Below are 115,343 nucleotides of genomic sequence, written 5' to 3'. Positions count from 1 at the left end.
AGCGCACGGGCCACCCGCCGGGGGCCGATGCCGATCAGCGCGCCGATCGCGCCGTACGTGCTGACCCGGCCGGGCGGGATCTGGTCGACGACGTCGAAGACAGCCTCGTCGACGTCGGCCGGGTCGGTCACCGGCACATCGTGGCGCAAATGCCCGGCCCCTTGCAGGGTCCCGCCGCGAGCTCGCGAGCGGTGGGGGGCACGGGGTCCTCTGTCAGTAGTCCTTGCGGCCGAACCGGGCCAGCAGCCGCGTCTGCGGTCGCGCGGCGGCGGAGACGTCCAGCGGCGGGTCGAACAGGCCCGGGACGCCGTCCTCCGGCAGCTGCTCGGCGAAGACGAGGGCCGCCGTCACCAGTTCGCCGTCCAGCTCGGTGTCACCGCCGGTGGCGCGGGCGAGGTCCCACGCGTGCACCGTCAGGTCGGCGGTCATCTCGAGGATGTACTGCGTCGCGGGTGTCGGGCCGCGCGACAGGTGCACGGTGCGCATCAGCGCGTCGTCCTCGGCGAAGGCCGACAGGGAGTTGTCGGCGGCGGTCTCCCAGCCGGTGAACGGGTCGTCGCCCAGCAGGTCGCTCGTCTCGTCCGGGAAGCGCCCCTCCGCGTACGGCTCACCGGCCAGCAGCGGCGGCGCCCACAGGTGCTCGCTCACCAGGTGGGCCACCAGGTCGGCGACCGTCCAGCCGGGCAGCGACTCGTCCTCCCACTGACCCGGTTCGACGGCGTCGACCCGGTCGGTGAACTGGTTCTGGGCGCGCTGGAACAGCTCGAGGAGCTCCACCGGGTTGAAGTCGGCCATGGCGACCAGTCAAGACGACGACGGCCCGGCCCGCTCCCCGGAGGGAACGGACCGGGCCGTCGGCCGACTGCGTCAGTAGGTGGGCAGCGCCTTGTCGATGCGGGTCGCCCACGCCGTCACGCCGCCCTGGACGTGCACCGCGTCCTTGAAGCCGGCGTTCTTCACCGCGGCCAGCACCTCGGCGGAACGGACGCCGGTCTTGCAGTGCAGCACGATCGGCTTGTCGTTCGGCAGCTCGGCCAGCGCGCGGCCCGAGAGGATCTCGTCCTTGGGGATCAGCTTGGCCCCCGGGATGGAGACGATCTCGTACTCGTTCGGCTCGCGGACGTCGATCAGCTCGAAGTCCTTGCCCGCGTCCATCATGTCCTTGAGCTCGTCGACGGTGATCGTCGAGCCGGCGGCGGCCTCCTGGGCCTCGACCGAGACGACGCCGCAGAAGGCCTCGTAGTCGATGAGCCCGGTGATCGGCTCGGCCTCGGGGTCCTTGCGCACCTTGATCGTGCGGAAGGTCATCTCCAGGGCGTCGTAGACCATGAGCCGGCCGAGCAGCGTCTCGCCGATGCCGGTGATCAGCTTGACCGCCTCGGTCGCCTGGATGGCACCGATCGTGGCGCAGAGGACGCCGAGCACGCCGCCCTCGGCGCAGCTCGGCACCATGCCGGGCGGCGGCGGGACCGGGTAGAGGTCGCGGTAGTTCGGGCCGTGCTCGTTCCAGAAGACCGAGACCTGGCCGTCGAACCGGTAGATCGAGCCCCACACATAGGGCTTGTTCAGCAGCACGCACGCGTCGTTGACCAGGTAGCGCGTGGCGAAGTTGTCGGTGCCGTCGACGATCAGGTCGTACTGGCTGAAGATGTCGAGCACGTTGTCGCTGTCCAGCCGCGTCTCGTGCAGGCGGACGTCGATCAGCGGGTTGATCTCCTTGATGGAGTCGCGCGCGCTCTCGGCCTTGGACCGGCCGACATCGGACTGCCCGTGGATGATCTGGCGCTGCAGGTTGGACTCGTCGACGGTGTCGAACTCGACGATGCCGAGCGTTCCGACACCGGCCGCGGCCAGGTACATCAGCACGGGCGACCCGAGGCCACCGGCGCCGACGGCGAGCACCTTGGCGTTCTTCAGTCGCTTCTGCCCGTCCATCCCGACGTCCGGGATGATCAGGTGGCGGCTGTAGCGGCGGACCTCCTCGATGGACAGGTCGGCGGCGGGCTCCACCAGCGGTGGCAGGGACACGGATTGCTCCTCGGGTCGATCGACAACGGCCCGCGGGGGCCGGCGTTCACGCGGATAACAGCGTGGCACGCGGACCGATTCCCGCCCGCGCCGAGGTCAGCCGCCGAGGTCCCGACGGCCGTACCGCGCGACCCCCGCCACCGCGAGCAGTGCCGCGACAACAGTCATGCCCACGGCACCGCCCACGTCCCACGGTTCGGCCGGGACGGCGGAGAGGTGGGCGAACGGGGAGATGTCCCGCACCCACTCCGGCCAGCGGAAGGAGTCGGCCAGCACGAGCAGCAGGTAGCCGCCCGCCGCCGGGAGCACGCCGATGCCCAGCACGGCCGACGGTGCCCAGCCCAGCGCCGCCAGTGCCGCCCCGAGGCACAGGAGCGCCACCGGGAGGACGCTCGCTGCTCCGCGCACGGCCTCTCCAGGGCCCAGCCCGGCCTCGACCCACGCGGCGCCCGTCCAGGTGGCGAGCCCGGTCACGACGGCGAGCAGCACGAGCGCTCCGCACACGGCCGCGGTCTCGGTGGCCACCCACCGGACCCGGCTCACCGGCGCGGCGTAGAGCAGGTTCAGGCGGCCCGCGTGCTCGTCGGCCGCGGTGGTCGCGACCCGCGTCGCCGCGAAGGCGCCGAGCGGGATGGCGAGCAGGGCGAACATCGCCGACGCGTAGCCCTGCACCGATCCCAGCTGCGCGAAGCCGGCCTGGGCCGCCAGCTCGGCGAAGGCCGCGTTCTCCCGGAGGAAGTCGATCATCGCCGTGGTCAGCAGCCCGATCAGCAGGAAGTAGGCGACCAGCCCGGCCCCCCAGACCGACACGGGACGCCGCAGCCGGTGGACCGCGAGACCGGGCAGGGTGCGCACCAGCCGGCTCGCCCTGCGGCGGATGTCGCGGCCGCGCAGCCTGCCGAGGCCGACGTCGCGGCCGCGGGCCAGCACGGCGGCACCGGCCCCTGCGAGCACCACCATGGCCAGCAGGACCAGGAGCGGCAGCGGCCGGTCCGCCGCGAACGGCCCGACGCGGCCCAGCAGCCCGAACGGGCTGAGCCACTGCGCCCACGCCAGGGCCTCCACCCCGTCGGCCACCATGCGGACCAGCAGCGCGCCGAGGACGACGGCCACGGCCAGGTTCGAGGCAGTCCGCCGCTCGGGTGCCAGCTGCGCCGCCAGCACCCCCAGCGCGGCGCCGGTCATGCCGATCCCCGCGAGCGCCGCGCCGAAGAGGACCGCGCCGGTGGACGCGGCGCCGGCCAGCAGCAGACCCGCGGCGGCGGCCAGCCCGGGCAGGGCCGCGGCCACGAGGAGGACGGCGAGGTGCCGCGCCACGACTGCCGGGAGCGAGAGCCGCCCGGCCAGCAGCAGGTCCCAGCGCCCGGCCTCCTCCTCGGCGCGGGTGATCCGCGTCCCGGTCAGCGCCGCCCACACGCCCACGAGGACGCCGAGCACGGTCCCGAGGCGCCAGACGGTGAACCCGCCCGGGTCGTCGAGCGCGACGGCAGGCCCGAAGAGGGTGCGGATGGCCGGGTTGTCGGCGAGCGCACCCAGCGAGGCGGCGCCGATGGTCCCCTCGAAGGTCGAGCGGTACTGGACGGCGACGAACGCCGGCAGCGCCCCGGCCAGCACCGTCACGACCGCCGTCCCCCGCCGCACCTGCCGGAGCGCGACGCGGGAGACGAGCCGGCCGGGGGCACGGAACGGTTGGGGCGCCGGGAGGAGCGGTGGCCGCCGGGCGGTCGTCGCCGTCATGCCGGCACCTCGCCGTAGTAGTCCAGGAAGATCTCCTCGAGCGAGGGCTCGCGGACGTCGATCCGGAGGACGTCGGCGTCGGCCAGGGCGCGCAGGACCCGGGCGGGTGGGCCGACGAGCGCGAGCGTCAGCTGCAGGTCGGACGTCCAGCGCAGGTCCGCCACCTCACCCAGGTCCGCCAGCCGCCCGAGCTCCGGCGCCGGGCGCCCGAGGTCGACGACGACCTCCGACCGGCGGAGCCGCCGGAGGTCCTCGAGGCCGGCCACCTCCACGAGCCGCCCCTGCCGCAGGATGCCGACGCGCGTGCAGACCGCCTCGACCTCGGCCAGCTGGTGCGAGCTGAGGAAGACCGACTGCCCCCGGTCGGCCGCCTCGGCGATGCAGCGGCGGAACTCCCGCTCCATCAGGGGATCGAGACCGCTGGTGGGCTCGTCGAGGATCAGCAGCGGCGCCCGGGTGGCGAACGCGGCAATCAGGGCCACCTTCTGGCGGTTGCCGGTGGAGTACGTGCGGGCACGGCGGCCCGGTTCCAGCGCGAAGCGGGCGACCAGCTCCTCGCGGTAGGCGAGGTCGGTGCCGGGGCCGACGCCGGCGAGCAGGTCGAGGCACTCCTGCCCGGTCATGGACGGCCACAGGGCGACGTCGGCGGGCACGTAGGCGAGGTGCCGGTGGGCCCGTTCGACGTCGCCGGCGCCCTCGCCGAAGATCCAGGCCGCGCCGCCCGTCGGCCGCAGCAGGCCCAGCACCATGCGGATCGTCGTCGACTTGCCGGCCCCGTTGGGGCCGAGGAAGCCGAAGACCTCGCCGGGAGGGATGGTCAGGTCGAGGCCGTCGACGGCGAGGGTGGGACCGAAGCGCTTGGTGAGCTGCTCGGTGCGCAGCGCGGGAGGGGACGTGGTGGACATGGCACTCCGCTCGCAGCCGGGAACTCGACTGCCGACCAGGCTTCCCGGCGCACCGGAGACGACGCTAGACCCGCTCTTCCCGGTCGGCCAGGACTTCCGGACTGCTCAGGGGTAGGGCCAGGCGTTCTTCGCGCAGCCCTCGAGGCCGAGCGTCTGCTGCTGCATGACCGGCGCGAGCTGGCCGGCGCCGGGGCAGTCCTGGTGGCCGTTGCCGAGGGCGTGCCCGACCTCGTGGTTGACCACGTAGAGCCGGTAGGTGGCGACGTCGCCCTCGTAGTCGGGGACGGCGGTGGCCCAGCGCGCCAGGTTGATCACGGCGCGGTTGCCGTAGCGGCAGGAGGTGTAGCCGCCGGTGCCGACCCCCGGGCAGTAGGTCTCCATGCTGCCGGGGCTGACCAGGCTCACCTTGAAGTCGAACTGGCCGGCCGCGGCCTCGGCGCGACCGACCCGCTGGAACGACATGCGCCCGCCGCTCCCCCACGACCGCGGGTCGCCGAGGGTGGCCTCGACCGCCTGCGCGAACGGCAGGCCGGCGACCCCGATGCCGTCCTCGACCTCGACGATGAACCGCTGCAGCGGGCCGGTGCCGTAGACGGCGGACGTGCCGTCGACGACGGTGAGCGACCCGGCACCCTGCTCCACGTAGCTCTCGACACCGACTGTCGCGGGCGCCTCCGTGGGAGCGACGTCCCCTTCCGCGGGCGCCACGGGCGTGGTCGCGCCGGCCGGCGGGCTGGCCGTCGCGGGGGCGAGCTCCGACGCCGCCGTGCTCGACGGCGCAGCGGCGCCGGTGCCACCGGAGGGCGCGAGAGGGGAGCTGAGGGCCAGGTCGACGAGCGTGACGATCGTGGCGACGGTCAGCAGCGGGATGGCGTACGCGCGCCAGCCGTAGCGCTGCACGAAGCGGCGCAGGCGGCCGGACGGCGGCCGCACCGGTTGCCGGGGCCGCCTCGGCCGGTCGAGGTCCACCCGGGCGACCAGCGGCCGGCCCGGTCGATCGGCGGTCCGCACGGGGGCGCGGGGCGGGATCGCCCGCGATGGCGGCGGGGGCGGCGGCACCGGTCGGCCTGGGCGCGCGGCACCGGGGCGACCAGCCGAGGGACGGCCGTCCCCCGGACGTCCTCCCACTGGCCGCACTCGTGCTCCTCGTCGTCCTCCGGTGTCAGTTCCTCAGCGTCTCACGCTGCGTGGCGTGTCGACAGCAGCCAGCGGTTCCTGCCTCATCGACGTCGTCTCCACCAGGCCCAGCACCGCTCGGGCAGTGGCCTCCGGAGCTTCCAGCATGGCGACGTGCCCGACCCGCTCCAGCACCTCGAGCCGGGCGTCGGGGATGGCCGCGGCGAGCCGCGGGGCCATCGCGGGGTCGACCAGCTTGTCGCGTGCGCCCCAGAGCACCAGCGTCGGCACCCGCAGCGTGCGCGCCGCACGCCAGGCGTTGGCCGCACCGACCCGCAGGTACGAGGTGATCAGCCCGCGCATGCTGCGGGTCAGCGCGTGGTCGGCCCACGGCTGCGCCGCCCGCTCGCGCATCTCCTGGACCGCCTGCTCGATCCGCTCCGGCGGCACCGCGCGCGGCTCCCCGAAGCACATCCGGATCATCGCCCGCACGCTCTCCTCCGGCGTGATGGCACCCATCCGCCGGGCAGCGAGGGAGGGCACCCCGGGCACGAGGAGGAGCAGCAGGGCACGGCTGAACGCGGGTGGAACGCGGTAGACCGGCATGGCCGGTGAGACGAGGGTCAGCGTGGCCACCAGGTCGGGACGGCGAGAGGCGACCAGCAGGCTGACCAGCCCGCCGAGCGAGTTCCCCAGCAGGTGCACCGGCCGCCCCTGCGCCTCGCCGGGCTGGGCCACGACGTGCTCGAGGACGTCGACGACGGCCCGCACGTGCCCGCGGATCGAGTACCGGCCGCGCGGCGGGGGCTGGGACCGGCCGAAACCGGGCAGGTCCACGGCCCACCCGTCGAACCGGACCGCGAGCAGCGCCGCCAGGTCGGTCCAGTTGGTCGACGCGCCCCCCAGGCCGTGGACGTAGACCGCCCTCCCCCGGGGACCCTCCGCGCCGTCGACCGGACCCGTCCAGGGGGTGCGGCGCACGAACACCTCACCGCCGCGAACGGGAAGCTGCTCCCCGGGCCACGGCGGGACGAGCGAGGTGAGCGTGGGCAGCGGGGTGGCCGACGGGCGGGCGACCGGGACATCGGCCGTCACGACGTCGGGCGACGGGCCTCGGACATCCATTCGACGGTAATCCCCGCCCGTCCGGCATGCGGTTCGGGAACCCGCCGGTAACATCCCGTTCGTCATGCAGCCGCCTCGTCCCGCCGCCGTGAACAACAACCGGCGCACGTCCCGCCTCCCCCGGGGTGCCCGGCGCCTGCAGCTGCTGCGCGCCGCGCAGGACGTGTTCGTCGCCCAGGGCTTCCACGCCGCCGCGATGGACGACATCGCCGACCGGGCCGGCGTCAGCAAGCCGGTGCTGTACCAGCACTTCCCGGGCAAGCGTGAGCTCTACCTGGCCCTCCTCGAGGAGCACGTCTCCGAGCTGGCCGACCGCGTCGCCGAGGCGATGGGCGGCACCGAGGACAACCGGGCCCGCGTGGACGGCGCCGTCGGCGCGTACTTCGACTTCATCGACGCCGAGGGCGAGGCCTTCCGCCTCGTCTTCGAGTCCGACCTGCGCAACGACGCCGACGTCCGGGCGATCGTCGACCGGGGCACCGGCGCCTGCGTGGAGGCCATCGCCGAGGTGATCGCGGCCGACACCGGCCTCGACCCCGAGCGGGCGCTGCTGCTCGCCTCCGGGCTGACCGGCCTGTCGGAGACGAGCGCCCGCTGGTGGCTGCCGCGCAAGGGCACCGTCTCCCGCGACGAGGCGGTGGCGCTCGTGTCGGCGCTGGCCTGGCGCGGCATCTCCGGATTCCCCCGCGTCGAGGGCGACCCGCACTGACCCGCGTTCGCTGACGGCGCATCCCGACGGCGGGCCGCCCGGCGCCCGGCTGGGCTAGCGTGGTGGGCAGTCGCGAACCGAGGAGGCATCGCCCACGTGGAAGTCAAGATCGGCGTCCAGCACTCCCCCCGGGAGCTGGTCATCGACAGCCCCAAGACCCCCGATGAGATCGAGAAGGACGTCGCCGCGGCCATGTCCGGCTCGAACAAGGACGGCCTGCTGACCCTGGTCGACGAGCGGGGTCGTCGCGTCGTCGTCCCGGTCGACCGGATCGCCTACGTCGAGATCGCCCAGGCGGACCAGCGCCGCGTGGGCTTCATCGCCGGCGCGTAGCACCAACATCCGTGCCCTTCGGCGCGGGGGCCGGAGGCCTCCCGCCGGAGGGCACTGGCGCGCTCAGGGCAGGTCGGGGACGCTTCGTGGCCGCGGTGCGGTCCGAAGGATCGCGATGTCATCTCAGCTCGACGACGGTCCGCCACTGCTCGCGCGGGCCGGCGGTCTCGGCGACCAGCTCGGCGTAGAGCCCGGCGACGCGGTCGGGCGAGATCTGCCGGTCCTTCCCCACCAGCCCGCGGACGGTCACCGTCGCCACGTGGATGCCCTCGGGCGCCAGCGCCCGCGCCTGCACCTCCGCCAGCGCCCGCAGCGCCGCCTTCTGCACGCCGAGGCTGGCCATGGACGGGATCGGCCGGTCCGCGGAGCCGCCGCCGGTGACCAGCACGGTTCCGGAGCCGCGTTCCCGCATCCCGGGCAGCACCGCGCGGACCGCCGTCTGCAGGCCGACGGCACCGGACGCCAGGTCGGCGAGCAGCTCCTCCGGGGAGAGGTCCGGGACGGCGACCTCACGGCCCACCGACACGTTGTAGAGCAGGACGTCGACCGGCCCGAACTGCTGCACGAGGGCCTCGACCGCGACGGTGAGCGAGCGCGGGTCGCCGGCGTCGGCGCCGGCCCACTCCACGCGCGCGACCGACTGCCGGAGCTCCGCGCCCAGCCCGGAGAGCGCGCCCTGCCGGCGGCCGATCAGGCCGACGGCGTAGCCCTCCGCGCCGAGGCGGCGGGCGGTCGCGGCGGAGATGCCGGGGCCGGCCCCGACGACGAGCAGATGCGGCACGGGACTCCGTTCAGGGGTTGAGGCCCAGGGCCTTCATCCGCTTGGTGTGGGCACTGGTGATCCGGTCGATGAGCTTCGCGACGCCGGACAGGTCCCCGGTGCCGGCGATGATGAGCTCGGCCAGCCCGTCGTGCTCGGCGATGACCGCCTGCGACTGGCTCATCGCCTCCCCCACGAGCCGCCGTCCCCACAGCGACAGCCGGCCGGGCAGCTTGCGGTCGGCCTGGATGGCCGCGCGCACCTCGCGGACGGCGAAGTCGGCGTGGCCGGTGTCGGCGAGCACCTCGAGGACGAGCGCGCGGTCGGGGTCGGGCAGGAACGCGGCGATCTCGCGGTAGAAGTCGGTGGCCAGCCCGTCACCGACGTAGGCCTTGACCAGGCCCTCGAGCCAGGTGCTGGGCCGGGTGCTCTCGTGGAAGGCGTCCAGCGCGCGGACGAACGGCGCCATGGCCTGCGACGGGTCGGCACCCAGCTGCTCCAGGCGCTCGACGAGCCGGCAGTGGTGGCCGATCTCGGCGGCCGCCATCTTCGCCAGCGCCGCCCGGCCGGTGAGGGTGGGCGCGAGCCGGGCGTCCTCCGCCAGCCGGTCGAAGGCGGTGAGCTCGGCGTAGGCGAGCGCACCCAGCAGGTCCACGACGGCACTGCTGTCGACCGGGGTCGTCACACGCATCTCCTGGGGTCCACGGGTTCGGGACGCCGGTCGCAGCGGGTGGCGCAGCTCACCCCGACAGCGCGGCGGGCCGAGGCTAACGGGTGCCCGCGCTACCATGGGAATCGGTGCACCCCCGGGTGCGCTGTGTATCTGTGCGCTGACGACCGCTGGACGACGCCCTCCGGGGCCGTCTCCCGGGCCGATCTCGAACACGCCCGGTTCTGCTGGCTGCGTTGGCGCTGGAACCGATCCCGCGACCACCACCGGGACGGGACCGCTGCGACGAGCGCCGCGGACCTCTCCCCCAGCAGACCAGAGGCGAGAGCACTGACCTCCACCGAGAACACCCCCACCCCCGAATCCACCGAGGCCACCCCCGAGGCCGTCGCCCTCGAGCACGCCGAGACCGGTGCGCCGGCTCCCGAGGAGCTCGAGCAGCAGGTCGAGGAGCTCGGCGGCGCGCCCGTCGCCAGCGACAGCCCGCTGTTCAGCGACTTCGACGTGCACCCCGACATCGTCGCCGCGCTGGCCGACGCCGGGATCACCCGCACCTTCGCCATCCAGGAGCTCACGCTCCCCCTTGCGCTGGCCGGCAACGACCTCATCGGCCAGGCGCGCACCGGCACCGGCAAGACCCTGGGCTTCGGCGTCCCGCTGCTGACCCGCGTGACGCCCCCGAGCGAGGGCGCCGACGGCGTCCCGCAGGCACTCGTCGTCGTCCCGACCCGCGAGCTGTGCGTCCAGGTCGCCCGCGACCTCGGCACCGCCGGCGCCAAGCGGGGCATCCGAGTGCAGGCCATCTACGGTGGCCGCGCCTTCGAGCCGCAGGTCTCCGCGCTGCAGTCCGGCGTCGAGGTCGTCGTCGGCACCCCCGGCCGGCTGCTCGACCTGGCCCAGCAGGGCCACCTGATCCTCGGCAAGGTCAAGGTGCTCGTCCTCGACGAGGCCGACGAGATGCTCGACCTGGGGTTCCTGCCCGACATCGAGCGGATCCTGGCCATGGTCCCGGACAAGCGGCAGACCATGCTGTTCTCGGCCACCATGCCCGGCCCGATCGTCACTCTGTCCCGGTCGTTCATGACCCAGCCGACCCACATCCGGGCGCACGGCAACGACGAGGGCTCGACCGTCCCGCAGACGACGCAGTTCATCTACCGGGCGCACAACCTGGACAAGCCCGAGCTGCTGTCCCGCGTGCTGCAGGCCCGCGGTCGCGGCCTGGCGATGATCTTCTGCCGCACGAAGCGGACGGCGCAGAAGGTCGCCGACGAGCTGGTCGAGCGCGGGTTCGCCGCCGCGGCCGTGCACGGCGACCTCGGCCAGGGCGCCCGTGAGCAGGCCCTGCGCGCCTTCCGCAGCGGCAAGGTCGACGTCCTCGTCGCCACCGACGTCGCCGCCCGCGGCATCGACGTCACCGGCGTGACCCACGTCGTGAACTACCAGTGCCCCGAGGACGAGAAGACCTACGTGCACCGGATCGGCCGCACCGGCCGCGCCGGCTCCACGGGTGTCGCCGTCACGCTGGTCGACTGGGACGACATCCCCCGGTGGCAGCTGATCAACAAGGCGCTGGACCTCGACTTCGCCGACCCGCCGGAGACCTACTCCACCTCGAAGTGGGTCTACACCGACCTCGACGTGCCGGAGACGGCGACGGGCCGTCTCCCCCGCTCGCAGCGCACCCGCGAGGGGCTCGAGGCGGAGACGATCGAGGACCTCGGCGAGACCGGCAAGCGCAACCGGCCCGCCTCCGGCGGCCGTGACTCCGGTGGCCGTGGCGACTCGCGCGGCCCCTCGGGCGGCCGCTCCGGGGACGGCGAGCAGGGTGGCGGCAAGAGCCGTCCGCGTCGCCGCACGCGCGGCGGCGGCGGGTCGTCCGCCGGTCAGGCCGACTCCGCGTCCGGTCCGGCGTCGGAGTCCGCTCCCTCCGAGGGCACGACCACCCGGCCCCGGCGTCGTCGCCGCCGCGGTGGCGCCAACCGCGGTGGTGGCGGCTCCGAGTCCGCCGCCTGATCCTCCCGGTCGCCGTGTCCGCACTCCGCCTCCCGCCGCTGCCGGTCTGGGTGTGGGCCGCGGCCACCCTGGCGCTGCTGCTCGTCGCGACCCTGCTCTGGCGGGGCTCCGACGCGGCCGCCACGGAGAGCACCACCGCCCCACCGGCCGACGTCCCCACCGGGACGCCGGCCGGTGCCGTCTCGCAGGCGTGGTCCGCCCAGGGCGGCCCCCTGCCCGAGGTGGTGCTGGCCGAGGGCCGGGTCGTCGTGGGCTCCGAGCACGGGGTCCGCGCGCTCGACCCGGTCACCGGTGACGAGGCGTGGCACTACACGCGCTCGAACGCCCGGATGTGCGGCGTGACGGCCACCGACGGGGTCGTGGTCGCGGTGTTCGCCACCGAGGACCGGTGCGACGAGGCCGTGGCCCTGCGTGCCGGGACCGGGGTGCGCGCCTGGACCCGGAGCCTGAGCCTCGCCGGCGACGCCGTCCTGGACTCGACCGCGTCCATCGTGCTGGCCAGCAACCGGACCGGCGTGCTGACGCTGGACCCCCGCGGCAACAACATCCGCTGGCGGTACGCCGCGCCGGGGAGCTGCCGGCTGCTCGGGGCCGACGCGGGGAGCACCGGCGTCGTCGTCCTGCAGCGCTGCTCCGACAGTGGGCAGGTGCAGGTGAGGCTGCTCGACGGCTTCGCCGGGTCGCCGAACTGGAGCCGCGACCTGCCCGTCGCCGAGGGCGCCGACGTGCGCCTGCTCGGCGCCGACGGCGCAGTCACCGTGCTCGTCGGGGACGAGGTGCAGACCCTCGCCGGTCCGGACGGGGCGGAGCTGGGTCGGCTGCCCGTGCCGGCCGACGTCACCGACGTGGAGCAGGTGAGCGTCGGGACCGTGTCCCTGGTCCGCATCGGCGGCACGGTCACGGCGCTGGACACCGCCTCGGGGGCCTTCCTGTGGGAGGCCCCGGCGATCGGCCTACCGGTGGGGAGCCCGCCGCCCAAGGACCCCGCCCGTCCGCCGGCGCTGGTGCTCCCCGATGCCGACGGCTTCTCCTTCCGGGATCCGTTCACGGGCACCGAGTCGGCGCGCTCCGCCGTCGCCGATCTCCCCCCGGCGGGCACCGCCTCGGCGATCGGAACCGTGGTCCTGCTGCGGCTCGACGACCGGGTGCTCGGCTACCGCTGAGCCCACCGGTGCACGGCGCACCGGGACGAGGTTCACTGGGGACCATGGTCATGCCCGGCGGCACCCGCGACACGGTGTCCCTCGCCATCGCCCCCGACGACCTGCGGCAGCTCGCCGAGCACGACGCCGAGCACCGCACCTTCCCGGGACGCGCGGGCCCGCTCGCCGCCCTCGACACCGGCGGTGCGTCGGTGCGCGGCACGGCGCTGATGGTCGCCGGCTACACCGGCAGCAAGGAGGACTTCGCGCCCCTGCTCCGGCCGCTCGCCGAGGCCGGCTACCGGGTCGTCGCGATGGACCAGCGCGGGCAGTTCGAGTCGCCCGGGCCCGACGACCCGGCCGCCTACTCGGTCGAGGAGCTCGGCCTCGACGTCGTCGCCGTCGCGCGGATCCTGCGCGAGGAGTCCGGCGAGCCCCTGCACCTGCTCGGCCACAGCTTCGGCGGCCTCGTCACCCGGGCCGCGGTGCTCGCCGCACCGGAGCTGTTCCGCTCGTTCACGCTGCTCGGCTCGGGTCCGTCGAAGCTGGGTGGCGGGCGCGCGGAGCTGCTCGACCACCTCGGCCCCCTGCTGGACGCCGGCGGCGTGAAGCTGGTGCACGAGACGCTCGAGCAGGTCGCGATGACCGACCCCAAGGCGCAGCTGGTGCCCGCGCAGACTCGTGAGTTCTACTCGCGCCGGTTCCTGGCCAACGCCGAGGCCGGGCTGCGCGGGATGGCCGACGCGATGCTGAACGAGCCCGACCGGGTCGCCGAGCTCGCCGCCGTCGGGCTGCCGGTGCTCGTGGCGCACGGCGAGGCGGACGACGCCTGGCTGCCGCACGTGCAGGAGGACATGGCGCAGCGCCTCGGCGCCCGGCACGAGGTCATCCTCAACTCGATCCACTCCCCCGCCGTCGAGAACCCGCCGCGCACCACGGAGGTGCTGCTCGACTTCTGGGCCGGCGCCTCCGCGGCGTCGTGACCCCGCTGCCGTCCGGCTGGACGGACGAGGAGGACCGGCTCGGCTTCTTCGGCCCGGACAGCGTCAGCTGGCGGGTCCACTCCGACCCGTCCTTCTCCGTCGGCGGCCTGCGGGCCCTGCTGCTGCAGGCCCTGCACCCGGTCGCGATGGACGGCGTCGCGCGGTTCTCCGGCGGCTTCCGCGACGAGCCGTGGCCGCGGCTCATCCGGACGGCCACCTACGTCGACACCCTCACCTTCGGCACCCGCACGGAGGCGGTGCGGGCGGTGGCGCGCGTGCGCGGCATCCACCGCCGCCTCGGGGCCACCGAGGAGACGACGGGGCGCACCTACCGGGTCGACGACGCCGACCTGCTGCTGTGGGTGCACTGCTGCGAGGTGGACTCGCTGCTGAGCTGCGCGCGCCGGGCCGGGGTGCCGCTGACCGACGAGGAGGCCGACCGGTACGTCGCCGAGCAGGTGACGGCGGCGGAGCTGATCGGCGTCCCGCGGGACGACGTGCCCGGCTCGGTGGCCGCGCTGGCGGCCTACTTCGAGGCCGTTCGGCCGCAGCTGGCGGTGACCGCCGCCGCTCGGGACGCTTTCCGCCTGATCACCGTGCCCCCGATGCCGACCTGGGTGCGGTACCTGACGCCGGCGCAGGGCGCCTGGGGTGGGCTGGCGGCGCTCTCCGTGGCGCTGCTGCCCCAGTGGGCGCGCCAGATGTACTCACTGCCGGGCCTCGGCCTGACCGACGCTGCGGCGACCGGCGCGCTCAAGGCGTTCCGGCAGGCGCTGCTCCGGCTGCCCCAGCGCGCGCAGCGGTCGCCGATCGTCTGGGGCGGCTGGGAGCGCGTGGCGGACGAGCCCGCCGCCTAGGGCGCGGGCGCCGGGTCCTCCTCCGCCAGGAAGCTCCACGTCTCGCGGGCGGGGACGGCGGCCTGGCCCGTCGGGCAGCTGGACCGGAAGTCGCACCAGCCGCACTGCTGGCCGGGGACCGCCGGGAACGCCGCGTCCGGGTCCTCCCCCGCGGTCATGCGCTCGGTGGCCGCGGTGATGTCGACCGCGATGTCCTCGGCCCGCCGGACGTGGTTGGCCAGCGACCTGTCGGTGTGCTCGAACGCCGCGACGGTGCCGCTGGGGACGTGGTGCAGCTCGACGCGGCTGCACGGACGGCGCAGCGTGCGGCGGACGGCCAGCACGTAGAGGGCCAGCGCCTGCGACCCGCGTGCCTCGTCGTCGGTGCTGGGCACCCGCCCGGTCTTGTAGTCGACGACGACGAGTTCCTCGCCGCGTTCGTCGATCCGGTCGACCCGGCCCGACAGGGTCATCCGCTCGGTCATCGTGCTGACCGTGCGCTCACGAGCTCGAGGCTCGTCGGTGGGGTCGAGCTCGGCGACGTAGTCGGTCAGCCAGCCCGCCGCCCGGGCTCGCCAGCGGTCGGACTGCTCGTCGTCCCGGAACCCGGCCGGCGACCAGGCCGCGTACAGCAGCTGCCTCGCGGCCCCCGGCGTGCGGCGCTCGACCGGGAGGTCCCACCACGACGACAGCACCTGGTGCAGCGCCGTCCCGACCGTGTGGTGGGCGAAGCGCGGACCGCGCGGCGGGGACGGCCGGTCGATGTTGGCGTAGCGGTAGCGGCGCGGGCAGTCGGAGAAGTCGGCCAGCGACCGGGGCGAGGCGCGCAGCAGCCGCTTGGGCATGCCGGGCAGGACCGCCTGCCCGCCGTCGGTCGGGTTGCGCATGGCCGCCACGGTAGCCGCGGGGTACGACGCTTCCCGGTCAGTCGCGGAACGGCGCGCTGCCCGTCCCCGCGGCCAACAGCGCCTCGAGCTGGTCGGGGTCGGTGGTGCAGGCGCCGATCGGGGTGACCTTGTTGGTGCCGTGGTAGTCGCTGGACCCGGTGGTGATCAGGCCGAGGTCGTCGGCCAGCCCCCGGAGGTGCGCCCGTTCCTCCTCGGAGTGGTCGGGGTGGTCGACCTCCAGGCCGAGCAGCCCCGCCTCCGCCATCGCGGCGATCGCGTCGTCGCCGACGACGCGACCCCGCTTGGTGGCGAGCCCGTGCGCGAAGACCGGGACCCCGCCGGCGGCCCGCACGAGGGCGATCCCCTCCCGCACGTCGGTGTCGGCCTTGGCCACGTAGTACGGGCTGCGGTGGTGCAGCAGGGTCGCGAAGGCGTGGTCGACGGAGTCCGCGGCCCCGGCCTCCACCAGCGCGCGGGCGATGTGCGGCCGGCCGACGACACCGCCCTCGGACTTCTCGACGATCCGGTCCCACGAGATGCCGTAGCCGGCCGCCGCGAGCGCCGCGACGATGCGCTCCCCACGCTCGAGCCGCTCGTCCCGCAGCCGCGCCCGCTCGGCGGCGAACCCGGGGTGCGTGGGCTCGAACAGGTAGGCGAGCAGGTGGACGCTGATCGGCGGCTGGTCGTCGGGGAACCACCGGCAGGACAGCTCCATGCCGGGGACGACGGTGAGCCCGGCCGGGCGCGCCGCCTCGGCGAGCGACCAGCCGGCGGTCGTGTCGTGGTCGGTCAGGGCGACCACGTCGAGACCGGCGGCGCGGGCGGTGGCGAGCAGCTCCGCCGGGGTGTCGGTGCCGTCGGACACCGAGGAGTGGGTGTGCAGGTCGATCCGCATCACGGCCCAGCCTGCCGCACGCTCACGTGACGCGCGGGATGGGCTCGGTGTCCTGGCGGCCGCCCTCGTTCGGTGGGCGGGGTGGCGGGGGCGGTTCGGGGTTGCCCTCGTCGTCGCCCATGGAGGCGGCGCCCCCGCCGCCTCCGCCGCCGCCCCAGTCGCTGCTGAACAGCAGCGCGCTGACCCGGCGGTAGAGGACGTCGGCGCCGGGCAGGAAGGTGATCTCCGAGAGCGCCTGCTGCTGGCCGGCGGACTCGAACCGGAAGGTCCCGTAGCCGAGCACCTGCCCCAGCAGGGTCTCCTTCCAGGTCAGGTCGGTGATGCGCCGCAGCGGCAGCAGGGTGACCGTGCGCACGATGACGCCCGAGGTCAGCAGGACGCGGCGGGTGCTGACGATGAAGTGCCGCATCCACCACTCGCCCACGCGCAGCCCGTAGTAGACGAGCGCCGCGACGATCACGAGGAGCCCGGCGGAGCTGGTCACCCGGTTCTCCGGGTCGAAGAGCAGCAGCCAGGCCCCGGCGACGAAGACGGGGAGGAACTTGACCGTCGGCTCGATGAGCACCGCCCAGTGCCGGCGGGTGGCGACCACCGCCGTCTCGTCGGGCAGGAGGTACTTCTCGACGTCCTTGCTCGCCCGCGGAGGGAGATCCAGGGGCGTGGGTCCGCTCACGCCGTCAGCGGATCAGACGAGGGACCCGACGAACTGGGCCAGGGACGACGCCGCGTCGCCCAGCGCCTGACCGGCGTTGCGCACCAGCGCGGCGGACTGCTCGGGGGCCTGGATGACGTAGAAGACGACGAATGCGACGACCAACCAGGTGACGACCTTCTTGAGGTTCACCGCCACCTCCACGGGTGCGCTCGGGCGGGCAGGCTCGGGGGCTTCGGGCCTGCGGGGTACAGGGTCCACCGAACTGCGGCGGACTGCTTCGTCCCATGGGTAACAGATGCCCCACCGGTCGCACCGGCGACGCGCCGATCATGATGCGGACCGGTCGGGTCCGGTCACCGACCCGGCAGCAGGTGCTCGCTCGGCGGGCCGAGCGGGAGGTCGGGGTAGATGCGGTCGCGCAGGTCGATCAGCTCGAGCTGCTCGGCCAGCAGCCAGGCGGCGTTCATCGGCCACATGACCAGCCACAGCCACACGCCGTAGGCCTCGCCCACGAACGCGGCCCGGTCGTCGGTGGTGGGCACCGCCCACAGCGGGGCGTGCTGGCCGGCCGCCTTCACGTCGACCGACGACGGCCCCTCGATGACGTCACCCGGGTCCAGCCCCGGCAGGCCCGCGTACCCGCAGCCCACGCCGGTGCCCGGCTCCTCCGCGACGAGGACCAGTTCGGCCGACCCGCCCAGCGGCGCCGGGCCCGCGGTGTCCACGACGATCGCCCGGGCGCCCGGCTCCCCGCCCCACGCCAGCCCGGTCACCGACCAGCCGGCGGGCATGGGGTCGGGCACCCACGCCGGCACCCGGGCGTCGGCGGTGACGGCGGAGATGGCGTCGTGCGCGACCAGGACGGTGTGGTGCAGCGGCGTGACGGCGCCGTGCGTGTGGCACCACGCCCTCGCCGTCGACGCCGGGCGGACCACCAGTTCCTCGCCGCATCGGGGGCAGACCGGCGAGACGCTCATCGGACATCACGGTCGCGGGACCGTCGCCGCTCGTCAAGCCGTGCTGTCGGCGGCCCGCTGCGTAGCGTGCGGGGCGTGGGAACGGAGCAGCTGCCCGTCGTGGCGTGCGTCGGCGCGGTCGTCGTGGACGACGCCGGCCGGCTGCTGCTCATCCGGCGTGGCCACGACCCCCACGCGGGTCTGTGGTCGCTGCCCGGGGGCCGGGTCGAGGACGGCGAGACCCTCGAGCAGGCGGTCCGCCGCGAGGTGCTCGAGGAGACCGGCCTGGCCGTGGAGGTCGGGGAGCTCGTCGGGCGCGTCGCCATCCCCGCCGGCGCCGTCGTGTTCGACGTCGCGGACTTCCGCTGCACCCTCCAGCCCGCGGAGCAGCTTCCGGTCGCGGGCGATGACGCGAGCGACGTCGTGCTCGCCGACGCCGCCACGCTGGACGGGCTGCCGTGCACCCCGCGGCTGGTCGAGACCCTCCGCGGGTGGGGCGTGCTGCCGGACTGACGCCCTCGCGAGCTCACGGCATCCGCCGCTCAGCGCGGGGTGGGCTCCGGACGACCGGGCTGCTCCCCGCCACGGGCCTCGCCGTAGGACTGCTTGGGCACCATCACCTTGCGACGGAAGATACAGACCACCGTGCCGTCCTGCTTGTAGCCGATGGTCTCGACGTACACGACGCCGCGGTCGTCCTTCGACTTGGACGGCGTCTTGTCCAGGACCGTCGTCTCGCCGTAGATCGTGTCGCCGTGGAACGTCGGGGCGACGTGCCGCAGCGACTCGATCTCCAGGTTGGCGATGGCCTTGCCCGACACGTCGGGGACGCTCATGCCGAGCAGCAGTGAGTAGATGTAGTTGCCGACCACGACGTTCTTGCCGAAGTCGGTGGTCGTCTCCGCGTAGTTGACGTCCATGTGCAGCGGGTGGTGGTTCATGGTGAGCAGGCAGAACAGGTGGTCGTCGTACTCGGTGACGGTCTTCCCGGGCCAGTGCTTGTAGACGGCCCCGACCTCGAACTCCTCGTAGTACCGACCGAACTGCATGTGCTCGCTCCCGACCTCACGACGACGGCGGCGCACGCGGCGCCGGAGCGGCAGGCCCATGCACGCGCCGGGCCGGCTGCCCATCGCGAAGCACCGGTGACCCGCCTGGACGGGCGTTGATCTTACGGACGCCACCCGGCGCCGCCTCCGGGACCGCCGGGACGGCGGCCGGCGGCGCCGCCGACCGCCCGCGGCAACGCCACGGCCGGTCGGAGCATCGCCTCGATCTGGGCGACCATGTTGGCCCACACTCCCAGGCTGCGCCACTGGCTATCTCGAGAAGGCGAAGCGCCCGACTTGTGCTTCTCGGGTTGTGCCCTGGGGTGGCTCAGGTGTAGAAAAAGCGAAGCCCCGACCGACTGGCCGGGGCTTCGCCGAGGACTCGAGCACTGCTCTCGTCGCCGTGACAAGCATGAGGGTACTTCTCGGGTGCTCACTTGCACAGAAGGAGTCACTCTTGTGACGATCCCGACGTTCAGCAACGTCCGTCCTTATCGCGCGTCGGACGGCATCGCAATCCCGGCCATGGTGGTCGACGAAAACGAGGCCTTCGGCGTCGTGCCCCTCGCGCAGCTCGTCACCTTGGTACCCGACCCGATCGAGGCGGAACGAGGGCGGTCGAGCAGTCCGACCATGGCGAAGTACCAGGCGCTGCGCGCGGAGGTACAGCGCGCGGTGACCGGCGCCAAGGCGGACAACGCCAACCGTTTCGCCCGTTACCTGACGGAGGGCCTCAAGGGCAACAGCTCTTGGGTGGTTCCACCGATCACCCTGTACCACGAGACGCTGCTCGAGCAGGTCCTCCTGCCGGACTACGAGCCCAACCGCATTGCACTGCTCATTCCGCACGGCGAGACGATGACCGCGATCGACGGCGAGACCCAGCGGATCGCCTGGGGCAAGGTGCATCAGGCGCTCAACGATGCGGTCTGGCACCAGCCGATCAAGGTCACCATCCACCACGGCCGCAGCGTGCCCTGGGCTCGCCAGTCGTTCTACGACTTGAACACCCTCGAGGTGAAGCCGAACGTTGCCGTCGCGGTGGGCATGGACACCAGGGACCCGGTGACACGCATCGCGACCAAGCTGGTGACGGAGACCGGCATCCCGGTGAGCTTCACCAAGCGGCAGCTGAAGAAGGACAGCACCGAGCTGCTCACCATCAGCAACGTCCGCACGGCCATCGTGACTACCGTGTTGGGCATGGCCGGTGTCGCCCTCGGCGCCAAGCCTGTGGGCGACCGCCTCGAGGGAGTCGACCTTCAGCGTCTTGAGCAGGAAGTGCTCGCAGTCTGGAAGCCGCTCCTGACCGAGCTGCGACCGGTTCTGGAACGTAAGGACGAGACCGTCGCTGGCTCGCCCGCCGTGATGGCGGCGCTCGGAGGACTGGCGCACCGCACCATCGCCTCACCGCCGCGGCGCGAGGACGTCGAGGCATGGACCGTCGAAGACGTCCTGACTCTGCTTCGATCGGTCGAATGGGACCGCTCTCGGCAGCTGCCAAACGGCGAGATCGTCTTCCCATGGGCCGGTATCGCCGGCAAGGTCAGCAGCAAGGTCGACCAGATCACGGGTGAGGTCAGGTCCCGCACCTTCGCCATCGGTGGCCCTAAGGAGGTCGGCTACGCCGTGCTGGACGCTCTGCTCCGCCCGAACAGCCCGACGGGCCTGCAGATCCGGTCATAACTGGGTGCACTGATAGCGGGGCCCCGGGCATGTGCCCGGGGCCCCGCGTCATGCATGGAGCAAAGCTCAGTCCATTGAGTGTCCACGCGCGCCAGCCATCCCGCCTACCCACTGGGTTCTGGAAGCAGGCAGGGTTCGTTCACCGGCTGGTCGCCCTCGAACAGTCCAGGGTCTGCCTGGCGAACCGCATTGCCGGCGCGGACGGAACGTCGTTCTTGCAAGTCGTGGCACCGACGAGCGACTCCCCATCCGGCGCCAGGAGGCCGCTGCCGCGGATCAGAGCAGCTCGAGTGCCGAGCCCATCTCCTGGCTGGCGTACCAGGCCAGCTCGTGACCCTCGGCCTGGTCGACGACGAACTGCGCGTCCTCGCTGCCGAGGTCGGCCTCGAGGACCACGTTCACGGCCGCCCGGACGTCGTCCTCGGCCTCGGAGCCGTCGATGTGGGCGCTGGCGACGTCGCGGACGCGGATGTCCGCCTCGACGCGGACCGCGCCCCGGTCGGTGTCCGGATCGTCGATCGGCCGGACCGAGTCGTCGGGCACGTCGGCCGCGACGACGACCCGCCGGCGAGCGGCGGTGGGGTCCACGTCGATCAGCCGCAGGCTGGCCCTCGCGGCACCGAGCAGCGCGGCGTACTCGAGCTCCTCGAGGTCGGCCTCGGCGTCGCTGAGCTCGTAGAACTCGCGCAGCTGCGGCGTCACCGCGAAGGCCGTGTGCGGTCCGGGCAGGGTGCCCTCGTCGACCAGGGTCCTCAGGACCGTGGTGGTGGCAGGCAGGTACACGCGCACCCGGGTCGCTCCCTCCGTCGAAAGGGCGACGGTATCCCGGCGGCCGGATCAGCCCGCGGTCTCCACCAGCTCGCCGACCTCCTGCTCCACCAGATCGGCCAGGACGTCGACGTCCCCGACACCGTCGCGGTCGGCGTTGAAGCCGAAGTAGACCCGGCCGTCGTAGCTGGTCATCCCGATGGACAGGCCCTGCCCGCGGGCGAGCGGGACCACCGGGAAGACCTCCAGCATGCGGCTGCCCGCGGCGTAGAGCGGCAGCTGCGGACCCGGGACGTTCGTGACCACCAGGTTGAACAGTCGGCGGGACAGGCCCCGTGCGGCTCGGGCGCCGAGGGCGTGCAGCGTCGGTGGCGCGAAGCCGGTCAGCGCGATCAGGCTGTCGGCGCCGACGGACTGCCCGTGCAGCGCGATCCCCCGCATGGCGTAGCTGAGCCGCGTCAGCCGCACCCGAGGGTTCGGCTCGCCCACCGGCAGGTCCACGAGGTACGACGAGACCCGGTTCCCAGGGCTCGCGTCCTCGTCCTGCATCGACACAGGGACCAGCGCGCGTACCGAGGTGCCGGCCACGACCGGCTCGCCCCGGGAGAGCAACCATTCGCGCAGCGCGCCGGTCACGACGGTCAGCAGCACGTCGTTGACGGTGCCGCCGTGAGCCTTGCGGATCTTCTTGAGGTCGTCGAGCTCGGCCCGCGCCACCGCGACCCGTCGCTGGCGGCCCACCGAGGCGTTGAGCGGGCTGTTCGGCGCGGGCATGACCGCCTTGCGCGCGGTCCGCAGCAGCCCGCCGGCGACCCCGGTGAGCCGTGCCGCCGTCGAGCGGACATCGGTGACCGCCCCGCGCACGGTGTCGACCACCGCCGAGGGTCGCCGCGCGTACTCGTCCAGCGCCTGCCAGACCAGTTCCGCGCCGTTGGGAGGACGCTGCGGGCGCCACTCCTCGGAGTGCGGCGCCGGCGCGTCCGGGTCGACGTCCAGGAGCACCTGGCCGATGTCGAGCGCGCTGAGCCCGTCGACGAGCGCCGGGTGGGTCTTCGTGACGACGGCGACCCGGTTGTCCGACAAGCCGTCCACCAGGTACGCCTCCCACAGCGGACGGCGGCGGTCGAGCGGGCGCGAGGTCAACCGCGACACCAGGTCCAGCAGCTGGGCCTCGGTGCCCGGCCGGGGCAGGCCCGAGCGGCGGACGTGGTAGTTGATGTCGAAGTCGGGATCGTCCACCCACACCGGGTTGGCGAGGTGCCCCGGGATCTCGGCGACCCGCTGCCGGTACCGCGGGACGAGCGGCAGCCGCGCCTCCACCAGCTCGGCGAGCGCCTCCACACCCCCCGGAGGGCGTTCGAGGATGAGCACGCCGCCGACATGCATCGGGGTGTCCGGTTCCTCCAGGTAGAGGAAGGACGCGTCCAGCCGGGTCAGCCGCTCGACCATGTGTCTCCTCTGATTCGGTGGCCCACGCTAGAGCTCAGAGTCTCAGGCCGACAGCTCAGTCGGACGTTGCATCCGTAAGAGCGACGTCTCGATCGCTCACCGCACCGCACCGCGACCAGTGGGCCTTGGCCAGACAGTCTCGACCCGGCTACGTTCCGGAAGCAAAACACTCGGGGGGACCGCAGCACATGAGCTTCAACAGCAGTCAGGACTCCTACGTCGCCCTGAAGGAGATCATCGCGGAGCGGACGGCGCCCATTCTGGTTTGGACCGGCGCTGGGCTTAGCGCCAGTGCAGGGCTGCCCGTCTGGGTCGAACTGCGTCAAAAGCTGATCGACGCGGCGTACAGCAAGGCGGCAACCTTCGATCCGCGCGAAGCCGCCTCCAGGGCTCAGCGAATCGACAACGTCGTGTCCGAGCCGGACCCCTGGGTTGCCTTTCAGAGGCTCAGGCAAACCATGGGACCAGCTTCGTATGAGTCAGTGATTCGCCGGGCCATGAGCCAGGCCGTGACCTGCAAGGTACCCGCAACATACCGTCACATTTGGCGCCTCAACGTGGCCGGCATTCTCAATCTGAACATCGACCGCCTCGCCACTCGAGCCTTCTCGGAAGAGCGACCCGGGGAGTCCTTCTTGGAGTTCGAGGGAACGAAACTCGCGCGCCTTCCGGGCCTGCTGCACGGGCGGCAGCCTTTCGTAGCGAACCTCCACGGCACTAGCGAGGACACGACCTCGTGGATCTTCACGAATGAAGAGCTATCGAAGTTGCAGAAGGACAAAGCGTACTTGGCCCTGATGCAGAACTGCTTCAGCACCTTTACGAACGTTTTCATCGGCGTTAGTGCCGACGATGTTGCCATTAGTCGACACCTGAGCAAATTGAAGGATCTTCATCTTAGTCACCCTCCTCACTTCTGGCTAACTCATCGGACGGACGCAGAGACCGACGCTTGGGCTGAGGAGCTGGGAATCCAAGTAATTAGATATACGAAAGATGCTTCTGGGCACGACGGACCTGTCGAGGAGTTTTTCACCCCCCTTCTCGCCGCTACACCGGCACCCGAGAGAACCGCCTTCCCGCCTGTTTCTCTTGGACTCGCGGCAGACGTTGACGCGGAGGAAGAGGAGCTGGCACCTAGCGAGTTGCGTGACTGGTCCGCCCCTGCCCTTCGCAAGCACTTGAACGCTCGGGCGGCACAGATCTTGCGCAACGGGGACAGCGAGGCATGGTCAAACTACGAGGCGTTCTCGAAGCGCTATGACGAAGCCATCTACAGGGCTTGGTATACCAGCGACCAAGAAGGTAGCAATGACCTTCTAGGCTACACGCTTCAGGAACAGATAGCACGCGGCGCCTTCGGCCGCGTATATAGAGCAATGAGCCCCGCAGGGGAAACCGTGGCAGTCAAGGTTCTCCTAGAGGAGATTCGTCGAGACCTCGGCCTTCTGCAAAGCTTTCGGCGAGGCGTTCAAGCGATGCGCATTCTAGGGAGCAACCATTTAAGGGGGATGGTTCCGTACAGGGAAGCGTCAGAGATTCCTGCGTTCGTTGTCATGGACTGGATAGATGGTCCGAACCTCTTCCAAGCCAAGCAGAGCGGCTACGTCGACGACTGGCCAACGCTACTGCGGATTGCTCAGGAGCTGGTTGGCATCATCGCGGGCGCACACGCTTTGCCCGACCGCATCCTCCACCGAGATCTCAGGCCCGCGAACATCATGCTTTCCGGGTTCTACACGCAGGACGACTGGCACGTAGTGGTACTAGATTTTGACCTGTCCTGGCATAGAGGCGCCAATGAGAAGTCTGTTGTCTACTCCACTGCCATGGGCTACCTGGCACCAGAACAGGTGACTCAGCAATCCGATGCCTCTACACGGAGCGCGGCCGTGGATGCCTTCGGAATCGGCACGACGCTGAATTTCCTTTGCAGCGGCGTTGATCCTGTTCTGAACGAGCAGCAGAGGGCCGACTACCCGCAGCGTGTCGCTGAAGGGGTAGCCACGCTAACTGGTGTTACATGGAGATCACTACCCGCGCGATTCTCGCGACTAATCCTCGGCGCCACGGCTGAACGGCAAGCGGACCGGTGGGACCTGTCGCAAATCGCTGGCGAACTTGGCCGACTAAGAGTGGCGGCCGAGAATCCGCAGTCCGTCACCTCAGCGGAGCTGGTCGCCGAGGAGTTGGCCACCGCGGTGCGCTTCTTCAACGGGTATGTATGGGAGTCGGACACTCTAACTGCGAAGAAGACCTCTCCGACAGGGATGAGCTTGAGCATCGCAGCCGACGAAGTGAACGCCATAATTGCACTGACGATCGGGTGGACAAGGACGGGGGTCGAGCAGCGCACTGGCCTATCGAAGTTCGTTAAACGAAATGCACAGGCGCTAACGGCACGCCTGGCCTCTGCCGGCTGGAAGATTGCGCACGAGAATGTAGGAAGTAGTGACCTGAATGTTAGAGCGACGATTTCGACCTCTACCGCCTCGCGAAGGCTAAGCAGGCTAGCTGCCAGCACAGAGACCGCACTAGAGAGTATGCAATTTGGCCCGGCGGCACTTTAGGCGCCTTTATGAGCGCACTGGCGTTCCTCAGTCGTCGCGCCGTATGTCAGCAGTTTGCAGTGCCCGCTTGCAGGGTTAATCGGCAGCCCCGCTGCTAAGCCTCAACTGCATCGCTGCAGCTGGACGGGCTTGCTCGCTCCCGATGTGCAGCCACCGCATGCACTGATGAGACTCTGGAACCGCGACGCCCCCGCCGAGAGGCTCGGGCGGGGGCGTCGTCGTGCGATGCGTCAGCGGCCGGCTGCTCCGTGGCACTGCTTGTACTTGCGGCCCGAGCCGCAGGGGCACGGGGCGTTGCGCGGGGTCTCCTTGGTGCCGGAGACCGTCGCCGACTTCGCCGCCTTGGCCTTGCCCGACTCCCCCGCCGAGGCGTCCAGGCTCGGGGCGGAGTAGCTGAGCTGGTCCATGTTCCGCTGCGGCGCGTCGAGGCCCTTGACGTCGAGCGCCGGCCCGGTGCCGGTCGGCTTGGGCGTCGCGACCGGAGCGGCCGGAGCGGCCGCGGCGGCGGCCGCACCGGCGGCCGCACCGGCGGCCGGCTTCGACCGGCGGGCCGTCGGCGTCGCCGTCCCGTTGCCCGACGGGGCCGAGGTGGGCGCCGAGGGAGCCGACGTCGGCGCCTGCGCCGTCTGGCCCTGCGCGGCGAGCTTCGCCTCGGCGGCCTGGCGGGCGAGCACGCGGGCGGTGCCCTCCTGCGCGGCGGCCAGCGCCTTGGCCTCGGCCTCGTCCTGCTTCGCCTTGGCCTCGGCTTCCTGCTCCTCCTTGGTCTTCACCTCGAGGTTGAACAGGAAGCCGACGGACTCCTCCTTGATGCCGTCGAGCATCGCGTTGAACATGTCGTAGCCCTCGCGCTGGTACTCCACGACCGGGTCGCGGTTGGCCATCGCGCGCAGGTGGATGCCGGCCCGCAGGTAGTCCATCTCGTAGAGGTGCTCGCGCCACTTGCGGTCGAGCACCGAGAGCAGCACGCGGCGCTCCAGCTCGCGCATGACCTCCGAGCCGAGCGCCTTCTCCCGCTCCTCGTAGGCGCGGTGCACGTCGTCCAGGAGCTCCTGCTTGAGCACCTCGGGCGCCAGCGAGGACTGGTCACCGTCGGCCACCCGGTCCAGGAGGTCGCCGATCTCCAGGCCGACCGGGTAGAGCGCCTTGAGGCCGGTCCACAGCTGCTCGAGGTCCCAGTCCTCGGCGTAGCCGATCTCCGTCGCGCCGTCGACGTAGGCGCTGATGACGTCGTCGACCATCGACTGGATCTGCACGTGCAGGTCCTCGCCGTCGAGCACCTTGCGGCGCTCGTCGTAGATGACGGTGCGCTGGCGGTTGAGCACCTCGTCGTACTTGAGGACGTCCTTGCGGACCTCGAAGTTCTGCTGCTCGACCTGCGTCTGCGCCGACAGGATCGCCCGGCTGACCATCTTCGACTCGATCGGCTGGTCGTCGGGCACCCGCAGGGTGTTCATCATCGACTCGAGCATCGGGCCGTTGAACCGGCGCATCAGGTCGTCGCCGAGGGAGAGGTAGAACCGCGACTCCCCCGGGTCGCCCTGACGGCCGGATCGCCCGCGCAGCTGGTTGTCGATGCGCCGGCTCTCGTGCCGCTCGGTGCCCAGCACGTAGAGACCGCCGGCCTCGACGACCTCCTCGTGCTCGGCCTTGACCTGCGCCTTGGCCGCCTCGAGGGCGTCGTCCCACGCCGCCTCGTACTCCTCCGGCGTCTCCGAGGGCGACAGCCCGCGGGCCCGCAGGGCCTCGTCGGCGATGAACTCGGGGTTGCCACCGAGCACGATGTCGGTACCGCGGCCTGCCATGTTCGTGGCCACCGTGACCGCGCCCAGCCGCCCGGCCTGGGCGATGATCGCCGCCTCACGGGCGTGGTTCTTCGCGTTGAGGACCTCGTGCTTGATGCCCCGCTTGAGCAGGTACTTCGCCAGGATCTCCGACTTCTCGACGCTGGCCGTACCGGCGAGGACCGGCTGGCCGGCCTCGTGCCGCTCGGCGATGTCGTCGACGACGGCCTCGAACTTCGCCTTCTCCGTCTTGTAGATGACGTCGGACTTGTCCTGCCGCACCATCGGCCGGTTCGTCGGGATCGGGACGACGCCCAGCTTGTAGGTCTGGTTGAGCTCGGCGGCCTCGGTCTGGGCCGTACCGGTCATCCCGGACAGCTTCTCGTAGAGCCGGAAGTAGTTCTGCAGCGTGATCGTGGCGAGCGTCTGGTTCTCGTCCTTGATCTGCACCTTCTCCTTGGCCTCGATGGCCTGGTGCATGCCCTCGTTGTAGCGGCGGCCGGCCAGCACGCGGCCGGTGAACTCGTCGACGATCAGCACCTCGCCGTTGCTGACGATGTACTGCTGGTCGCGGTGGAAGAGCTCCTTCGCCTTCAGCGAGTTGTTGAGGTAGCTGATCAGCGGGGTGTTCGCGGCCTCGTAGAGGTTGTCGATGCCGAGCTGGTCCTCGACGAACTCGACGCCCTCCTCGGTGATGGCGACGGTGCGCTTGCCCTCCTCCACCTCGTAGTGGACGTCGCGCTTGAGCATCGGCGCGATGCGGGCGAACTCCCCGTACCACTTGGCGCTGGTCTCGGCCGGGCCGCTGATGATCAGCGGGGTGCGGGCCTCGTCGATGAGGATCGAGTCGACCTCGTCGACGATCGCGAAGTGGTGGCCGCGCTGCACGAGGTCGGCCTTGCTCCACGCCATGTTGTCGCGCAGGTAGTCGAAGCCGAACTCGTTGTTGGTGCCGTGCGTGATGTCCATGGCGTACTGCTCGCGTCGGACATCGGGACGCTGACCGGAGACGATCGTCCCGACGGTGAGGCCGAGGAAGCGGTGCACCCGGCCCATCCACTCGGCGTCGCGGGAGGCCAGGTAGTCGTTGGTGGTGACCACGTGCACGCCGTCGCCGGTGAGCGCGTTCAGGTAGGCCGGCAGCACACCGGTGAGGGTCTTGCCCTCACCGGTCTTCATCTCGGCGATGTTGCCGAGGTGCAGCGCCGCCCCGCCCATGATCTGGACGCGGTAGTGCCGCTGGCCCAGCGTGCGGGTCGCGGCCTCGCGGACCACGGCGAAGGCCTCGGGCAGGAGCTCGTCGAGGGACTCCCCGTCGGCGTACCGCTCCTTGAACTCGTCGGTCTTGGCACGCAGTTCCGCGTCGCTCAGGGCGCCGGTCTCGTCGGCGTACGACTCGACCGCGTCGGCGATCTTGGACAGCCGGCGGAGGAGCTTGCCCTCACCGGCGCGCAGAAGCTTCTGGAACACCACACCCCCAGCGTAGGCGGCGGATGCGCCGGGATCAGCCAGCGCGACCCCGCGGACCGGTCACTAGCCTTCCCGGGTGCCCCACGACCCCCACGACCTCGCCCCCGGCCTCCTCGAGCTGCTCACCGAGCGGCACCTCGCCACCCTGACCACGCTGCGCGCCGACGGCAGCCCGCACGTGGTCCCGGTCGGGGTCACCTTCGACCCGGCCACGGCGACCGCGCGGGTCATCACGTCGGGGTCCTCCGCCAAGGCCCGGCACGTGCGGGCAGGGCAGCAGCGGGTCGCCGTCTGCCAGGTCGACGGGCGGCGCTGGGTCACCCTGGAGGGAGCGGCGGTGGTGAGGGACGACGCCGCCTCGGTCGCCGACGCCGAGCGCCGCTACGCGCAGCGCTACCGGCAGCCGCGCGAGAACCCGGCCCGCGTGGTTCTCGAAATTCGGGTCGACCGCGTCCTCGGCAACGCGTGACACTGCCGTCCGTGAGCACCCAGCAGCTGACCGCTCTCGACCTGAGCGGGGTCGACCTCCTCACCGAGGTCGTCCGCACCCCGCGGCTGACCCTGCGCCCGTTCCGGGCCGACGACGTGGACGCCGTGCTGCGCGCCTCGCAGGACCCGGAGTCGAAGCGCTGGATCAGCGCGATGCCCGACCCCTACACGCGCGAGGACGCCCGCCGCTTCGTCGAGGACGTCGCCATGCGCGACCGCAGCGACCGCCTGGGTCTCTCGGTCGTGATCGAGGACGGCGACGGCTACGCCGGGAGCGCCGGGCTCTACCTGCGGCCCGGGCGGCTGGGCCCCGAGATCGGCTACTCGGTCGCCCCGTGGGCGCGCGGCCGCGGCTACGCGAGCGAGACGGCCCGGGCGCTGGCCGACTGGGGGCTCGCGCACGGGGCACCGCGCGTGCACCTGTACGTCGACGTCCGCAACGCCCCCTCCCTCGCGGTGGCGCGGCGGGCCGGGTTCACCCAGGAGGGCGTGGTGCGCGGCTGCCTGGAGTACCGGGACGGCACCCGGGGCGACGCCGCGCTGTTCGGCCGGCTGGCCGGGGACTGAACGGGTGGGAGGGCGGACGGCCCTCCCACCCCTCGCGTCAGACGGAGGAGACGGCCTGTGGCTCGGCCGTGCGGGTAGGAGCGGCGCCGTTCTGCGGCACCTCGGTCAGCCGGATGAGGCCGTAGTCGTAGGCGTGCCGGCGGTAGACGACGGTCGGCTGCCCGGTGTCGGCGCACTGGAAGAGGAAGAAGTCGTGACCGACCAGCTCCATCTCGTGGAGCGCCTGGTCGACCGTCATCGGCGTCGCCGGGTGGTGCTTCTCCCGGACGACGCGCCCGGGCAGGTGCTCGTCGAGATCGGTCACGAGCGGACCGTCGGTGGGCACCGTGTCCGGCGCGGAGGTGGCCGTTCCCCCGACCATGGCCTCGACGTCGGCGACGGTGTTGCCCGATATGCGCACGCTGGCGGGGGTCCGCCGGCCGTGGTGCACCCGGCGGCGGTCGGCCGCGCGGCGCAGCCGGTTGTCCAGCTTCGTGCAGGCGGTGTCCAGGGCCGCGTAGAAGTCGGGGCCGGCGGCTTCGGCACGGACCACGGGACCCTTGCCGCGCAGGGTGATCTCCACGCGCTGGCAGCTGGCGGACTGGCGGGGATTCGGTTCGTGGAACAGCTCCACGTCGATGCGCAGGATCTTCAGCTTGCCGTCGAATCGATCGCTCTGACCGACCTTGTCCTCGACGTGTTGGCGGTAGTGCTCCGGAACCTCGACGTTGCGACCTCGGACCACGATCTCCATGGGACCTCCCGGTTGAGCCGGTAGTAGGTCACTTCGACGCTAGTCCCTGTTCACCTGTCCCGACAGTCGATCGAGAGGGCTCCGACGGACGTTCTTGGGCCGGTTCCGGACAACGTGCAGGTGGGCCCGCGAAGGGTGTTCGCGGCCGGTCGCCGGGGTCGCCGCGACGACGGCGGCGAGCACCGGCGCGCCCCGCGCCGACCCGCCGGGCGACAGCGCTGCCGCGGCCTCGGTGAGGGTCGCGCCGGAGGTGACGACGTCGTCGACGAGCACCAGGACGGCGCCCGGCGCGACGGCGCCGGTGACCCGCTCGAACGTCCCCGCCAGGTTCGCCCGCCGCTGCGCCGCCGACAGCCCGGCGGAGTCGCGGACCCGGCCGCGGCGGCGCAGCAGCCGCGCCTCCGCGGCCGGCAGGCCGGCTGCCCGCAGCTCGGCCACCGCACGCGCGGTCAGCTCGCGCACGTGGTCGCGGCCACGGGCCCGCAGCCCGGCGCGGGTGCTGGGCACCGGCACCAGCGCCACGGGCCCCGGCGGGCCGGGCACGGCGGAGGCCACCGCGGCCACCGCGAGGGCGAGCGCCGCACCCAGCGGGACGGCGAGCTCGGCCCGCCCGCGCTCCTTGAACTCGACGACGGCCGGCCGGACCGACCCCGCGTACGCCCCGGCCGCCACCGTGGGCGGGAAGCCCCACGGGAACCGCCGTGGCGCGGCCAGGTGGGGGCGGGCCAGCGCCTCCGCGCACGACCGGCACAGCACCGCGCCGGGCACGCCGCAGCCTGCGCAGGTGCGGGGCAGGAGCAGGTCGGCCAGCGCGGCGATCCCGGCCCGTTCCACCCGGCCAGCCTGACGTGCCCGCGGCGCCCGTGGGCCGCTCGCCGCGGAGGTGTGGACGGCTACAGCGGGTAGAAGGGCGCCGTCCCGGGCAGCGGCTCCTGCCCGCGCACGAGGGTGACCCAGGTGCCGCCGGCCAGCTGCCAGATCGTCCCGTCCGCGGTCACCAGCGGCTGCCGCGCCGGCGCCGCCGCGATCGACTGCGGCTGACCGGGCAGCCCGGACCGCGGGATCTCATCCAGCCCCCAGCCGTCGACCCCCACGCTGTAGGGCACGATCCGGTCCTCCCCGGCGTCCCCGGCGAGGACGAGCAGCGTGCCGCTGTCGCGCCAGGCCACGTCGACCACGCGGGAGAGCGCGGGCGCGATCGCCCGGAAGTCGCGGAGCGCGACGCTGCCGTCCTCGGCGCGCACGACGGTGCCCACCTGGAGCGCCCGGCCGCTCGGCCCCTCCACGATGAGCGCGGCCCGGACGCCGTCCGGGGAGAGCCGCAGCACCCTGGTCGACCCGAGACCCGGCAAGGTCGGCGCGGTGACCGCCTGCGGCGGCCCGCCGGCCTGCACCCGCACCACCGAGGTGTCGTCCCGGACGACCCAGACCTCCGAACGGGTGGCCGCCACCGTCGGGGAGGTCAGCCGGGTGCCGCTGAGCACCGGTGCCAGCTCGCCGTCGTACGGACCGGCCAGCAGGGTGGCCCCGCCCCCCTCCGGCCGCACCCCGACGAGGAACGACAGCTCGCCCGTGGCGCCGTCCACGGAGACGGCCGCCTCGGTGAGCCCGTAGGCCCCGGCACCCGCGGGGCCCGGGGTCGGCTCCCCCGTGGTCACCGTGTGCAGCGCCCCGCCGGTCAGGTAGTGCCCGACGGTCTCCAGCGGGACGGCGTCGGGGTTGAAGCCGCTCCAGTGCTCGGTGGTCTGCTCGTCGGGGACGTCCTGGATCGGCACGGGCTCGCCGTCGATCCGCACCTCCACCGAGTTGATGGACACGTTGCGCAGCGAGGTGAGCGTCCAGACCAGCTGGGCGGAGGCCTCGTTCAGCGCCGGGGACGGCTCGGCCGGCAGGTTGGTCAGGTCGACGACGGCGAGCTGCCCGTCGAGGGTCACCGCGCTGCGCAGCTGGGCGCCGGCCAGGCGGTTGCCCACCCCCGCGGCCAGGTACGGGGAGGGTCCGTTCACCAGCCGCTCGACGATCGTCGTCGGCAGCGCCTCGCCGGCGAGCACGTAGCGCGGGTCGGGGACGAGCCGCGAGCCGGTCGGGTCGACGAAGTAGACCGCGGCCTCCTCGTAGAGCCGCTGGAAGTCCGGCTCGAGGATGATCAGGCCGTCGGGCGGGTCGCTGATCCGCCACTCGTCGTCGACCTGCTCGAGCGTGTACTGGCGGGTCAGGGTGGTGCCCTCGGCGATGGTGAAGACGCCCCGGTCGTCGATGGTCCCGACGACGTTGGCGGTCACCTCGACCGCCCCGCTCTCGGGCAGGACGGTGGTCGCGTACTCCTGGCCGATGACGGTGATGGTGGTCTCGTCGTCCCAGGCCAGCGATGCCTCCTCGGTGAGGTGCTCGCGCGCGACCGGGTGCCCGAACCGCGTGCTGGCCGCCGCGTCGATGAAGGACTTCACGATGTCCTCGGGCGCCGCGCCGGGCTCGGGTGCCAGGGGCTCGATGCCGACCACCTCGGCCGGACGGGCCGGGGCCTGGGTGATCTGCACGGTGGACGACGTCATGGGCACGGTGGAGCAACCGGCGAGCCCGAGCAGCAGGGCCGCGGCGAGGGCGGCGCGCAGCCGGCTCATACCGGTGTCCCCGGCCGGCGGACGAACGCCGGGCGCAGCGGCAGCGGTGAGCTGGTCAGCTCACCGCCCGCGGTCAGCGGCACGGTGAGCCGGAACTGCGCCCCGGCACCGGGCTGGCCCCACACCTGGAGCCAGCCGCCGTGCAGGCGGGCGTCCTCGAGGCTGATGGACAGGCCGAGGCCGCTGCCGCCGACGGTCCGCACGCGGGAGGGGTCGGCCCGCCAGAACCTGTCGAACACGTGCTGCGCGTCGGCGGAGCTCAGCCCGACGCCCTGGTCCCGGACGGTGACCGCGGCGGCGGTCCGGTTGGCCGCGAGGGTGATCTCGATCGGCCGGCCGGCGCCGTGCTCGATGGCGTTGCCGACGAGGTTGCGCAGGATCCGCTCCACGCGGCGGGCGTCCACCTCGGCGATGACGGCCTCCCGCGGCCGGTTGACGAGCAGCTCGCAGTCGTGCCGCCGGGCCAGCGCCTGCATGCCGTCGACGACGCGGTCGACGAGCGCGCCGAGGTCGACCGGCTCGGCGTCGAGGACGGCGGCCCCCGCGTCGTAGCGGCTGATCTCCAGCAGGTCGGTCAGCAGGCTCTCGAACCGGTCGAGCTCGGCGCGCAGCAGCTCGGCCGACCGCGCGACGTGCGGCGGGAAGTCCGTCCGCGCCTCGTGCAGGACCTCGGCGGCCATCTGGACCGTGGTCAGCGGGGTGCGCAGCTCGTGGGAGACGTCGGAGGTGAACCGCTGCTGCAGCTGCGAGAGCCCCTCGAGCTGGGTGATCTGGCGCTGCAGGCTGTCGGCCATCGCGTTGAAGCTCGTGGCCAGCCGGGCGAGGTCGTCCTCGCCGCGCACGGTCATCCGCTCCTCCAGCTGCCCCTCGGCCAGCCGCTGGGCCGTGCCGGCGGCCCGGCGGACCGGGTCGACCACCAGGCGGGTCACCAGGACGCCGATCATGACGACGAACAGCGTGAGCGCGATGCCGCTGATCACGACGGTGCTGCGGATCAGCGAGAGGCTCTCCACTTCCTGCGCCAGCGGGAAGGCGTAGTAAAGCTCGACCTGCTGCACGCCGGTCGCGTCGGTGGGCACGGCGGCGCCGACCAGCAGGGTCGGCTGCGGCTCCCCCGTCGCGTCGGGCACCGGGGAGTACTTGCGGGACTGCCCGCCGGAGGCGACGTCGGCCCGCAGGTCCGGCGGCAGCGCCTCGAGCACCGCCCGCCGGCTGGCGGCCGGGCGCTCGATGTCGCCGGTGCGGTGGATCATCACCACCTCGAAGTCGCCGGCCGCCCCGCCGCGCTGGAGCAGCGCGTTGACGGTGCGGCTCAGCGCGGAGCGGACGCTCGCGCCGTCCCCCGCGGCGATGGCCGCGACCTGGCTCTGCGCGTAGACCACGCCGGCCTGCGCCTGGTCGATCGCCGCCTCCTCCTTGACCGAGAGGAGCTGGTCGCGGATCTGGCTGAACAGCACCAGGCTGACGATGACCACCACGGTGCCCGCCACCAGCATGGTGATCGCGCCGATGCGCACCTGCAGCGACGAGCGCCAGGTGCGGACGGCGCGGCGGGCCTGCTCGCGCAGGGTGCGCTGCGCGAGCCGACGGGCGAGCCGGAGGCGCCGGCGCAGCCCCCTGCGGACGCGCCGGACCTCCGCGCCCACGCGAGGACGCGGCTCGGGTTCGGACGCCGCGGGTGCGGCACCCTCGGGCAGCGTCGTGCGGGTCACCGCTCCAGTGTGCCGCTCACGGAATGGGACGGTTCGCTGCCGCGCCCCGCTCCGCTCCTCGCTCGTTCCTCGCTGCGATGCTCACGGGGCTGTCCGCTCACGGCGGGCCGGCCTTGTAACCGACGCCGCGCACGGTCAGCACGACCTCCGGCTTCTCCGGGTCGCGCTCGATCTTCGCCCGCAGCCGCTGCACGTGGACGTTGACCAGCCGGGTGTCGGCCGCGTGCCGGTACCCCCACACCTGCTCGAGCAGCAGCTCGCGGGTGAACACCTGCCGCGGCTTGCGGGCCAGCGCGACGAGCAGGTCGAACTCCAGCGGCGTCAGCGCGATCGGGACGCCGTCCCGGGTGACCTGGTGCGCCGGCACGTCGATCTGCACGTCGCCGATGCTCAGGTTCTCGGCCTGCCCCGTCTCGCCGCGGCGCAGCTGCGCCCGGACGCGGGCGACCAGCTCGACCGGCTTGAACGGCTTGGTCACGTAGTCGTCGGCCCCGGCCTCCAGGCCCTGGACGACGTCGATCGTGTCGCCCTTGGCCGTGAGCATGACGATCGGCACGGTCGACTGGGTGCGGATGTCCTGGCAGATCTGCAGGCCGTTGCGGCCGGGCAGCATCAGGTCCAGCAGCACCAGGTCGGGCCGGGTCTGCTGGAAGACGCCGAGCGCCCGGTTGCCGTCGGACACGAACGCCGGTTCGTAGCCCTCCCTGCGCAGGACGATGCCGAGCATCTCGGCGAGGGCGGCGTCGTCGTCGACGACCAGGACACGGCCGCGGCTGGGCCCGTTCTGCGGAGCGGTCGGTGGCACGGCGCCCATTCTGCGCTGTGAGGCAAGGAAAGCGGCCCACCCGTCAGGGTGAGCCGCTTTCCGAGGGGTAGCGGGGCCCGTCCGGGCCGCTGCTCAGTAGCGGTAGTGGTCGCTCTTGTAGGGGCCCTCGACGGGGACGCCGATGTAGTCGGCCTGCACCTTGGTGAGCTCGGTGAGCTTCACGCCCAGCGCGTCGAGGTGCAGCCGCGCCACGTGCTCGTCGAGCTTCTTCGGCAGCACGGTGACGCCGGGGACCTTGCCCTCGTAGGCGCTGCGGTTGGTCCACAGCTCGATCTGGGCGAGGACCTGGTTGGAGAACGAGGCGCTCATGACGAAGCTGGGGTGCCCGGTGGCGTTGCCGAGGTTCAGCAGGCGGCCCTCCGACAGCAGGATCAGCGTGTGGCCGTCGGCGAAGCGCCACTCGTCGACCTGCGGCTTGATCGTCGTGCGGGTGATGCCCGGGGTGCGGGCGAGGCCGGCCACGTCGATCTCGTTGTCGAAGTGCCCGATGTTGCCCACGATCGCCTGGTGCTTGGTCCGGGCGAGCTGCTCGGCGGTGATGATGTCCTTGTTGCCGGTGGCCGTGATGATGATGTCGGCCTTGCCGATGACCTCGTCGAGCGTGGTCACCTCGTAGCCGTGCATCGCCGCCTGGAGGGCGTTGATCGGGTCGATCTCGGTGACGATCACGCGGGCGCCCTGGCCGCGCAGCGACTCGGCGCAGCCCTTGCCGACGTCGCCGTAGCCGCACACGACGGCGACCTTGCCGCCGATCATCACGTCGGTGGCGCGGTTGATGCCGTCGATCAGCGAGTGCCGGCAGCCGTAGAGGTTGTCGAACTTGCTCTTGGTGACCGAGTCGTTGACGTTGATCGCCGGGAAGAGCAGCCGCTCGTCGCGGGCCAGCTCGTACAGGCGCATGACGCCGGTCGTCGTCTCCTCGGTGACGCCCTTGATGCCCTGGCCGATGCGGGTCCAGTGGCCGGGGTCCTCGGCGAGGGTGCCGCGCAGGACGTCGAGGATGACGCCGTACTCCTCGGAGTCGGCGTCGGTGGTGTCGGGGACGACGCCGTCGGCCTCGAAGCGGGTGCCCAGGTGCACCAGCAGGGTGGCGTCGCCGCCGTCGTCGAGCAGCATGTTCGGGCCGACGATCTCGCCGGACGGGTCGCGGAACTCGAACAGGCGCTGGGTGCACCACCAGTACTCGGGGAGGCTCTCGCCCTTCCACGCGAACACCGGGACGCCGGCGGGCTGCTCGGGGGTGCCCTCGCCGACGACGATCGCCGCGGCGGCGTGGTCCTGCGTCGAGAAGATGTTGCAGCTGACCCAGCGCACGTCGGCGCCCAGCGCCGTGAGGGTCTCGATGAGGACGGCGGTCTGCACGGTCATGTGCAGCGAGCCGGCGATGCGGGCGCCGGCGAGCGGCTGCTGGTCGCCGTACTCGGCGCGCAGCGCCATCAGGCCGGGCATCTCGTGCTCGGCGAGCTGGATCTCCTTGCGCCCGAAGGGGGCCAGGGAGAGGTCGGCGACCTTGAAGTCGCCGTCGGTCAGGACGGGGGTGCCGGTGCTGGCGGTCATGTCGCTCCGGGGTGCGGCCCTGCCCGCTGCGCGGGAGGGGTCTCTGGGAGATGAGCGAGCATGCCGAGGCTTCGGCGGGGCTCGTACCGCGGTGCAGTCTACGGCCGCGGGGCGAACATGCGCCGCAAGGCGGCCGGCCTCCCTGCCGCAGGACCGTCACCACCGCCCATGAGCCTCCGGGAGAGCAGGAAGGTCACCGGGATGGCGGCCGCGGCCGCGAGGAGGGGCGCCAGGCGCTGGTCGACCCGAAGCCCTTCGACGAGCACCACCACACCCACGGTGGTCAGCAGGTAGTTCACCATGTTGGTCAACGGCCACAGGGCGAATCGGCGCCAGGTGGGCCGCACGCGGAACGTCCACAGGCAGTTCAGGAAGAACGACACCACCATGGCGATCACGGTCGCCACCAGGTGAGCGGCCACGTAGTGCATCCACGCGCGCAGGACGAGGTACGAGCCGTAGTAGACGCCGGTGTTGACGAGCCCGACGATCGCGAACCTGGCGGCGGAGCGCAGCAAGCTCGGCGGCTGCCGCTCGGTCAGGGCCGCCACTCCGGCCCGGCCGGCGGGACGGACCGCCCGTCCGTCGCCGGGACGACTCGCTGCTCGGACAGGACGTCGTCGAAGATCATCGCCTCGCGGACCGGTGCCCGGGTACGACGGGGAGCGTTGACGCCGGGTTCGAGGTCGCTGGATTCCGCGACGATGAAGTGCGGCCGCTGCTTGGTCTCGAAGTAGATGCGCCCGACGTACTCCCCGATCACCCCCAGGAAGAGGAGCTGCAGCCCGCCGAGCCCGAGGACGGCGGCCACGAGCGTGATGTAGCCGGGGACGACGATCCCGTTCGTGACCGCCGCGACGACGAGGAAGGCGACGTAGGCGAACGACAGCGCGGTGACGACGAGTCCCACGTAGATCGCAAGGCGCAACGGCGCGTTGTTGAAGGACATGATGCCGTCGACGCCGTAGTTCAGCAGGCGTCGCAGGCTCCACCTGCTGCCGGCGCCTCCCTGCCGTGCCTCGTTGCGGTAGTCCACGTAGACCGTCGGGAAGCCGATCCAGGAGAACAAGCCCTTGCTGAAGCGGTTGTACTCGCCCATCTGGAGGAGGGCGTCGACCGCGCGACGGCTCAGCAGACGGAAATCGCCGACACCGTCCTCCATCCGGACCTCCACCAGCGAGTTGGCCAGCCGGTAGTACAGCCGGGACAGCGCAGTGCGGCCGAAGGCATCTCCGTCACGGGTACGACGCGCGACCACCTGGTCGTTCCCCTGGCGGAACAGGTCCAGCATCTCCACCAGGAGTCGCGGAGGGTGCTGGAGGTCGGCATCCATGATCACGACGGCATCCCCGCGCGCATACGCCAGCCCCGCGAGCATCGCAGCTTCCTTGCCGAAGTTCCGGCTGAGGGAGAGGTAGCGGACCCGGGCGTCGCGGCTGTGCAGATCCTTGATGATCTCCCCGGTGCGGTCCCTGCTGCCGTCGTCGATCAGCACCACCTCGATGCTGACACCGGTCGGCCGCACTGCCTCGAGCACCTGGTCGACGACCTGCGCCACCACGTCCTCCTCGTTGTGGCACGGCACCACGACCGACAAGAACATGGGACCTCCTCCGTCCGGCCGTGACGTACGGCTCGGTTACCGCGGTCACGGTCGGCATCCTGTACAGAGTGCAACGCCGTCAGGCGTCCGTGCGCCGCTCTGACCAGGGGCTGCCCCGATGGAGGGGCGCCCTCGGGGTGACGACTGCTGTCACGCGAGGCCCGTCGTGGCCCTGTAGAGGAGCGCGGGACCGCACGCGGTGACCGGGGTGCCCGCGGGCACGAAAGCGGCCTCGCCCTTCCCCAGGTGCAGCGTCCCGTCGACCGACGCGAGCTCGGCGTCCCCCTCGGTGCACAGCAGCACCTGCGGGCCGCGGGTCGTGATGGTGCCCGCCTGACCGTCCAGCTGGATGCGGGTCAGGTCGAAGTCCTCGACCGGCACGGGGTAGCGCAGCCCGCCCGGGCCGAGGACCGGGTGCAGGATCGGCACCCGGCCGTCGCTGAAGTCGAGCACCTCGATCAGCGCCGCGAGGTCGACGTGCTTGCCGGTGAGCCCACCGCGCAGCACGTTGTCCGAGCTGGCCATCACCTCGACGCCGGCCCCCGACAGGTAGGCGTGCAGGTTGCCCGCGGGCAGGAACACCGCCTCGCCCGGCGCCAGCTTGAGGTGGTTGCACATCAGCGAGATCACGACCCCGGGGTCACCGGGGTAGGTCTCGGCCAGCGACGCCGCCCAGCGGTAGGTGTTGATGAACTCCGGGTCGTGCGCGGCCACGAACCGGGACGCCGCCGCGGCCACCGCGGTGACCAGCTCGTCGCGCATCTCCGGGGTCAGGGCCAGCAGCTGCGGGATGGCGGCGCGCAGGCCGCCGCGGGCCAGCGCGGCGATCGTGGGCTTGAGCACCGGCACCTGGAGCTTGGCCAGGCAGTGCAGCGACTCCTCGACCGGCCGGAAGCCGCACAGCGCCTCGAACTCGGTGAGCGCGAGCAGCAGCTCGGGCTTGTGGAAGGGGTCCTTGAACGTCCGCTTCGGGTCGTCGCGCGGGATGCCGGCGGTCTCCTCGGCGTCGAACCCGGCCTGCGCCTGCTCGGGCGTGGGGTGCGCCTGCAGGGACAGCGGTCGCTCGGCGGCCAGCACCTTCATCAGGAACGGCAGCCGCCCGCCGAAGCGCTCGCGGACTGCCGGCCCCAGCAGCAGGTCGGGCTCGGCCTGGATGGCCTTGTCCAGCGGCGTGCCGGTCGACAGCACGCTGGGCGCGTCGGGGTGGGCGCCCATCCAGAGCTCGGCGTAGGGCTCCTCGGCGGGCGTCAGCTCACCGAGGAGCTCGGGGATCACCGTGCGCGACCCCCAGGGGTAGTGGCGCACGGTGTTCGTCAGCTGCCACATCGGGCGAGAGGCTACCCGGCTGCGGCCCTGCGTCCAGGGCGTTCTCCCCCGTCCGGGGGCCGTCCCCTAGACCGCGGCGCGGACGTCCGGGGCCCCCAGCCGCGCGGCGTCGGCCGTCCGGTCGTCCGGCATGCGCTGCGACTCCCGCTCGGCCTCGACGCGGGCCTCGTAGTGGGCCACCTCGCGGGCCAGGAAGTCCGGCTCCCAGCCGTGCACCGACGCCATGAGCCGGGCCACGTCCGGCGCCGACTCCACTCCCCGGTGCTCGGTCTCGATGGAGATCCGGGTCCGCCGGGTGAGGACGTCGTCCAGGTGCAGGGCGCCCTCCGCGGTGACCGCGTGGACGACCTCGGCGGCCAGGTAGTCCGGCGCCCCGGTGAGCGGCCGGCCGAGCGAGGGGTCGCGGCGCACCAGGTCGAGGACGTCGCCGATGCGATCGCCGTGCCGGTGCAGCAGCCGCTCCACGGCCTCTTTGGACAGGCCGGAGGCGGCCGCCAGGGTCTCCGCCGCGCCGCGGACGTCCTCCCAGCGGTGCGCGCCGACCAGCGGCAGGTGCGCCGTCCGCGACGGCGGCACCCCGGGCAGGCCGGCCACCGCGGCGTCGACGGCGTCCTCGGCCATGACGCGGTAGGTCGTGTACTTGCCGCCGGCGACCAGCACCAGACCCGGCACCGGCGTGACGACGGCGTGCTCGCGCGAGAGCCGGCTGGTCTCGTCGGACTCCCCCGCCAGCAGCGGGCGCAGGCCCGCGTACACGCCGAGGATGTCGTCGGGCGCCACCGGCCGCACCAGCACCCGGTTGACCTGGTCGAGGATGTAGTCGATGTCGGCGCTGCTCGCGGCCGGGTGGTCGCGGTCCAGCCGCCACGGCGTGTCGGTGGTGCCGACGATCCAGCGGTCCCGCCACGGGATGACGAACAGCACGCTGGTCGGCGTCCGGAGGATGAGCCCCGCCTGGGTGCCGCCGGCCTCCTCCAGGTGCGCGCCGTCGATCGCCGAGCGCGGCAGCACCAGGTGGACGCCCTTCGAGGCGCGCACCTTCAGGCTGGGCGCGGCCTCCCCGAGCATGGAGCCGATGTCGTCGCTCCACACGCCGGTCGCCGCGATCACGCTGCGGGCGCGGACGGTGAACGACGACCCGTCGGTCAGGTCGGCGACCCGCACGCCGACGACCGGCGCGTCGGCCCCCTCCCCCTCGCGCAGCAGCCCGGTGACCCGCGCGCTGGAGAGGACGCGGGCGCCGTAGCCGGCCGCCGTGCGCACGACGGCGAGGGTGTGCCGGGCGTCGTCGACCTGGGCGTCCCAGTAGCGGATCGCCCCGCGCACCACGTCACCGCGCAGCCCGGGGAACGCCTCCAGCGTCTTCTTCCGCGACAGGTGCCGGTGGCGCGGGATCTCCCGGCCGGGCGTGAAGGCGGCACCCAGGACGTCGTACAGCGCGACCCCGGCGCCGAAGTAGGCCCGCTGCCACACCGGTGCGGTGAGCGGCAGCAGGAACGGCAGCGGCGTCACCAGGTGCGGGGCGATCGTCTGCACCAGCCGCGCCCGCTCGGACAGCGCCTCGTGCACCAGCGGGAAGGCGAGCTGCTCGAGGTAGCGCAGGCCGCCGTGGATCAGCTTGCTCGAGCGGCTGGACGTCCCGGCGGCCCAGTCGCGGGCCTCCAGGAGCCCGACCGAGAGCCCGCGGCTGGCCGCGTCCAGCGCGGCCCCGGCCCCGGTGACGCCGCCCCCGATGACCAGGACGTCGACGACCCCGTCGGCCAGCGCGGCGCGATCGGCCCGGCGGCGCTCCGGCGACAGCAGCGTGCGGTCGGTCTCCCCCGAGTGCATGCCCCTACTGTCCCCCGACCGGCGGTCGTCGTGGCGAGAACCGGATCACACGCCCCAGCAGCCTCAGTGGGCCTCGGCCTTCTTCTTCCGGTGCACCGTCAGGTTCATCACCAGCACGATCAGCGCCCCGACCACGAGACCGAGCAGCGCGCTGCCGAGCGTGTTCACGATCCAGCCGACCACCCCGCCGAGGGCACCGGTGGCGTCGTGCGCCGCCTCCTCGAGGTGGTGGACGAACTCGTAGATCGGGTGGAAGCCCAGCTCGTCGGTGCCGACCAGGATGATGTGCCCGCCGACCCACAGCATCGCGACGGTGCCGACCACGGTGAGGACGCTGAGCAGCCGCGGCATCGCCTTGACCAGCCCGCGGCCGAACCTCGCCACCCCCGGGCTGGAGCGCTGGGAGAGGTTCAGCCCGACGTCGTCCATCTTCACGATGACCCCGACGACGCCGTAGACCAGCACGGTGATCCCCAGCGCGACGATCGCCAGGATGATCAGCCGGGAGACGAAGGCCTCGTCGACCACCTCGTTCAGCGAGATCACCATGATCTCGGCCGACAGGATGAAGTCGGTGCGCACCGCGCCGCGCACGATCGTCTTCTCGTCCGGGAGGGCGTCCTCCACCGAGGCGTGCGCCTCGCCGTGGCCGCTGAGCCGGTGCCAGATCTTCTCCGCGCCCTCGTAGCAGAGGTAGGCGCCACCGATCATGAGGATCGGGGTGAGCAGCCACGGCAGGAACTGGCTGAGCAGCATGATCGCGGGCAGGATGATCAGCAGCTTGTTGCGCAGCGAGCCCAGGGCGATCTTGCGGATGATCGGCAGCTCGCGGTCGGCGTTGAGCCCGTGCACGTACTGCGGCGTGACGGCGGTGTCGTCGACGACCACGCCGGCCGCCTTGATGCTCGCGCGGCCGGCGGCGGCACCGATGTCGTCCACCGAGGCGGCCGCGGCGCGGGCCAGCACCGCCACGTCGTCCAGCAGGGCCACGAGTCCACCCGCCACGGGAAGTCCTTCCGGTCGGTCAGCGCCGGTGCGCTGTCGCAGTAGATCGTCGCCTGTCCGGCCGCGCGGCGCGCGGCCGACGCGGGCTCAGGAGCGCAGCGCCCGCTCGTTGTCGAGGGCCAGCGCCAGGTAGACGGCGCTGAAGTCGGCCACCGCCAGCTGCCGCGCCAGGCGGGGCAGCCGGCCGTACCGGCCCGGGTCGCCGTGCTCGGCCAGCCCACTGACCGGGACGTTGTGCGCGGCCGCCGTCCGCAGGACCTCGTCCATGGCCACCGCCGCCGACCGCGGCTCCCGTTCGCCCGCCCCGTCGTGCCCGCCGGCGTCGGCGTCGCGGATGGTCAGCAACCGGAGCCGGCGGCCCTCGTCGTCGGCGCGGTCGCGGAAGAAGTCGTCGGCGTCCCGGGGCGCCAGCGGTCCGCCGAGCACGGAGCAGGCCGCGACCCGCTGGTCGGGCAGCCGGAACCCGGTGGCCGGCAGCCCGGCCAGCGTGGCCAGCTGGTCCACCACGCGGGTCGCCGCGGCACCCGCCAGGGGCCCCTCGGCCGCGACCACGGGCAGGGCGTCGAGCAGCTCCAGGGCCAGCGTCTTCGCCGGGTTGACGAAGGACTCCTGCGCCGGCCCGCACTCGGTCGCCACCTCGTCCAGCGCCGCGGCGATCGCCTCGGGATCGGCGGAGTCGGCCGGCAGCAGCCCCAGCTCGCGGGCGAGGAGGAGCATCGGCGTCAGCAGGGACCAGAGCGTCGTGTGCCGCACCCGTGACGCCGGCAGCGCCACGTACGGGGCCCGGGCCGCCGAGCAGGCGGCGCGCAGCGGCGAGTCCTCCGCCCCGATGCCGACCAGCGAGACGCCCCGCCGGGCCGCCTCGTAGGCGGGGGTGACGGCGTAGGTGCCCGCGCCGGTCCTCGTGGCCACGACCGCGATGTCACTGGGTCCGGTCCACACCGGCAGGGACGGCCCGGAGACGACCTCGACGGTCACCGGGCTGGAGGGCCCGAGCAGCGCGCGGAGCACCGACGCGGCCACCGCGCCTTCCCGCCGGGCGACGATCACCAGCCCCCGCGGGCGGCCGCCCTCCGTCACCCGGCCCAGACCCGCCTCCTCGGTGAGCCGCGCGGTCTCCCGGACCTGCGCGCCGGCTCCGGCGACCGCGGGCAGGAGGCCCCGGGGATCGCGGGCCCGCAGCAGGTCGAGGTCGTCCAGGACCTCCTCGGCGAACTCGGGCGTCGTCATCGGGCCGCTCCGGTCATCCCGCGCTCACGCGTCCCGGTGCCGGGCCTCGTCGAGCAGCAGGACGGGGATGCCGTCGCGCACGGGGAAGGCCCGGTCGCAGGTGGTGCACAGCAGCTCACCGGCCTGCTCGTCGACGGTGAGCGGGCTGTGGTGGGTGTCCGGGCAGGCCAGGATCGACAGCAGCTCGGGGTCCAGGCCCAGCGGGCCGGTGGACGACTGGGTCATGCGCGCACCATCTCCAGGATTCGGTCTCGGACGTCGGCCATCCGCGCCTCGTCGGGCGCCTCGACGTTCAGCCGCAGCAGCGGCTCGGTGTTGCTGGCCCGCAGGTTGAACCACGTGCCGTCGGGCAGCTGCACGGTCAGGCCGTCCAGCTCGTCGACGGTGACGCCGTCCTGCTCCTCGTACCGCGCGCGGACCTCCGCCACGCGCGCCGGGGCGTCGGCCACCGTCGAGTTGATCTCGCCCGACGCGGCGTACCGGCTGTAGGCGGCGGTGAGCTCGGACAGCGGGCGGGACTGCTCGCCCAGCGCCGCGAGGACGTGCATGGCCGCGAGCATGCCCGTGTCGGCGCGCCAGAAGTCGCGGAAGTAGTAGTGGGCGGAGTGCTCGCCGCCGAAGATCGCGTCGGTGCGGGCCATCTCGGCCTTGATGAACGAGTGCCCCACGCGCGTCCGCACCGGCTCGCCGCCGTGCTCCCGCACGATCTCCGGGACCGCCCGGGAGGTGATCAGGTTGTGGATCACCGTCGTCCCGCGACCCTTGGCCAGCTCGCGGACGGCGACCAGGGCGGTCACCGCCGACGGGCTCACCGGGTCGCCCTTCTCGTCGACGACGAACACCCGGTCGGCGTCGCCGTCGAAGGCGAGGCCGATGTCGGCCCCGTGGGCGGGGACGGCGGCCTGCAGGTCGACCAAGTTGGCCGGGTCGAGGGGGTTGGCCTCGTGGTTGGGGAACGAGCCGTCGAGCTCGAAGTAGAGCGGCACGACCTCCAGCGGCAGCCCGGCGAGCACGACCGGGACGGTGTGCCCGCCCATGCCGTTGCCGGCGTCGACGACGACCCTCAGCGGGCGGATGCCCGACAGGTCCACCAGCGAGTGCAGGTGCGCGGCGTACGCGGCGAGGACGTCCCGCGCGGTCACCGCACCCACGCGCCCGGGGTCGCGGTCGTAGGAGTCGCGCTCGGCCCACTCGCGGATCGTGGCCAGACCCGAGTCCTGGCCGATGGGGGCGGCGCCGGCGCGGCACATCTTGATGCCGTTGTACTGAGCGGGGTTGTGGCTGGCGGTGAACATCGCGCCCGGGAGGTCCAGGGAGCCCGATGCGAAGTAGAGGAGGTCGGTGGAGCCCAGCCCCGCCTCGACGACGTCGACCCCGCGGCTGATCACGCCCTGCGCGAAGGCGCGGGACAGCGGGACCGACGACTCCCGCATGTCGTGGGCGGTGACGACCGCCGTGGCGCCGCTGTCGGCGACCACGAACTCGGCGAAGGCGGCGCCGATCGCCCGGCTGACGTCCTCGTCCCACTGGTCGGGCACGACCCCACGGACGTCGTACGCCTTGATGATCGAGGAGAGGTCGCCCACGCCAGAACCCTAACGACGGGTCGGGCGGTCCGGCTCAGGTGAGGTCGGGAAGCACCCGGAGGTGGCCACGCCGCGTGCCGCTGCCGTCGTCGGCGGGGTCGCGCGGGGGCTCGGGCCGGGCCGCCTCGCGGACGGCGTCGGCCAGGGCGAGCAGGTCGTCGCCGGTCGGGCCGGCGTCGTCGAGCTCGATCTCGTGCCGGACGACCTCCCACCCGCGCGGCACGGTCAGCCGCTCGGCGTGGAACTCGCACAGGTCGTAGCTGTGCGGCTCGGAGAACGTCGCCAACGGGCCGACAACGGCCGTCGACTCCGCGTACACGTACGTCAAGGTCGCCGCTGCCGGTTGCGCGCAGCCGCTGCGCGAGCAGCGACGTGACTGCCTCACCACCGGTTCCTCACGCAGGCACAGTAAACCTGCGCGGCGGTCGGCCGCAGCAGGCACGCGGGGAATCGGGATCGGGCGCACCATCCTGCACGATGACCCCGTGGGCATCGACACCGGTCCGGTCCTCGTCCTGGGCGGCCGCAGCGAGATCGGGACGGCCGTCGCCGAGCGGCTCGCCGCGCGCGGGTGCACGACCGTCGTGCTGGCTGCCCGGCGGGCGGCTGACCTCGACGGACAGGAGGCGGAGCTGCGCCGCGCCGGTGCCGTCACGGTCGGCCGGGTGGAGTTCGACGCCGACGACCTGGGCCGCCACGAGGCGGTGCTGGCGGAGGTCGAGGAACGGTTCGGCACCCCCGCGACGGTGGTCGTCGCCTTCGGGATCCTCGGTGACCAGGCCGCGGCGGAGGAGGACCCGGCGGCCGCGCTCGCCGTCGTCCACACCGACTACGTCGCGCACGTGCACCTGCTGACCCTGCTCGCCAACCGGCTCCGCGCGGCCGGGCGGGGCACCGTGGTCGTCTTCTCGTCCGTCGCCGGCGTGCGGGTGCGTCGGGCCAACTACGTGTACGGGTCCGCCAAGGCCGGTCTGGACGGTTTCGCCAGCGGGCTCTCCGACGCGCTGGCGGGGTCCGGGGTCCGGCTGCTGCTCGTGCGGCCGGGCTTCGTGGTGGGCCGGATGACCGCGGGCATGCCGCCCGCACCGTTCTCCAGCACACCGGCCCAGGTGGCCGACGCCGTCGTCGACGCCCTGGCCCGCGGGCGCGGCGAGGTGTGGGTGCCCGCCGTGCTGCGCCCGGTCTTCTTCCTGATGCGGCTGCTCCCCCGGCCCGTGTGGCGCCGGTTGCCCCGCTGAGGGCCGTACGCTTCGTGCCGACATGAGCCGTCCACCGCGGAGTCCCCGCCGCTCCCGCCGCGACCGCCACGGCCGCGGCCTGCGCGGGCGCCTGGTCCCGGCCGAGGTGCCCCTCGCGCGCAGCCGCGCCGAGCAGTTCGACGACCTCGTCCTGGACGCCGTCGAGGACATCGAGCGCCGCTGGGAGCGGGAGCTGGCCGGTGTCGAGTTCGCGGTCGAGGACGTGCCCTGGGTCGAGCACACGAGCCCGGACGAGGTGGTCCTCGACGCCGACGTCCTGGACGACGGCTCGGTGCCGCTGGCCCGCGTGCTCCCCGGTCACCGCGAGAACGGCCGCGAGGTGCCGCCGCGGATCGTCGTCTACCGGCGGCCGCTCGAGATCCGCGCGCACGACCGCGACGACCTCGCCGAGCTCGTCCGCGACGTCGTCGTCGACCAGGTCGCCGTGCTCCTGGGCCGCGACCCCGAGGAGATCGACCCCACGGGCTGATCAGCGCCCGGGCCGCCTGGGATGCTGACCGCGATGGAGATCCCCGTGACGGCCGGGCCCTGGCTCGTGCTCGGCGTCGTCCTCGGGCTGCTCCTCCCGCTTCTCACGGCGGCGATCCTGCTGCTGGGCCGACGCCGGGGGGCGGCGCCCGTCGTCGAGGACGACCCCGGGGTCGACGACCTGCCGGGCTTCCTGGAGTCCCCGCCGGGCACCGGCCCGGCGCCCGACCCGCGCACCGGGTGGGCCACCCTGAGCCCACCGGCGCCCCCGGCTCCGCCGGCGCCCGTGCGGGACGACGGGACCCGCCGGGCGCTCGCCGCCATGGGCGCGACGGCGCTCGTGCTGATCGGCGCGGTCGCGGCGGTGGCCGCCGCCGGCACGACCGACGACGACGGGGCCGGCGGCGTCCGCGCGGACCGGGCCACGGCCCCGGCTCCGGGGACGACCGCGCGGCTGGCCTTCGAGGGCGTCGTCCTCGAGCGCCACCCGGTGGGCGTGACCGTGACCTACCCGCGGGTCGAGGTGACCGTGCGCGACGGCCGCGCCGCCGCCGAGGTGGAGTTGCCCACCTGGAACTGCCTGCGCGACAGCGCTCCGGCCGATCCGGTGGCGGCCGGCTGCTCCCGGTCGGTCGTCGAGCACGCGGAGCTGGCGTCCCCCGAGCTCGCCGTCGAGACCCACGGCGACGCCCTCACAGTCTCCGGCTCGTTCCCCGCGTCGCGCCGCTCGAACGGCTCACCGCCGTCGCCCACCGGCAAGGTCTACGAGATCGTGGTGGAGGTGGCACCCCGGGACGGCACCACCGGTGGCGGCAGCGAGCCGGCGACCGGGTCGCTGCGGCTGGGCGACGAGGGCGCGACCCCCAGCGAGGCGGGACCGAACGAGATCGCCTCCGCCGGCTGAGACCTCAGGGCCAGCCGCGGGCGGGGTCGGTCAACGTGACCACGGGCGCCCCCATGGCGGGGTCCAGCCCACCGACGTCGGACCAGCCCCACCAGGGCAGGCGGTCGCCGCCGTCGAGCAGGGTGAGCAGGGCGGCCCGCGGTTCCTCCCGCCCGGGCACGACGGCGATCTCCAGCTGACCGATCGCCGCGTGCAGGCGGCCGGCGGCGCGGAGGAAGACGCGATCGTCGCGGGGCAGGCGCGGCAGGAGGTGCGGCAGCCACCTCTCGAGCTCGCGGGGGTCGCGGCTGCGCAGCACCTCCCCCACGCCGTCCAGGCCGTCGACCGTCGCGGTGCTCCGGGCGTTGCCGATCATGCCGTCGGGGAGCCGGGCGGCCAGGGCGCGCGCCGTCGGGTCGCCGAGGGGCAGGCCGGTCAGCCGCAGCCGGTGCGGCCCGCGCAGGGTGCCCAGGAGCTCGCAGATGCCGGTGGCGAGCAGCTCCGCCGCCGACGGGTTCCGCGCCAGCAGCCGCGCCGGAGGCCGCCCCTGCGGCAGCGGGCCGGCGCCGTCCCCCAGCACCGTGACCAGGGTGACCGGGCCGCGGCGGCGCACGGTGAGGAACGCCACCGCCTCGGGACGGCCCTGCGCGTGCGGTTCCACCACGACGGCCACCGGCCGGCCGCCGCCCCGCCGGGCGGCCGAGGCGTTGAGGACCGCGGTCAGCCACGGCCCCCTGGCGGTCACCGGGGCGCGGAGATCGGCCATCAGCGGCGCCGCGGCGCGGACCTCCCGGACCACCCGGTCACGGCCGACGGCGATCCGCGTGAGCACCCCCGAATACGACCACAGCCGCCGACGGGAACCGTCGGCGGCTGTGGGACGACCCGAGGGGTCGGGTCGTGCGGTGGTTCAGACGGCGCGGCGGCGCAGCCGGCGGCGCTCACGCTCGGACAGGCCGCCCCAGATGCCGAAGCGCTCGTCGTTGGCCAGCGCGTACTCGAGGCACTGGGCCTTGACCTCGCAGCCGGTGCAGATCTTCTTCGCCTCGCGGGTGGAGCCGCCCTTCTCCGGGAAGAACGCCTCCGGGTCGGTCTCCGCGCACAGCGCCTGCTCCTGCCACGACTGCGCGTCGGCCTCCGCCCCGATGCCCAGCAGGCCGGCGATGCCCTGGTTCGCGCCCTGACCCAGGCCCGAGCCCGTCCCCGCGCCGAACCGGTCGGACCGGTCGTTGCCGCTGACGTAGTCGCTCAGCCACGAAACCTCGGCCATGGTGGTGCGTCCCCTCTCGCTCTTGTCCCGGTGCGCGGTTCCCGGGACGTTCCCGGACCGCCCTGCACTCGATGACATCGCCGGAATTACACGCGTGTCGTTGCCTGCCCGTCAACTTCGCCCGGTGTAAGCGACACGCCACACCAGCCCCATGCGTAACAGGCGTTCGTCAACTCTCGTCCCAGCCCCCGACACGCCCGTGGAACAGTCGACAAGTGCCTATCGGGCACCATGTCTTTCGTGCAGATCGTCGTGCTGGCCGGTGGGACCGGAGGGGCTCGTTTCCTGCGTGGTGTCCGCTGGGCGGCGCCCGAGGCGGAGATCACCGCCGTCGTCAACACCGGGGACGACGTGACGATGCACGGCCTGCGGATCTGCCCCGACCTCGACACGGTGATGTACACGCTCGGCGGCGGCATCGACGAGGAGCGCGGCTGGGGCCGGGCCGGCGAGAGCTGGACCGTGAAGGAGGAACTGGCCGCCTACGGGGCCGACCCCGACTGGTTCGGGCTCGGCGACCGCGACCTGGCCACCCACCTCATCCGCACCCGCATGCTCGACGCCGGCTACCCGCTCTCGGCGGTCACCGCGGCCCTGGCCGACCGGTGGCAGCCGGGCGTGACCCTGCTGCCGATGAGCGACCAGCGCGTCGAGACGCACGTGGTCGTGACCGACCCGGAGAGCGGGAAGCAGCGCGCCATCCACTTCCAGGAGTGGTGGGTCCGCCACCGCGCCGGCCTCGACCCGCAGGCCTTCGTCCAGATCGGGGTCGACGCCGCCCGCCCCGCCCCGGGGGTCGCCGAGGCGTTCGCCTCCGCCGACGTCGTCCTGCTGGCCCCGTCCAACCCGGTGGTGTCGATCGGGACGGTGCTGGGCGTGCCCGGGCTCCGGGAGGCGCTGCTCTCCTCCCCTGCCCGCGTGGTCGGCGTCTCGCCGATCGTCGGCGGGGCGGTGGTGCGCGGGATGGCCGACCGCTGCCTGCCCGCCCTCGGCATCGAGGTCAGCGCCGAGGGCGTCGGGCGCCACTACGGCGCGCGGGCGGCCGACGGCCTCCTCGACGCCTGGCTGGTCGCCCCGGACGACGCCGCCGACGTCCCCGGCGTCGACGTCCGGCGGGTGCCGCTGCTCATGTCCTCGCAGGAGGCGACGACCGCCCTCGCCCGCGCCGCCCTCGACGCCGCGCGGTGAGCGGGCTCCCCGCGGGACTCTCGGTCCTCCCCGTCCACGGGCTGCCCGAGTTCTCCCCCGGCGACGACCTGGCCGCCGCGGTCGCCTCCGCCGCGCCGTGGCTGGCCGACGGCGACGTCGTCGTCGTCACCTCCAAGGCCGTGTCCAAGGTGGAGGGCCGGCTCGTCCACGTCCCGCCCGGCGCCGACCGCGAGGCCCTGCGGCTCCAGACCGTCGAGGACGAGGCGGTGCGCGTCGTCGCCCGCCGGGGGCCGCTGGCGATCGTGCAGACGCGCCAGGGCTGGGTCGTCGCCGCGGCCGGGATCGACGCCTCGAACGTGGGCGTCGACGCCCTGGTGCTCCTCCCCGAGGACGCCGACGAGTCGGCCCGCCGCCTGCGCGACCGGCTGCGGGAGCTGCTGGGCGTCGACGTGGCCGTGGTGGTGAGCGACACCTTCGGCCGCACCTGGCGCGAGGGGCTCACCGACGTGGCGGTGGGCTCCGCCGGCATCCCGGCGCTGCTGGACCACCGCGGTGCCGTGGACGCCTATGGCAACCGGCTGGAGACCACCCGCGTGGCGCTCGTCGACGAGCTGGCGTCGGCCGCCGACCTGGTGAAGGGCAAGCTCGCGGGCGTGCCGGTCGCGGTGGTGCGGGGGCTGGCCGTCGAGCGGCCCGAGCCCGACCCGGGCACCCGCCCCCTCGTCAGGCTCCCCGCCGACGACCTCTTCCCCTACGGCGCCCGCGACCTGGTCGGCTCGCGTCAGCCCGGCGACGAGCTGGTCCCGCGGGCCGGCGAGCTCGCGGCGGTCGCTGCCGCGTTCCGCGTCGCCAGCGCCGCCCTGCCGGAGTTCCCCGTGGTCCTCCGGCACGGCGGCGAGGGCGACGGCGTGGTCGACGTCCACCTCTCCGACACCCCGAACCTGACGACCGCGCTGAACCTCGGCGCGCTGCTCGGGGCGGCCGTCGTCCAGCTGCACGCGGAGGGCTGGACGACGCGCTGGGAGCCGGTGGGGACGCCGGGCGGCTCGTCACTCGTCGGGAGGTTGTGGCTCGGAACGCCTCCGGCGGTTCTATAGCGTTCACGGACGTGCAGATCCGCGAACTCGCCGTGCCGGACAGCTACGTCCTCGACCTGGTTCCCCACGGCGACTCCCGCGGCCGGTTCACCGAGTGGTACCGCGCCGACGTGCTGAGCGAGGCCGTCGGGTTCGGGCTCGCCCTCGCCCAGGCCAACCACAGCGTCTCCGCGCGCGGCGCGCTGCGCGGCGTCCACTTCGCCCTGGTCCCCCCGGGACAGGCCAAGTACGTCTACTGCCCCGCCGGCAAGGTGTTCGACGTCGTCGTCGACGTCCGGGTGGGCTCTCCGACGTTCGGCGTGCACGACGCCGTGCTGCTCGACAGCGAGGAGCCGCGCGCGGTCTACCTGTCGGAGGGGCTCGGGCACGCGTTCGTCTCCCTGGCGGAGGCCAGCTCGGTGACCTACCTGGTGTCCACCGGCTACTCCCCCGGCCGCGAGTTCGGCGTCCACCCGATGGACCCGGACCTGGACCTGCCGTGGCCCACCGACCTGGAGTTCGAGTTCTCGGCCAAGGACCAGGCTGCGCCCACCCTCGCGGAGGCCCGGGAGCAGGGTCTGCTGCCGACCATGGAGCAGTGCGCGGCGCGGTACGCCCAGCTGCGCGGGCAGGTCTGACCGGTCCCCCCTTGTAGGGAGGGCCTCCCCGCGGGGGCCGGGCCGGCACCCGTTCCCCCGATACGGTGACTCGGTGCGAGGCATCATTCTGGCGGGCGGGACCGGGACCCGGCTGTTCCCCATCACGCAGGCCGTGAGCAAGCAGCTGATGCCGGTCTACGACAAGCCGATGATCTACTACCCGCTGTCCACGCTGATGATGGCCGGCGTCCGCGAGGTGCTGATCATCACCACCCCGGGCGACCAGGCGGCGTTCCGCGCCCTGCTCGGCGACGGTTCACGCCTGGGCATGCGCATCGAGTACGCCGTGCAGCCGCACCCCGAGGGGCTGGCGCAGGCCTTCCTCATCGGTGCCGACTTCCTCGCCGGCGAGCCGGCGGCGCTCGTGCTCGGCGACAACATCTTCTACGGGGCCGGGCTCGGGACCGCGCTCAGCCGCCTCCCCGCGCCCGCCGGCGGGCACGTCTTCGCCTACCACGTCGCCAACCCGCGGGAGTACGGCGTCGTGGAGTTCGACGACGCCGGCCGGGTGATCTCCATCGAGGAGAAGCCGGCGGAGCCGAAGAGCTCCTACGCGGTGCCCGGCCTCTACTTCTACGCCGGCGACGTGGTCGAGGTCGCGCGCGGGATCACGCCGAGCGCCCGCGGGGAGCTGGAGATCACGGCGGTCAACGAGCACTACCTGCGCGAGGGGCGGCTGACCGTCACCGCCCTCGACCGGGGCACCGCCTGGCTCGACACCGGCACGTTCGCCTCCCTGCGCCAGGCGACGGAGTTCGTCTCGGTGGTCGAGGAGCGGCAGGGCCTCAAGATCGGGTGCATCGAGGAGGTCGCCTGGCGCAACGGCTGGCTGGACGACGACGGCCTGCGCCGCGCCGCCGAGCCCCTGGGCAAGAGCGGCTACGGCGACTACCTGCTGGGGCTGCTCGCCTCCTGACCGCGCGCGGTCAGGCGACCTCGAACGACCGCTTCGACATGCCGATCATGTAGCCGTCGATCGTCGTCCGGGCCGGGGCCGTCGGGTCGGTCGCGGCGCCGAGCGTGATGAACAGCGGGATGTAGTGGTCCACCGTCGGGTGGGCGTAGGGCATGCCCGGCGCCTTCGACCGGTAGGAGCACAGCTCCTCGACGTCCCCGGCCTCGAGCGCCTCGGCGGCCCAGGCGTCGAAGTCCGACGACCACGACGGGACGACGCCGTCGACCACCATCTCCCGCGTGACGAACGGCAGCCCGTGGGTCATGAACCCCGAGCCGATCACCAGGACGCCCTCCTCGCGGAGGGCCCGGAGCCGGGCGCCGAGCGCCATCAGCCGGGCCGGGTCCTGGGTGGGCAGGCTCATCTGCAGCACCGGGACGTCGGCGTCGGGGTACATGACCTTGAGGGGCACCCAGGCGCCGTGGTCGAGGCCCCGGCCGCGGTGCTCGTGCACCGACTCGGTGTCCGGCAGCACCGCCAGCACCCGCCGGGCGAGGTCGCCCGCGTCGGGGGTGTCGTAGCGCATGGAGTAGTAGCGCGGGTGGAAGCCGCCGAAGTCGTAGACCGGCGTCGTGTGCGCCTCGGTGTTCGACAGGCTGAGCGGCGCGGACTCCCAGTGCGCCGAGACGATCAGGATCGCCCGCGGCTTGGGCATCGACTGCGCCCAGCCGAAGAGCTGCCGGATCCAGACGGGATCGTCGAAGAGCGGCGGCGCACCGTGGCTCAGGTACAGCGCCGGGAGCGCGCCGTCCTCGGGCGTCCAGACGCGCTGCGCGGCGCTGGCCGCCGACGCGGAGGGCAGGAACTCGTCGAAGGCACCGGCCGGGACGACCGGGCGCAGGGGGGAGGTCACGGTGCTCCTCAGGCGGTGAAGGACCAGGGGCCGAACCGGCCCCAGGCGACGACGAGGGCGAGCACGAGCAGCACGGCGTTGACCGCGATCATCGCCGTCTCCTTGCGGCGGGCGTGCGTGATCGCGGCGCCGAGCATGAGGGCGACCAGGCCGACGGCGGCCAGCGGCACGAGCACCGGGACGACGTCGAGGGCGGCCGGGAGGACGAGGCCGATCGCGGCGAGCACCTCGAGCGCGCCGATGAGCTTGATGACGCCGGGCGGGAAGTCCTCGACCCAGCCCATGGTCGTGGCCAGCTCGTCCTTCGGCCGGACCAGCTTGGTCAGGCCGGCGCCGAGGAACGCCAGGGCGAGCAGCCCGGCGAGGATCCAGAGGACGACGTCCATCGCGTGCTCCTGTCTCGATGCCCCACCCTTTTGGTTGAAGCGTCAAGCGGGACCGTAGGCGCGAACCATTGAAGCGTCAAGTGTTCGGGTACGCTGGTCCGCGTGTCGACGACGGGAGCGGGCGAGCCGCGCTGGCTGGACGCGGACGAGCGTGCCGCCTGGCTGAGCCTGGCCGGCGTCGTCACCCTGCTCCCCGCCGCGCTCGACGCCCAGCTGCAGCGCGACGCCGGGCTGAGCCACTTCGAGTACATGGTGCTGGCGATGCTGTCCGAGCGGCCGTCCCGCACCGCCCGCATGAGCGAGCTCGCCGCCCTGGCCAACGGCTCCCTCTCCCGGCTCTCGCACGTCGCACGCCGGCTCGAGGACCAGGGCTACCTCGTGCGGGAGGCCTGCGCGGAGGACCGGCGCGCCACCAACGCCGTCCTCACCGACGCCGGGTACGAGAAGGTCGTCGCCACCGCCCCGGGGCACGTGACCGCCGTCCGCGAGCTCGTGTTCGACGCCCTGGACCCGGAGCAGCGCGAGCAGCTGCGCGGCATCGGCGACCGGATCCTCGGCCGGGTCAACCCCGGCGGTTCCTGCCCGCGCTAGATCGAGCGGTAGTCCGTCGGGGCGAACCGCGGACCCCGGCGCGGGCGGCGTGGCCCGCCGGCCAGCAGCAGCCGCACGACCCGCTGCCGGTGGCCGCGCCACGGTTCGAGCAGCTCCAGCATCCCGGCGTCGTCGGTGTTCCGGCGCCCGGCCAGCGCGAAGCCCACGATGTTCTTCAGGTGGTAGTCGCCGACGCTCACGGTGTCCGGGCAGCCCAGCGTCCGCTGGACCACCTCGGCCGCCGTCCAGACGCCGATGCCCGGCACGGAGCACAGCCGCTTCTGCAGGGACGCGGAGTCGCCGGCCGCCTCCGGCTCCAGCCGGGAGGCCACGGAGGCGACCGCGCGCAGCGCCCGGCGGCGGGCCCCGTCGAGGCCGCAGCGGTGCCACTCCCAGTCCGTCACCTCGAGCACGCGCTGCGCCGACGGCGGCACCCGCATCCCGTCCGGCGCGGGCCCCGGCGCCGGCTCACCGGCCAGGCGGAGCAGCTCCCGCCACACCCGGTTGGCCTCCACCGTCGTCACCTTCTGCTCGAGGACCGCGGGGGCGAGCGCGTCCCACGTGCGGCCGGTGCGGCCCAGCCGCAGCCACGGCGTCCGGCGGTGCAGGTCCCCGACCAGCGGGTGGCCGGCCGGGTCGAAGTCGCCGGGGCGGTCGGCGGCTCCCAGCCACCCCGGCGCCGCGTCGGCGGCCCACTCGGCGCCCGGCCCCCACGCCGAGATCCGCACGGCCCCGTGCCGCATCGCGATCCGCACGCTGGCCGGCCCGTCCGGCGTCGTCGTCGTCCGCCACAACCCGTCGTCGGCGATGCGGAACGTCGGGTCGCCGGTCCCCCGCCGGTTCGGCGACAGGCTCCGGACGACGTCGAGCGGCCAGTCCGGGCGGAACTCCGACTCCACGGCGGTGACCGGGACGGTGCTGGTCAGGACGTTCCCCTCGGCGGTGCGGTCAGGTGCTCGGGCGCGTCGCCGCGCCGGCGCCGCTCAGTGCGTGCGGCCGACCGCGTCTCGTGCCGTGACCGATCCTCGCACCACGTCCGGTGCGGACGGCGTCCGAGGACGGGGGACGTCGGAGGTCTCGCCCTCGGCGGACGCCTCCGGGGTCACCGGCCGCGTCCGGACCCGGTCGGCCAGGAGGAGGAGGCCCGCGACGCTCACCGCGATGGCCGACCAGTAGACGTACCGGTAGTCGAAGCCGATGACGGTCGGCAGGTACGTCGCGATGTAGATCACCGCGGAGACCCCCAGCGCCACGACGACGCGGGCGTGCTCGGACGACGCCCTCCGCCGCCACGCCACCCCGGTCACGGCCAGGCCCGACAACAGCCAGAACCACGGCTTGAAGAGGAAACCGAAGCTGCTGGCCGAGAACGCCACGTAGGTCTCGACGGCATCGCTGGCGAGGTTCCGCTCGAACGCCAGGCCCTGGGGATTGGCGTCGATCCCGTGCCAGTAGACGAACGACTCCGCCGGCGGGGTGTCGAGGAAGTCGGCGAAGACCGAGAGCCGGAACTCCGCGTAGCGCAGCGGGTGCTCGGCGATCCCGCGCAGGTAGAGCCCGCGCAGGTCGTCGTAGTCGCTGCGGAAGAACGGCGGGATCTCCAGGGTCGGGTTGGCGCACCGCCAGGTGTAGTTCACCGCGAGCTGGTCCGGCGGGCACAGGTCGGCGAGGGACAGGAGGTACCGCTTCAGCTCGGGCCTGACGTCCGCGGAACGGAGTTCGTCGACGGTGTACACGTGCATGACGTCGTCGAGCATGATGCTGGCGGCCGGGTGGGTGGCCTCGACGGGGCGGATCACGTCGATGAGAGGTGTCACGACCACCGCGGCGAGCACCGCCACGCCGGCGAGCAGCACGCGCTTGCGCCGCCTCGTCCCGGCCGAGGGCCAGGTGATGAGGAACAGGATCGGGATGATCGCGGGCAGTGCGTTGTAGCGGACCGCCCCGGCGTAGGCGAGCAGTGCCAGGGCCCCGGCGACCGCTGCCCAGCGGAGGGACCGGCGTCGGACCCCACGCCGGACGAAGAGCAGGAGCACGACGGCGCCCAGCAGGGCGAACGCGAGGTGGTCGTCCTTCCAGATCACCGCCGAGATGTTCGCGACGTAGGGCAGCAGGCCGAGCACCAGGGGCAGCAGCGAGAGCCCGCGGCGGCCGGTCACCCCGTGCACGTACAGCGCGAGCGCCGTGAGGCTCGACCAGAGGACGGCGAGCTGGACCAGGAGCATCGAGCCCACGGTCTGGAAGGAGACCTTGAGCAGCAGCCACCACAGCGCGGTCATCACCGGGGGGTGCCAGTCGTTGAGCCGCGTCGTGTCCAACGCCTGCGTCAGCTGCTGGACCGAGTCCGTGGACATGAAGCCCGGGTAGAAGGCGACGGTGTTGACCGCGAGGAGGAGTGCGCCGAGTCCGACGAGGACCCACCGCCAGTCGGGCGCGGGACGTCGGCCCGCGGTCTCGCGGACCTTCCTCCGGACCGGGGACGGGGCGAGCTCGCGCTCCGACCGCGGGGTCGGCAACGGGGGCAGATCCATGGATCCGGGGCGCACAGCCGGCGCGTCGGACAGGGGGAGCATCGGGATTCGCCGTCCTCTTCGCCGTCGATGCGCGCGGCTGCACCTTCCCGGCGAAACCCCCGGCGGCGCACCTCGCCCTGAGTGAGCGTGCAGACACCGAATGTAGGTTGGCGCTGGTCGCCGCAGCCACCGGCGAGGCCCCGCCCGGCACACCCGTCACACGGTCACCGCGGCCCCCACCGACGAGCTCAGGGCAAGGTCGGCGTCAGCGCGGCGCCATCCGCAGCGCGCCGTCCATGCGGATGACCTCACCGTTGAGGTAACCGTGCTCCACGATCGCGAGCGCCAGCTCGGCGAAGTCGCTCGGACGGCCCAGACGCTTCGGGAAGGGGATGCCCTCCGACAGCGCCGTCCGTGCCTCCGCCGGCAGACTGCCCAGCAGCGGGGTGTCGACCAGCCCGGGCGCGATCGTGCACACGCGCACCCCGACCGAGGACAGGTCGCGGGCAGCCGGGAGCGTCATCCCGACGATGCCGCCCTTGGAGGCGGCGTACGCGACCTGGCCGATCTGCCCGTCGTACGCCGCGATCGACGCGGTGTTCACGACGACGCCCCGCTCGCCGTCCTCGCCCGGTTCGGTCGCCGCCATGGCCGCGGCGGACAGCCGCAGCACGTTGAAGGTGCCGATCAGGTTGACCGAGACAGTGCGCGTGAAGGCCCCCAGATCGTGCGGCTCGCCGTTGCGCCCCACGGTGCGCTGCGCCCAGCCGATGCCGGCGCAGTTGACGGCGATCCGCAACGGCCGGTCCTTCTGCGTGGCCTCCGTGATCGCCGTCTGCACCGACGCCTCGTCCGTGACGTCCGTCCGGACGAACGTCGTGTCCCCGCCCAGCTCGGCGGCCAGCCTCTCGCCCCGCTCCTCCTGCAGGTCGAGGATGGTCACGGCCGCGCCCCTGGCCACCAGCGCTCGCGTGGTCGCCTCGCCGAGCCCGGAGGCTCCTCCGGACACCACAGCCGCCACGTCGTAGGTCTTCATGACAGCGGACGGTAGCGGCCCGCGCGGTGGACGCGTGCAGCCGACCGGACCGGGTCAGCCCTCGTCGTCGACGAGCCGCAGGAGGCGGTCCACGACCGGTGGCCAGGTGTAGGTGGAGCTGACGCGCCGCCGCAGGGTCTCGCCCGCCTCGCTCGCGTCCGCCGGCCGCTCGGCCAGCGCCTGCAACCGCGCAGCCGCTTCGTCGAGGCCGTCGACCCGCCATCCCCCGCCGTCCTCGAGCAGTTCGCGTGTGCCGCCCACCGGGAAGCAGAGGACGGCGCAGCCGGCGGCCCCGGCCTCGAGGAGGACGGTGGGGAACCCCTCCGACTCCGACAGGCAGAGGGCGACGTCGGCGTCGGCGAGCAGTGCCTGGACCTCCGCGTGGGGCAGCGGCCCGGTGACGGTCACCGGACGCGACGAGGCTCGCGCGGCCCTGTCCACCGCGGCGGCGAGCGACCCCCCGCCGCACACCGTCAGCTCGACCTCCACGGACGCCGGCAGCCGGTTGACCAGCTCGATCGCCTCCAGGGCCCCCTTCCCCGGTTCCAGACGCCCGACCGACACCACGCGCAGGGGCCCCGGCCGCCGCTCGCCGCGCGGCGGGGAGACACCCTCCACGGCGTTGCCGACGCTGGCCGTCGTGCGGACGTGCAGGTGCGCCAGCCAGGCGGCGGCCTCCTCCGACACACCGGCGGCCCTGCTGACGACCCGCCGCAGCCTCGCGGCCAGGGCGTGCTCGTAGGCCGCGACCCCCCAGTCGGCGAGGGCGCTACCGGCCGCGACGTGGTCGCAGCCGTGGTTGAGCCAGACGGTGTTCCGGTCACCGACGGCGCGGGCGACCATGAGACTGGACACGAAGAGGTGCGAGTTCACCAGGGTGAAGTCGAACGTCGTCCGGCGGATCTCCGCCATCACCGCCGCGTTCCCCGGCGTCCGCCGGGGGAAGGGCAACCGGCCGGCGACCATCCGCGACTCCAGCGCGTGCAGCCGCTCCCCCGACGGTCCCGCAGTCCGCTGGAGGGACTCCGGGTCCGTCGCGCAGTGGACGACGTCGACCTGCCATCCCCTGCGGACCAGTTCAGCGGCGACGCTGGCGCTGAAACGCTCGATCCCCCCGGGGTGCGGTGGGTAGTAGGGCGCAGCGATCAGTGCGCGCATGTCGTCCTTCGCAGAGCTGGCGAAGCCGTGGAGACGCCCTCGGAGCCCGTCCGGGGGTCAGCAGGCCGCGGGTCGATGAGGGGCGCAGCTGGTGAGCGGCGGCCCGAGCTGCGCCAGCCTACCTGCCGGCGCCCCGGCGCCCGGCGTCCCGGGCGGCGGGTCCGCCCGTGGTGGTGGGCCGCACCGGGTACCGTGTGCGTCCGCGCGGCCGCCCCCGGACCGCAGTCGCAGCACCGGCCCCGCCGACGACCTCCGGCTGGTCGAGCACCACGGAAAGCGACGATGCCCCCGATGGCCCTCCTCCTGTGAACCGGTCGACCCTGGCCATCTCGTCCGTGACGGGTGGGCTGAGCAGCGCGCTGCTCCCGGTGCTCGCCGTCTTCCTGCTCCCCGTCGCGGACTACGGCGCGTTCGCCCTGGTCTACCTGCTCTTCGCCGAGGGCTGGTCGATCCAGCTCTCGGCCGTCTGCGACACGTGGGCGAGGCGGCGCGCCGCCGGGAGCTCGGCCGGCACGTGGGGTGACTACTCCCGGGCCCTCGCGGTGCTCAGCGGCGCCGTCGCGCTGCTCACGCTGGTGGTCGGGTGGTGGGTGTACGAGTCGTCCCTGCTGGGCGCGTCCATGGCGCTCGCGGTGGGGGCGTCCCTCTACCGCCAGGGCGCCCGCTACCACCACGCCGTGGAACACGGCCCCGGGTCCGTCGTGCCGTCCGACGTCGTCGCGGTGCTCGGCCTGGTGGCCGGGGTCGTCGGCCTCGGCGCCTCCGGCCAGCCGCTGCTCACGTCGCTCCTGCTGGCCTGGGCGGTGTCGAGCCTCGTCGCGGCTGCCCTCTTCCTGAAGGGCGCGCGGCGTGGCCGCGGGCCGGTGGCCTGGTACCGGCGCAACGCTCCGACCGTGCGCGTCCTGCTCGGGGAGTCCCTCCTGATGGACCTCGGCGCGGCAGGGACCCCGCTCCTCGTCGCGCCGGTGCTGGGGCTCTACCGGTTCGGCATCTACCGGAGCGTCTCGAGCCTCTCGGTGCCCCTCCAGCTGCTGATCGACCCCGTGCGGCCCTACCTCTCCCAGATCGGCATGGCGCGCCTGGTCCGGCCGCCGGTCCTGGGCACCCTGCTCGCAGCCGCCACGGCCCTCGGGGTAGCGGGCTACGCGGTGCTGGCGCACGCCGTACCGGCGTTCCTGTCGTTCAGCCCCGTCCTGGTGGCGCTGAGCGACTTCGCCTTCCCGTGCGCCCTGTTCCTGGGCTTCCAGTTCCTGACCTACGTCATGAACATCTTCGCGCGCATGCACGTGAGCCACCGGCGCCTCCTCGTCGGCCGCTCGGTCCACACGGTCTTCGCCGTCGCGCTGCCCGTGGGGGGCGCGGTGCTCTGGTCCGTGAGCGGGGCCATCTGGGGATTCGTCGTCTCGACGGCGCTCACGGTGATCATCTGGAGCGGCCTCCTGGTGAGCGGGGCCCGGGAGGACCGGATCGCCGCGTCGCGGCCGGAGCTCCCCCGGGATGCCGTCGGCGGATGACCGGCGCCACCACCGCCACCCGCCGTCAGGGCAGGAGCTCGAACCTGTTCGGGTAGCCGGCGACGGTGGGGTCCAGGGGTGGCCCGTCGACGACGACCCTGATGAAGATCCCGCCGGGCTCGACGTCGTCGATCGTGCGGACCTCCCCGTCGGAGAACCGGATGGCCCCGGCCGACTGCAGGTCGTCCTGGTTCACCAGCGTGTTGGGCACGAGCAGGACGGGCTCGGTCCTGGACACCCCGGCCGTCCAATCCCAGTCGGAGTAGATCGCGGGGGTGCGGAAGAGCCGGCTGAAGAGCTCCATCGTCCGGGCGCCGTCCGGGACGGCGACCGACGACGCCGAGCACGAGTGCAGCGCCGTGAGCCCGGCCGCCCTGTCCGGGACGTCCCGCAGTGGGAGGCGCGTCGTCCCCGTGCCCGGCTCGTTCACCACGACCGGGATCCGCTGCATGGCCGCGCCGGGGTCGAGGGCGACGAAGCCCTCGCCGGTGAGCACCATGTTGATGTTGTTCTGGACCATGGTGTAGGCCCGCGCGTTCCGACCCGGTCCGGTGTACCGGAGCGTCACCTCGTACATCCCCGCCGACGGGGCGTCCAGCTCGATCCCGGAGCTACCGACCCGGCAGGGCGTCGACGTCCAGCGCACCGGTTCGTCCCGCTTCCAGACGAGCGTGTTCGGCGACGTCTGCTCGGGGGCGTAGCCCTGGAACAGCGTGCGGTAGAACCACCAGTTCGCGCTGAGGTTCCAGGTGATCCACTCGTCCATCTGGGGTGCGGTCGTCACCACGACGTCCGGGCGCTCGGCCATCCGGTCCGCGAAGACCTCGCGCTGGCTGCCGACGGCGGCGATCACGGAATCGAAGGGCAGATCGGTCTTCGAGCCGGTGAGCGCCCCGGCGAGACCCATGTACTCCTCCACGACGGCCGCGTCGCGGTCCCGGAACTCGTCGACGTGCTCGACGAACCTGCTGTCGAGGAATCCGCCCAGACGCGGCTCGAAGGTGTAGGCCGGGTCGGCCACCAGGGCCCTTCCGGCCGCGCGCCCCGCCGTCACCGCCGCCCGGTCCACCAGCACGAGCGTCACGACGAGCGAGACGACCACGGCCACCCGGAGCCCCGCGGCGACCCGTCCCCCGAGGTCCGGGTGCAGCGAACGGGCCGCACGGACCAGGAGCATGGGCAGGAGCCGCGCCGCCGCGAGAGCGGTGACGATGTACCCCCAGAGCACGAAGGCCCAGAAGTAGGTCCCCGAGTGCCCACCGAACGTGCCCACGACGCCACCGAGGAACAGCGTCGTCCCCGTGTAGGCCAGGAGGAGGGCGGCCAGGTCCCGGCGCCAGGCGGCGTGCGCCAGCACGGCGGCGAGCACGACCAACGGGTAGACGGCCGCCTCGCCCGCCATGATGCGGAGGAGGTCGCCGACGGAGTACACCCTCGACGCCTCGTCCCAGGGGCCGAAGTACCAGAACTGGTCGCCCCGCACGTCCGAGAAGTTGTACCGCAGGTACGTGACGAAGTGCCCGGCCGTCGCACCGAACCCGGCGGCGACGTAGGCGAGGACCGCAGAACCCCCGAGCAGGCCGATCGCGAGGACCCGCCTCTCGCCCCGCGCACCGAGGACGTGGAGACCCAGCACGGCGAGGAGCAGCCCGGCCGACACGAGGCCGTAGTCGTTCGACCACAGCGCCCCGACGACTCCCGCGCAGGCACCGACGACCGCCGAGCGCGTCCGCAGGCGCCATCCGCTGCCCATGACCAGGTAGGCGATCCCCGCCAGCGCATAGGGGGCGAACGTGCGGATGGGGCGCAGGCTCGTACCCGGGTCCCCCGCCAGCGCGACCAGACCCAGGCACCCGCCGCAGGTCTCGTCGAAGGAGAGCAGGTTCTGCCAGGACAGCGACGCGATCTCGAGGACGAGGACCGGCACGGCCGCCGCCCAGGCGAACACCCACGCCGAGCGGCGCCGGAACACCAGCGCCGCCAGCACGCCGAAGACGATCTGCAGCGCGACCAGCGTCGTGAACCGCGCGGCGAACACCGTGGCGGCGAGATCGCCACCCCGCAGCTCGAACACCGGGTAGAGCAGGGCCACGGGGGCGATGCCCAGGTACGGGAGGAAGTCCCTGCCGGGCCACTCGCCGGCACCGAGGCGGAACAGCCCGCTCGCCGTCTGGAAGGCGCCGTCCAGGTGCATCGTGGGGAGGACCCGCTCCCACTCGCGCGCGTAGGCCAGCGGGATGGCCAGGTCGAGCGCGATCAGCAGGAGCAGCGCCGCCCACCGGGTCGCGGGATGCCGGACGACCGTCCTGACACGTCCGGGGCGCCGATGCCCGTGGTCCTGCTCGGGCGCAGCCGTCATTGCCGTGGGTACCTCGAAGTTCTGGTTGTGGCGATCCGGGGCGGATCGGGACGGCGCCGTCGAGTCGGTCAGCGAGCGCCGGGTCCGCGCCCCTGCCCCTGCGCGAGCAGGCGGGTCTCGGTCTCGGCGAGCGCCACCTCGCGGGCGAGCCGCACGAGGCGTCCCTCCTGCTCGCGGAAACGCGCCGTCGTGCTCCCCACGAAGTACATGATCACGATCGCCAGGACGTAGAGCAGCAGGTCGGTCCCGCGGTCGACGCCGACGAAGTCGGCTGCCTCCTGGAGGATGTCCGGGAAGATCACGGCGAGGACGCCGGCCAGCACCGTCAGCCCGGCGACGATCTTGCGGCGGGCCTGCCCACGGAGCGAGGCCCTGGACCGCAGCGACAGGACCACCGCCAGGACGACCGCCGGCACGAGCAGGAACTTGATCACGGCCGGCTCCAGTGGCTCACGCGGTGGGCCAGGATGTCGCCCAGGATGTTCACGCTGTTGAGCAGCGGCTGCCCCTTCGCCCTCGAGTACTCCGTGTACAGCACGTGCACCGGGTACTCGGCCAACCGGTAGGTCGGCTGGGTGAGGCACTGCTCCAGCTCGCTCGCGTGCGCCATGCCGGCGAAGGCGAGGTTGATCCGGGCGGCGACGTCGCGGCTCATCAGCCGCAGGCCGTTGTGGGCGTCCGTGAGCTGGTGGGCGCTGCCCCGGTTGAAGACCTTGGTCGCCGTCTTGAGGATCAGGCGGCGGAGCCGGCTCATCTCGGTCTTCCCGTCGAGGAAGCGGGAACCGAGGACGACGTCGTAGCCACCCTCCTCGGCCTTGGCGATCATGCCCAGCAGGTCGGAGGCCTGGTGCTGCCCGTCGGCGTCGAAGGTCGCGACGTACTTGGCGTCGGTGAACCGCATCGCCGCCTCGAAGCCGGTCTGCAGGGCACCACCCTGGCCGAGGTTGATCGGGTGGGACACGCGGATCCCCCCGGCGGCGTCGATCTCCGCCGCGGACCCGTCGGAGCTGCCGTCGTCGACCGCGATGACCGTCAGCCCGAGCTGCACGAGTTCCGAGATGACCCCACGGACGACGGGCGCCTCGTTGTACACGGGCATGACCACCACCGTCGGGGGGAGCGTGCCACCCACGGAGCCCGCATTCCACACTGTGCTCATCACCGGGAATGGTAAGGGGTTTCGGTGCGGGAACATTCCGTTCAGCCGATTCGCCGCCTCTCCCATCCCGGTCATCGCACACGCCCCACGCGTTCGGCTCCGGGGCGGTGGACGCGCGGTCGGGCCCGATTCCGCTCCCTCTACAGTGACCGGCGTGCAGACCGACGAGGGCGCTCCGTCAGCCACGGACCTGCTGATCACCGGCGGCGCCGGGTTCATCGGCTCCAATCTCGCTCGCCGCGCCCTGGCTGATCCCCGGGTCGGCCGGGTCGTCGTCCTCGACGACTTCTCCACGGGTTCGCAGGAGAACCTCGAGGGCCTCGACGTCGAGCTCGTCGAGGGATCGGTGACCGACCCGGCTGCTCTCGCGCGGGCGGTGGCAGGCGTGGACGCCGTCGTGCACCTGGCCGCCCTCGCCAGCGTGCCGGCCTCCATCGAGGACCCCGTGGGATGCCACGAGGCCAACGCCACGGGCACGCTGCTGCTGCTCGAGGCGTGCCGTCAGCACGGCGTGCGCCAGGTGGTCGGGGCCTCGTCGAGCGCCGTCTACGGCTCGAACCCGGCACCTCTCAAGTCCGAGCGGGAGTGGGTCCGGCCGCTGAGCCCGTACGCGGTGAGCAAGCTGGCCACCGAGCAGTACCTGCTCAGCTACCAGGACTGCTACGACTTCTCGACGGTCGCCTTCCGGTTCTTCAACGTGTACGGGCCCGGGCAGCCGGCCGATCACGTGTACGCGGCGGTCATCCCGCTCTTCGTCGACGCATTGCTGGGTGGCCGGCCGCTCGTCGTCTTCGGGGACGGGCAGCAGACCCGTGACTTCATCTTCGTCGGAACGGTCTGCGAGATCCTCCTCGACGCGAGCCTGCGCCGGCTGAGCCACCCGGAGCCGGTGAACGTCGCGCTCAACACCGAGACCTCGCTGCTGGAACTCATCGAGCGGCTGCAGACGGTCAGCGGGCTCGCCACGGACGTCGAGTTCCGCGCCCCGCGGCCGGGGGACGTCCGCCACTCGCGCGCCGACGACACCCAGCTGCGCGCGCTGTTCCCGACGCTGTCGCCCGTGCCGCTCCTGGAGGGGCTGGGTGCCACCCTCGAGTGGTCACGCAGCCGGCGCTCGGCGAGTCAGGCGTAGCGACTGCCCGTCCGGGCGACGACCTCCGCGAGGAGCTCCTTCACCCGCTCGGCCTCCGCGACCGGGCACACCATCGTGACGTCCGCGGTGCGGACGACCACGCTGTCCCGGACACCCACCAGTGCGACCAGGTGGTCGGGGTCGGTGCTGAAGATGATGTTCCCGGACGAGTCGAGCGTCACGGCGAGCCCCCGGACGGCGTTGCCACCGACGGCATCCAGGGTGTGGGCGAGGGCGGGCCAGGAGCCCACGTCGAGCCAGTCGACGTCGAGCTCGGCCACCAGCACGCGCCCCGGCTCCCGCGCCGCGGGTTCGAGCACCGCGTAGTCGACGCTGATCCCGGGCAGGCTCGGGAACACCTCCTCGAGGGCGGCGTCGCGCGCGGCACCTCGGGGCTCCGCGACGATCCGGTCCAGTCCGGCTGCCGTTTCCGGCAGGTGGTCGCCCAGCGCGTCGAGCACCGTGCGCGCGCGCCACACGAACATCCCGGAGTTCCAGAGGTACTTCCCCGACGCCAGGTAGGCCTCGGCCGTGCGCCGGTCGGGCTTCTCCCGGAAGGACGCGGCCTCCGCGACGCCGGGCACCACCGTCGCCGATCCCCGCTCCACGTAGCCGAACCCGGTCGCCGGGGCGGTCGGGCGCACGCCGAGGGTGACCAGGGCGTCGGGCCGGACCGCCAGGGCGTCGTACGCGGCGCCCACCGCGGCGGCGAACCGGTCCACGGGGCGGACGACGTGGTCAGCGCTGACCACCGCCAGCTCGGCGTCGGGATCGACGTCGGCGACCAGCGCGGCCGCCAGGCCCACGGCGTTCGCGGTGTCCCGCGCCACGGGCTCCAGGATCAACCGCTCCGCCTCGAGGGCGGGCAGCGCGTTCCGGACCTCGTCCCCGTACCGCGCCGCCGTGCAGACCCAGATGTTGCCGGCGGGGACGACGGCCTGCATCCGGACGAACGCCTCACGCAGGAGGCTGTGGGCGCTCCCGTCCGGCCCGGCGACGACGGGCAGGAGCTGCTTGGGCAGGCCGGATCGCGACAAGGGCCAGAGCCGGGTCCCCGACCCACCGGCCATGATCACCGCGTGGCGCACGTCAGCTCCTGGAGCGGGCCGCGCGGGCCCCGCCGGACAGCTCGGCGGCCCGCCGCTGGAACGGCGCACCCGCCGCCACCCGGCCGCTGACGTACGACAGCAGCATCCGGGCGCCGAGCCCGGCGCGCACCCCGGCTCGCAGGAGGAGGTACCGGCGTCCCGCGTACTGCCGGCAGAGGTAGCGGATCGCACTCGTGTGGTGCACGCGCTGCATGCGGTGCGGCGTCCGGCGGGTCGCGTGCCCACCCTCGTGCACGACGACGGCGGACGGGGCGTAGACGTGCAGGTACCCCTTCCGGCTCAGGCGCTGGGCGAGGTCGACGTCCTCGAAGTACATGAAGTAGCCCGGGTCGAAGCCGCCGACGGACCAGAAGGCGGCGATGTCGACGAGGAAGCACGAACCCGAGAGCCAGCCGGCCGTGCGCTCGCGAGGAGCCTCGCGTTCACGGCGGTAGCGCGCCGTCCAGGGATTCGCCGGCCACACCCAGCCGAGCAGGGCATGCCCGAGGCCGGTGGACAGCTGCGGCAGGTCCCTAGCTGACGGGTAGAGCTCACCGTCGGGCGTGCGGATCGCCGGCCCGACCGTGGCCGCACGAGGCCAGCGGGCCGCGACGGCCAGCAGTTCGTCGACCGACCCTGGCTCGAACTCCACGTCGGGGTTGGCGATCAGGGCGTACCCCTCGCGCAGCCCGGCGAGGCCGACGTTGGCTGCGGCGCCGTAGCCGACGTTGCCCCCGGTGGACACCAGCCGCACCCACGGCATGCGCTCCGCCATCTTCTCGGGGACGCCGTCGGTCGAGCCGTTGTCGGCCAGGACCACCTCGAGATCACGGGTCGTGGCAGCGCCCAACGACTCCAGGAACCTCTCGAGGGCCGGACCCGGCGAGTACGTGACGGCGACGACTCGCAGCGGGACGCCCTCCGCACGCTCGCTCACGGGGAGGACTCTAGGAGGTCCTCCGGCGCCCCCGACGGTGGGAGCCCGGCCGCGGCGGCTGCCGTGCGGTGCTGCACCGGGGCCTCGCTGCGCCGGTAGAGTGGCACGGCGTGACCTCTGCCAGTCCCGATCTCGTCGTCGTCGGCTCCGGATTCTTCGGCCTCACCATCGCGGAGCGCGTGGCGAGCCAGCTGGGCAAGCGGGTGCTGGTCCTCGACCGGCGCGACCACATCGGGGGTAACGCGTACTCCGCGCCCGAGCCGGAGACCGGGATCGAGGTGCACGTCTACGGCGCCCACCTGTTCCACACGTCCAACGAGCGGGTCTGGAACTACGTCAACCAGTTCACGAAGTTCACGAATTACCAGCACCGGGTCTTCAGCATCTACGACGGCAAGACCTATGCGCTGCCGATCAACCTGTCGACGATCTGCCAGTACTTCGACAAGAGCTTCTCCCCCAGCGAGGCGCGGGCCCTGGTGGCCGAGCAGGCCGGTGAGATCGACACCGCCGAGGCCGCGAACCTCGAGGAGAAGGCGATCTCGCTGATCGGCCGGCCGTTGTACGAGGCGTTCATCCGGGGCTACACCAAGAAGCAGTGGCAGACCGACCCCACCGAGCTGCCGGCGGCGATCATCGCCCGGCTCCCGGTGCGCTACACGTTCGACAACCGGTACTTCAACGACACGTACGAAGGCCTGCCCGTCGACGGCTACACCGCGTGGCTCGACCGCATGGCCGAGCACCCCAACATCGAGGTGCGCCTGTCGACCGACTACTTCGACGTCCGCGACGAACTCCCGCAGGACGTGCCGACCGTGTTCACCGGCCCCATCGACAAGTACTTCGGGTACGAGGCCGGGGAGCTGGGCTGGCGCACGCTGGACTTCGAGACCGAGGTCCTCCCGATCGGCGACTTCCAGGGCACCTCGGTCATGAACTACGCCGACGAGGACGTGCCCTACACCCGCATCCACGAGTTCAGGCACTTCCACCCCGAGCGCGACTACCCGACCGACAAGACGGTGGTCGTGCGGGAGTACTCGCGCTTCGCCGAGACCGGCGACGAGCCGTACTACCCCATCAACACCCCCGAGGACCGCGCGAAGCTGGAGCGCTACCGGGAGCTGGCCAAGAAGGAGGCCGCCGAGAAGCGCGTCCTCTTCGGCGGGCGGCTGGGCACCTACAAGTACCTCGACATGCACATGGCCATCGGCTCGGCGCTCACCATGTTCGAGAACCGCATCCGCCCGTTCTTCGACGAGGGCGCGTCGCTCGACGGCCGGCTGGACGACTAGCGGGAGAAGCGCTCGCGGCGGCCCGCCGTCGTGAGCCGCAGCCACTCGCGCCAGCCCGCCGGGTCGCGCCGGGTCACGAGGAAGAACCAGCTGAACCGCACGAACTCCAGCGGCAGCAGCCAGCGCATCCCCGGCTGCGCCATCAGGTAGCCGCGGTTGCGGTAGGTGAAGAAGCGCTTGGTGTCGTTGCCCGGGTACTGCGCCGAGAGCCGCCCGCCGAGGATCGAGTGGAACTCCGTCGTCCCCTCGGGGTGCAGGTAGCTGGCACCGACGGCCGTGCCGAACGGCAGCCCGGCGCGCAGCAGCCGGCGGTGGATCTCGGTCTCGTCCCCGCGGAAGAACAGCCGGTAGTCGGGGACGCCGACCACGTCGAGGGCGTCGGCCCGGAACAGCGCGCCGTTGAACAGCGAGGCGTAGCTCGGCAGCAGGTCCAGGCCGGCGAAGTCGCTGCGCCGGCGGCGCCACCGCAGCCCGCGGCGCAGCGGGAAGGCTAGCCGCTCGGGGTCGGCCATGTCGGTCACCAGGGGCGAGACCTCGGCCAGGCCGTGCCGCTCGGCGGTGGCCAGGAGCGTGGCCAGCACGGCGTCGTCGGCGGGCCGGCCGTCGTCGTCGGCGCACCAGACCCAGTCGGCGCCGAGGGCGAGCGCGTGCAGCATGCCCAGGGCGAAGCCCCCCGCGCCGCCGAGGTTGCGGCGGCTGGGCAGGTAGGTGGCCGGCAGGCCGCAGCCCTCGACCACCGCACGCACCGCGTCGTCGGGCCCGTTGTCGACGACGACCACGTGGTCGGGGCGTCGGGTCTGCGCCGCGACGGCAGCCAGGCTCTCCCGCAGCAGCTCCACCCGGTCGCGGGTGACGACGACCGCAACGACGGTGAGGGCGTCGCTCACGGACGGCCCTTGTAGGCGTCGAGCACCTCGTCGATGGGCCCCTGCTGCTTGATCCGGCCGTGCTCCATCCAGATGGCGGTGTCGCACAGCTCCTTGAGGAACTCGTCGGAGTGCGAGGCGAAGACCAGCAGGCCGGCGCGGTCGACCAGCTCCGACAGCCGCTTCTTCGACTTCTCGAGGAACGCGGCGTCGACCGCGCCGATCCCCTCGTCGAGGATCAGGATCTCGGGGTCGATGCTCGTGACGACGCCCAGCGCCAGCCGGATCCGCATGCCCGTCGAGTAGGTGCGCAGCGGCATGCGCAGGAAGTCCCCGAGCTCGGTGAACTCCGCGATGTCGTCGATCCGCTGCTCCATCTGCTTGCGGGTCATCCCGAGGAACAGCCCGCGCACGATGATGTTCTCGAGGCCGGAGATCTCCGGATCCATCCCGACCCCGAGGTCGAAGACGGGGGCCACCCGCCCGCGCACCTCGGCGAAGCCGCGGGTCGGCTCGTAGATGCCCGACAGCAGCCGGAGCAGCGTCGACTTGCCCGCGCCGTTGTGGCCGACGAGCCCCACCCGGGCGCCGTGCTCGAGGGTGAGGTCGATGTGGCTGAGCGCCTCGATGACCGGGACCTTCGTCTCGGTGGTGATGTTGCCGCCGACCAGCCCCATGACGGTCTTCTTCAGCGACCGGCTCTTGGCGTCGAAGATCGGGAAGTCGACGCACGCGCCCTTGGCGACGATGCCGACCCTGCGGGTCTCGTTCTCGGTCATGCTCACACCCAGTACGCCACTCGGGACCGGTACCGCCGCAGCGCCACCATGGTGACCGCCCAGCCGACGACGGTGATGACCAGGACGACGATCCAGTGCCGCAGGTGCTGCTCCTGGCCGAGCATCGGCTGGCGGATCATCTCGATGAAGTGCAGCAGCGGGTTGAACTCGACCAGGCGGGCCCGTTCGGCGACGGCGGCGTTGGCCAGCAGGTCGTCGTAGATCCACACGATCGGCGTCAGGAAGAACAGCAGCTGGACGACGCTCTGGATGATCGGGGCGAGGTCGCGGAAGCGCGTGGTCACGATGCCGAGCAGCAGGGCCACCCAGGCTCCGTTGACCGCGAGCAGCAGGAACGCCGGGAGCGCCGTCAGGCTGGCCCAGCCGAGCGGCTGCGGGAACACGACGAGCATGACCACGTAGACGATCAGGTTGTGCCCGAAGAAGAGGATCTGCCGCCAGGTCAGCCGGTACACGTGCACCGACAGCGGGGCCGGTAGCTGTTTGATCAACCCCTCGTTGGCGATGAAGACGTCGGAGCCCTCGCTGATGCAGCCGCTGACGAAGCCCCAGACGATGAATCCCACGAGGATGTAGGGCAGCTGGACCGACAGGTCGTTGCCGAAGAGCCCGGCGTAGAGGACGCCGAGCGCGACGGCGGTCACCGCCATGCTGATCGAGATCCAGATGGGCCCGAGGACGGAGCGGCGGTACCGCTGGCGGATGTCCTGCCAGCCGAGGTGCCCCCAGAGCTCCCATTCCCGCATGCCCGCGCGGAGGTCGCCGACCGCGCTGCGGAAGCTCACCGCGGGAGCAGAGACCGTCATGATGGGCCACCGTACATACCGCCACAGGGGTGGCCGTCGTGCGGCTGATGCCTCGAGGGACCCGTGGTGCAGCCGGTGCGAATGGCCCGGCGATCGCCGTCGGTGCCCGGCACGATCGGCCTTACTGTGGAGGCGATGCGTGTGCATCCGGCGGAGCCACCGCGGTGGCCGGCACCGGGCACGAACCCTCCGCGGGAGGGTGATCTCACCATGACAGGACTCCATCGCAATGTCTGACCTTGCCGTCGTCGGCACCGTCCTTCTCGCGCTGTTCGGCCCCGGCCTGGCCTTGGCGGCCTGCCTCGGCCTGCGCCGTTCCACGGCGCTCTTCAGCGCACCGGCGTTGACCTTCGCGCTGATCACGGCGGTGGCCTCGGTGTCCTCCTACGTCGACCTGCCCTGGAACCCGTGGGCGCTGCTCGGCTACGCCGTCGCGGCCTGTGCGCTGGTCGTGGTGGTGCGGGTCCTGCTGGGTCGGGCCGGGCGCGCGGCGTCCGGTGGCTCGCCGGACGGGTCCGGGACGACGGACCGGACTCCCCGCCGCAGCTGGCGGCCAGCGCGCGCGGACATCGCCATCGCGGCCGGCGTGCTCGCCGGCTGGGCGTTGTCCGCGACGGTGCTCGTGCGCAGCTTCGGGTCCATGAGCAACGTGAACCAGGACTGGGACTACGTCTTCCACGCCAACCTGGTGCGGCTCATCGCCGACACGGGGAGCGCCAACCCGGACGTGCAGCAGGCGATCAACGACTGGGAGGTCCAGTCGTCGTTCTACCCGAACGCGTTCCACGCCCTCGGCGCGATCGTGCGGGACGTCACCGGCGCGCCGGTGTTCACCGTGCTCAACGCCCAGACCCTCATGATCGCGGGCGTCGCCGGCCTCGGGCTGGCCGGCCTGCTGCGCGCCCTGCGCGCGCCCCTCGCCGTCGCCGCGGCCACCCCCGTGCTCCTGGCGGGCTTCGCCAGCTTCCCGTACGACACCCTGTGGCGCGGCCCGCTGCTGCCCTTCGCCATGGGCATCGCGCTCATCCCCGCCTTCTTCCTGCTCCTCCACGAGGCCCTGGAGTCCCGTCGCGCCCTGCAGGCCGTGGCTGCGGGCCTCGGGGCCGCCGCCCTCCTGGGGGTCCAGTCGGCGACCGCGCTGTCCGCCGCCCTGATCGCCATCCCCTTCCTCGTCCAGCGCTGGGCGACACGTCCGCGCTCCGCGGCGCGAGACCTGCTCCCCCTGGTCCTGACCGGTGCGTCGGCCGTCGTGGTGGCCCTGCCGTTCATCAGCGGGGTGCTCGCGGTCAACAGCGCCGGGGTCCAGATCGACTGGCCGGCGGTGTCGTCGGTGGGCCAGGCGACGGGCGACCTGTTCCTCCTCAACCACGCGGCGCCGGCACCGCAGTACTGGCTGAGCGGGCTCATGATCGTCGGGGTGCTGTCCCTCCGGCGCGCGCGCTACATGTGGTGGTGGCTGGCCGGCGGCGCGGTGTCGTTCGCGCTCTTCGTCCTCGCCGCGGCCTCGGACAGCCAGCGCGTGGCCGACCTGACGGCTCCCTGGTGGAACGACCGCTGGCGGTTCGCCGCCGTCGCGGTCCTGGCGTTCGCGCCGCTCGCCGCGCACGGCCTCCAGGTCCTCGCCGAGACCGCCGACGCCCTGCTGCGACGGGTGCTCGACCGCCGGAACGGCGGGGTGGGCACCGCCGCCGCACCGCCCGCTCCGGCCGAGGACCGGGCCGACGGCCCGTCCGCTGCACCGGCCTGGCGGCGGGAGAGCCCGGCCCGGGTGCCGGTGCTCGCCGCCCTCGGCCTCGCGGCGGTTTTCCTGCTCTCCAGCGGGCTGTACGTCAACGCGAACACCGTCCGCACGTCGGTGGCCTACCAGGGTCCGGGTCAGCTGGACCCCCGCGAGATCCAGGCGATGCGCTGGCTGTCGCAGCAACCCGGTGCCGACGGCGAGATCATGAACGACCCCAACGACGGGTCGCCGTACATGCTCGCCCTGTTCGGGATCGACCCGGTGTTCGGCCACATCGTGTCTCCTGGCACGGCGGCCGGCGAGACGCAGCGGCTGCTGCTCGAGCACTTCAACTGCCTGGACAGCGACACCGATCTCCGGTCAGCGGTCGAGGACCTCGGCATCACCTACGTGTTCGTGTCGTCCGGCTACGTCCGGGCGGAGATGACCCGGTACGCGGGCCTGCGGGACCTCCGGGACGTCCAGTCGCTCGAGAAGGTCTACGAGGACCGCGGCGGGCTCCGCATCTACCGCGTCGCGCTCACGCCGGAGCCGAGCGAGCCGATCGAGGCCTGCAGCCTGCCGACCAATCCCTGATCGGCCGCGTCCGCCCGAGGCAGCAGGCCTCGCTCGGGCGCACCAGGCCCGGTGAGCCGTGCTGCTCGCGGGGTGACAGGTCGAGCCGCCCGACGACCCCGCCCCGGGCATCGCCTGGCGGCCGCTCCGCTACGTCGTCCGGACGGACGCACCCGTGGGCGCCCCGTGGACACGGGGCTCCGCCATCGCCCACTTGGTGAGGAGGAACGCCACGGGCATGGAGAGGGCGACGGCAGCGGGCGGCGCCCACTCCTCCGGCAGGGGCAACGGGCCGACGAGCAGCCAGACGACGACCATCCGGACGAGGATCGTGGTCCCGTTGGCCACCAGGTACTTGATCAGGTTCGTCCTCGTCGTGGCGACGCCGAAGGCGAACCGCGCATTCGCGACGTACGCCACGGCCACGGCCACGACGAGCGCCACGGCGTTGGCCCAGAAGTACGGGAGCACCACCAGCAGGAGCAGGTAGAGACCCCAGTAGAGCCCGGTGTTCAGGACGTTGACGAGGAGGAAGCGCAGGATCGTCCCGAGCTGGCCGCGGCGCACTCCTATGACGCTCCGGGGTTGTACCGGCCCAGCGCGGCCCGTCCGAGGATCTTCACGAGCTCGAACTGGGCGCTACGACCGTGGATCTTGGTCGGGATCGAGCCGGCAGCCGGGTACGCCCGGGTGACGGGGACCTCCGCGCAGCGGTATCCCAGCCGAGCGGCCCGGATCGGCAGGTAGGCAAGCAGCTCGTAGGTGTCGAAGACCTCGCGCAGGGGCGACACCCGGGGGTCGGTCAGCAGAGCCCGGGAGTGGGCGCGGAAGCCGTTGGTGGTGTCGGTGTAGCGACGCCGAGCCGCGAGCGAGGTCAGCGGGGCGTGGAAGAACTTGATCGCCAGGTGGCGCTCGCGCGGGGTGTTGATCGCCTGACCACCGGGGACGTATCGGGAGCCCTGGACGAAGTCGAGCCCCTCGTCGAGCGCGGTGAGGAAGCGAGGGACGGCGGCGACGTCGTCCTTGCCGTTGCCGTCGACGGTCACGACCCCGTCGTAGCCCTCGGTCAGGGCGAAGGCGAAGCCCATCCGCAGCTGTGCGCTGAGCTTCCCGGCGTCGCGCTTGATCAGCACGGCGCGGACACCGAGGTCACGCAGCACGGCGGGATCGTTCGACCCGTCGGTGCTGCCGCCGTCGGCGACCACGACGTCGACGTCGAAGCCGTGGTCGCGGACGCGTCGCAGCTGGGCGAGCAGGCGTTCACCCTCGTTGATGACCGGGATGAGGAGGCAGTACCGGCTGCTCTTCTCACGGAGGACGTGGACCTCCCCCTGGGGGACGGCCCAGTCCTGCTCGCTGACGGCCAGCTGGTCACTGCTCACGCGTAGGTCTTCCTCACGAAGTCGGCGGTACCCCACAGGGCACCGGTCGGATCGGGACCGCCGGGCGGCAGCATCTCCACGGAGACGTGCCCCTCGTAGTCGACGGCGCGCAGCGCCGCGGCGATGGCTGCGTGGTCCACCGGCCCGTCGCCGCCGACCACCCCCAGCTGGGGAGCGCTGGCGTGCACGTGGGCCAGGACGTCGGCCCCGGCCCTGACCCGCTCCGGGGCGTCGTCCCCGGCCAGCGCCATGCAGGCGGTGTCGAGGTGCAGCCGCACCCCGGGTGAGTCGACCGCCCGCACGAAGGCGGTCGAGGCGACGGCGTCGGTCAGGTAGTCGCACTTGTAGTCGACCGGGTTCGCCTCGATGCAGAAGCACACACCGAGTTCGGCGGCCTCCGCCCCGAGCCCGGCGAACAGCTCGACGGCCATCTCGTCCGCCCGCTCGACCGGCAGGTCACCGCGGCGGCGGTTGCCGGGCGAGCCGAACACCAGACGGGTCGCCCCGAGCCCAGCGGCGAGCCGGGCCATGCCGACCAGGTGGTCGAAGAGGCCCCGACGCGACTCCGCATCGCCGAACAGCTGCAGTTCCGGCCGCTGGAACAGCAGCGACTGCAAGGCCACGATGCGGAGACCCGTGGCCTCGACCGTGCCACGGACGCGGGCGACCTCCGCGGCGTCCTGGGCCAGCGGATCGGCCCAGAGCCGGGTCGGCGCGACCTCGAGCGACTCGAAACCACGCTCCCTGAGCTCCGGCAGGACCTCGGGGTCGAGATCGGCCGGCCAGGCGAGGTTGGAGAACGCGAGCCTCATGCGCGGGCCGCCACGAGCGGTGCGCCCCAGGCGCGGATGCCGGCCAGCACCTCGTCGGCGGAGCGGAGGTAGGGCCCCTCCCGGCCGGCCAGCTGCGGCGCGTGCGCGGTCCGGAGGTCGTAGGCGACCTCCGGACGGTCGTCGCAGCGGTACTCGACCCCGAAGCACTCCTGCGCGACCTGCGCGGAGGACACCGGCTCGGTGGCGAGGTTGACGACCGGCAGGCCGGCGTCCCGAGCCAGGAGCACGTGGCCCCACAGGTCCCGCACGTCGTAGAACTGGAAGGTGGACGCCTCGTGGGCGAACCGCGCCTCGGGCTGGTTGATGAGGTCGAAGACCAGGTTCTTCTTGAGGCCGGGCCCGAACATCCCGGGCAGGCGCACGATCAGCGAGTCCTCGAAACGCCGGGTCACGAACTCCTCGAGCAGGGCACGGTGCCGCCCGTAGGCCTGCTCCTGCGTGGTGTCCGCAGCGGTGGACTCGTCGGCCCGCCGGGAGTCGGAGTAGACGTCGACCGTCGACACGAGCACGCACGACGTCGCCCGGCTGCGGTCCAGGGCCTCGATCAGGCGGGAGATCCCCGCCCAGTCCGCTTCGGGCTCCGCGTTGGCCCGCCACTTCTCAGCCGGCGCCCCGGCACAGACCACCTCGGTCACGTCGGCGTCGGCCAGCTGGTCGATGTCGGTGCTGCGGAAACGGGCGACCGGCCGCACGCGCGGCTCGAGGGCACCCCCGACGAAGCCGGTCCAGCCGACCAGGGCGCGCTTGTGCTCGTCGCTCACTGGGCCGACCTCGCCTGACCGCGCTGGCCGGGCTGGGCCGGCCCCTCGGCGTCCACGTTGAGGGCATCCCGCGCGGAGAGCACGGAGCTGGTCGCCTCGAAAGCCACGCGGTAGATGGGGAGCTCGTTCGCCATCTCGTTCGACTGGAACATGAACTCCGCCATGATCGCTATCACCACGCTCAACAAGAAGAACATGAAGCTCATCTGCAGGCTCATCGAGGTCCAGCCCTCGACGGCCGTGCCCCGGATCAACCCGACGACGACCACGTACAGGGCGTAGATCAGGTTGGCCAGGCTGGCCAGCAGCGCGATGCCCACCGCGAAGCGGAGCGGACGACCGCTGGCGTAGAAGATGGAGCGCACGACCTGACGGAAGCTGCTGGCCCGACGGGGATCGTTCCGCTCGCCGGCCTGGTAGCGCAGGATCGCGCTGGAGTAGCCCGAGATCGACGGCAGCATGCGCAGCACGCGGTCGCGGTCGCGACGGGGCAGCCAGGCGTCGAGTGCCGGCCGGCTGTACCCGCGCAGGCCCAGGCTCACGGTCGCGATGTCCTGGCCCATGCTCCGGCTGGCGAACGCGCGGCTGAGCCGGAGGGCCAGGCGGCGGCCGGCGGCCGAGGAGGTCTCCACGCCCACGACCACGGCGGTCTCCTCGTTGACCATGCCGGCACACCGGACGATCGCCTCCGGCGGGTCCACCCCCAGCCGGGCCGTGACGACGACGTCGCCCAGCGCTCCGTCGAGGCCGGCGGTGAAGGCGACCTCGTCTCGGACACCCCGGACGAGCCCGATCACCTGGAGGTTCGGCCGTCGCTCGGCGAGATCGCGAGCCCACTCCAGCCGCCCACGGGCCCCGGGGAGCACCATGACGATCTCGTGCACCGGGTAGGCCTGGCTCAGGACCTCCTCCAGGTGCGCCAGCGGGGTCTCGACGTCGGTCATCCCCGCCTCGACGACCACCACGACGCTCAGGAACGTCCCGCTCCGCGCCTGCGGAGCCGGCACCCGGACGACGACGTCGGCGCGGGCGGTGCCGGGCGCCGAGCCCTCCGGATCGCTCGGGGTCTGCGTCTCATACAGCGTCACGGAGGTGCTCCTCTGCCACTCGCAATGCGTCGTAGATGTTGTCGATCTTGCTGCCCAGCAGCGACAGCACGCGGCCGCCATCGGACCGGCGCAGCACGATCGGACGTGCGTCGTCGCGGTCCCGACGGGCAGGAACGGTCTTGATCCCCCAGATCGACTCCCGGTGCACGGCCTCGGCCAGCGCCGGGACGTAGCGCGCGGAATCCCGGATCATGTGGTCGGCCCGGGTGACGAGCCCGCCCTGCAACGCCGATGCTGCCTGGGCGTACGTGGGGTAGGACCCGTGCGGTGTGTACCGCACGTGGCTCAGGGTGTGGTACGGGGTGGACGGGAAGGGCATCAGCGAGAAGTAGGGCCCGTCCATGACGGTGATCCCCTTGTCCCGCAGGGCGTCCGGCAGGTCGACCAGCGCCATCTCGCACGGCTCGCAGTGCAGGCCGGAGTAGCCCACGCCCTCCGGCACGTCGAGGCCCTCGCCGTACGTGCAGACCAGCACCCTGTCGGCGGTGAGCTTCTCACCGCTCTCCAGGCTGACGAAGGCGCCCGCCGAGGTCTCCTCGACAGCGGCCACCGGGGTGCCCAGCCGGACGGTGACGCCGGCGTCGTCGAGCTCCTGCCGCATCATCTCGCGCAGCCGGACGGCGTCGAAGACCGCCTCCCGGGTGACCCAGGACGCCTCGATGACCGACCGGTTGAACAGCCGGGTCACCGACGCCGGCGACTCCATGAGCGGAGCACCGATGTAGTTGCACATCCGCTGGAACTTGCGGGCGTTGGTCAGGGAGCCGCGGGCGACCGCGTAGATGCACAGGAAGTCGTCCAGGACGCAGGACCGGTACCGCTCCATGAACGCCAGGTAGGACGCCTGGCTGCGACCGGCGGTCCGGAGCGAACGCGGGTAGTGGTAGCCGCCGTGCACCCGCGCCTGGTTGAAGTAGCTGGCCCCGCCGTGCAGGTCGGCCCGGGCCTCGAGGAGGGTGACCCGCGCACCCTCGTTGGCGAGGTGGGTGGCGAGCGACGTGCCGTAGAAGCCCCCGCCGACGACAACGATCTCGCGTCGCTGATTCCCGCCGCTCATCCGAGCCCCCTCACCGCGCCGCTACCCGCCCCGACCGGCCCCGCCACCGGGGAGCGGTCCTGGGACCCCTCCTCCGCCGGCTCCCGCTCCGCCGAGCGGACGGCCGGCGGGGACGGCGGCGGAACAGGTCCACGACGCCTGCCGCGTCGCGAGATCGTCTCCACGCGCAGCCCGATCATGGCGAAGACCAGCGGCAGGAACGGGAGGCAGAAGACGATCGAGTCGATGTGCGCGTGGTAGATCATGTGCCCGTAGGCGAGCACCAGCCACGACAGCGCCCCGAGCAGGCCCAGTCCGGCGGCCACGGCGAGGCGCCGCTGCACCGCCGCGTCCTCCTGCCGACCGCGCACCGCCTGGATCGTCAGCAGCACGAAGACGACGACGAAGGCCCAGATCGGCACCCCGTACGGGCTCGGCCCGAAACCGGTCGACTCGGGAGCCGGCAGCGAGACGCCGGGACTGGTCAGGTACCGCGTCATCTGGAAGGCCCACAGCCCCAGCAGGTTGTCGCCCTGGACGAGCCAGCCCCACAGCGGGTCCTGCTGCTCCCGCGCCCAGGCGAAGACGACCGAGACATCCCCCGGGGAGACCGTCCGCTCGAGGATGCGGTCCCGGATCGCGGAGGCGTTCCCGTAGACGCTGAGCAGCTGGGCGACGTGAACGGCGACCGCCGCGGCGAACCCGACGAGCCCCGCCGACATGGCCAGCACCAGGCGAGCGAACAGCCCGCGGTCCAACCGCCCGCGGAACTCGTGGTAGCCGACCGCGGCGGCGACACCCAGCAGCACGGTGCTGATGTACTCGTAGCCGCAGAGGCACTTCAGGAAGACGAGGAGCGCGATGAGCGCCCCGCCCTTGAGCCACTTCCGCCGGCCGGCGCCCAGGCGTGGCCACACGAGGAGAGGCACCAGGGTGGGCAGCAGCATCGTCCACAGCTGCCAGTACGTGCTGGCGCCGAACCCGTTCGTCCAGAACGACGTCGCCAGCAAGGCGGACAGGACGACGGCGGCGCGACCGCCCCACGCGCGCCAGACCGCGACGACCGCGGTGGCGAAGACCGCCCCGGTGAGCAGCGACGTGGTCAGCCGCATCGCCTCGTAGTACGCGTCTCCCGGGCTCAGCCAGGTCATCACCATGCCCTGGAGGCCGAACTGGCTCGAGTAGTCCCTGCCGACGCCGCCCAGCTGCGGGAACAGCGCGTCACCCGGGTTGAGCATCTCGTCCCGGACGAGGGAGTCGGAGTCCAGCTGGAACTCGGCCTTGAAGGTCGGGTCCATGATGCGCAGGAAGTCGAACCGGATCTGCAACCCGAAGACGACCGTGGCACCGATCCACGCGATCAGCTCACGTGTCGTCCGGCGCACCAGCACTGTCTCCTCTGCTCGGCCACGGAGAGCAGACGGGCCCCACCGCGCGGTCGTTCCCGAGGGTACGTGCGCAGGAGTGCCGCACGACGGCTCGGCGTCCAAGCAGGCCTCAGTGACCCCTTGCGTCCCCCATCGTCACACAGACCCCGCCGCTCGTGCGGGGATCGGCTGCGGACGGTCAGTCGACCAGGGTGAACGAGTGCGGGGCTCCGGCGGTCCCTGGATCCAGCGGTGGACCTTCCACGTGGACGTTGAGGTAGAACTCGTTCACCTCCACACCGGTGATCTCGCGCACCTCGCCGTCGGAGAACCGCACGGCGCCGGCATCCTCCAGGGCCGCCCGGTCCTTGTCGGTGTTGTAGACGAAGAACGCGGCGTCGGTGCGGTGGACGCCGCGCTCCCACGAGGCATCGGTGAGGTCGACCGGCGTGAACCCGAGCCCGCTGTAGACCGTCATCGTGTCGGCACCGTCCGGAGCGGTGATGGCCGAGGCGGTGCACGACCGCAGCTCGGTCAGCCGGCCGCCGTCCTTCGAGATGTCCCGCAGGCCGAGGACGGTGGTGCCCGACCCCGCGTCGTGCACCGCCACCGGGAACTGCTGCCGCTGCGCTCCCGGGTCGAGAGCCAGCCAGCCGCGCGCGGTCTCGACCACGTTGATGTTGTTCTCGATCATCGTGTAGGACCGCGAGTTCCGGCCCGGCCCGCGGTAGTCCAGGGTGACCTCGTAGAGCCCGGGTGCCGGGGCTGCCAGCTCGACCTGCTGCCCCCGCACGGCGCACGGCACCGATTCCCAGGTGGCCGGCTCGGTGGGCGTCCAGTCCAGCGTGAGCGGGGAGCTCACCTCGGGGGCGTACGACCGGAACAGCTCGCGGTAGAACCACCAGTTGGCGCTCACGCTCCACCGCACCCATGGGTCGACCTCGGGCACCGTCGTCACGACCAGGTCCGGCCGCTTCGCCATCTGCTCGGCGAAGACCGACCGCTGGCTGCCGAGGGCCGCGATCACCGAGTCCACGGGAACGGCCGGGTTCGGTCCGTGGACCGCGCCGGTGAGCCCCATGTACTCCTCGATCACCGTGCCGTCCAGGTCCCGGGCGGCCTCCACCTGCTCCTCGAACCCGCGGGGCAGGAAGCCCCCCAGCTCCGGGTCCACGACGTAGGCCGGGTCGGCGGCCACCGTCGAACCGGCCCGCCAGTTCGCCCGCACGGTGGAGATCCCGGCCACCACCAGGGCGACGACGACGACGGCCGCCCCCACGGCGCGCAACGCGATCCCCGGCACGCCCCTGGACGCCGCACGCACAGCACCGATGCGCCCGAGGAGGACGACCACGAGCCTGGCCAGGGCCACGCCGGTGACGATCCACCCCCAGGCCACGAACGCCCAGAAGTAGCGGCCCGTGTGCCCACCCACCGTCGCGGCGAGACCGCCGGCGAAGATCGAGCCACCCACGAACGGGACGAGGAGCGCTCCCAGGTCCCGTGAGCGGAGGGCGTACACCACGGCGACGACCAGCACCGCCAGCGCGTAGACCGCCTCCTCCTGGCGGATGACGGCGACGAGATCGCCCACGGAGTAGATCCGGTCGGCGCGCGTCCACAGCCCGAAGTACCAGAACTGGTCCTCGCGGACGTCGACCAGGTTGTACCGGAGCAACGGCAGGAGGTGCCCGGCCGTGGCGACGAGGCCGGCTCCCAGGTACCCGGCGGCGGCACTCCCCCACAGTGCGCCGAGGGTGCGCGCGAGGGGTCCCGGGCGCCACCGCAGGGCGTGGTAGGTGAGGAGGACGAGCAGGGCCGCCGCGGACACCAGCCCGTAGTCGTTGGACCAGAGCACGGCCATCGCGCCGGCCGCCGCTCCCACCACGCCCGCCCGCCCGGGGCTGAAACGCGGCCGGAGCACGAAGAAGGCGACAGTGGCCAGCACGTACGGAGCCGCGGCACGCAAGGGTCGCAGGCTGTTGCCCGGCAGTCCCGCATTGGCCAGCAGGCCCGAGAACTCCCCCCACAGCTGCGGCCAGGTCAGCGCGGCGGCCAGGCCGACGGCGGGGACGGCGGCTCCGACGAGCAGCGCCCGCACCGGCCGGCGCCGGAAGAACAGAGCGGCGGTGATGCCGACGGCCAGTTGCAGCGACACCATCGTCATCAGGTGGGCCGAGAAGACCGACGCGGCGAGCGTTCCACCCGCGAGGGCGAATGCGGGGAAGAGGGCCAGGACGGGGCCGGTGCCCAGGTAGGGGAAGAAGTCCCTGCCCGGCCACTCGCCCGCCGAGAGCCTCAGCAGCCCGCTGGCCGTCTGGAACGCGCCGTCCAGGTGGTAGACCGGCACGACGTGCATGGCCAGCCGGGCGTGCACCACGGGTACCACGAGGTCGAGCAGCACCACGACGAGCAGCGCCAGCACGTGCAGCGGACGACGGCCCAGCAGACGCCGCGGCGCCCTCCGCTCCCGCGGGGACGACGTCGGCGATGCGTCGACCGCCGGCTCCGTCGTCGGGCGTGACGTGGTGCTCTCGACCATCAGCGACGTGCCGTTTCCTCGGTGTTCGGTGGGTGAGCGGCGCCGCGGGGAGTCAGACACGCAGGGACCGTCAGAAGCTGCTGCGGACGACTCTAGGCCGCCGACGCGGTCGGACGCGGGTCGCGGCGTGCCCGTGCCGTCGTGAACGCTGTGACTGGTGCGCCTCCTGGCACCGGTTGTGCCGCATGGGCGTCGCTCGCGGTGTGACGGGCCGGTTCACCCGTGTCGGACGCGCGGCCGAGCCGTTTCGCCGACCTAGCATCCGAAGGCGCCGATGCACAGGCGCCGGGGCCGACCTGGCCGGCGACCTGGCGGCGCCTCCGCGACACCCGCTGAGCGCACCCGCCATCGCGCCGAACACACCTGCAGTGAGGATCACGTGAGCCGAGACCGCAACGAGCCGGGCGACCGCAGCGGCCGACCGCTCCCGCCGCGGCTCGACCCCCGCGCCGGCCGCCCGCCGCGCCGGCCCGCGGCCGACGACCGTGCCGCCCGGACGGCTCGCGGTAACGACGGCACGCCCGGGGCCGGCCGGCGCCGGTCGCACCGCGCCGTCGTGGCGCTCCGCGTGGCCGCGGCCGTCCTCGCCGTCGCGGTGCTCGCGACCAGCGGGCGGGGGTGGTACCTCTTCCAGCTCGCCGAGGCCTCGGTGAACCGGACCGACGCGATCCCCAGCGACGGCAACGACCAGTCCGGTCGCGCCGGCGAGGCGATGAACCTGCTGCTGGTCGGCAACGACAGCCGGGCCGACCTCACCGAGGACCAGCTCGCCCAGTTGCAGGCCGGGTCGGACTCCGGGACGAACACCGACACGATGATCCTGGTGCACATCCCGGCCGACGGGTCGAAGGCGTCCTTCGTCTCGTTCCCGCGCGACTCCTACGTGCAGATCCCCGGGTACGGCTGGGACAAGCTCAACGCCGCGTACGCCTACGGGCACGCCAGCGCGCCGGACAGCGCCGACGAGAGCGAGAAGCAGGCCGAGGGCGCGCAGCTGCTCGTGCAGACGATCAGCTCGCTGACCGGACTGCAGATCGACCACTACGCCGAGGTCGACCTGCTCGGGTTCTTCGAGCTGACCTCGGTGGTGGGCGGCGTCGACGTCAACCTCTGCGCGCCGGTGGACGACCGCCGCTGGTCGGGCGCCTACTTCCCCGCCGGGCAGCAGACGATCGCCGGCGCGGACGCCCTGAAGTTCGTGCGGCAGCGCCACGGCCTCCCCCGCAGCGACTTCGACCGCATCATCCGGCAGCAGGTCTTCATCGCCGGCGTCCTGCGCAAGATGATCTCCGACGACGTCCTGCTCGACCTCGGCAAGCAGCGCGACCTCGTGCAGGCCGCGGCCAACGCCCTGACCATCGACCAGTCGCTGGACCTGTTCTCCCTGGCCGAGCAGATGCAGTCGGTCGACGTCGGCAACATCGACTTCCAGACCGTCCCCTACATCGGCGACGACAAGGACGACGCGGGCCGCTACATCCTGCGGCTCCAGGACACCGACTCCCTGCACCAGTTCTTCGCGGACCTGTCCGCGGAGCCCGAGCCCCAGCCCGCCCCCACGACCGAGGCGCCGAGGACGGCCTCCCCGGCCGAGATCACCGTCGAGGTCTACAACGGGTCGGGCACCTCCGGCCTGGCCGGCAGCGCCTCGACCGCCCTCGCCGGCCTGGGGTTCGGCGTGGGCACGACGGGGAACGCCGACTCCATGGACTACGAGGTCACCGAGGTGCGCTACGCCGCGGGCGACGAGGCACTGGCCACCGCCGTGGCCGCGACGGTCCCCGGGGCGGTGACCAAGGCGGCCGACGACGTCGCGGCGGGAACCGTCCACCTGGTCATCGGCGCCGACTTCAACGGCATCGGCCAGGCGGTCGACGCGCCCGCCCCGGTCGCGCCGGTCGACGGCGCCGACGCCCGGACCGCGGCCGACACGACCTGCATCAACTGATGCCGGCGGACCTGCCCGCGGACCTGCTGGCCGCGTCGGTGCGCCGCGAGCCGGCCGCACCCCTGCTCACCGACTACGACGACGCGACCGGCGACCGGGTCGAGCTGTCGGCGACCACGCTGGCCAACTGGGTGGCCAAGACGGCGAACCTCCTCCAGGACGAGTTCGACGTCGGCCCCGGGAGCACGGTCGCCGTCGCGCTGCCGGTGCACTGGCAGACGGCCGCCGTGCTGCTCGGCGCCTGGAGCTGCGGGGCGACCGTCGTGGACACCGCCACCGAGGACGACGGGCGGCTGGACGGCGTCGACGTCGTCCTGGCCGCGCAGGACCGCCTCGCCGCGATCGAGGAGCTGGAGCCGCCGGACCTGCTCGGGCTGTCGCTGCACCCGCTCGGCATGGGCATGGCCGGCTACGCGGGCCCCGCGCGCGACTTCGCGCTCGAGGTCCGGACCCACGGCGACGTCTTCGTCCCCTGGTCGTCCCCCGAACCGACCGGCCCGGGACTCGTCCTCGGGGAGCTGTCGCTGACCCTCGAGGGCCTGGGGGCCGCAGCCGCGGAGCTGGCGACCCGGCTGGGCATCCGCCCGGGTGACCGGCTGCTCGTCGACGCCGCCGTCGCCGCCGAGGCGGGGCCGGTCGCGTGGCTGCTGGCACCCCTGGCCGCCGGCGCATCGATCGTGCTCTGCCGCAACGCCGACCGCGCCGCGCTGCCGGCCCGGGCCCTGAGCGAGCGGGTGACCGCCTCCTTCGGCGTGCAGGTCGACGGCGTGCGGACCCTCGGCCGCGCGTGACCGGCCCCGCCGACGGCCCTCGTGCCGCTGCCCGGGGTGCCCTCCGGTTCCCGTCGTCGAGGCGGGGTACGGCAGGCCCGCTTGGTACCGTTCGCCCGAGACGTATGACGACCGACCCCCGCCCACTGCGCCTCGCGTCGGCGGCACCGCTGGGGCACGGGGGGTCCCGGCTGCCGCAGGTCGCCGAATCGCTGAGCCGGCGGCTCCCGCCGATCCCACCGCTGGAGGACTGACCACATGCCAGACCAGAGCACCGCGGGCGCCACGACCACCCCGGACGCCGTCCGCGGATCGCTGGTCGAGCACGCCGCGCCGGAGCGCCTCGTGGCACAGCGGGGGCTGTTCAGCGGGCCGTCCTCCCTCGTCTCGGCCGACCTCTACGTCGAGGTCGACCGCGGCATCGGCTACCGCGACCGCGCGTCGCTGCGCCTGGAGCCGCACGCCCACGCCAGCTCCAACACCTACTTCGGCCGCTTCCCCGCCAGCTACTGGCAGCGGTGGACGGCGGTGACCGAGGTCGAGGTCGTCGCCACCGTCCACGGCCAGGGCCGGATGTCGGTCGTGGCCAGCGACATCGAGGGCGAGCCGCGGGTCGTGGCGGTCCAGGACGTCACCGACTCCGGGAAGGTGAGCCTCACCGTGAAGATCGACCGGTTCCTCGACGGCGGTGCGCTCTGGGTGGAGTGGGAGACCGGCCCCGAGCGCCTGCGCGTCGAGGACATGGCCTGGACGGTGGAGCCGCCGGAGAAGCTGCGCCCGGTCGCCGCGGTCATCTGCACGTACAACCGGGCCGACGACTGCGTGAACACCCTCACCGCCATCGCGGAGGACCCGGCGTTCCTGCAGTCGGCGGACGCGGTCTACGTCGTCGACCAGGGCACCGACCGGGTGGACAGCCGGCCCGGTTTCGCCAAGGTCTCGGCCGCCCTGGGCGAGAAGCTCGTGTACATCACCCAGCCGAACCTCGGCGGCGCCGGCGGTTTCACCCGCGGCCTGTTCGAGGTGACCAGCGTCGCGGGCGCCGAGCACGCGAACGTGATCTTCATGGACGACGACATCCTGTGCGAACCGGAGACGATCGCGCGGATGAACGCGTTCGCCAACCGCACGGTGGAGCCGGCCATCGTCGGTGCGCAGATGCTCTACCTGCTGCACCCGAACCAGCTGCACGTCGGCGCCGAGACCGCGGACCTCACCAACCTCGGCGCCGGGATCGCGGCGACCAACGCCCTCAGCGCGGACGACCTGACCGAGGAGAAGCAGGACATCCGGGTCGACGCCGGCTACAACGGCTGGTGGTCCTGCCTCATCCCGGCCGAGATCGTCTCGGCGGTCGGCTTCCCGCTGCCGCTGTTCTTCCAGTGGGACGACATCGAGTACGGCTTCCGCTCGCGCGCGGCCGGCTTCGCCACGGTCACCCTCCCCGGGGCCGGCGTCTGGCACGCCGACTTCGGGTGGAAGGACTGGGACGAGTGGCACCGGTACTTCAACATCCGCAACGCCCTGGTCACCTCGGCCCTGCACAGCGGGTTCGAGGGCAGGGGGATCGCCAAGGGCCTGCTCGCGCAGCTGGGCCGGTACGTGCTCTCGATGCAGTACGGCCTGGCGTACACGCTGATCAAGGCGGTGGAGGACTTCTCGCGGGGCCCGGAGATCTTCGCCGACGGCGGTGCCGCCGCGGCCTCGGAGATCCGCAAGGAGCGTGCCGACTACGGCGAGACGAAGCTGCACAAGGCCACCGAGATGCCCGGCCTGCGGGCCGCGGACGCGAGCATCGAGGTCGCCGGCGGGCCGCCGAGCCTGAAGATCCCCGTGCTGGCCAAGCGGATCCTCGCCCAGGCGCTGGGCCGCACCGACCGCCGGCCGGTGTCGGTCGCCGCGGGCGACGCGCACTGGTACCACGTGGCCCGCTTCGAGACCGTCGTGGTCACCGACGCCAGCCAGGAGGGCGTCCGGATCCGCCGCCGGGACCCCGAGGCGGCGAAGACGCTGCTGCGCCGCGGCGCGAAGGCGATCAACGACCTGCGGAAGAACGCGCCCGCCCTGCGCGAGCAGTACCGCGCGGCGCTGCCCGAGGTCACCAGCCGCGAGCACTGGGGCCGGCTGTTCGGGAAGGGCTGACCGCGGAGGGGCGGCGCGGGACCCGCGCCGCCCCTCCGTCGCTCAGGAGGTGGGCGCTCCCGGCACCTCGGTGAGCCGCAGGCTGATCTGCTCGTCGTCGGCGGTGAAGCCGAGGTACTCGAACCGGATCCCGGTGCGGGCGACGAACTCGGTCCACGCCCGGTGCTCGTGCTCCTCCCAGTGCGGGAAGTTGAAGTACTCGTCGAACACCAGGACGGTGCCCGGCCGCAGCCGCGGCTCCACGGCGTCGAGGACCGTCTTCGTCGACGAGTAGAGGTCCGCGTCCAGGTGCAGGAAGGCCACCTCCTCGGGGTGCGCCTCCAGGAACCCGGGCAGGGACTGGTCGAACCACCCGACGACGAGCTCGGCGCCCGGGACGTCGGGCAGCTCCTCGACGGCGAACGCACCGGCGGTGAACTGGGTGCGCCAGTCCTCGGGGAGGCCCTCGAAGCTGTCGAACCCGTACACCGACCCGGCCGGGGCCAGCTCGGCGATCGTGCGCAGCGTGCTGCCGGTGTGGACGCCGAACTCCAGGTACAGGCCCTCGCGCGGAGCCACCTTCACGGCCGCGGCCAGCGTGTCGGTCTTGTCGAAGTACGGGGTGGCGCGCGGCATCTGGTCGAGCTGGAACTGCGCCGACGTCCGGGCCGCGAGCTGGTCGGTGACCGTCAGCAGGTCCCGCCGCTGCCGCCGCTCCCACGCCTTCATGGAGTTCTCGAGACCGCGCAGCTCGGCGCGGGCCGCGCCGAGCTCCTCCCGGAGGGCGGACGTGGTCCGCTCGAGGTCGGCGCGCACCTCGTTGACGACGTACTCCTGGAGCGCACGGGCGAACTTCGCGCGTGCGCGCTCACGCAGATGTCGGATCACGAGGTCGATTCTCGCAGCAGTCGGACGGTGCCCGGATCAGGGCCACGCGGCAGGCGGGGAGAGCTTCCGGCAGTCCTCGCCCACCCCAGCGGCACCGTCCGAGCCACTCGGACGGAACTCATCCGTCCCATCCGCCGCGCGGGCCCCGGTCGGTGCCCTGACCGGCGGATCTGCCTCTATCGTCGTCGCCTGGCGCGCGCGGTGGACCAGGCCGGCGGCGCCGATCCCCCGGAAGGACGCCGTTGCTCACGCTGCCCGCACCGCCGATCGCCCCTCGCGTGCCCGCCGCGCAGGAGCGGACCTTCCTGCCCGAGGTCCAGGCGCTGCGCGCGCTCGCCGTCCTGCTGGTCGTCGGCTACCACTTCTGGCCCAACCGGCTGCACGGCGGCTTCGTCGGGGTCGACGTCTTCTTCGTCATCTCCGGATTCCTCATCACCTCGCACCTGCACCGCGAGGTGGTCACCCACGGCCGGATCCGGCTCGCGGACTTCTACGCCCGGCGTGCCCGCCGGCTGCTGCCGGCCGCGGTCCTCGTGCTGCTGGTCTCGGCCGCCGGCACGCTGGCCTTCCTGCCCGTGCAGCGCTGGTCGGCGACCGCCGGGGAGCTGCTCGCCAGCGCCCTCTACGGCCAGAACTGGCTGCTGGCGGCCCGGGCCGTCGACTACTCGGCCTCGCAGAACGCCGCCTCGCCCGTGCAGCACTACTGGTCCTTGTCCGTGGAGGAGCAGTTCTACCTCGTCTGGCCGGCGCTGATCCTCCTGCTGCTGGCGCTCGCCCGCCGGGTGACCCGGATCAGCCGCGACGGGTTGCTGCTCACCGGCGTCCTCACCGTCTCGGGCCTGTCGCTGGCGTGGTCGGTGCACGCCACCTACGCCGACCAGGCCGCCGCCTACTTCACGACGCCGACGCGCATCTGGGAGCTGGGCGCCGGAGCCGCCCTGGCGCTGGGGATGCGGATGCGGGCCCAGCGGACGACCGTCCACCGGACGCCGTCGGTCGTCGGCCCGGTCCTGCTGCGCTGGCTCGGCGCCGGGGCCATCGCCGTGTCCGCGGTGGCGCTGTCGTCGTCCTCGCCCTTTCCCGGCTTCCTCGCCCTCCTGCCCGTGCTCGGCACGGTGGCGGTCATCGCCGCCGGCGAACCCGGTCCGCGCGACCCCGCCGGCATCGTCGTCCGGCAGCGGCACGTCCAGCTCGTGGGCGACGTGTCGTACGCGCTGTACCTGTGGCACTGGCCGGCCATCGTGCTGCTGCCGTTCGCCCTCGATCGGGACCCCGGCGCGAAGGACAAGGTCGTCCTCCTGCTGGTGTGCATCGGCCTGGCCTGGTTGACCAAGAAGCTGGTGGAGGACCCCGCCAGGCGGTGGCGCCTCCTGGCCCCGAAGGCGGCGACCGCTCTGGGCACCGTTGCGGCGATGCTCCTGGTGTGCGGCGCCGGCGCTCTCGTCTGGCACCGCGTCGCGGCCGCGGAGAACGAGGCGCTGGCCCGCATCGCGGCGGTGCAGACCGACCCGTGCTTCGGGGCGGCCGCCCTCGGGGCCCTCACCTCCCAGCGCTGCCAGGACCCGTTCCGCGCACCCCGGTCCGTGGCGATCCCCGCCGGCGACGAGCCCTGGTTCCCCGAGCCGGCCTGCCGACCCGCCTCCGGCGCCCTGCCGGCGAGCGTCTGCCGATTCAGCTCGACCGAGCCGACCCGGACCGTCGCGCTGGTCGGGGACTCGCACGCCCAGCACTGGCGGGCAGCGGTGGAGGAGCTCGCCGAGCAGCTCGACTGGGAGGTCGTCGAGATCTTCCGCGGCGCGTGCACGGCCACCCACGCGCGCACCCTCGGCTTCGAGGACGACGTCTGGTCACGCCAGGAGACCGAGGAGTGCCGGGACTGGACCGACGCGGTCGATGCCGAGCTGGCCCGGCTGGAGCCCGACATCATCTTCACGTCCGGCTTCGTGAGCGCGATGACGTTCCACGAGGACCCGGACCGGTCGGTGTCGACGGGTGCCGAGGGGTTCGCGGACGCCTGGACCAGCTGGGCGGACCAGGGCGCGGACGTGGTCGTCCTCAGGGACATCCCGACGACGGGCGGGATCTGGATGAACGACTGCCTGGCGCTGAACCCGACCGACCCGCTCGCGTGCTCGCGGCCCCGGTCGGAGGCGGTCGTGCCGGACGCGATCAGCGCGGGGGCCCAGCTCGTGGCGTCCGACGAGCGCATCCGGTTCGTGGACCTCACGGACCACTTCTGCGACGACCAGCGCTGTTACGCGGTGGTGGGTGGCGCCATCGTCTACTACGACCGCGACCACCTCACCGGGCAGTTCGCCCGGACGCTGGCGCCCTTCCTGCTCGAGCGGATCAGCGGAACCCTGGACTGAGCCGGGCGACCCGGGCTCCTACTTGAGCAGGCTGCGCGCGATCACCATGCGCTGGACCTGGTTGGTGCCCTCGTAGATCTGGGTGATCTTGGCGTCGCGCATCATCCGCTCGACCGGGAAGTCCTGCGTGTAGCCGGCGCCGCCGAAGAGCTGGACGGCGTCGGTGGTCACCTGCATGGCGACGTCGGACGCGAACGCCTTGGCCGACGCCGAGACCCGCGTGACGTCGGGCCGGCCGGCCTCACCGGCGGCCGCGGCGACGTAGACCAGGTGCCGGGCGGCCTCGATCTTCATCTCCATGTCGGCGAGCATGAACTGCACGCCCTGGAAGCTGGCGATGTTCGTGCCGAACTGCTTGCGCTCCTTGACGTAGGCGACCGAGGCGTCGAGCGCGCCCTGCGCGACGCCCACGGCCTGCGCGCCGATGGTCGGCCGGGTGAAGTCGAGGGTCCGCAGCGCCGTCTTGAAGCCGGTGCCCGGCGCCCCGATGATCCGGTCGGCCGGGATGGTGCAGTCGGTGAAGTAGAGCTCGCAGGTCGGCGAGCCCTTGATGCCCATCTTCCGTTCCTTGGGGCCGACGGCGAAGCCCGGGTCGTCCCGGTGGACGGCGAACGCGGAGATGCCGTTGGCGCCCTTCTCGGGGTCGGTGACGGCCATGACGGTGTACCACTCGGAGATGCCCGAGTTGGTGATCCAGGCCTTGGTGCCGTTGAGCACCCACGAGTCGCCCTCGAGGCGGGCGCGGGTCTTCATCGCGGCGGCGTCGGAGCCGGCCTCGCGCTCGGAGAGCCCGTAGCTGATCATCGCCTCGCCGGAGGCGATCGAGGGCAGGACCTTCCGCTTCACGTCCTCGGACGCCGACAGGATGATCGGCATCGAGCCGAGCTTGTTCACCGCCGGGATCAGCGACGCGCTGACGTCGACCCGGGCGACCTCCTCGATGACGATGCAGGTCGCGATGGCGTCCGCGCCCTCGCCGCCGTACTGCTCGGGGATGTGGGTGGCGTGGAAGCCCGCGGCGGTCAGCGCCTTCTGCGCCTCGACGGGGAACCGGGACTGCGCGTCCACGTCCGCCGCGTACGGCGCGATCTCCCGCTCGGCGATGTCCCGGACTGCTTCCCGGATCGCCTCGTGCTCCTCGGTGAGGGCGTACAGCCCGGCGTTGTTACCCACGGGTAGATCGTAAGCCCCGACCGGTCAGCCGTCCGAGGCGAGACGCTCCTGGAGGGTGAGGTCGCGCGCGAGCACCGAGTCGGCCAGGTCGGCCTGGAAGCGCTCCACCGCCGTCCGCAGCGCGGGGTCGGAGGCGGCGAGGATCCGGACGGCCAGCAGCCCGGCGTTGCGGCCGCCGTCGATGCTCACCGTGGCGACGGGGACCCCGGCGGGCATCTGCACGATCGACAGCAGGCTGTCCATCCCGTCGAGCCGGCTCAGCGACCGCGGCACGCCGATCACCGGCAGCGGGGTGGCCGCGGCGACCATGCCGGGCAGGTGGGCCGCTCCCCCGGCTCCGGCGATGATCACGCGCAGGCCCCGGCCGGCCGCCGACCCGGCGTAGTCGAGCATCCGGTGGGGCGTGCGGTGGGCCGAGACGACGTGCGCCTCGTAGGGCACGCCGAACTCCGCCAGCGCCTGCGCCGCCGGTTCCATGACCGGCCAGTCGGAGTCGCTGCCCATGACGATGCCGACCACCGGGTCGCCGCTCGGGTCGGTCACGCGTGCTCCTCCTCGAACGCGAAGTCCGGGTCGACCACGCCGTCGGCCAGGTAGCGGGCGGCGGCGACCGCGCGGGCCCGGACCTCCTCGACGTCGCTGCCGAGCGCGGTGACGTGGCCGAGCTTGCGCCCGGGGCGCTGCCCCTTGCCGTACCAGTGCAGCTTCACGTCCGGCCAGTGGGCCATGAGGTGGTGCACCCGCTCGTCCAGCGGCGGGCCGGACCAGTCCTCGGCCGAGGCCGCGCCGCCGAGGACGTTGGCCATGACGGCGACCGGCGCGGTCATGGCGGTCGACCCGAGGGGGTAGTCGAGGACGGCGCGCAGGTGCTGCTCGAACTGGCTGGTGGCGGCGCCCTCGATGGTCCAGTGGCCGGAGTTGTGCGGGCGCATGGCCAGCTCGTTGACCACGATGCCGTCGCCGGTCTGGAAGAGCTCGACGGCGAGCATGCCGACCACGCCGAGCCGGTCGGCGATCCGCACGGCGAGCTCCTGGGCGGCGGTGGCCAGCGCCTCCGGCAGGCCGGGCGCCGGGGCGAGCACCTCGGCGCAGACGCCGTCTCGCTGGACGGTCTCGACGACCGGCCAGACGGCGACCTGGCCGAACGGCGAGCGCGCGACCTGGGCGGAGAGCTCCCGGACCATCGCGACGCGCTCCTCGACCAGCAGCGTCCCGTGCCGCTCGAGCAGGTCGGCGACCTCGTCGGGGCCGTGGACGACGAAGACGCCCTTGCCGTCGTAGCCGCCCCGCGGGGTCTTGAGCACGACAGGCCAGCCGACCTCCTCGGCGAACGCCGTCACCTCGTGCACCGTGCGCGCCTCGCTCCAGGCCGGCTGGGGCTCCCCCGCCTCCGCCAGCGCCCGGCGCAGCACGAGCTTGTCCTGCGCGTGCACCAGGGCGGCCGGCCCGGGCGCGACCCGGTGCCCCTCGGCCTCCAGGGCCCGCAGGTGCTCGGTGGGCACGTGCTCGTGGTCGAAGGTCAGCACGGTGGCGCCGTCGACGACGGCGCGCAGGTCGCCGAGGTCCCGGTGGTCGCCGATCCGCACGTCGGGGGCGACGAGAGCGGCCGACTCGGCCGGGTCGGCGGCGAGGACGCGCAGCGACTGCCCGAGCGCGACCGCGGCCTGGTGCGTCATGCGGGCCAGCTGCCCCCCACCGACCATGGCGACGACGGGCAGCCCCGTCACGGGGTGGAGGACGGGGCCGGGGGGCACGCCCACACAGTAGTGATCGCGACTGCACCGCGATCGGCGACCAGGAGGCCGAGGAGCACAGGCGTCCCGATCACGATCGCGCATCACCTGCGACAGGGGGTCCCGGCTGCCACAGGTGACCGTCGCGACACACCAGTCCCTGACATCCGTCAGCACACAGCGTGGTCGTGCGACCCTTTCCAGTAACCGCCGCCGTGGCCTCGGGGTTCGGTGCAGAACGCCACCCGCTCGTCGGCCCCGGCGCGACGAACAAGGGATCCACATGCACGACACACGGCGAGCGCGCCTCCTCGGCGCCCTCCTCATCGCGACCGCTCCGGCGGCGGCATGCAGTCTCTCCGACGGCCCCAGCGACGAGGAACGGATCGCGGCAGCGGCGACGGCTGCTCCTGGTGAGTACGGAGAGCCCGTCGACCCGTCGCTGCCGATGCCGTCGGACGTGGCCACCGACACCCCGGTGAGCCCTGGTCCCGCCACCGACGCGCGGCTGTTCGTGACCTACTCGGGGTGGAACGCCCAGTCGGGCGCCGTGGAGGTCGGCAGCTACCTGCCGACAGCGGTGGAGAGCGACGGCACCTGCACGCTCACCCTGACCCGAGGCGAGACCTCCGTGACGGCGTCGACGACGGGCACCCCGAACGTCACCTCCACGTCCTGCGGCGGCCTGAGCATCCCCGGCAGCGAGGTCTCGTCCGGGACGTGGGTCGCCGTCGTCAGCTACGAGTCCGCCACGTCCAGCGGCTCCTCCGAGCCCGTCGAGGTGGAGGTCCCGTGATCCGCACCGTGATCCGGCTGGTCACCGTCGTCCTGCTGCTCGCCGCGGGGCTCATCGCGCCCACCGTCGGCAGTGCACCGGCGCAGACCGCCCAGGCGGCCGACCTCCGGTACTTCGACCCGGGCAACATCATCTCGGACGCCGTCTTCTACGACTACGCGTCCATGGACGCGGCGTCCGTCCAGGCGTTCCTCAACGCCAAGGGCGGGAACTGCACGTCCGGCAGCCTCTGCCTCAAGAACTACCGGATGGACACCACCGATCGGGCCGGCGACAACCTGTGCGCCGGCTACCGCGGGGCGGCCGGCGAATCCGCGGCCGTGGTCATCGTCAAGGTGGCGCAGTCCTGCCGCGTGAGCCCTCGGGTCCTCATCGTCCTGCTCCAGAAGGAGATGACCCTCGTCACCGGGTCGCCCACGGCCCGCCAGTACGAGCGGGCCGCCGGCTACGCCTGCCCGGACAGCGCGAACGGCGGGTGCGACCCGACCTACGCCGGCCTGCAGAACCAGCTCTACCGCTCGGCGTGGCAGTACAAGCGCTACCAGGCCTACCCCAACAACTACAGCTTCCGCGCCGGCATGACGAACACCATCGGCTGGCACCCCAACGCCGGTTGCGGATCGTCCCGCGTGTACATCGCGAACCAGGCGACGGCCGGGCTCTACAACTACACGCCCTACCGACCCAACCAGGCAGCCCTGAACGCGGGGTACGGGACCGGCGACTCCTGCTCGTCCTACGGCAACCGCAACTTCTGGAACATGTTCACGGACTGGTTCGGCTCGACCGGCTACACGGTGCCCGGGGCGATCGGTGGCCTCTGGGAGCTGAACGGTGGAGGGACCGGCGTGCTCGGTGGCCCGACCGGCCCCCAGTACTGCGGACTCGTCCAAGGTGGCTGCGGCCAGCACTTCCAGGGCGGATCGGTGTACTGGTCGCCGTCCACCGGGGCGCAGATGGTGAGCGGGGCCATCGCCGGCTCCTACGCGTCGACCGGCGCCCAGGGCGGCTTCCTCGGTTATCCCGCTGCGCCCATGGTCTGCGGCCTCGCGGCAGGCGGGTGCGCTCAGGTCTTCCAGGGCGGCTCGATCTTCTGGTCCCCGGCCTCCGGGGCGCATCCGGCCTCGGCGGGCATCGGCGCCTACTGGGCCGGCCTCGGCCGCGAGGGCGGACCGCTGGGTTACCCCGTCACGGACATGAACTGCACCCTGGTGGACAGCGGCTGCGGGCAGTGGTTCGAGCGTGGCTCGATCTACTGGTCGCCGTCCACCGGCTCGATCAGCCTCACCGGCGCGGTCAACGGCAGCTACCGGGCGCAGGGGGCGGAGCGGAGCGCGCTCCGCTACCCCACGGCGGAGATGACGTGCTCGGGCACGTCGTGCCGGCAGGACTTCCAGGGCGGGTCCATGACCTGGGCGGCGGACACCGGCCCGCGCACGACGAGCGGTGCCATCGGCGCCCTGTGGAGGGCTCAGGGCGGTCAGGCCAGCGCCCTGGACGTCGCGAACGGCGACATGATCTGCGGTCTCGCGGGTGGGGGGTGCTCCCAGCGCTTCAAGGGCGGAGCGATCTACTGGTCCCCGGCGAGCGGTGTCCACGCGCTGACCGGCGCGATCGGCGGGATCTGGCTGTCCGAGGGAGCCGAGCGCGGCCCTCTCGGGTACCCCATCACCGAACTCGTCTGCACCGCGGGCGGCTGCAGCCAGGACTTCCAGGCGGGGCAGCTCGCGTGGACGAGCACCCACGGCAACCGCAGGGTCTCCGGTGCGATCGGGATGCTGTGGCGCCACCTCGGAGCGGGGACCGGTTCCCTCGGCTACCCCCTCAGCGACACGAGCTGCGCGCTCGCACCGGCGGGCTGCAACCAGGTCTTCCAGGACGGGTCGATCTACTGGTCGGCGGCGACCGGGGCCTACTCGGTGAGCGGTCCCATCGCGACCGCCTGGGCCGCTGCCGGTGCCCAGGCGAGCTACTACGGCTACCCCGTCACCGAGCCTTCCTGCACGGACGACGGGTGCAGCCAGTACTTCCAGGGCGGGCTGCTCGCCGGGACCGACGACCACGGAGCCTTCGGTGTGTCCGGCGGGATCGGCGCCCACTGGCTGCGGCAGGGTGGGGGCGATGGCCCTCTCGGCTTCCCGGTCGGGGAGATCACCTGCGCGCTGACGCCGGCTGGCTGCAGCCAGGCGTTCGAGAACGGCACGGTCTACTGGTCGGCCGCGACCGGCCCGTGGGCGGTCAGCGGCGACATCGCGACGGCATGGGCTGCGACGGGCGCGCAGGCCGGGTACCTCGGCTACCCGCGCGGCGAGGCGACCTGCGTCGCCGGCGGCTGCACCCAGGCCTTCCAGGGCGGTCAGCTGGCGGGGGTGTCCGGCCAGGCGGCGCACACCGTCTCCGGTGCCATCGGAGGCCTGTGGAACGCCATGGGCGGGGGCCGCAGCATCCTCCGCTACCCGGTCGGTCCCCTCACCTGCACGGCGGCGGGCTGCTCCCAGCCGTTCCAGGACGGCGTCCTGTCCTGGGACCCGGCAGCAGGCACCCACGTCGTCTCCGGCCCCCTGGCTGCGCGCTGGGCGGCCGAGGGCGGTCCCACCGGCTCGCTCGGCTACGCGACCTCCGGCGCCTACCCGGTCGCCGGCGGGACGCGGCAGGACTTCCAGGGCGGCAGGCTGACGTTGGACACGGCCTCGGGGACGGTCACCCGCTCCTCGTGAACCGAGCGCGGAACTGATCGCCCGCGGGCCCCGACTCCCCTCGGGGCCCGCGGGCGATCGCTTGTCCGGGACGTGTGGGACTGCTGGGGTTCCGGAGGCGCCCGGCCGGAGGTTGTGACGGGACGTTCTGTCTCACAACGCTGAGTGACCGTTACGATCATCACCGCAGTGCAGGCGAGTGCTCACCGTGCGTGGTTCTCATCGGTGTGCTCGTCGATCCAGCCGCCGGCATCGCGAGGACCTCTCACCACCGTGCACGACCACCAGCTGCTCGATCGGACGATCGGCGCGGCGCCCGCTCAGGACGCCGCCCGGACAGGCGCCCCGATGCCGGGGCTTCCTCTCCAGCGCCCCGGGAGGGTTTCCCGGCGAGACATCCAGGGACTGCGGGCCGTCGCGGTCGGCCTGGTCGTCCTGTACCACCTGCGACCGGACCAGCTCCCCGGCGGCTTCATCGGGGTCGACGTCTTCTTCGTGATCTCCGGGTTCCTCATCGTCGGCTCGCTGGGGCGCGAGGTGGCACGCACCGGCACCATCTCCCTGCGCGGCTTCTACGCCCGCCGCGCCCGCCGCCTCCTGCCCGCTGCGACCTGCGTGCTCGTCGCGGTCATGGCGGCCACGGTGGCGCTGATGCCGGTCAGCCGGTGGGCCGCGACCGCCGAAGCCCTCTTCGCCTCGGTGCTCCAGGTGCAGAACTGGTGGCAAGCAGCCACCAGCGGCTACGCGGCGGCGACTGCCGCGGTCTCGCCGGTGCAGCACTACTGGTCGCTCGCCGTGGAAGAGCAGTTCTACGTCGTCGCGCCGGTGCTCCTGCTCGTCGCGGCCTGGCTCGCCACACGCCTCGGGCGCGCCCGCCGCGCGGCGATCGTCTCCGTGGTCGCCGGGCTGGCGGCGGTGTCCTTCGTCCACTCGGTGACCTTCACAGCAGCGTCGCCCGAGGTCGCCTACTTCGCGACCAGCACGCGCATGTGGGAACTCGCGGCGGGGGGCGTGCTCGCACTCCTCGGCGACCGGCTGCGGCTGCCGGACGGGCTGCGCACCCCGGCAGCCGTCCTGGGGCTCTCGGTCATCGCCGGCGCATCCGTCACCTTCTCCACGCACATGGACTTCCCCGGCTGGGTGGCGCTGGCCCCGGTGCTCGGGTCCGCACTCGTGATCCTCAGCGGCGCCCCCTCGCCGTCAGGCGCCGCGGCGGGACGCGCGCAGAGGCTGCTGGGTTCCCCCGTCCCGAGGTACGTCGGGGACATCTCCTACTCGTTGTACCTGTGGCACTGGCCGGTCATCGTCTTCTGGATCGCCCATGTGGGCCGACCGCCCACCAAGGTGGAGTGCGCGGTCCTGCTCGTCGTCCTCCTGGCCCTGGCCCACCTGAGCACCCGGTACGTCGAGGAACCCTTCCGCCGTCCCCGCCCCGCCCGGGGCGCCCGACGCTCCGGATCGCGGTCGAGCAGCGGCGCCCTGCGCCTGGCCGTCGCACTCACGACGGTGGCGGTGATCGCCGGGGCCGGACCGTGGCTGTACGTGCAGCAGCGCACCGCCGCCCTCGGCGGCCAGTTGCTCGACGCGCGGCATCCGGGGGGCGCTGCACCCCTCCCCGGAGAGCTCCCGCCGGACGCCGGGGTGCCGGTGATCCCCGACCCCGTCGTCGCCGCTCAGGACATCCCGTTCGTCAACGGCAACGGCTGCGCCGCCTTCGACCCGAGGAGCATGGGGCCGGACAGCTGCGTCTTCGCCGACGTCGGCTCGCCGTTGACGGTCGTGCTGGCGGGCGACAGCCACGCCGGGCAGTTCAGCACTCCGCTGCTCGCCGTCGCCGAGCGCCAGGGATGGCGGCTGCAGACGATGGTGCGCAACGGCTGCCCGTTCACGGCCGCACCGATCCTCATCGGCGGCGAGGCGGACTGGGACTGCGCGGCGGCCAACCAGGTGGCCGTCCAGCGCCTGCTGGAGAAGCGGCCGCAGGTCGTCGTCACCACGGCGATGCGCCCGGCGGGCTACGAGTCGGCACTGGGCTGGAGCTGGAACTCCGAGGAGGACCTCGTGGCGGGGTACCGGACCCTCTGGGCGCCACTGCTCGAGGCAGGCGTCCGCGTCGTCGTCGTCCGGGACACGCCGACCCCGGATTACGTCGGGCCCGAGTGCGTGGAGCGCAACGGCCCCACGAGCGCGGCCTGCTCGATGACCCGCGCGGAGGTCGAGCAGCAGTCCGATCCCCTCCTCGAGGCGGCCGGCCAGGTGGACGGGGTGCACGTCATCGACCTGACCGACCACCTGTGCAATGCCCGGATCTGCCCGGGCGTCGTGGGGAACGTGCTGGTCTACCGGGACAACCACCTCACCGACACCTTCGCCCTGAGCCTGGCGCCCGCACTCGAGCAGCTCCTCGTCGACCTGGTCTGACCCGACCTGCCGCGCTGCACGTCGCCACGGCTCCCCCGGCTCGACGGGGACCGCGCCGACAGGAGGGGTCGCCCTGCGCCGACCGCACTCCAGGGGGCGATGGAGCGGCCCATCGCGGATCCCCGGTCCGTACAGTCGGACGCGTGCCCCCGGTGACGCCTCTCTCCCTGCGGCGGCGGCTGCGCGGGATGCCGGTGGTCCGCGAGCTGGGTGCATTCGGCGTCGTGGGGGCGACGGCGTTCCTCGTCGACGTGGCGCTGTTCCAGGTGCTCTACGCCGTCGCCGGGCTGGACCCGGTGGCGGCGAAGCTGGCGTCGACCCTCGTCGCGACCACGGTGGCCTACACCGGACACCGGTACTGGTCGTTCGCCCACCGGGTGCGCACCCGCGTCCGGCGCTCGTTCCTGCTGTTCGCCCTGGTCAACGGGACGACGCTGCTCATCGGGCTCGGCATCGTGTGGTTCGTCCGCTACCCCCTGGACCAGGAGAGCGCGCTGGTGCTGCAGGCGGCGAACCTCGCCTCGATCGCGATCGGGACGGCGATCCGTTTCCTGGCCTACCGGCGCTGGGTCTTCCCGGCGCACTCCCCCGGGACGGCGTCGGGATCGGTGGCGGCGGTCGCGACCGCGCCCCGGGCCCCGGAGCCGCGCCCGCGGCTCAGCCCGCCAGCCGCGACCCGTTCCGCCCGCTGACCACCTCGAGCCGGGTGGGGATGCGGGTCCGCAGCTCCTCGACGTGGCTGATCACGCCGACGGTGCGCCCACCCCGCCGGAGCTCGTCCAGGACGGTCATGACCGCGTCCAGGGAGTCGGCGTCGAGCGTTCCGAAGCCCTCGTCGACGAAGAGCGTGTCGATCTCGACGCCCCCGCTCTCGGCGGTGACCACGTCGGCGAGGCCGAGGGCCAGCGCGAGCGAGGCCATGAAGCTCTCCCCGCCCGACAACGTCTTGGTCGGCCGGCGCAGGCCGGTGTACTCGTCGAGGACGTCGAGCCCCAGGCCGCCACGGGCCCCGTGGCGTCCCTGGGCGTCGCTGTGCAGGAAGGTGTAGCGGCCGCCGGACATCTCGGTCAGCCGCCGGCTCGCGACCTCCGCCACCTGCTCGAGGCGGGCGGCCAAGACGAACGACTGCAGCCGCATCTTGAGCGTGTTCGCGCCGCGGCCGTTGACCAGGTCGGCGAGCTCGGCGACCTGGTCGGCCCAGGCCCGCCGCTCCTCGAGCAGCACCTGCGTCGCGGTGATGTCGCCGGCGATCGTCTCGAGCGCCCCGGAGCACCGCCGCGCGCGGTCCAGCCCGGCGACGGCGTCCTCGCGCCGCCGGGTGACCTCGGCGCACAGCTCGCCCAGCGCGTCGAGGTCGGGGCGGAGGCCCAGGTCGGCGAGGTCCGGCTCGGCGAGGGCGGCGCGGACGACCGCCAGCGCGCGGTCGTGCTCCTCGATCCGGCGGTCGAGGACGGCCAGCCGTCCGGCGTCCGGCAGCGCGCCGGCCGCGTCGACCAGGTCGGGGAAGCCCGCCTCGGCCGCTCGCTTCTCCGCCGTGGTGCGCGCCGTCTCCGCCGCGGCCCGGGCGCGCAGGTCGTCGGCCTCGGCGTCCAGGGCGGCCTCGCAGCGCTCCGCGTGCGCGGTCAGCCGCCGCGCCCGCGAGGCGAGGTCGCGGTCGCCACCGCGCACCACGGCCAGCCGCTCGGTCAGCTCGTCGAGGGTCGCCCGCAACGCGGCCCGCTCGGCGGTGCGGGCCCGGAGCTCCTCCCGGTCGGCGGCCAGGCGGGCGTCGGCCGCCTCCCGCTCGGCGAGCACCGCGGCGCGCGCGGCGCGGGCGCCGTCGAGCCCGGCGGCCAGCGCGGTGGCGGCGTCGAGTTCCCCCTGCTCGACGGCCAGCCGGCCGGCCAGCTCGGCGGCGGGGAGGCCGCCGGTGCGCGCGAGCTGGGCGGCGAGCTCCCGCTCCTGCTCCTCGACGACGAGCTGCGCCGCCGACGAGGCGGCCTCCGCGCGGTCGGCGGCGTCCCTGGCCGCCTGCTCGTCGTCGGCGGTGACGACCGGTCCCTCGTGCGTGGCGGGCCGGGGGTGCTCGACCGCCCCGCAGACCGGGCACCCGGCGCCGTCGGCGAGCTGCGCGGCCAGCTCGGCGGCCATCCCCTCCAGCCGTGCGGCACGCAGCCCCACCCAGCGTTCGCGGGCGTCCACCGACGCCTCACGGGCGCGCAGCGCGGCCCCGCGCGAGGCGGTGACGAGCGGCTGCAGCTCCTCGGCCCGGCGTGCGGCCGTCAGCGCCGTCGCGGTGGCGTCCCGGGCGACCCGCAGCCCGGGCAGGCGTGCCGCGGCGTCCTGGGCGACCTCGACCCGCCGTTCCTGCTCCGCGACGCGGGACGGCCAGGTGCCGGCCGCCGCCGTTTCCTCGTCGCACCGGGCGGCGAGGCGGGCCAGCTCGCCGTCGAGCCGGGCGACGGAGCGCTCCAGCGCCGTGGCCCGGTCGACCTCCGGCAGCAGCGCACGGACCTCGGCCGCCTGGTCGCGGAGAGCGCGGGACAGCGACGTGGTGGCCTCCCGGCCGTCGGCGACCGCGGCCCATGCCGCGCGGGCGGCCCGCAGCGCCGCCTCGGCCTGCTCGGCCACCAGGGCCGCCCGGCCGGCGGCCTCCAGGACGTCGCGGAGGGGCTCGGCCCGGCGCCCGGCGTCGCGCTCCTCCCGCAGCGGCGCCAGCTCCTCCTGCTGCGCGGTGAGCAGCTCGAGCTCGCGGCGGGCACGGTCGCGGCGGTCGTGCCGGTCGGCGACGGCGCGCGCCGCGGCCAGCTCGGCGTCGACGCGGGCGGCCTCGGCGGCGGCCTCGTCGGCCTGCGCGGACGCGATGTCGAGCCTCGCCCGGGCAGTGGAGCGGACCTCGCCCACCCACGAGTCGACGCGGGCGCCCGGCGCGGCGCCGACGAGCTCGGGGGCCAGCTCCTCCGGCACCTCGACGTCGGCGATCTGGGCCACGCGGGCCAGCAGCGTGCTCATGGAGCCGCGCACCTGCTCCAGCGCGGCGCGCGCGGTGCCGCGCTCGGCGGCCAGCCACTCCTCGGCCCGGGCGAAGCGGTCGACGTCGAAGAGCGTCCGGAGCAGCCGGCCGCGGTCCTCCGGCTCGGCGCGCAGGAAGCGGGCGAAGTCGCCCTGCGGGAGCAGCACCACCTGGCAGAACTGCTCGGCCGAGAGCCCGAGCCGGGTGCGCAGGTACTCCGAGCCCTCGTCGATCCGGGTGCTGACCGGCTCCCAGGTGTTCCCGGCCCAGCGCTGCACGGTGAGCCGGGCCTGCTCGGTGGTCGAGCCGGTCCCCCGCTTCTTCGGCCGCTGCTGCTCCGGCCGTCGGATGACCCGCAACCGCTCGCCGCCCAGCGTCACCTCGCACGCGACCTCCGTGCGGACCGAGTCGCCGGCGTGGTCGCTGCGCAGCCGGCGCTCCTCGCCGCGGGCTCCCGGGACCGTGCCGTACAGGGCGTAGACGACCCCGTCCAGCAGCGTGGTCTTGCCGGCGCCGGTCGGGCCCCAGAGCAGGAAGAGCCCGTCGCGGCCCACCTCGTCCAGGTCGACCTCGACGGTCTCCGCGAACGGGCCGAACGCGGTGAGCGACAGGGAGTGGACCCTCACCGGGCCGCCTCGTCGCGGTCGGCGGCGGTGAGCGCGCGCCCGAGCAGCGCCAGCTCCCCGGGCGCCGCGGCGACGCCCCGGACGTGGCGGACGAACTCCTGCGCCACGTCGAGGTCGGCCCGGCCGCGGAGCCGCTCCTGGTAGCTGCGCCCGTCGGGGGCGGCGCCCGAGCCGGTCCACTCCAGGTGCACGCAGTGCGGGAACCGGCCCTGCAGGGCGCGCATCGGGTCGGTGGGCCGCACCGGATCGGTCAGCCGGGCGGAGACGAAGTGCGACTCCGCGGCGGCGTGCCCGGGGTCGGCCAGCAGCTCGGCGAGGGTGCCGGTGAGGATGCTGAGCGCCCGCGGGAGGGGCAGCGGCACGGCGCGCACGTCGGCGAGGCCGGTCGCGTCGAGGTCGACCAGCCACGCCTGCTTCTGCTGGCCGGCCTCCCCGAAGGAGTAGGGCAGCGGGGAGCCGCTGTAGCGGATGCGCGGCGTGAGCGTCTGCGGCCGGTGGAGGTGGCCGAGGGCGACGTAGTCGACACCGTCGAAGACCGGGGCCGGCACGAGGTCGACGCCACCCACGCTGATGTCCCGCTCGCTGTCGCTGGCCACCCCGCCACCGACGAACGCGTGCGCCAGCACCACCGAGCGCGTGCCCGGGCGGAGGAAGAGGTCGGCCCGCACCCGGTCCATGGCCGCGGACAGCACCGCCTCGTGGCTGCGGGCCGTGTCGACGCCGAGCTCGAAGCGGGCGATCTCCGGCTCGAGGAAGGGCAGCCCGTACACCGCCACGTCGCCGTGCTCGTCGGAGAGCAGGACCGGCTCGTCGACCTTCTGCGTCTCCGCGCGGACGTGCAGCCCGCCCGCGGCGAGCAGTTCGGAGAACGTGCCCAGCCGCCGCGCCGAGTCGTGGTTGCCCGGGGTGAGCACGACGGTCGCCCCGGCCCGGCGGAGCCGCGCGACGACCCGGCTCAGGACCGCCGTCGCGTCCGCCGACGGGACGGCGCGGTCGTAGACGTCGCCCGCCACCAGGACGACGTCGACCGACTCCGCGGCCACCACGTCGGCCAGCGCCCCCAACACCGCCTCCTGCTCGGCGAGCAGGTCGGTGCCGTGCAGCGACCGGCCGATGTGCCAGTCGGAGGTGTGCAGCAGGCGCATGCCCGGAAGGTAGGCAGCGGGTCCGACAGAAAGCGGTCAGGCGCGCCGTGACGGAACCGTCACATCCGGTGGTTCGCCCCGGGTGTCACAGCACCCGCGTGCGGCGTCCGCCGCGCGGGTCGTCGGGCCAGCCCTCGTCGCCGGACCAGCCGTCCGGGGCGTCGGGGTCGTCGTCCGGCCACTCCCCGCGGATGTACCCGGCGCTCTCCTGCACCCGGCGGTCGGCGTCCTCCTCGATCATGTGGTTGACCAGGAGCTGGACGCCGTCGCTGTCGGGGATGCGCCGCAGCACCGTGGCCCCGCTGTCGCCCGCCGTCTCGATGGTCAGCGTGCCCGAGTTCACGACGCGCTCCCACAGGGTCTGGCTGTAGGAGACGTCGGTGATCCGCGAGAGGCCGAGGTCGCGGCCGCGCCGGGCGAGGATGCCCTCGCGGAAGAGCAGCCGGTGGGTGGTCACCACGTAGTGCGTCGTCCGCCAGCGCAGGAGCGGGACCAGCACGGTGACCAGCAGGAGCAGCACCGCGGCGACGACGATCACCAGCCGGAGCACGCCCTGCTGCCGCCCGTCCGGGACGAGGGCCGCGCCGAACGAGGCGGCGCCCACGACGAGCAGGAGCCGCACGACGGGCCAGAAGACCGTCAGCCAGTGCGGGTGGAGGTGCCGGACGACCTCTTCGTCGTCCGCGAGCAGCTTGTCCGGGTAGGGCACACCCCCAGGATGCCGGGCCGGCAGCCGGATCCGTGGTCCGTCGCTACGCGCGTCGCACGTGCCGCACGTCGCCGGAGGCGAGCGCGACCGTGCCGTCGGCGGTCGCGACCACGAGCCGGCCGTCCCAGTCGACCGCCTCGGCGACGCCGTCGAGGGTGGAGCCGTCGGGGAGCGTGACCACCACGGCGCTGCCCACCGTCGAGGACCACGCCAGGTAGTCCTGCGCCAGCCCGGAGGACACGGGGTCGCCGAGAACGGTCGTCCAGCGCCGGTACCGCGCCTCGACCGCCCGCAGGAAGGCGAGCAGCACCGGGCCGCGGTCGACGGTGGCGCCCGTGACGACGCCGAGCGAGGTCCCCGACTCCGGCAGCTCCGCGGCCGACGTGGAGACGTTCAGCCCCACACCCACGACGACGGCGTCGCCGGTGCTCTGGGCCAGGATGCCGGCCAGCTTGCGCCCGTCCCGGGCCAGCAGGTCGTTGGGCCACTTCACCGAGGAGATCACCCCGGTCACCTCGCGCACGGATTCCGCGAGCGCGACGGCGACCAGCAACGGCAGCCACCCGCGCCGGCCGGCGGGGACGTCCGGGCGCAGCAGGAAGGACACGGTGATGCCGGCACGCGGCGGGGAGGTCCAGGTCCGGTCCAGCCGGCCACGGCCGGCCACCTGGTGCTCGGCCACCAGCACGGCGCCCTCGGCGTACTCCGCGTCGGCGGCGCGCGCGACCAGCTCGGCGTTCGTCGACCCGATCTCCGGCACCACCTCCAGCGAGCGCCACAGCCCGGTGTCCCGGGTGAGCGCCGACTGCAGCGCCACCGCGTCGAGCCCCGGGCGCTCCAGGTCGGACCAGCGGGACGGCGTCGGATCGGGCACGGGTCACACGCTAGACACCGCGCGGGACGGTGCTCAGACCGGCAGCCGGCGGAAGAGCGCCCGCGGGGTGTGCCGCAGCCCGCTCATGACCCATCGCATCGCACCCGGGACCCAGACCGTGTGCCGTTTCCTGCGGATCCCGGTGACGATCGCCTCGGCGACGGCCTCGGGCGTCGTCGCCAGGGGCGCGGGATCGAGCCCCTCGGTCATCTTCGACCGCACGAAGCCGGGCCGGACGACCAGGACCGAGACCCCCGTGCCGACGAGCGAGTCGGCCAGCCCGCTGAAGAACGCGTCCAGCCCGGCCTTCGTGGACCCGTACACGAAGTTCGAGGCCCGCGCGCGCTCCCCGGCCACGGAGGACAGCGCCACGATGACGCCGTGGCCCTGGTCGCGCATCCGGTTCGCCAGCTCCGTCCCCACCACGGTGGGCACGACGTAGTTGACGTGGGTGAGCTCGGCCACGGCACGAGGATCGGTGCGCAACCGCTCGGCGTCCCCGAGGAGGCCGAAGGCGACCAGCGCGACGTCGATGTCCCCGCCGGCGGACGCCTCGGCGACGACGCGGGCCGGCGCCCCGGGGTCTGCGGCGTCGAAGTCGAGGACCTCGACCGCCCCGCCGGCCGCCCGCAGCTCCTCGGCCACGGACGCACGCCGCGGGGTGTCCCGCGCGGCCAGCACGATCCGCAGCGGGCGCTCGGCGAGGTAGCGCCGGGCGGTGGCCACGGCGATGTCGGAGGTACCGCCGACGAGGAGGAGCGAGCCGACGGTGCCCAGGGCGTCGATCACAGGCCGAGCCTCCGTGCCAGGTCGGAGGTGAAGACGCCCTGGGGGTCCACCTGCGCGCGGACGGCCCGGAAGTCGCCGAGCCGGGGGTACATCGGCGCGAACAGCTCGGGCCGCACCCGGGAGTCCTTCGCCAGGTAGATGCGCCCGCCGGCGCCGACGACGAGCTCGTCGAGCTGGTCCAGGAGGGCGGCCAGGCCCTTCACGACGGGGATGTCGAGGGCCAGCGTCCAGCCCGGCGACGGGTAGGACAGCATCCCGGGGTTGCCGTCGCCGAAGCGCTTGAGGACGGCGAGGAACGAGGCATGGCCGGAGCTGCTGATCCGCCGCAGGGCCTCGCGCAGCGCGTCCTCCTCACCGAACGGCACGGTGAACTGGTACTGCACGAAGCCCCGCGGGCCGTAGATGCGGTTCCAGGCCCCGACGCCGTCGAGCGGGTGGAAGAACGTGGGGATGCTCTGCAGCTGGTCGCGCTTCCGCTTCGGCGATTTCCGGTACCAGAGCTCGTTGAACGCGGCGACCGTGGCGGAGTTGAGCAGGCCCGGCGGGAAGACCGGCGGAGCGGAGAGCTTGATCGAGCTGGAGTAGCGCAGCGGGTCGTCCTGCCGCTTCGCCGGCAGCTCGTCACGGCGGGCGAAGCGGCCGCGGGTCAGCACCGACCGACCCATGCGCGCGCCCTTGGCGACGCAGTCGATCCAGGCGACCGAGTAGTCGTAGAGGTGATCGGTCTCGGTGAGCAGCGCCAGCAGCGCGTCCAGATCGGGCGTCCGGTCGGTGTCGACCAGGATCTGCGAGGACTCGATCGGTTTCATCCGCACACGGGCGCGCAGGATGACACCGGTCAGGCCCATGCCGCCGGCGGTGGCCCAGAACAGGTCGGCGTCGCTGTCGGGCCCCACCCGGCGCACCCGGCCGTCGGCGGTGAGCAGGTCCAGCCAGACGACGTGCTGGCTGAAGCTGCCGACGCGGTGGTGGTTCTTGCCGTGGATGTCCGCGGCGATCGCCCCACCCACCGTCACGTAGCGGGTGCCGGCCGTGACGGGCACGAAGAAGCCCTTCGGGACGAACAGGGTCATCAGGCGGTCGAGCGAGATGCCCGCCTCGACCTCGACCTCACCGGTGTCGAGGTCCGCGGACAGGACCCGGTCCAGCGGCGTCATGTCGAGGACGTGGCCGCCGGCGTTCTGCGCCGCGTCGCCGTAGCTCCGGGCCAGCCCGCGCGCCAGGAGTCCGCGTTCCGGCCGGCCGGCGAGGACCGCGCGGGCAACCTCCTCGCTGTCCACGGCGTCGAGGAGGGCGACCGTGGGGGCGGTGCGACCCCAGCCGGTCAACGGCACGGCGAGGCGCTCAGCCACCGAAGACACCGAGCCCCACGGTCGACGCCCAGATGACGCCGAGTGCCAGCAGTACGCGGTCGTGCAGCACGATCTCCTCCGGCGCACCCGCGGTGCCCTTGTCCACGTCCACTGCGTACCGCAGGATCCCGAGCACGAACGGGGCCACCGAGATCGTCGCCCACGGGACGCCCGGCTGGCGCTCGACCATCTCGAAGGCCCACAGGCTGTAGGCCGTGACGGCGACACCTGCCGAGAGGCTCCACACGAACCGCAGGTAGCTCCGCGAGTACTCCTGCAGCGTCTTCCGGGTGGCGGCCTCGTCACCGACGAGGACCAGCTCCGAGTAGCGCTTCCCGGCCACCATGAACAGCGACCCGAAGGCGGCCACCAGCAGGAACCACTGCGAGAGGAGCAACCCGGCGGCGGCACCGCCGGCGATGCCCCGCAGCAGGAAGCCCGACGCCACCGCCGCCAGGTCGATCACCGGCTGGTTCTTCAGGAACGTGCAGTAGGCCAGCTGGACGACGACGTAGGTGCCCATGACCCAGGCCAGGGCCGGACGCGTGAGCAGCACCGCGGCCGTGAGGGACGCCGCGAACAGCAGCGCCGCCAGCGCCACGGCCACCGGACGGGGCACGATGCCCGCCGCGATCGGCCGGAACCGCTTCCGCGGGTGCCGGCGGTCCTCCGCCACGTCGATGGAGTCGTTGACGAGGTACACCCCCGACGACGCGAGGCAGAAGAGGACGAAGGCCACCGCGGTGGGTCCCAGGACGTCGGGTTCCGCGATCCGGCCGGCCGCGAGCGGAGCCGCCAGGACCAGGACGTTCTTGACCCACTGCCTCGGACGGAGAGCGCGCGCGAGCCCCCAGAGCAGCGATCCGCGGAACCCTCCGGGGCGCGGTGGGAGTTCCGGCTGCGGGAGGGCGACCGGCCCGCCCGTCACCGGGCGGGCCCGGGACGCCGACACGGGGCCCGCGGCGTCGGCCACCCTCAGACCTCCCTGTGCCCGGAGCGCGCCATGCGCCGCCGGACGACCGCGGCCGTGCCGCCACCCAGCACCGCGCCCGTGACGACGTCGGAGGGGTAGTGCACACCCAGCAGCACCCGCGAGACGCACATGAGCCCCACCGCACCGGCGAGCGCCGGACGACCCAGCATCGGCCCGAAGCCGACGGCGGCCGCGGCGGTGCTGCAGCTGTGCGCGCTCGGGAAGGAGAGCAGGCTGGGGGTCACGACCAGTGCGGGCACGTCGTGCAGATCGGGTCGCACCCGCCGCACGACGCGCTTGACCACGACGCCGGAGGCATGCGCGGCGACGACCCCGACGACCCCGGCCCTCCACTCCTCGCGCCGGCGGCCGGTCAGCCAGCCCACCGCTCCCAGCACGAGCCAACCGGCCGCGTGGTCACCGAAGTGCGAGAGAGCCCGTGCGACGGGGACGGCAGGGGTGGTGCCGAGTCTCCGGCGGGTCCAGCGGAGCACGGCGTGGTCGGCGCGCGTGAGCGCGGTCACGTGGGCGGACATCATGAGGATTCGACTGTAACGGCGGCGCACGGGCCGCCACCCCACCCCGACGGGCGAATGAGCCCTCGAGGCATGCGCTGCCTGGGCCGCTCGTGTCGAGGCCCGCGGGGCCCTCCCCTACGCTACGGCCCGTGACCGGCCCGCCCGGTCGCGCCGAGCAGAGCTGTGCCGCACCGACGCGGCCGACCAGCGCCAGCGAGGAGACCGAGACCGCGTGAGTGCCGCCGAACTCGAGAGCGCCGGGGAGCACGTCCCAGACGACATCGACATCCACACGACCGCCGGCAAGCTGGCGGACTTCGAGCGGCGCGTGCAGGAGGCCACGCACGCCGGCTCCGAACGCGCCGTGGAGAAGCAGCACGCCGCGGGCAAGATGACCGCCCGCGAGCGGATCGAGGCGCTGCTGGACCCGGGCTCGTTCACGGAGTTCGACGAGTTCGCCCGGCACCGCTCCACGAACTTCGGCATGGAGTCCAAGCGGCCCTTCGGCGACGGCGTCGTCACCGGCTACGGCACCGTGGACGGCCGGCCGGTCGCGATCTTCTCCCAGGACGTCACCGTCTTCGGCGGCAGCCTCGGCGAGGTCTACGGCGAGAAGATCGTCAAGATCCTCGACTTCGCCATGAAGAACGGCTGCCCGATCATCGGGATCAACGAGGGCGGCGGTGCCCGGATCCAGGAGGGCGTGGTCTCCCTCGGCCTCTACGGCGAGATCTTCCAGCGCAACGTGCACGCCTCGGGCGTCATCCCCCAGATCTCGCTGGTGATGGGCCCGGCGGCCGGCGGGCACGTCTACTCCCCCGCGCTCACCGACTTCATCGTGATGGTCGACAAGACCAGCCAGATGTTCATCACCGGCCCCGACGTGGTGAAGACCGTGACCGGCGAGGACGTCACCCTCGAGGAGCTCGGCGGCGCCCGCACGCACAACACCAAGTCCGGCGTCGCCCACTACCTCGGCGAGGACGAGGCCGACGCGCTCGACTACGTCAAGGCGCTGCTGTCCTACCTGCCGAGCAACAACCTCGACCCGCTGCCGGCGCTCGACGTCCCGCCGGTCGAGACGGTGCTGCCCGACGCCCTCACCGACGAGGACCTCGAGCTCGACACGTTCATCCCGGATTCGGCGAACACCCCCTACGACATGCACACCGTCATCGAGCACGTCGTCGACGACGGCGAGTTCCTCGAGGTGCAGCCGCTGTTCGCGCCCAACATCCTCATCGGCTTCGGCCGCGTCGAGGGGCGCCCGGTCGGCATCGTGGCCAACCAGCCCACGCAGTTCGCGGGCACCCTCGACATCGACGCCAGCGAGAAGGCCGCGCGGTTCGTCCGCACCTGCGACGCCTTCAACATCCCGGTCCTCACGTTCGTCGACGTCCCAGGCTTCCTGCCCGGGACGTCGCAGGAGTGGGAGGGCATCATCCGGCGCGGCGCCAAGCTCATCTACGCCTACGCCGAGGCGACGGTCCCGAAGGTCACGGTCATCACGCGCAAGGCCTACGGCGGTGCCTACGACGTCATGGGGTCCAAGCACCTCGGGGCCGACGTCAACCTGGCCTGGCCGAGCGCGCAGATCGCCGTCGTCGGGGCCCAGGGCGCCGTCGGCATCCTCTACCGCAAGGAACTCGCCGCCGCCGACGACCCCGACGCCCGCCGGGCCGAGCTGATCGCGGAGTACGAGGACACCCTCGCCAACCCCTACATCGCCGCCGACCGCGGGTACGTCGACGCCGTCATCGCGCCGTCGACGACCCGCGTCCAGGTGACCAAGGCGCTGCGCGTCCTGGCGAACAAGCGGCAGACGCTGCCGCCCAAGAAGCACGGCAACATCCCGCTGTGATGGGCTCCGAGACCACCGCCGAGGCCCCGCAGCGACCCCCGCTGCTGCGGGTCGTCAAGGGCGAGCCGTCCGCCGAGGAGCTCGCCGCGCTCACCGTCGTCGTCGCGGCGCTGTCGCAGCGCCGCGAGCGCCGGCGGCCTGCTCCGGTCGGCGCGTGGGCCGCCTACACCGACGGCCACCGCCGTCCCCTGGCCGCCGGGCACGGCGGCTGGCGCGCCTCGGGGAGGTTCGCCCAGTGAGCATCGATCGCCGGCTCGTCCTCGCCTCGGCCTCCCCCGCACGGCTCTCCCTGCTGCGCCAGGCGGGCCTGTCCCCGGAGGTCGTCGTCAGCAACGTCGACGAGTCCACGGTGACCGCCCCACGGGTCGCCGAGCAGGTCGCCCTGCTGGCCGCGGCGAAGGCCGCGGCGGTCGCCAAGCAGGAGACCGACGCCCTGGTCATCGGCTGCGACTCCCTGCTGGAGTTCCACGGCAAGCCGCTCGGCAAGCCGGCCGACGCCGCCGACGCCCGTGACCGCTGGCAGCGGATGGCCGGCCGGTCGGGCGTCCTGCACACCGGCCAGGCGCTGTTCGACGTCCAGGACGGCGCCGTCGTGGGTCGCGACATCGCCGTCGCCTCCACGGTCGTGTACTTCGCGACCCCCACGCCGCAGGAGATCGAGGCCTACCTCGCCACCGGTGAGCCGCTGGCCGTGGCCGGCGCCTTCACCCTGGACGGGCTCGGCGCGCCGTTCGTCCGCCGCGTCGAGGGCGACCCCGCCGCCGTGGTGGGCCTGTCGCTCACCGTCCTGCGCACGCAGCTGGCCAAGCGCGGCCTGGCCATCACCGACCTCTGGCGCCGCTGACCAGCGGCTCCACCCACGTCCGAACGCTCGACTCGAAGAGGAGTACCGCCGGTGCAGAAGGTCCTGATCGCCAACCGCGGTGAGATCGCGGTGCGCGTGGCACGCGCCTGCAAGGACGAGGGCCTGACCAGCGTCGCCGTCTACGCCGAGCCCGACCGGGACGCCCTGCACGTACGCGTCGCCGACGAGGCCTTCGCCCTGGGCGGGACGACGCCCGGCGACTCCTACCTGGTCATCGAGAAGATCATCGACGCCGCGAAGCAGTCCGGCGCCGACGCGGTGCACCCCGGCTACGGCTTCCTCTCCGAGAACGCCGACTTCGCCCAGGCGGTGCTCGACGCGGGCCTCACCTGGATCGGCCCCTCCCCCGAGGCGATCGTCGCCCTCGGCGACAAGGTGCAGGCCCGCCACATCGCGACCAAGGTGGGCGCGCCGCTGGTCCCCGGCACCAAGGAGCCGGTGAAGGACGCCGACGAGGTCGTGGCCTTCGCGCAGGAGCACGGGATGCCGATCGCCATCAAGGCGGCGTTCGGTGGCGGCGGCCGCGGCCTCAAGGTGGTCCGGGACGAGAAGGAGATCCCCGAGCAGTTCGACTCGGCGGTGCGCGAGGCGGTCTCCGCCTTCGGCCGCGGCGAGTGCTTCGTGGAGAAGTTCCTCGACAAGCCCCGGCACGTCGAGGCGCAGGTGCTGGCCGACACGCACGGCAATGTCGTCGTCGTCGGCACCCGCGACTGCTCGCTGCAGCGGCGCAACCAGAAGCTCGTCGAGGAGGCGCCCGCGCCCTTCCTGAGCCCGGAGCAGCGGATCCGGATCCACGAGTCCGCCAAGGCCATCTGCAAGGAGGCCGGCTACCACGGCGCCGGCACCGTCGAGTACCTCGTCGGCGTGGACGGGTCGATCTCCTTCCTGGAGGTCAACACCCGCCTGCAGGTCGAGCACCCGGTCTCGGAGGAGACGTCGGGCATCGACCTGGTCCGCCAGCAGTTCCGCATCGCCCGCGGCGAGGAGCTGGAGATCACCGAGGACCCCGAGCCGCGCGGGCACAGCATCGAGTTCCGCATCAACGCCGAGGACGCCGGCCGCAACTTCATGCCGGCTCCCGGCCCGGTCACCCGCCTGGAGATCCCCCAGGGCCCCGGCGTGCGCTGGGACTCCGGCGTCGAGACCGGCGGCGAGGTGGCGGGCGCGTTCGACTCCATGCTGGCCAAGCTCATCGTCACCGGCGCCACCCGCGGGCAGGCGCTCGAGCGCGCCCGCCGCGCCCTGGACGAGCTGGTCGTCGAGGGCATGCCGACGGTCATCCCGTTCCACCGGGCCGTCGTGCGCGACGAGGCGTTCACCACCGAGCCGTTCACGGTCCACACCCGCTGGATCGAGACCGAGTGGGACAACCAGATCCAGCCCTACGACGCGGCTCCCGCCGAGGAGAAGGACGACGCCCCGCGGCAGACCGTCGTCGTCGAGGTGGGCGGCCGTCGGCTCGAGGTCTCCCTGCCCGCCGGGCTCGCGGCCGGCGGCGGCGGCGTCACTGCCGGTGCGGCCGCCAAGCCGCGCAAGCGCGGCGGTGGTGGCGGCGGCTCGGCCGCGTCCGGCGACTCCCTCACCTCGCCCATGCAGGGCACGATCGTCAAGGTCGCCGTCGAGGACGGCGCGACCGTCGAGGCCGGCGACCTGGTCGTCGTGCTCGAGGCGATGAAGATGGAGCAGCCCATCACCGCGCACAAGGCCGGCACGATCTCCGGCCTGTCCGCCGAGGTCGGCGCGGCGGTGACCAGCGGCGCCGTCATCTGCACCATCGCCGACGCCGGGTAGCCGCGGGTGCGGTCACCCGCTCAGGAGCGGGTGACCGCACCCGTGCCGCTGTCGTACGTCAGCGTTCCGCCCTGGAAGTCCTGGGCGACCCCACCGGCGACCGCGCGACTGGTCGAGGTGGGGTAGCCCAGCGCCCCGCGCTCGGCCGACTGCGCCCTCCAGTGGTCCCGGATCGCACCGCTGACGGCGAAGCCGAGGGTGGCAGGTGACCAGTACACGGAGCCGTGCTCGAAGTGCTGGGCGCAGCCCGATCTCGCCAGACCGCACACCATCTCGGTGAGCGGGTACCCGAGGCTGCCACCCCCGCCACCGTTGGCGACCCAGGTCTGGTGGATCCCCCCGCGCACCAGGTGCGTGCCGGTCGCGGCCGACCACACCACCTCACCGATCTCGAACGGCTGCCCACAGCCGCCACCGGTGCACGTCATCGGCCCGGTCGGATAGCCCAACCCCGCCTCGGCACCCCGGGCCGCCCAGTAACCGCGGATCCCGCCGGCCACCCCGTGGGCACCCGTCGCCGGCGACCAGTACAACGCCCCGTACTGGAACGACTGCACGCACCCACCGCGCAGCTGACCGCACACCATCTCCGCCGCCGGCGCACCCAACCAGCCCGACCCCCGGCCCGCCGCGACCCACGCCTGGTGGATCCCCCCGCGCACCAGGTGCGTGCCGGTCGCCGCCGACCACACCACCTCACCGATCTCGAACGGCTGCCCACAGCCGCCACCGGTGCACGTCATCGGCCCGGTCGGATAGCCCAACCCCGCCTCGGCACCCC

105 protein-coding genes (1 of these 105 running past the window's edge) are annotated in these 115,343 nt (G+C 73.1%); 35 read left to right on the top strand and 70 right to left on the bottom strand.

Features of this window, described 5'->3' with window-relative positions:
- The 7 genes from ACI78T_RS15970 to ACI78T_RS15940 all read right to left on the bottom strand — a co-directional run.
- Positions 1-131 carry the 5' portion of an MGMT family protein gene (locus ACI78T_RS15970; RefSeq protein WP_456559100.1) on the bottom strand. The gene continues 157 nt to the left of window position 1, outside the view, so only the first 131 of its 288 coding nucleotides appear in the window; it begins with the start codon at positions 129-131; the stop codon falls past the left edge of the window.
- Between the two features lie 82 nt (positions 132-213).
- Complete coding sequence (locus ACI78T_RS15965) at positions 214-795, bottom strand: TIGR03086 family metal-binding protein (RefSeq protein ID WP_456559099.1); 582 nt, start codon at positions 793-795, stop codon at positions 214-216.
- Positions 796-867: 72 nt separating this feature from the next.
- Positions 868-2,028, bottom strand: coding sequence for an adenylyltransferase/sulfurtransferase MoeZ (moeZ, locus tag ACI78T_RS15960; protein ID WP_456559098.1), 1,161 nt, complete (start codon positions 2,026-2,028; stop codon positions 868-870).
- 96 nt (positions 2,029-2,124) lie between these two features.
- A complete protein-coding gene (locus ACI78T_RS15955) occupies positions 2,125-3,765 on the bottom strand; it encodes a hypothetical protein (protein WP_456559097.1) in 1,641 nt (546 codons plus the stop codon).
- A complete protein-coding gene (locus tag ACI78T_RS15950) occupies positions 3,762-4,670 on the bottom strand; it encodes an ATP-binding cassette domain-containing protein (protein WP_456559096.1) in 909 nt (302 codons plus the stop codon). Before ACI78T_RS15950 ends, ACI78T_RS15955 begins: the two co-directional genes overlap by 4 nt.
- A 105-nt stretch (positions 4,671-4,775) precedes the next feature.
- On the bottom strand, positions 4,776-5,681 hold the full coding sequence (locus tag ACI78T_RS15945) for a DUF3152 domain-containing protein (protein WP_456559095.1): 906 nt from the start codon (positions 5,679-5,681) through the stop codon (positions 4,776-4,778).
- 159 nt (positions 5,682-5,840) lie between these two features.
- Complete coding sequence (locus ACI78T_RS15940) at positions 5,841-6,881, bottom strand: alpha/beta fold hydrolase (RefSeq protein WP_456559094.1); 1,041 nt, start codon at positions 6,879-6,881, stop codon at positions 5,841-5,843.
- A 94-nt stretch (positions 6,882-6,975) separates the two neighbouring features.
- Between ACI78T_RS15940 and ACI78T_RS15935 the strand changes: the two genes are divergently transcribed.
- On the top strand, positions 6,976-7,620 hold the full coding sequence (locus ACI78T_RS15935; protein ID WP_456559093.1) for a TetR/AcrR family transcriptional regulator: 645 nt from the start codon (positions 6,976-6,978) through the stop codon (positions 7,618-7,620).
- Between the two features lie 96 nt (positions 7,621-7,716).
- Positions 7,717-7,953 (top strand): DUF3107 domain-containing protein, encoded by a 237-nt coding sequence (locus tag ACI78T_RS15930; RefSeq protein WP_456559092.1) that lies wholly within the window; start codon positions 7,717-7,719, stop codon positions 7,951-7,953.
- A 118-nt stretch (positions 7,954-8,071) separates the two neighbouring features.
- Here ACI78T_RS15930 and ACI78T_RS15925 read toward each other — a convergent pair whose 3' ends face one another.
- Positions 8,072-8,734: an SDR family oxidoreductase gene (locus ACI78T_RS15925; RefSeq protein WP_456559091.1), complete on the bottom strand. Its 663-nt coding sequence runs from the start codon at positions 8,732-8,734 to the stop codon at positions 8,072-8,074.
- A gap of 10 nt (positions 8,735-8,744) precedes the next feature.
- On the bottom strand, positions 8,745-9,398 hold the full coding sequence (locus ACI78T_RS15920) for a ferritin-like fold-containing protein (protein WP_456559090.1): 654 nt from the start codon (positions 9,396-9,398) through the stop codon (positions 8,745-8,747).
- A gap of 132 nt (positions 9,399-9,530) precedes the next feature.
- Between ACI78T_RS15920 and ACI78T_RS15915 the strand changes: the two genes are divergently transcribed.
- From ACI78T_RS15915 to ACI78T_RS15900, 4 genes are read left to right on the top strand one after another with little or no spacing between them, the layout of a single operon-like run.
- Positions 9,531-11,399, top strand: a complete 1,869-nt coding sequence (locus ACI78T_RS15915; protein ID WP_456559089.1) for a DEAD/DEAH box helicase — start codon at positions 9,531-9,533, stop codon at positions 11,397-11,399.
- Positions 11,400-11,413: 14 nt separating this feature from the next.
- Complete coding sequence (locus tag ACI78T_RS15910; protein ID WP_456559088.1) at positions 11,414-12,562, top strand: outer membrane protein assembly factor BamB family protein; 1,149 nt, start codon at positions 11,414-11,416, stop codon at positions 12,560-12,562.
- Positions 12,563-12,606: 44 nt separating this feature from the next.
- Positions 12,607-13,524, top strand: coding sequence for an alpha/beta fold hydrolase (locus tag ACI78T_RS15905; RefSeq protein WP_456559087.1), 918 nt, complete (start codon positions 12,607-12,609; stop codon positions 13,522-13,524).
- Entirely contained in the window at positions 13,521-14,381 is an 861-nt protein-coding gene (locus tag ACI78T_RS15900) for an oxygenase MpaB family protein (protein ID WP_456559086.1), read from the top strand. The genes ACI78T_RS15905 and ACI78T_RS15900 overlap by 4 nt, the downstream gene beginning before the upstream one ends.
- Here the strand turns inward: ACI78T_RS15900 and ACI78T_RS15895 are convergent.
- From ACI78T_RS15895 to ACI78T_RS15875, 5 genes are all read right to left on the bottom strand, one after another.
- Positions 14,378-15,247 carry a RecB family exonuclease gene (locus ACI78T_RS15895; protein ID WP_456559085.1) on the bottom strand — a complete coding sequence of 290 codons (870 nt, stop codon included), beginning with the start codon at positions 15,245-15,247 and terminating at the stop codon, positions 14,378-14,380. The genes ACI78T_RS15900 and ACI78T_RS15895 overlap by 4 nt on opposite strands.
- 37 nt (positions 15,248-15,284) lie before the next feature.
- Positions 15,285-16,142 (bottom strand): PHP domain-containing protein, encoded by an 858-nt coding sequence (locus ACI78T_RS15890; RefSeq protein ID WP_456559084.1) that lies wholly within the window; start codon positions 16,140-16,142, stop codon positions 15,285-15,287.
- Positions 16,143-16,164: 22 nt separating this feature from the next.
- Positions 16,165-16,815: a PH domain-containing protein gene (locus tag ACI78T_RS15885; protein ID WP_456559083.1), complete on the bottom strand. Its 651-nt coding sequence runs from the start codon at positions 16,813-16,815 to the stop codon at positions 16,165-16,167.
- 12 nt (positions 16,816-16,827) lie between these two features.
- The gene (locus ACI78T_RS15880) at positions 16,828-16,986 is read right to left on the bottom strand and encodes a hypothetical protein (RefSeq protein WP_164704629.1); all 159 of its coding nucleotides are present in this window, start codon (positions 16,984-16,986) and stop codon (positions 16,828-16,830) included.
- A 164-nt stretch (positions 16,987-17,150) separates the two neighbouring features.
- Complete coding sequence (locus ACI78T_RS15875; protein ID WP_456559082.1) at positions 17,151-17,774, bottom strand: DUF6758 family protein; 624 nt, start codon at positions 17,772-17,774, stop codon at positions 17,151-17,153.
- 75 nt (positions 17,775-17,849) lie between these two features.
- On the opposite strand from ACI78T_RS15875, the gene ACI78T_RS15870 reads away from it, so the two are divergent.
- Positions 17,850-18,266: an NUDIX domain-containing protein gene (locus tag ACI78T_RS15870; RefSeq protein WP_456559081.1), complete on the top strand. Its 417-nt coding sequence runs from the start codon at positions 17,850-17,852 to the stop codon at positions 18,264-18,266.
- Positions 18,267-18,295: 29 nt separating this feature from the next.
- On the opposite strand, the gene ACI78T_RS15865 is transcribed toward ACI78T_RS15870, so the two are convergent.
- A complete protein-coding gene (locus ACI78T_RS15865; protein WP_456559080.1) occupies positions 18,296-18,886 on the bottom strand; it encodes a MaoC family dehydratase in 591 nt (196 codons plus the stop codon).
- 375 nt (positions 18,887-19,261) lie between these two features.
- Between ACI78T_RS15865 and ACI78T_RS15860 the strand changes: the two genes are divergently transcribed.
- On the top strand, positions 19,262-20,488 hold the full coding sequence (locus ACI78T_RS15860) for a DNA sulfur modification protein DndB (RefSeq protein ID WP_456559079.1): 1,227 nt from the start codon (positions 19,262-19,264) through the stop codon (positions 20,486-20,488).
- Between the two features lie 276 nt (positions 20,489-20,764).
- On the opposite strand, the gene ACI78T_RS15855 is transcribed toward ACI78T_RS15860, so the two are convergent.
- Positions 20,765-21,277 carry a DUF6912 family protein gene (locus ACI78T_RS15855; RefSeq protein WP_456559078.1) on the bottom strand — a complete coding sequence of 171 codons (513 nt, stop codon included), beginning with the start codon at positions 21,275-21,277 and terminating at the stop codon, positions 20,765-20,767.
- 48 nt (positions 21,278-21,325) lie between these two features.
- Complete coding sequence (locus ACI78T_RS15850) at positions 21,326-22,705, bottom strand: WS/DGAT/MGAT family O-acyltransferase (RefSeq protein ID WP_456559077.1); 1,380 nt, start codon at positions 22,703-22,705, stop codon at positions 21,326-21,328.
- A gap of 188 nt (positions 22,706-22,893) precedes the next feature.
- Here ACI78T_RS15850 and ACI78T_RS15845 point away from each other — a divergent pair, with 188 nt between their 5' ends.
- Positions 22,894-25,275, top strand: coding sequence for a protein kinase domain-containing protein (locus ACI78T_RS15845; protein WP_456559076.1), 2,382 nt, complete (start codon positions 22,894-22,896; stop codon positions 25,273-25,275).
- A 230-nt stretch (positions 25,276-25,505) separates the two neighbouring features.
- Here ACI78T_RS15845 and secA read toward each other — a convergent pair whose 3' ends face one another.
- Positions 25,506-28,529, bottom strand: a complete 3,024-nt coding sequence (gene secA / locus ACI78T_RS15840; protein ID WP_456559075.1) for a preprotein translocase subunit SecA — start codon at positions 28,527-28,529, stop codon at positions 25,506-25,508.
- A 73-nt stretch (positions 28,530-28,602) separates the two neighbouring features.
- Here secA and ACI78T_RS15835 point away from each other — a divergent pair, with 73 nt between their 5' ends.
- Entirely contained in the window at positions 28,603-28,995 is a 393-nt protein-coding gene (locus ACI78T_RS15835; RefSeq protein WP_456559074.1) for a pyridoxamine 5'-phosphate oxidase family protein, read from the top strand.
- Positions 28,996-29,006: 11 nt separating this feature from the next.
- Positions 29,007-29,582, top strand: coding sequence for a GNAT family N-acetyltransferase (locus ACI78T_RS15830; protein WP_456559073.1), 576 nt, complete (start codon positions 29,007-29,009; stop codon positions 29,580-29,582).
- A 37-nt stretch (positions 29,583-29,619) separates the two neighbouring features.
- Here ACI78T_RS15830 and hpf read toward each other — a convergent pair whose 3' ends face one another.
- The 15 genes from hpf to ACI78T_RS15755 form a co-directional block, all read right to left on the bottom strand.
- The gene (hpf, locus tag ACI78T_RS15825) at positions 29,620-30,315 is read right to left on the bottom strand and encodes a ribosome hibernation-promoting factor, HPF/YfiA family (RefSeq protein WP_456559072.1); all 696 of its coding nucleotides are present in this window, start codon (positions 30,313-30,315) and stop codon (positions 29,620-29,622) included.
- Between the two features lie 39 nt (positions 30,316-30,354).
- Positions 30,355-31,149, bottom strand: a complete 795-nt coding sequence (locus ACI78T_RS15820; protein WP_456559071.1) for a ComF family protein — start codon at positions 31,147-31,149, stop codon at positions 30,355-30,357.
- Between the two features lie 59 nt (positions 31,150-31,208).
- Positions 31,209-32,936: an LpqB family beta-propeller domain-containing protein gene (locus ACI78T_RS15815; protein ID WP_456559070.1), complete on the bottom strand. Its 1,728-nt coding sequence runs from the start codon at positions 32,934-32,936 to the stop codon at positions 31,209-31,211.
- Entirely contained in the window at positions 32,933-34,648 is a 1,716-nt protein-coding gene (gene mtrB / locus ACI78T_RS15810; RefSeq protein ID WP_456559069.1) for an MtrAB system histidine kinase MtrB, read from the bottom strand. The genes ACI78T_RS15815 and mtrB overlap by 4 nt, the downstream gene beginning before the upstream one ends.
- 97 nt (positions 34,649-34,745) lie before the next feature.
- The gene (mtrA, locus tag ACI78T_RS15805) at positions 34,746-35,453 is read right to left on the bottom strand and encodes an MtrAB system response regulator MtrA (protein ID WP_456559068.1); all 708 of its coding nucleotides are present in this window, start codon (positions 35,451-35,453) and stop codon (positions 34,746-34,748) included.
- 93 nt (positions 35,454-35,546) lie between these two features.
- Positions 35,547-37,031: an adenosylhomocysteinase gene (ahcY, locus tag ACI78T_RS15800; RefSeq protein ID WP_456559067.1), complete on the bottom strand. Its 1,485-nt coding sequence runs from the start codon at positions 37,029-37,031 to the stop codon at positions 35,547-35,549.
- Positions 37,032-37,129: 98 nt separating this feature from the next.
- Positions 37,130-37,549, bottom strand: coding sequence for a GtrA family protein (locus tag ACI78T_RS15795; protein ID WP_456559066.1), 420 nt, complete (start codon positions 37,547-37,549; stop codon positions 37,130-37,132).
- Positions 37,550-37,569: 20 nt separating this feature from the next.
- The gene (locus tag ACI78T_RS15790) at positions 37,570-38,634 is read right to left on the bottom strand and encodes a glycosyltransferase family 2 protein (protein WP_456559065.1); all 1,065 of its coding nucleotides are present in this window, start codon (positions 38,632-38,634) and stop codon (positions 37,570-37,572) included.
- 150 nt (positions 38,635-38,784) lie between these two features.
- Positions 38,785-39,960 carry a mannose-6-phosphate isomerase, class I gene (manA, locus tag ACI78T_RS15785; protein ID WP_456559064.1) on the bottom strand — a complete coding sequence of 392 codons (1,176 nt, stop codon included), beginning with the start codon at positions 39,958-39,960 and terminating at the stop codon, positions 38,785-38,787.
- A gap of 66 nt (positions 39,961-40,026) precedes the next feature.
- A complete protein-coding gene (locus tag ACI78T_RS15780; RefSeq protein WP_456559063.1) occupies positions 40,027-41,790 on the bottom strand; it encodes a glycerol-3-phosphate dehydrogenase/oxidase in 1,764 nt (587 codons plus the stop codon).
- Positions 41,791-41,853: 63 nt separating this feature from the next.
- Complete coding sequence (locus tag ACI78T_RS15775; RefSeq protein WP_456559062.1) at positions 41,854-42,795, bottom strand: DUF808 domain-containing protein; 942 nt, start codon at positions 42,793-42,795, stop codon at positions 41,854-41,856.
- 87 nt (positions 42,796-42,882) lie between these two features.
- Positions 42,883-44,025, bottom strand: a complete 1,143-nt coding sequence (locus ACI78T_RS15770) for an SIS domain-containing protein (protein ID WP_456559061.1) — start codon at positions 44,023-44,025, stop codon at positions 42,883-42,885.
- A gap of 24 nt (positions 44,026-44,049) precedes the next feature.
- Entirely contained in the window at positions 44,050-44,250 is a 201-nt protein-coding gene (locus ACI78T_RS15765) for a Trm112 family protein (protein WP_456559060.1), read from the bottom strand.
- A complete protein-coding gene (locus ACI78T_RS15760) occupies positions 44,247-45,611 on the bottom strand; it encodes a phosphomannomutase/phosphoglucomutase (protein ID WP_456559059.1) in 1,365 nt (454 codons plus the stop codon). Before ACI78T_RS15760 ends, ACI78T_RS15765 begins: the two co-directional genes overlap by 4 nt.
- A 34-nt stretch (positions 45,612-45,645) precedes the next feature.
- Positions 45,646-45,996: a DUF3499 domain-containing protein gene (locus ACI78T_RS15755; protein ID WP_456559058.1), complete on the bottom strand. Its 351-nt coding sequence runs from the start codon at positions 45,994-45,996 to the stop codon at positions 45,646-45,648.
- A 100-nt stretch (positions 45,997-46,096) separates the two neighbouring features.
- Here ACI78T_RS15755 and ACI78T_RS15750 point away from each other — a divergent pair, with 100 nt between their 5' ends.
- From ACI78T_RS15750 to ACI78T_RS15740, 3 genes are read left to right on the top strand one after another with little or no spacing between them, the layout of a single operon-like run.
- Positions 46,097-46,849 (top strand): SDR family NAD(P)-dependent oxidoreductase, encoded by a 753-nt coding sequence (locus ACI78T_RS15750; RefSeq protein ID WP_456559057.1) that lies wholly within the window; start codon positions 46,097-46,099, stop codon positions 46,847-46,849.
- Positions 46,850-46,871: 22 nt separating this feature from the next.
- Positions 46,872-47,339 (top strand): metallopeptidase family protein, encoded by a 468-nt coding sequence (locus tag ACI78T_RS15745; RefSeq protein WP_456559056.1) that lies wholly within the window; start codon positions 46,872-46,874, stop codon positions 47,337-47,339.
- A 33-nt stretch (positions 47,340-47,372) separates the two neighbouring features.
- Positions 47,373-48,242, top strand: a complete 870-nt coding sequence (locus ACI78T_RS15740; RefSeq protein WP_456559055.1) for a hypothetical protein — start codon at positions 47,373-47,375, stop codon at positions 48,240-48,242.
- A gap of 4 nt (positions 48,243-48,246) precedes the next feature.
- On the opposite strand, the gene ACI78T_RS15735 is transcribed toward ACI78T_RS15740, so the two are convergent.
- On the bottom strand, positions 48,247-49,053 hold the full coding sequence (locus tag ACI78T_RS15735) for a hypothetical protein (protein ID WP_456559054.1): 807 nt from the start codon (positions 49,051-49,053) through the stop codon (positions 48,247-48,249).
- 78 nt (positions 49,054-49,131) lie between these two features.
- On the bottom strand, positions 49,132-49,386 hold the full coding sequence (locus tag ACI78T_RS15730) for a WhiB family transcriptional regulator (RefSeq protein ID WP_175527062.1): 255 nt from the start codon (positions 49,384-49,386) through the stop codon (positions 49,132-49,134).
- Between the two features lie 345 nt (positions 49,387-49,731).
- On the opposite strand from ACI78T_RS15730, the gene cofD reads away from it, so the two are divergent.
- The 4 genes from cofD to rfbA all read left to right on the top strand — a co-directional run bounded on the left by cofD (position 49,732) and on the right by rfbA (position 53,291).
- On the top strand, positions 49,732-50,679 hold the full coding sequence (gene cofD, locus ACI78T_RS15725; RefSeq protein ID WP_456559053.1) for a 2-phospho-L-lactate transferase: 948 nt from the start codon (positions 49,732-49,734) through the stop codon (positions 50,677-50,679).
- Positions 50,676-51,737 carry a coenzyme F420-0:L-glutamate ligase gene (locus tag ACI78T_RS15720; protein WP_456559052.1) on the top strand — a complete coding sequence of 354 codons (1,062 nt, stop codon included), beginning with the start codon at positions 50,676-50,678 and terminating at the stop codon, positions 51,735-51,737. The genes cofD and ACI78T_RS15720 overlap by 4 nt, the downstream gene beginning before the upstream one ends.
- Positions 51,738-51,748: 11 nt before the next feature.
- Entirely contained in the window at positions 51,749-52,354 is a 606-nt protein-coding gene (locus tag ACI78T_RS15715) for a dTDP-4-dehydrorhamnose 3,5-epimerase family protein (RefSeq protein WP_456559051.1), read from the top strand.
- Positions 52,355-52,427: 73 nt separating this feature from the next.
- A complete protein-coding gene (gene rfbA / locus ACI78T_RS15710) occupies positions 52,428-53,291 on the top strand; it encodes a glucose-1-phosphate thymidylyltransferase RfbA (RefSeq protein ID WP_456559050.1) in 864 nt (287 codons plus the stop codon).
- Between the two features lie 10 nt (positions 53,292-53,301).
- Here the strand turns inward: rfbA and ACI78T_RS15705 are convergent, their stop codons facing one another.
- Both ACI78T_RS15705 and ACI78T_RS15700 read right to left on the bottom strand, forming a co-directional pair.
- On the bottom strand, positions 53,302-54,183 hold the full coding sequence (locus ACI78T_RS15705; protein WP_456559049.1) for a dioxygenase family protein: 882 nt from the start codon (positions 54,181-54,183) through the stop codon (positions 53,302-53,304).
- A gap of 8 nt (positions 54,184-54,191) precedes the next feature.
- A complete protein-coding gene (locus ACI78T_RS15700) occupies positions 54,192-54,569 on the bottom strand; it encodes a DoxX family protein (RefSeq protein ID WP_456559048.1) in 378 nt (125 codons plus the stop codon).
- A 102-nt stretch (positions 54,570-54,671) separates the two neighbouring features.
- Here ACI78T_RS15700 and ACI78T_RS15695 point away from each other — a divergent pair, with 102 nt between their 5' ends.
- A complete protein-coding gene (locus ACI78T_RS15695) occupies positions 54,672-55,160 on the top strand; it encodes a MarR family winged helix-turn-helix transcriptional regulator (RefSeq protein ID WP_456559047.1) in 489 nt (162 codons plus the stop codon).
- On the opposite strand, the gene ACI78T_RS15690 is transcribed toward ACI78T_RS15695, so the two are convergent.
- The 4 genes from ACI78T_RS15690 to ACI78T_RS15675 form a co-directional block, all read right to left on the bottom strand.
- The gene (locus ACI78T_RS15690) at positions 55,157-56,059 is read right to left on the bottom strand and encodes a DNA-3-methyladenine glycosylase family protein (protein WP_456559046.1); all 903 of its coding nucleotides are present in this window, start codon (positions 56,057-56,059) and stop codon (positions 55,157-55,159) included. The two genes, ACI78T_RS15695 and ACI78T_RS15690, sit on opposite strands and share 4 nt — an antisense overlap.
- A gap of 84 nt (positions 56,060-56,143) precedes the next feature.
- Positions 56,144-57,691: a hypothetical protein gene (locus ACI78T_RS15685; protein WP_456559045.1), complete on the bottom strand. Its 1,548-nt coding sequence runs from the start codon at positions 57,689-57,691 to the stop codon at positions 56,144-56,146.
- A 247-nt stretch (positions 57,692-57,938) separates the two neighbouring features.
- Positions 57,939-58,709 carry an SDR family NAD(P)-dependent oxidoreductase gene (locus tag ACI78T_RS15680; protein WP_456559044.1) on the bottom strand — a complete coding sequence of 257 codons (771 nt, stop codon included), beginning with the start codon at positions 58,707-58,709 and terminating at the stop codon, positions 57,939-57,941.
- Between the two features lie 54 nt (positions 58,710-58,763).
- Entirely contained in the window at positions 58,764-59,867 is a 1,104-nt protein-coding gene (locus ACI78T_RS15675; RefSeq protein ID WP_456559043.1) for a glycosyltransferase family 4 protein, read from the bottom strand.
- Positions 59,868-60,172: 305 nt separating this feature from the next.
- Between ACI78T_RS15675 and ACI78T_RS15670 the strand changes: the two genes are divergently transcribed.
- On the top strand, positions 60,173-61,381 hold the full coding sequence (locus tag ACI78T_RS15670) for a hypothetical protein (RefSeq protein ID WP_456559042.1): 1,209 nt from the start codon (positions 60,173-60,175) through the stop codon (positions 61,379-61,381).
- Positions 61,382-61,406: 25 nt separating this feature from the next.
- Here the strand turns inward: ACI78T_RS15670 and ACI78T_RS15665 are convergent, their stop codons facing one another.
- The 3 genes from ACI78T_RS15665 to ACI78T_RS15655 all read right to left on the bottom strand — a co-directional run bounded on the left by ACI78T_RS15665 (position 61,407) and on the right by ACI78T_RS15655 (position 64,839).
- Positions 61,407-63,740, bottom strand: a complete 2,334-nt coding sequence (locus ACI78T_RS15665) for a hypothetical protein (protein WP_456559041.1) — start codon at positions 63,738-63,740, stop codon at positions 61,407-61,409.
- 68 nt (positions 63,741-63,808) lie between these two features.
- Positions 63,809-64,174, bottom strand: a complete 366-nt coding sequence (locus ACI78T_RS15660) for a DUF2304 family protein (protein WP_456559040.1) — start codon at positions 64,172-64,174, stop codon at positions 63,809-63,811.
- Complete coding sequence (locus ACI78T_RS15655; RefSeq protein ID WP_456559039.1) at positions 64,171-64,839, bottom strand: glycosyltransferase family 2 protein; 669 nt, start codon at positions 64,837-64,839, stop codon at positions 64,171-64,173. The genes ACI78T_RS15660 and ACI78T_RS15655 overlap by 4 nt, the downstream gene beginning before the upstream one ends.
- A 214-nt stretch (positions 64,840-65,053) precedes the next feature.
- Between ACI78T_RS15655 and ACI78T_RS15650 the strand changes: the two genes are divergently transcribed.
- On the top strand, positions 65,054-66,031 hold the full coding sequence (locus tag ACI78T_RS15650; protein WP_456559038.1) for an NAD-dependent epimerase/dehydratase family protein: 978 nt from the start codon (positions 65,054-65,056) through the stop codon (positions 66,029-66,031).
- Here the strand turns inward: ACI78T_RS15650 and ACI78T_RS15645 are convergent.
- Positions 66,022-67,119 carry a mannose-1-phosphate guanylyltransferase gene (locus ACI78T_RS15645; RefSeq protein WP_456559037.1) on the bottom strand — a complete coding sequence of 366 codons (1,098 nt, stop codon included), beginning with the start codon at positions 67,117-67,119 and terminating at the stop codon, positions 66,022-66,024. The two genes, ACI78T_RS15650 and ACI78T_RS15645, sit on opposite strands and share 10 nt — an antisense overlap.
- A gap of 1 nt (position 67,120) precedes the next feature.
- The gene (locus ACI78T_RS15640; RefSeq protein ID WP_456559036.1) at positions 67,121-68,056 is read right to left on the bottom strand and encodes a glycosyltransferase family 2 protein; all 936 of its coding nucleotides are present in this window, start codon (positions 68,054-68,056) and stop codon (positions 67,121-67,123) included.
- 110 nt (positions 68,057-68,166) lie between these two features.
- Here ACI78T_RS15640 and glf point away from each other — a divergent pair, with 110 nt between their 5' ends.
- Positions 68,167-69,354: a UDP-galactopyranose mutase gene (glf, locus tag ACI78T_RS15635; protein ID WP_456559035.1), complete on the top strand. Its 1,188-nt coding sequence runs from the start codon at positions 68,167-68,169 to the stop codon at positions 69,352-69,354.
- Here glf and glfT1 read toward each other — a convergent pair.
- The 3 genes from glfT1 to wzm are packed head-to-tail and all read right to left on the bottom strand — an operon-like array spanning position 69,351 to position 71,826.
- Positions 69,351-70,241: a galactofuranosyltransferase GlfT1 gene (gene glfT1, locus ACI78T_RS15630; RefSeq protein WP_456559034.1), complete on the bottom strand. Its 891-nt coding sequence runs from the start codon at positions 70,239-70,241 to the stop codon at positions 69,351-69,353. The genes glf and glfT1 overlap by 4 nt on opposite strands.
- The gene (gene wzt / locus ACI78T_RS15625) at positions 70,238-70,999 is read right to left on the bottom strand and encodes a galactan export ABC transporter ATP-binding subunit Wzt/RfbE (protein ID WP_456559033.1); all 762 of its coding nucleotides are present in this window, start codon (positions 70,997-70,999) and stop codon (positions 70,238-70,240) included. Before wzt ends, glfT1 begins: the two co-directional genes overlap by 4 nt.
- 2 nt (positions 71,000-71,001) lie before the next feature.
- Positions 71,002-71,826 carry a galactan export ABC transporter permease subunit Wzm/RfbD gene (gene wzm / locus ACI78T_RS15620; protein WP_456559032.1) on the bottom strand — a complete coding sequence of 275 codons (825 nt, stop codon included), beginning with the start codon at positions 71,824-71,826 and terminating at the stop codon, positions 71,002-71,004.
- 229 nt (positions 71,827-72,055) lie between these two features.
- On the opposite strand from wzm, the gene ACI78T_RS15615 reads away from it, so the two are divergent.
- The gene (locus ACI78T_RS15615) at positions 72,056-74,143 is read left to right on the top strand and encodes a DUF6541 family protein (protein ID WP_456559031.1); all 2,088 of its coding nucleotides are present in this window, start codon (positions 72,056-72,058) and stop codon (positions 74,141-74,143) included.
- A 129-nt stretch (positions 74,144-74,272) separates the two neighbouring features.
- On the opposite strand, the gene ACI78T_RS15610 is transcribed toward ACI78T_RS15615, so the two are convergent.
- From ACI78T_RS15610 to ACI78T_RS15575, 8 genes are all read right to left on the bottom strand, one after another.
- Positions 74,273-74,689: a GtrA family protein gene (locus tag ACI78T_RS15610; RefSeq protein WP_456559030.1), complete on the bottom strand. Its 417-nt coding sequence runs from the start codon at positions 74,687-74,689 to the stop codon at positions 74,273-74,275.
- A 2-nt stretch (positions 74,690-74,691) separates the two neighbouring features.
- The gene (locus ACI78T_RS15605; RefSeq protein ID WP_456559029.1) at positions 74,692-75,504 is read right to left on the bottom strand and encodes a glycosyltransferase family 2 protein; all 813 of its coding nucleotides are present in this window, start codon (positions 75,502-75,504) and stop codon (positions 74,692-74,694) included.
- A complete protein-coding gene (locus ACI78T_RS15600; protein ID WP_456559028.1) occupies positions 75,501-76,316 on the bottom strand; it encodes a sugar phosphate isomerase/epimerase family protein in 816 nt (271 codons plus the stop codon). The genes ACI78T_RS15605 and ACI78T_RS15600 overlap by 4 nt, the downstream gene beginning before the upstream one ends.
- A complete protein-coding gene (locus ACI78T_RS15595) occupies positions 76,313-77,098 on the bottom strand; it encodes an NAD-dependent epimerase/dehydratase family protein (RefSeq protein ID WP_456559027.1) in 786 nt (261 codons plus the stop codon). Before ACI78T_RS15595 ends, ACI78T_RS15600 begins: the two co-directional genes overlap by 4 nt.
- Positions 77,095-78,186, bottom strand: a complete 1,092-nt coding sequence (locus ACI78T_RS15590) for a hypothetical protein (RefSeq protein WP_456559026.1) — start codon at positions 78,184-78,186, stop codon at positions 77,095-77,097. Before ACI78T_RS15590 ends, ACI78T_RS15595 begins: the two co-directional genes overlap by 4 nt.
- Positions 78,173-79,264 (bottom strand): FAD-dependent oxidoreductase, encoded by a 1,092-nt coding sequence (locus ACI78T_RS15585; RefSeq protein ID WP_456559025.1) that lies wholly within the window; start codon positions 79,262-79,264, stop codon positions 78,173-78,175. The genes ACI78T_RS15590 and ACI78T_RS15585 overlap by 14 nt, the downstream gene beginning before the upstream one ends.
- Positions 79,261-80,628 carry a hypothetical protein gene (locus tag ACI78T_RS15580; RefSeq protein WP_456559024.1) on the bottom strand — a complete coding sequence of 456 codons (1,368 nt, stop codon included), beginning with the start codon at positions 80,626-80,628 and terminating at the stop codon, positions 79,261-79,263. The genes ACI78T_RS15585 and ACI78T_RS15580 overlap by 4 nt, the downstream gene beginning before the upstream one ends.
- Before the next feature lie 181 nt (positions 80,629-80,809).
- Entirely contained in the window at positions 80,810-83,152 is a 2,343-nt protein-coding gene (locus ACI78T_RS15575; RefSeq protein WP_456559023.1) for a hypothetical protein, read from the bottom strand.
- Between the two features lie 379 nt (positions 83,153-83,531).
- Between ACI78T_RS15575 and ACI78T_RS15570 the strand changes: the two genes are divergently transcribed.
- From ACI78T_RS15570 to ACI78T_RS15560, 3 genes are all read left to right on the top strand, one after another.
- Positions 83,532-85,100, top strand: a complete 1,569-nt coding sequence (locus ACI78T_RS15570; RefSeq protein WP_456559022.1) for an LCP family protein — start codon at positions 83,532-83,534, stop codon at positions 85,098-85,100.
- Positions 85,100-85,891: a TIGR03089 family protein gene (locus ACI78T_RS15565; protein WP_456559021.1), complete on the top strand. Its 792-nt coding sequence runs from the start codon at positions 85,100-85,102 to the stop codon at positions 85,889-85,891. The genes ACI78T_RS15570 and ACI78T_RS15565 overlap by 1 nt, the downstream gene beginning before the upstream one ends.
- Positions 85,892-86,128: 237 nt before the next feature.
- Positions 86,129-88,012 carry a glycosyltransferase gene (locus ACI78T_RS15560; RefSeq protein WP_456559020.1) on the top strand — a complete coding sequence of 628 codons (1,884 nt, stop codon included), beginning with the start codon at positions 86,129-86,131 and terminating at the stop codon, positions 88,010-88,012.
- 42 nt (positions 88,013-88,054) lie between these two features.
- Here ACI78T_RS15560 and ACI78T_RS15555 read toward each other — a convergent pair whose 3' ends face one another.
- Entirely contained in the window at positions 88,055-88,879 is an 825-nt protein-coding gene (locus ACI78T_RS15555) for a class I SAM-dependent methyltransferase (RefSeq protein ID WP_456559019.1), read from the bottom strand.
- Positions 88,880-89,121: 242 nt separating this feature from the next.
- Here ACI78T_RS15555 and ACI78T_RS15550 point away from each other — a divergent pair, with 242 nt between their 5' ends.
- The gene (locus ACI78T_RS15550; RefSeq protein WP_456559018.1) at positions 89,122-91,248 is read left to right on the top strand and encodes an acyltransferase family protein; all 2,127 of its coding nucleotides are present in this window, start codon (positions 89,122-89,124) and stop codon (positions 91,246-91,248) included.
- An 18-nt stretch (positions 91,249-91,266) separates the two neighbouring features.
- Here the strand turns inward: ACI78T_RS15550 and ACI78T_RS15545 are convergent, their stop codons facing one another.
- The 3 genes from ACI78T_RS15545 to ACI78T_RS15535 are packed head-to-tail and all read right to left on the bottom strand — an operon-like array spanning position 91,267 to position 94,175.
- On the bottom strand, positions 91,267-92,421 hold the full coding sequence (locus ACI78T_RS15545; RefSeq protein ID WP_456559017.1) for an acyl-CoA dehydrogenase family protein: 1,155 nt from the start codon (positions 92,419-92,421) through the stop codon (positions 91,267-91,269).
- Positions 92,422-92,445: 24 nt separating this feature from the next.
- Positions 92,446-92,964, bottom strand: a complete 519-nt coding sequence (gene purE / locus ACI78T_RS15540) for a 5-(carboxyamino)imidazole ribonucleotide mutase (protein WP_456559016.1) — start codon at positions 92,962-92,964, stop codon at positions 92,446-92,448.
- Positions 92,961-94,175 (bottom strand): 5-(carboxyamino)imidazole ribonucleotide synthase, encoded by a 1,215-nt coding sequence (locus ACI78T_RS15535; protein WP_456559015.1) that lies wholly within the window; start codon positions 94,173-94,175, stop codon positions 92,961-92,963. Before ACI78T_RS15535 ends, purE begins: the two co-directional genes overlap by 4 nt.
- A 262-nt stretch (positions 94,176-94,437) precedes the next feature.
- On the opposite strand from ACI78T_RS15535, the gene ACI78T_RS15530 reads away from it, so the two are divergent.
- The 4 genes from ACI78T_RS15530 to ACI78T_RS15515 all read left to right on the top strand — a co-directional run bounded on the left by ACI78T_RS15530 (position 94,438) and on the right by ACI78T_RS15515 (position 100,759).
- Positions 94,438-94,950, top strand: coding sequence for a hypothetical protein (locus ACI78T_RS15530; RefSeq protein WP_456559014.1), 513 nt, complete (start codon positions 94,438-94,440; stop codon positions 94,948-94,950).
- Positions 94,947-97,667 (top strand): LGFP repeat-containing protein, encoded by a 2,721-nt coding sequence (locus ACI78T_RS15525; protein ID WP_456559013.1) that lies wholly within the window; start codon positions 94,947-94,949, stop codon positions 97,665-97,667. The genes ACI78T_RS15530 and ACI78T_RS15525 overlap by 4 nt, the downstream gene beginning before the upstream one ends.
- Before the next feature lie 252 nt (positions 97,668-97,919).
- Positions 97,920-100,067: an acyltransferase family protein gene (locus tag ACI78T_RS15520; RefSeq protein ID WP_456559012.1), complete on the top strand. Its 2,148-nt coding sequence runs from the start codon at positions 97,920-97,922 to the stop codon at positions 100,065-100,067.
- Positions 100,068-100,210: 143 nt separating this feature from the next.
- Positions 100,211-100,759 (top strand): GtrA family protein, encoded by a 549-nt coding sequence (locus ACI78T_RS15515; RefSeq protein ID WP_456559011.1) that lies wholly within the window; start codon positions 100,211-100,213, stop codon positions 100,757-100,759.
- Here the strand turns inward: ACI78T_RS15515 and ACI78T_RS15510 are convergent.
- The 8 genes from ACI78T_RS15510 to ACI78T_RS15475 all read right to left on the bottom strand — a co-directional run bounded on the left by ACI78T_RS15510 (position 100,725) and on the right by ACI78T_RS15475 (position 110,051).
- Positions 100,725-103,685, bottom strand: coding sequence for an AAA family ATPase (locus ACI78T_RS15510; RefSeq protein WP_456559010.1), 2,961 nt, complete (start codon positions 103,683-103,685; stop codon positions 100,725-100,727). The two genes, ACI78T_RS15515 and ACI78T_RS15510, sit on opposite strands and share 35 nt — an antisense overlap.
- Positions 103,682-104,830 (bottom strand): exonuclease SbcCD subunit D, encoded by a 1,149-nt coding sequence (locus ACI78T_RS15505; RefSeq protein WP_456559009.1) that lies wholly within the window; start codon positions 104,828-104,830, stop codon positions 103,682-103,684. Before ACI78T_RS15505 ends, ACI78T_RS15510 begins: the two co-directional genes overlap by 4 nt.
- Positions 104,831-104,915: 85 nt before the next feature.
- Positions 104,916-105,539: a PH domain-containing protein gene (locus ACI78T_RS15500; RefSeq protein WP_456559008.1), complete on the bottom strand. Its 624-nt coding sequence runs from the start codon at positions 105,537-105,539 to the stop codon at positions 104,916-104,918.
- 43 nt (positions 105,540-105,582) lie between these two features.
- A complete protein-coding gene (locus ACI78T_RS15495; protein ID WP_456559007.1) occupies positions 105,583-106,413 on the bottom strand; it encodes a biotin--[acetyl-CoA-carboxylase] ligase in 831 nt (276 codons plus the stop codon).
- Positions 106,414-106,446: 33 nt separating this feature from the next.
- The gene (locus ACI78T_RS15490) at positions 106,447-107,202 is read right to left on the bottom strand and encodes a decaprenylphospho-beta-D-erythro-pentofuranosid-2-ulose 2-reductase (RefSeq protein WP_456559006.1); all 756 of its coding nucleotides are present in this window, start codon (positions 107,200-107,202) and stop codon (positions 106,447-106,449) included.
- Positions 107,199-108,554 (bottom strand): FAD-binding protein, encoded by a 1,356-nt coding sequence (locus ACI78T_RS15485; RefSeq protein ID WP_456559005.1) that lies wholly within the window; start codon positions 108,552-108,554, stop codon positions 107,199-107,201. The genes ACI78T_RS15490 and ACI78T_RS15485 overlap by 4 nt, the downstream gene beginning before the upstream one ends.
- Complete coding sequence (locus tag ACI78T_RS15480) at positions 108,547-109,527, bottom strand: decaprenyl-phosphate phosphoribosyltransferase (protein ID WP_456559004.1); 981 nt, start codon at positions 109,525-109,527, stop codon at positions 108,547-108,549. Before ACI78T_RS15480 ends, ACI78T_RS15485 begins: the two co-directional genes overlap by 8 nt.
- A gap of 2 nt (positions 109,528-109,529) precedes the next feature.
- Positions 109,530-110,051 carry a phosphatase PAP2 family protein gene (locus ACI78T_RS15475; protein WP_456559003.1) on the bottom strand — a complete coding sequence of 174 codons (522 nt, stop codon included), beginning with the start codon at positions 110,049-110,051 and terminating at the stop codon, positions 109,530-109,532.
- Between the two features lie 226 nt (positions 110,052-110,277).
- On the opposite strand from ACI78T_RS15475, the gene ACI78T_RS15470 reads away from it, so the two are divergent.
- The 4 genes from ACI78T_RS15470 to ACI78T_RS15455 are packed head-to-tail and all read left to right on the top strand — an operon-like array spanning position 110,278 to position 114,562.
- Complete coding sequence (locus tag ACI78T_RS15470; RefSeq protein ID WP_456559002.1) at positions 110,278-111,906, top strand: acyl-CoA carboxylase subunit beta; 1,629 nt, start codon at positions 110,278-110,280, stop codon at positions 111,904-111,906.
- The gene (locus ACI78T_RS15465) at positions 111,906-112,145 is read left to right on the top strand and encodes an acyl-CoA carboxylase subunit epsilon (protein WP_456559124.1); all 240 of its coding nucleotides are present in this window, start codon (positions 111,906-111,908) and stop codon (positions 112,143-112,145) included. Before ACI78T_RS15470 ends, ACI78T_RS15465 begins: the two co-directional genes overlap by 1 nt.
- Positions 112,142-112,750 (top strand): Maf family protein, encoded by a 609-nt coding sequence (locus ACI78T_RS15460; protein WP_456559001.1) that lies wholly within the window; start codon positions 112,142-112,144, stop codon positions 112,748-112,750. The genes ACI78T_RS15465 and ACI78T_RS15460 overlap by 4 nt, the downstream gene beginning before the upstream one ends.
- 51 nt (positions 112,751-112,801) lie before the next feature.
- On the top strand, positions 112,802-114,562 hold the full coding sequence (locus ACI78T_RS15455; RefSeq protein ID WP_456559000.1) for an acetyl/propionyl/methylcrotonyl-CoA carboxylase subunit alpha: 1,761 nt from the start codon (positions 112,802-112,804) through the stop codon (positions 114,560-114,562).
- Positions 114,563-114,582: 20 nt separating this feature from the next.
- Here the strand turns inward: ACI78T_RS15455 and ACI78T_RS15450 are convergent.
- Positions 114,583-115,343 (bottom strand): LGFP repeat-containing protein (locus ACI78T_RS15450; RefSeq protein ID WP_456558999.1); only part of this gene is annotated, 761 nt, incomplete at its 5' end.

The sequence above is a fragment of the Blastococcus sp. SYSU D00922 genome, from assembly GCF_054050495.1.
Note: the sequence above shows the minus strand (reverse complement) of the source record. Positions and strands in the feature narration are given on the sequence as shown.

What these genes read in the sequence shown, in the direction of transcription:
- ACI78T_RS15965 (WP_456559099.1), bottom strand. Translation starts at nt 795, where the DNA reads ATGGCCGACTTCAACCCGGTGGAGCTCCTCGAGCTGTTCCAGCGCGCC.
- ACI78T_RS15955 (WP_456559097.1), bottom strand. Translation starts at nt 3,765, where the DNA reads ATGACGGCGACGACCGCCCGGCGGCCACCGCTCCTCCCGGCGCCCCAA.
- ACI78T_RS15950 (WP_456559096.1), bottom strand. Translation starts at nt 4,670, where the DNA reads ATGTCCACCACGTCCCCTCCCGCGCTGCGCACCGAGCAGCTCACCAAG.
- ACI78T_RS15935 (WP_456559093.1), top strand. Translation starts at nt 6,976, where the DNA reads ATGCAGCCGCCTCGTCCCGCCGCCGTGAACAACAACCGGCGCACGTCC.
- ACI78T_RS15905 (WP_456559087.1), top strand. Translation starts at nt 12,607, where the DNA reads ATGGTCATGCCCGGCGGCACCCGCGACACGGTGTCCCTCGCCATCGCC.
- ACI78T_RS15895 (WP_456559085.1), bottom strand. Translation starts at nt 15,247, where the DNA reads ATGCGCAACCCGACCGACGGCGGGCAGGCGGTCCTGCCCGGCATGCCC.
- ACI78T_RS15890 (WP_456559084.1), bottom strand. Translation starts at nt 16,142, where the DNA reads ATGCGGATCGACCTGCACACCCACTCCTCGGTGTCCGACGGCACCGAC.
- ACI78T_RS15875 (WP_456559082.1), bottom strand. Translation starts at nt 17,774, where the DNA reads ATGAGCGTCTCGCCGGTCTGCCCCCGATGCGGCGAGGAACTGGTGGTC.
- ACI78T_RS15865 (WP_456559080.1), bottom strand. Translation starts at nt 18,886, where the DNA reads ATGGGCAGCCGGCCCGGCGCGTGCATGGGCCTGCCGCTCCGGCGCCGC.
- ACI78T_RS15850 (WP_456559077.1), bottom strand. Translation starts at nt 22,705, where the DNA reads ATGGTCGAGCGGCTGACCCGGCTGGACGCGTCCTTCCTCTACCTGGAG.
- ACI78T_RS15845 (WP_456559076.1), top strand. Translation starts at nt 22,894, where the DNA reads ATGAGCTTCAACAGCAGTCAGGACTCCTACGTCGCCCTGAAGGAGATC.
- hpf (WP_456559072.1), bottom strand. Translation starts at nt 30,315, where the DNA reads ATGGAGATCGTGGTCCGAGGTCGCAACGTCGAGGTTCCGGAGCACTAC.
- ACI78T_RS15815 (WP_456559070.1), bottom strand. Translation starts at nt 32,936, where the DNA reads ATGAGCCGGCTGCGCGCCGCCCTCGCCGCGGCCCTGCTGCTCGGGCTC.
- ahcY (WP_456559067.1), bottom strand. Translation starts at nt 37,031, where the DNA reads ATGACCGCCAGCACCGGCACCCCCGTCCTGACCGACGGCGACTTCAAG.
- ACI78T_RS15790 (WP_456559065.1), bottom strand. Translation starts at nt 38,634, where the DNA reads ATGTTCTTGTCGGTCGTGGTGCCGTGCCACAACGAGGAGGACGTGGTG.
- manA (WP_456559064.1), bottom strand. Translation starts at nt 39,960, where the DNA reads ATGTGGCAGCTGACGAACACCGTGCGCCACTACCCCTGGGGGTCGCGC.
- ACI78T_RS15780 (WP_456559063.1), bottom strand. Translation starts at nt 41,790, where the DNA reads ATGCACTCGGGGGAGACCGACCGCACGCTGCTGTCGCCGGAGCGCCGC.
- ACI78T_RS15770 (WP_456559061.1), bottom strand. Translation starts at nt 44,025, where the DNA reads ATGACGACGCCCGAGTTCGCCGAGGAGGTCCTGGACGACCTCGACCTG.
- ACI78T_RS15765 (WP_456559060.1), bottom strand. Translation starts at nt 44,250, where the DNA reads ATGACCCAGTCGTCCACCGGCCCGCTGGGCCTGGACCCCGAGCTGCTG.
- ACI78T_RS15745 (WP_456559056.1), top strand. Translation starts at nt 46,872, where the DNA reads ATGAGCCGTCCACCGCGGAGTCCCCGCCGCTCCCGCCGCGACCGCCAC.
- ACI78T_RS15740 (WP_456559055.1), top strand. Translation starts at nt 47,373, where the DNA reads ATGGAGATCCCCGTGACGGCCGGGCCCTGGCTCGTGCTCGGCGTCGTC.
- ACI78T_RS15700 (WP_456559048.1), bottom strand. Translation starts at nt 54,569, where the DNA reads ATGGACGTCGTCCTCTGGATCCTCGCCGGGCTGCTCGCCCTGGCGTTC.
- ACI78T_RS15685 (WP_456559045.1), bottom strand. Translation starts at nt 57,691, where the DNA reads ATGGATCTGCCCCCGTTGCCGACCCCGCGGTCGGAGCGCGAGCTCGCC.
- ACI78T_RS15680 (WP_456559044.1), bottom strand. Translation starts at nt 58,709, where the DNA reads ATGAAGACCTACGACGTGGCGGCTGTGGTGTCCGGAGGAGCCTCCGGG.
- ACI78T_RS15675 (WP_456559043.1), bottom strand. Translation starts at nt 59,867, where the DNA reads ATGCGCGCACTGATCGCTGCGCCCTACTACCCACCGCACCCCGGGGGG.
- ACI78T_RS15665 (WP_456559041.1), bottom strand. Translation starts at nt 63,740, where the DNA reads ATGACGGCTGCGCCCGAGCAGGACCACGGGCATCGGCGCCCCGGACGT.
- ACI78T_RS15655 (WP_456559039.1), bottom strand. Translation starts at nt 64,839, where the DNA reads ATGCCCGTGTACAACGAGGCGCCCGTCGTCCGTGGGGTCATCTCGGAA.
- wzt (WP_456559033.1), bottom strand. Translation starts at nt 70,999, where the DNA reads ATGACCGAGAACGAGACCCGCAGGGTCGGCATCGTCGCCAAGGGCGCG.
- wzm (WP_456559032.1), bottom strand. Translation starts at nt 71,826, where the DNA reads ATGACGGTCTCTGCTCCCGCGGTGAGCTTCCGCAGCGCGGTCGGCGAC.
- ACI78T_RS15615 (WP_456559031.1), top strand. Translation starts at nt 72,056, where the DNA reads ATGTCTGACCTTGCCGTCGTCGGCACCGTCCTTCTCGCGCTGTTCGGC.
- ACI78T_RS15600 (WP_456559028.1), bottom strand. Translation starts at nt 76,316, where the DNA reads ATGAGGCTCGCGTTCTCCAACCTCGCCTGGCCGGCCGATCTCGACCCC.
- ACI78T_RS15585 (WP_456559025.1), bottom strand. Translation starts at nt 79,264, where the DNA reads ATGAGCGGCGGGAATCAGCGACGCGAGATCGTTGTCGTCGGCGGGGGC.
- ACI78T_RS15575 (WP_456559023.1), bottom strand. Translation starts at nt 83,152, where the DNA reads ATGGTCGAGAGCACCACGTCACGCCCGACGACGGAGCCGGCGGTCGAC.
- ACI78T_RS15565 (WP_456559021.1), top strand. Translation starts at nt 85,100, where the DNA reads ATGCCGGCGGACCTGCCCGCGGACCTGCTGGCCGCGTCGGTGCGCCGC.
- ACI78T_RS15560 (WP_456559020.1), top strand. Translation starts at nt 86,129, where the DNA reads ATGCCAGACCAGAGCACCGCGGGCGCCACGACCACCCCGGACGCCGTC.
- ACI78T_RS15530 (WP_456559014.1), top strand. Translation starts at nt 94,438, where the DNA reads ATGCACGACACACGGCGAGCGCGCCTCCTCGGCGCCCTCCTCATCGCG.
- ACI78T_RS15505 (WP_456559009.1), bottom strand. Translation starts at nt 104,830, where the DNA reads ATGCGCCTGCTGCACACCTCCGACTGGCACATCGGCCGGTCGCTGCAC.
- ACI78T_RS15465 (WP_456559124.1), top strand. Translation starts at nt 111,906, where the DNA reads ATGGGCTCCGAGACCACCGCCGAGGCCCCGCAGCGACCCCCGCTGCTG.